Origin of the sequence: Microbacterium sp. MTN4-26 (genome assembly GCF_042846595.1) — a bacterium.
GTDB classification, from domain to species: domain Bacteria; phylum Actinomycetota; class Actinomycetes; order Actinomycetales; family Microbacteriaceae; genus Microbacterium; species Microbacterium luteum.
In genome coordinates this window covers 1-112,518 of sequence record NZ_BTGO01000012.1, presented here as the reverse complement: position 1 = coordinate 112,518, position 112,518 = coordinate 1, and the positions used below count along the sequence as shown (strand labels likewise).

Below are 112,518 nucleotides of genomic sequence, written 5' to 3'. Positions count from 1 at the left end.
TGGGTCGTGCAGCGACGGTGTCCCCACCTCCGCGCGGATCTGACCAAGACCGGCAAGATCGAGGACGGCGTGCTGACCTGCTCGCTCCACGACTGGAAGTGGGATCTCGCGACGGGCCGATGCCTGACGACGCAGGGGCACCCCATCCGTGCCGGGCGTGCCGACGAACAGGCGGACGCCCCGGCCGCCTGACCGGCCGGGGCGTCGCGCTCTCGCTCAGTCCCGCGTGTACCGGCGGGCGCGGCCGGAGATCCCCGCGAAGTGGAATTCGCCCGCGGACACCGGGTCGACGGCGAGGTCCGTCGATGTGTCGCGGGGGACCCGGCGATGCAGCTCGCGGTACTCCTCGACACCGATCGGCATGCGCGCATCCAGCAGCGCCTCGGTGCGCTCCCGGCGCGCGGCCGCGCGGTAGCCGGGCCGCACCAGGCCGGTGAAGAACTCTCCCACCGCTCCCGAGCCGTAGCTGAACAGGCCGATCCTGCAGCCGGTGAGATCGTCGTCCGAGTCGAGGACCGCCGCGAGGGCGAGGTAGAGCGACGCGGTGTAGCTGTTGCCGATGCGTCGGTTGTAGCGCGTGGAGGGCAGGAAGGTGTCGAGGCCGAGCTCGACCCCGGTGTGCTCGGCGAGCTTGCGATGCGCCTTCTCTGCCATGCGCGTGAACGGCTGGTGGTGGCAGAAGGCGTCGATCTCGCTCGCCGCCACGCCGCCTTGAGCGCGGTAGTCGTCCCATGCCCCTGTGAACGCGTCGAGGTACGCGTCGATGGAGAGCTTGCCCTCGACCATCGCGATGTCGCTGTCGTTCGGGCGCCAGAAGTCGTCGATGTCGGCGGTCCAGATGCCCGTGGGCGTCGGGATCTCCACAAGATCGGGGTCGGCGGCGACGAGCATCGCGACCGCACCCGCGCCCTGCGTGGGTTCGGCTGCTGTGTCGATCCCGTATCGGGCGATGTCGCTGCTGATGATCAGGACGCGTTCCCGGGGGTCGCGGGTGACGATGCCGATCGCCATCTGGAGCGCGGCCGTTCCGCCGTAGCAGGCCTGCTTGAGCTCGACGACACGACAGGCGGGAGGCAGCCCGAGGAGCCGGTGTGTGAAGATGCCCGCAGCTTTGGACTGGTCGACGCCGGTCTCGGTCGCGAAAAGCAGCGTGCGGATGCCTGCGGCGCCGTGGCGGTCGAGGATCGGCGCGGCTGCGGCGGCGCCCATCGTGACGATGTCCTCGTCGGGGCCCGGGACGCTCATCTGGTCCTGGCCGAGCCCTTTGTGGAACTTCGCCGGTTCCACCCCGATCGCGCGTGCGAGATCGGCGAGATCGAGCACGCGACTCCCGGTGGCGACGGCGAGATCGTGGATTCCGATGACGGGCGGGGTGTTCATGCTCGGCCTCCTGCGCGGCGTTCCATCAGCACATGCGATTGCATCAGTTCACCGGGGTTGGTCTGCGCCGCCAGCAGCGACAGCTCGCCGCACAGGACCGTGGCGGCGATGAGTCCGGCCAGCCGTCGCGCGCCGGCACCCGACTCCTCCAGCCCTCGGCAGCCCAACCGCTCGAGGGCCGCATCGACTCCGGGCAGATCCTTGCCGTTGCCGACCGTTCCGACGATGAGGTTGGGGAGGGTGCACGAGAACAGCAGATCGCCGTCTCCGCGCCGTTCGGCATAGGTGATGCCCTGTGAGCCTTCGACGATGTTCGCGGCGTCCTGACCGGTCGCGAGATAGAAGGCCAGGAGCATGTTCGCGTAGTGCGCGTTCGCCGAGCGCAGGGCGCCGGCGACCGTCGATCCGACGAGGTTCTTGCGCACGTTGAGATCGACCATGCGGGTGGCGGTGGTCCGCAGCTGAGCGTCGACCAGATCGGCCGGGATGAGGATCTCGGCGACGACGCTGCGACCGCGACCGAGCAGACCATTCACCGCCGTGGCCTTCTTGTCGGAGCAGAAGTTGCCGGAGATCGATCCGTACGACAGCTCCGGGTGCCATGCCAGGATCGCGTCCATGAGCGACTGCGCGGCGAGGGTGACCATGTTGTGGCCGGACGCGTCGCCCGTCGTGAGCGCGAAGCGCACGAACAGCAGGTGACCGACGATCTCGGTGTCGAGCTCGATGAGCTTGGCGTGGCGACTCTGGCCGGCGACGATGGCCGCCAGGTCGTCGAACCGGGCGTCGAGGGCGCGTGACGCTGCGACGGCCTCGGCGGCCGACGCAGCGACGAACAGACTCGAGCGGGTCATCCGCTCATCGACGACCGACACTCGGATGCCGTCGTCGACGAGTCGGGAGACGCGTGCGCCGCGGCCCACGGACGGCCACAGCGGCGTCTCGTACGTGGCCAGCGGCACGCTCTGCTCACCGGCGACGTCTCCGCTGAGCTTCAGGGGACCGACCCACCGGGTAGGGATCGGTGTGACGAGATCATCGGGCATTGCTGCTCCTTCCGAGGGATCGCTGCGCCAGAGTCGTGAGGTCGACGCCACGCGCGGCGCAGAACTGCGCCGTGGCGCCGCTGACGACGACGTCGGTGGTGCGCAGGGCGGTGAGGTCCTCGGCTCCGAGAAGGGCGAGGAGAGAACCGAGATGCATGGTCCACTCCTGGATGCGGTCGCGCAGCGCCTCGGCGCCCCCGTCGAGGACGACCGAGAGGAACGACCCGGAGACGCCCACGGCATGCGCACCGAGGGCGAGAGCGCGCGCGACGTCGAGGGGGGAGCGGACGCCGCCCGAAGCAAGAAGGGTCGGGGCGCCGGCCGGAGCCTCCAGCAGGCACGCGACGGTCGACTGCCCCCACCCTTCGAGGTAGCCGTAGTCACGCTGCGGGCGACGCTCGTTCTCGACTCGCACGAAGTCGGTCCCGCCGTTGCCGGAGACGTCCGCGTACGCCACACCCATGTCGGCGAGCCGCCGCAGCGTGCCCGAACTCAGACCGAAACCGACCTCCTTGACGATGACCGGCACGTCGACGGCGGCGATGATGCGCTCGAGAGAGGACGGCCAGGTCGAGAAGGAGCGGCTGCCTTCCGGCATGACCGTCTCCTGCACGGCGTTCACGTGCACCTGCAGCGCGTTCGCCTCGAGGAGTTCCACGGCGCGGCGGGCATCGTCGGCGCTGCGCTCCACACCGAGATTGGCCATGACGAACCCGTCGGGGTTCTCCTCCCGCAGCACACGGAACGTGGGGGCGACCGACGGGTCGCCGAGCGCGATGCTGACCGATCCCGAGGCGATCGCCGCGCCGGTCTCGCGCGCGGCGATCGCGAGATCGCGGTTGACTGCGCCGGTCATGTCGCTGCCGCCGGTCATGGCGTTGATGTAGAAGGGAAGCGGCCACGGGGCATCGGCCACCTCGGTGGACAGCGTCACCCGATCGACGTCGATCCCGTCGAGCGCGTGATGCACGAAGGCGACATCGTCGTAGCCGTTTCGTCGCGGGCCCGACGCCTGCTGCTCCGCCGCGAGGCGGACGTGGTCGTCCTTGCGGTCACCCGACACGGTGGTCTCCCTCGGTCGCTGTCACGGAGAGCGCCAGTGGCACGACACCGAGGTCGCGCCACGCACGCTCGAGCGCATCGCGCTCCACCGTCGGGTGCACGAGCGCGACGCCGCAGTCGCCGCCACCCGCGCCGGACGCCTTCGCGGCCGCGCCCATCCCTTCGATGATGTCGCACATCTCACGCAGGTCGGCCGTTTCGATCTCCACGCCCGAGGCCGCTGCCAGATCCCGCAGCACCCTCCGAGCCTGGCGGAGCGCCGCTTGGGCGGCGGTGGCGTCGTCGGCGGCGAAGGCATCCCGAAGAGAGAGCACGGCGCTGCAGGAGTCGGAGAGGAACGCCGGGTGGTCGACGTCGCCGCGTTCGACGGCCGCTTGGACGGCGGAGACGAGCGACCGGGTCGATGCCGGTGCGCCGGTCCACCCCACGACGAGGTCGAGATCGGTCGGCGGCTCGATCGGGACGATCTCGCCGACCTCCCACGCGGGAAGCCGCAGGCGGCGCTCCACCTCGAGCGCACCGGCGGCCGCGAGCGCCTCGCGATCGGGGCTCCGATAGAAGATCCAGCCGCCGTGCGTGCTCGCCGCGACATCGCCGCCGCTCGCATCGGGCGACACGCTGAGCGTCGCCAGCATGGCCAGGCGGTACTCCTCGTCGGGTGTCAGGGCGAGCCCGAGATGACCTCCGACCGCCCGGACGACGCCGACGGTGACGGCGGCGGAAGAGCCGAGACCGAACTTGCGTCCGGTGCCGTCGTCGAGGCCGCTGTCGATGTCGAGGGCGAACACACCGTCGGGGATCGATCGCTCCCGCCGCAGATCCTCCATCACGGTGAGCGCCGCGACCACGTAGTCGAGCCCGTGCTCCTCATCCGACACGTCGATGCCCGGCGAAGCGGGGGTCCATGTCAGCGTCTTGTAGCCGGTGGAGGTCACCACGCGTGCCGGAGCGGCCGCGTCCAACGTCACGGTGACCGCGAGGTCGACCGCCGCCAGCACGGCGGGCTGCCCCGGCGTGACGACGGCGTACTCGCCCGCGATGAACAGTTTCCCGGGGATGCGGACGACGATCCGCTCGGGCGAGGGATGGGTCACGCGGATCTCTCCCGCAGGGTCGCGCCGGGCCCCGGTCGGGCGACCACCGTGTCTGCGAGGGTGCTGATGCGACGTGACACCGCCGGAGTGTCCGCCGGTGCGCAGACGATGCAGACGTTCGGGCCGGCATCGGCGGTGGCCCAGGCGCGCACGCCCTCGCGGCGCAGTGTCTCGACCGCGTCGAAGATGGACCAGCTCGTCGGCGTGAGGTAACGGATCGACGGATCACTGCCCTGGATGACCGCGTGCATCCGCAGCGCATTCGTCTCGGTGATGCGGCCCAGCCGCTCCAGGTCTCCGGCGCGGCACGCCTCCTGTGCCGCAGCCAGCGACTGAGCCGTCGAGGTCACCCAGGCGGGATAGTACGGCGAGGTCAGCGCGGTGCGCCGCATCGCCTCGCGACTGGAGACGGCCTTCTCGCCCGCGTCGACGGTCGCGATGACCATCTCGATCTCGGGCGCATCGATGTGCTCGGCGAACGAATGCTCATCGTCGCCCGCATGCCAGATCGCGAACCGCGAGATGATCGATCGCGATGCCGATCCGGAGCCGCGTCGGGCGAGCCGGCTGAGCGCACGGGTGTCGAGGTCGAGTCCGTATGCGGTCGACGCCGCGAGTGCCAGCGCGGCGAAACCCGACGCGGACGAGGCGAGTCCGGCCGCGGACGGGACGGTGTTCCGCGTCACCACCTCGGCGGCGGCATCGCTGCCGGCGAGGTGCCGCACGTGATCGAGGAACCTGACCACGCGCTCCCGCACGACGCCCTCGCGCTCGGAGCCGTTCATCACGACGCGGTCGACTGCCGCCCCGGTGTCGGTGCGCACGGTCGTCGTGGTCGGGAAGACGTCCAGAGTCATCGACAGACTCCCCGTCGCGGGCAGATTCTGCGTGGTGTCCGCCTTGCCCCAGTACTTCACCAGGGCGATGTTGGGATGCGCCTGCGCCGTGGCGGTGGTCACGCGACCTCCATGTGAGTCGTCCAGGCCGCGGGGGCGCCCGCCGTGCGCATCCGTCTCACGACGGTGGCGGCATGCTCGGGATCGTGGGCGAGCGCGATCACGCACCCGCCGCGACCACCGCCGGTGAGCTTGGCCCCGGCGGCACCCGCAGCGCGGGCGGCGGCCGCGAGGTGGTCCAGGGCCGGGTCACCGACGCCGAGGGTGCCCAGATGGCGATGGGCGGCATCCATCGCGGAACCGAGTCCGTCCAGGTCGCCGTGCGAGATGTCGGCACGAGCCTGCGCCGTCAGCTCCGCGAGCGCGCCGACGGCACGGTCGAACACCTCGGGCGATGACTCGCGCAGCGAGCGGACGGCGCCCACGGCCTCGCGCGTGCGGCCGCGCACCCCCGAGTCCGCGACGACGAAGTGCAGAGCGGTCCCGACGGTGATCGGCTCGACGCTGCCGCGCCGGAACCAGATCGGGCCGGGTGCGCAGACGGCGCGGGCATCGAGACCGCTCGGCGCCCCGTGCGCGGCGCGCTCTGCGTCCTGGATGAGCGCGAATCGCTCGTCGGGGTCGAGGTCGCGGCCGAGGGCGCCCGAGACGGCCGTGACGACAGCGGCGGCGACCGCCGCGCTGGAGCCCACACCGCGCTCGGACGGGATGTCGCTGTGGATGCGCACATGAAGCCTCGCATCCGGCGCGCCCGCCGACGCGAGGGCGGTGCGAACGGCCGTGACGGTGGGAAGCAGGCGAGCAGGTGCCGCATCGAGCGGGCCGTGGAACAGCTCGCTGTCGATGCGCGAGGCCCGGGACGTGGCGGCGGCCTCCGCGCGGGCGGCGATGGACGTGATCGGCAGAGCGATCGCCGGGTGGCCGTAGACCACCGAGTGCTCGCCGATGAGGATGGCCTTGCCGGTGGCCTCGCCGATCCCGTTCCCCGGCTCGGGGTCGCCGACGAGCGCGTCGACGGTGCCGGTCGCGCGGGGCTGTGGGGGAGCGTCCCCGCGGAGGGCGCTCGCGTCGGTCTTCGGGGTCATAGCGGGCTGGCCAAGCCTAACAGTCGACGATCCGCACGGGCCGTGGACGACCGGCGCCACCGGTTCCGATAGAGTGACCGTGATCGCATCCTTTAATCCCGTCCCGTGAGACGGAGAAGGGAGCGCCGATGAGCACGCGCACCGTGCTGCACGACGCCGACATCGCCCGGGCACTGACCCGCATCGCCCACGAGATCCTCGAGTCGAACAAGGGCCCCGACGGTCTCGTGATCCTCGGAATCCCCACTCGCGGAGTCACCCTCGCCGCCCGGATCGCCGGGCTGGTCTCGCGCTTCGGCGGCGCGCCCGTTCCCGCGGGAGCCCTCGACGTGACCATGTACCGCGACGATCTGCACCGCAACCCGACGCGGGCGCCGCATCGCACCGAGATTCCTCCCGGCGGCATCGATGCACGAACGGTGATCCTGGTCGATGACGTGCTCTTCTCCGGTCGCAGCATCCGCGCGGCCCTCGACGCCCTCCAGGACATCGGCCGACCGGCGGCGGTGAGGCTCGCGATCCTCGTCGACCGAGGCCACCGCGAGCTGCCGATCCGTCCCGACTTCGTCGGCAAAAACCTCCCCAGCGCACGCGACGAGCGCGTGAACGTGCGGCTCGTCGAGATCGACGGCGTCGACGAGGTGGCGATCGGTTCATGAGACACCTTCTCGACACGCGCACGCTCACCCGCGAGGACGCCATTCGCGTCCTCGACGTCGCCGAGGACATGGCCGACACGCAGCGCCGGGAGGTCAAGAAGCTGCCGACGCTTCGCGGCAAGACCGTCGTGAACCTGTTCTTCGAGGACTCCACCCGCACTCGCATCTCGTTCGAAGCTGCCGCCAAGCGGCTCTCGGCCGACGTCATCAACTTCTCGGCGAAGGGGTCGAGCGTGTCCAAGGGCGAATCCCTCCAGGACACCGCCCAGACTCTGCAGGCCATGGGCGCCGACGCCGTGGTGATCCGTCACGGCGCATCCGGGGCCCCCCAGACGCTCGCGACGAGCGGATGGATCAGCGCCGGCGTCGTCAACGCCGGCGACGGCACGCACGAGCACCCCACGCAGGCGCTCCTCGACGCGTACACGATCCGCAAGCGCACTCATGGCTCGGCCAGCCGTGGTCGCGGTCTGGACGGTCTTCACGTCGCGATCGTGGGCGACATCCTCCACTCCCGGGTCGCGCGATCGAACGTATGGCTGCTGACGACGCTCGGCGCCCGCGTCACCCTCGTCGCGCCGCCCACCCTGGTGCCGCAGGACGTGACCGCCTGGCCGGTGACGGTGCGATACGACCTGGACGATGCGATCGCCGACGCGCCGGACGCGCTCATGATGCTCCGCATCCAGCTGGAGCGCATGAACGCCGCATATTTCCCCACTGAGCGGGAGTATTCCCGTCGCTGGGGCCTGGACCCACTGCGGCTGGAGGCTCTCCCGCCCGGTAGCATGGTGCTGCATCCGGGACCGATGAACCGCGGCCTGGAGATCTCGGCGGCCGCCGCCGATTCCCCCCGTGCAACCGTGCTGGAGCAGGTCGCGAACGGCGTGTCCGTGCGCATGGCCGTGCTCTACCTCCTGCTGGCGGGGGACCATTCGAGCGCGAACGCAAAGGAGGAAGGCCGATGAGCATCCCTCACATCGGCGCAGAGCCCGTCGTCTACCGCGGCGTGCGGATCTCCGGCGGCGACGCCCGTGACCTCGTCGTCGACGGGGGAGTCATCACGGCTCTCGACGGGGAGGCGCCGGGAGGCGCGCGCATCGTCGACGCCGACGGACTCATCGCCCTCCCCGGCCTCGTCGATCTGCACACCCACCTGCGCGAACCTGGATTCGAGGCGTCCGAGACGATCCTCACGGGATCGCGCGCGGCGGCGGCCGGCGGCTACACCACGGTCTTCGCGATGCCCAACACGTCCCCGGTCGCCGACACCGCCGGCGTCGTCGAGCAGGAGCTCGCACTCGGCGAGGCGGCCGGCTACGTGCACGTGCAGCCGATCGGCGCGGTCACGGTCGGCCAGCGCGGTGAGCGCCTCGCGGAACTGGGCGCGATGGCGAGCTCTCGCGCACGCGTGCGCGTGTTCAGCGACGACGGCTTCTGCGTCTGGGATCCGCTCATCATGCGTCGTGCCCTCGAGTACGTGAAGTCCTTCGGCGGCGTGATCGCCCAACATGCGCAGGATCCCCGGCTGACCGAGGGCGCCCAGATGAACGAGGGCACGGTATCCGCGGAGCTCGGACTCGCGGGATGGCCCGCCGTCGCCGAGGAATCGATCATCGCCCGCGACGTGCTCCTGGCTGAGCACGTGGGCTCCCGCCTGCACGTCTGCCACCTCTCCACCGCCGGGTCGGTCGAGATCATCCGCTGGGCGAAGGCCCGAGGCGTCGCGGTGACGGCGGAAGTGACGCCGCACCACCTCCTGCTGACCGAGGAGCTCGTGCGCGGATACGACCCGCGTTTCAAGGTCAATCCGCCCCTTCGCCGTGATGATGACGTGCGAGCCGTGCGGGAGGGCCTCGCCGACGGCACCATCGACATCGTGGCGACCGATCACGCACCGCACCCGGCGGAGGCGAAGTCGTGCGAATGGCAGGCAGCCGCACACGGAATGGTGGGCCTCGAGAGCGCACTCCGGGTCGTGCAGCAGACGATGGTCGACACCGGGATGCTCGATTGGGCCGATGTCGCGCGAGTGATGTCCGCGGTTCCCGCGCGCATCGGGCGCCTGACGCCGCCGGCGCTCGAGGTCGGCGCGCCGGCCGCGTTCGTGCTCTACGACCCGCGTCCGGCACGCACCTTCACGCGTGACGACCTCCACGGTCGCAGCGTCAACTCGCCCTACCTCGGTCGCGATCTGCCCGGTGAGGTGAGGTGGACCGTCAACGGCGGGTTCGTCACGGTCGCCGACGGCGAGCTGGTCGATCGGGAGGGTGTCGCGTGAGCCGCGAAGCCGCACTGCTGGTGATCATGGCGGTCGCCGTCGGCCTGCTCGTGCTGGCAGCCGTCGGCTGGTGGCGCCGGACGCGCCGCGACCGTGCACTCGAGCCGCCGGTGGGGGAGATCCCCGCCGGGGCGATGGAGCGCGACCGCTTCGCGGTTCTGTACGTCGCGACCACGCGCCCCGATCAGCCGCTGGAGCGCCTGGCCATCCGGGGGATGGGATTCCGCTCGGCCGCCGAGGTCATCCTCACCGATCGCGGCATCGCGCTCGAGCTCGCCGGTGAGAGACCGCTGTTCCTCGCCCGGGGGCGGCTCCTCGCCGTCGACCAGTCCACCGTCGCCATCGACCGCGTGGTCGAGAAGGACGGCCTGGTCCGCCTCACCTGGCGGATCAGCGACGACACCGTCGTCGATACCTACCTCCGGCCGCAGGATTCCTCGGCCCGCGCACTCGCCGACGCCCTCGGCGCATCCATCACCTCGACAGGAGCAGACGCATGACCTCGCTGCTGACCACCGACCCCGCGGTCCTCGTCCTGGAGGACGGGTCCCGCCACACCGGGCGCGCCTACGGCGCGCGGGGGACCACTCTGGGAGAAGTCGTCTTCGCCACCGGCATGACCGGGTACCAGGAGACGCTCACCGATCCGTCGTACGCCGGCCAGATCGTGCTTCAGACGGCGCCGCACATCGGCAACACCGGCATGAACGCGGAGGACCGGGAGTCCCGGCGCATCTGGGTCTCCGGCTACGTCGTGCGCGATCCGTCGCGCGTGGTGTCGAACTGGCGCTCGGAGGAATCCCTCGACCAGTCCCTGGCCGCCGACGGCATCGTCGGGATCAGCGGCATCGACACCCGTGCGGTGACACGCCGCATCCGTTCGGCCGGCAGCATGCGCGGCGGCGTGTTCTCGGGAGAGACCGCGGCGCTCGACGCCGAGGAGCAGCTGCGCATCGTGCGCGAGGCCCCGGAGATGTCCGGGCGCAACCTGTCCGCTTCGGTGTCCGTCGAGGACGTCGAGGTCACGCGCGCACAGGGGGAGCGCGTCGGCAACCTCGCGGTGCTCGACCTCGGTGTCAAGCAGTCCACGATCGTCAACCTCGCGGCGCGCGGGTTCGATGTGCACGTGTTCCCGCAGAGCGCGACGGTGGCGCAGATCATGGAGATCGAGCCGGTCGCCGCCTTCTACTCCAACGGTCCGGGGGATCCCGCGGCCAGTGACGCGCACGTGGAGCTCCTGCGCGGCATCCTCGATGCGCGGGTGCCCTTCTTCGGCATCTGCTTCGGAAACCAGCTCCTCGGCCGCGCGCTCGGATTCGGCACGTACAAGCTGCCCTTCGGACACCGCGGCATCAACCAGCCCGTCCTCGACAAGGCCACCGGGCGCGTCGAGATCACGTCGCAGAATCACGGATTCGCCGTCGATGCCCCGGTCGAGGGGACGGTGGACAGCCCCCACGGTTACGGTCGCGTGGAGGTGAGCCACGTCGGTCTCAACGACAACGTCGTCGAGGGTCTCCGCGCCCTCGACATCCCCGCGTTCAGCGTGCAGTACCACCCCGAGGCGGCCGCCGGTCCGCACGATGCGAACTATCTGTTCGATCGCTTCCGCGACATGGTGCTCGACACCCTGTCCGCCCGCAGCAACGACTCCCAGGAGGGTGGCCTCTGATGCCCAAGCGCGACGACATCCGATCCGTCCTCGTCATCGGCTCCGGCCCGATCGTCATCGGTCAGGCGTGCGAGTTCGACTATTCCGGCACCCAGGCGTGCCGCGTGCTCCGTGAAGAGGGGGTGCGCGTGATCCTCGTCAACTCCAATCCGGCGACGATCATGACCGACCCGGACTTCGCCGACGCCACATACATCGAGCCGATCTCGCCCGAGGTGATCGAGACGATCCTGGCGAAGGAGAAGCCCGACGCGATCCTGCCGACCCTCGGTGGGCAGACGGCGCTGAACGCCGCGATGGCGTTGCACGATCGCGGCATCCTCGACGCCTACGGGGTCGAGCTCATCGGCGCGAACGTCGACGCCATCCGCAAGGGCGAGGACCGTCAGGTCTTCAAGGAACTCGTCATCGAGTCGGGGGCCGATGTGGCCGAGAGTCGCATCTGCCACTCGATGGACGAGGTGCTCGCCGGCGCCGCCGACCTCGGCTATCCGCTCGTCGTGCGTCCGTCGTTCACGATGGGCGGCCTCGGCAGCGGATTCGCGTTCGACGAAGCCGACCTGCGGCGCATCGCCGGCGCCGGTCTGCGCGATTCGCCCACGCACGAGGTTCTCCTGGAGGAGTCGATCCTCGGTTGGAAAGAATACGAGCTCGAGCTCATGCGCGACTCCGCAGACAACACCGTCGTGGTGTGCTCGATCGAGAACGTCGACCCGGTCGGCGTGCACACGGGCGACTCCATCACCGTCGCGCCGTCGCTGACGCTGACCGACCGCGAGTACCAGAAGATGCGCGACATCGGCATCGACATCATCCGTGCGGTGGGCGTCGACACGGGCGGGTGCAACATCCAGTTCGCCGTCAATCCCGACACCGGCCGCATCATCGTCATCGAGATGAACCCCCGCGTGTCGCGGTCGTCGGCGCTCGCGTCGAAGGCGACGGGCTTCCCCATCGCGAAGATCGCCGCGAAGCTGGCCATCGGCTACCGCCTGGACGAGATCCCGAACGACATCACCAAGGTCACCCCCGCGAGCTTCGAGCCCACGCTCGACTACGTCGTGGTCAAGGTGCCTCGCTTCAACTTCGAGAAGTTCCCCAACGCCGACACCACGCTGACCACGACCATGAAGTCGGTGGGAGAGGCCATGGCGATCGGCCGGAACTACACGACGGCGCTGCAGAAGGCGCTGCGCTCGCTCGAGAAGCGCGGTTCGAGCTTCCACTGGGGCGACGAGGATCGCACGGTCGACGAGCTCCTGGAGATCGCCCGCACGCCCACCGACGGCCGCATCGTCGTGCTCCAGCAGGCGATGCGCAAGGGCGCGACCGTCGAGCAGGCGTTCGAGGCGACGAGCATCGACCGCTGGTTCCTCGACCAGATGCTTCTCATCAACGAGGTCGCCGAGGAGATCCGCGGCGCCGAGGAGCTCGACGCGGCCGCCCTCCGGCTCGCGAAGGATCACGGATTCTCGGATGCGCAGATCGCGCAGCTGCGGGGCCTCGACGAGGCCGAGGTCCGCGGCATCCGACACGGTCTGGACATCCGCCCGGTGTACAAGACGGTCGACACGTGCGCCGGCGAGTTCCCGGCCCTCACGCCGTACCACTACTCCAGCTACGACAGCGAGACCGAAGTCACCCCGTCGGAGCGCACGAAGGTCGTGATCATCGGATCCGGTCCCAACCGCATCGGCCAGGGCGTCGAGTTCGACTACTCGTGCGTCCACGCCTCGTTCGCGCTGAGCGACGCCGGGTACGAGACGATCATGGTCAACTGCAACCCGGAGACGGTGTCGACGGATTACGACACGTCGGACCGGCTCTACTTCGAGCCGCTGACGCTCGAGGACGTGCTCGAGGTGCTGCACGCCGAAGCGCAGTCCGGCAAGATCCTCGGCGTCGTCTGCCAGCTCGGCGGGCAGACTCCGCTGGGCCTCGCCAAGGGGATCGAAGAAGCCGGGTACACCATCCTCGGGACGAGCCCGGCGGCGATCGACCTCGCCGAGGAGCGCGGGCTCTTCAGCGGGATCCTCGACGCGGCCGGACTCGTCGCGCCCCGGCACGGCACGGCGATCGACGTCGACGAGGCTGTCGCGGTCGCGGAGGACATCGGCTACCCGGTCCTGGTCCGCCCGAGCTTCGTGCTCGGCGGACGCGGCATGGAGATCGTGTACGACACCGACAGCCTCCGCGACTACTTCGTGCGGATCGCCGACCAGGCGATCATCGGCCCCGGACTCCCGCTGCTGGTCGACCGCTTCCTCGACGATGCCATCGAGATCGACGTCGATGCCCTCTTCGACGGCGAGCAGCTGTACGTCGGCGGGGTCATGGAGCACCTGGAGGAGGCGGGCATCCACTCCGGCGACTCCAGCTGCACGCTTCCGCCGATCTCGCTCGGCCGCAGCGACGTGGACCGGGTGCGCACCGCGACGCTCGCCATCGCGCAGGGCATCGGCGTGCGGGGGCTGCTGAACGTGCAGTTCGCCATCAGCGCCGGCGTGCTCTACGTCATCGAGGCGAACCCGCGCGCGAGCCGTACCGTCCCCTTCGTCTCGAAGGCACTCGGGATCCCGCTCGCCAAGGCCGCCTCGCGCGTCATGGCCGGTGCGACGATCGGGGAGCTCATCTCGGAGGGCCTGCTCCCGGCCGCGGACGGCTCGCGCGTTCCGCTGGACGCCCCGGTGTCGGTCAAGGAGGCGGTGCTCCCCTTCAAGCGCTTCCGCACGAAGGACGGCGAGACGGTGGATTCCATCCTCGGCCCCGAGATGCGCTCCACCGGTGAGGTGATGGGTATCGACCGCGACTTCCCGACGGCGTTCGCCAAGAGCCAGCAGGCAGCCTACGGGGGCATGCCGACCACGGGCACGGTCTTCATCTCCGTCGCCGACGACGACAAGCGCGCCGTCATCCTCCCGGCGCACCGACTGCGGGAGCTCGGCTTCGACCTCGTCGCCACGGAGGGCACGGCCGAGATCCTCGCCCGCAACGGCATCGCGGTGAAGGTCGTCGCGAAATACTCCGAGACGCAGGAGTCGGGCGAGCCGAACGTGGTCGATCTGATCAACGCCGGCGAGATCGACATGGTCGTGAACACCCCGTCGGGAGGGATGGCTCGCGCCGACGGCTACGAGATCCGCGCCGCGGCGGTGGCTGCCGACAAGGCGCTGTTCACCACCATCGCGCTCCTGGGCGCCGCCGTCAGCGCTCTCCCCGCGCTCCGCGAGGGGTTCGAGGTGCGAAGCCTTCAGGAATACGCGGTGGACCGCGCCTCGCGCTCATGACCGGATTCGGCGAGCGGGTGCGGTCGACCCTGGCGCAGCGGGGTCCGCTGTGCGTCGGGGTCGACCCGCACCCGAGACTTCTCGTCGACTGGGGTCTGCCGGAGACGGCCGCCGGCGCACGGGAGTTCGGACTCCGCGTGGTGGATGCCGCAGCGACCGCCGGGGTCGGCATCGTCAAGCCGCAGGTCTCGTTCTTCGAGCGCTTCGGATCGGCCGGGTACCGCGCCCTCGAGGACGTGCTGCGGACGGCCCGGGAGTCGGAGCTGCTCGTCATCGCCGATGCCAAGCGCGGTGACATCGGGTCGACGATGGATGCCTACGCCGAAGCGTGGCTGCGCGCCGGATCCCCCCTCGAGGCCGACGCGCTGACGGTGAGCCCGTACCTCGGAGTCGGGGTCCTCGCATCGGCTGCGAGCCTGGCCTATGCCGGCGACAAGGGACTGTTCGTGCTGGTCGCGACGAGCAATCCCGAGGGGGTGGACCTGCAGCGCTCCCGCGACGCGAGCCGGCGGACGGTCGCGCGGCGGGTCCTCGACGAGGTCACGCAGATCAACGCCGCCCACGTCGATGACGGACGATGGGGGAGTGTCGGCGTCGTGATCGGCGCGACGGTCGGGTGGGCGGATGCGGGGCTGGCTCCGGTGTCTCCGCCGGCGCCGATCCTCGCCCCCGGTTTCGGATTCCAGGGCGCGCAGCCGGGCGACCTCGGCGCGGCGTTCGGCGACAGCGCGCAGACCGTGATCGCCAGCGAGAGTCGGAGCCTTCTCTCCGCCGGTCCGGGGCGGCTCGCGGAGACCATCAGAGACCGCTCAGAGCACTACAGGAGCAGGGAATGACCGAACCACACCGACCTCCCGAGGTCGACCGCGTCGCGGCGTCGCGCCGTGCCGTCGAGGCCCGCCGGGCACGAGCGTCGCTGAAGAAGGACATCGCGATGCGGGTCGTGACGCCCCAGGACGTGCTCGCTCGGAGCACCGACGCCACGGATTCCGCCGCGGCGACGCTGCGCGTGACGGAGTTCCTGACCGCGCTGCCGGCCATCGGTGCGGGCAAGCGCGATCGCGTGCTGCAGTCGCTCGGGATTTCACCGGTCAAGCGCCTTGGCGGGCTGGGTGGCCGTCAGCGGAACGCCCTGTCGACGTGGCTCGACGAGCGTTTCCCGCCCATCCGACCCCGCGCCGGACGCAGCCGTCTCCTCGTGCTGGCCGGACCGACGGCGGTGGGCAAGGGGACGGTCGCCGCGCACATCGCCGCGCACCATCCGGAGATCCTCCTCTCGGTCTCGGCGACGACCCGGCCGCCCCGTCCGGGCGAGATCGACGGTGCGCACTACTTCTTCGTCGACGACGAGGCGTTCGACCGCATGGTGGATGCCGGCGACCTGCTCGAGCACGCCACCGTGCACAACCGTCACCGCTACGGCACACCCCGGCGCCCCATCGAAGAGGCGCTGGCCGAAGGACGGACCGTGCTGCTCGAGATCGATCTGCAGGGCGCACGCCAGGTGCGCGCGGCCGACCCCGCCGCCACGCTCGTGTTCCTGCTGCCGCCGAGCTGGGACGAACTGGTTCAGCGGCTCATCGGGCGCGGGACCGAGGATGCCGAAGAGCGCGCGCGCCGCCTGCGCACGGCGAAGGTCGAGTTGGCCGCTCAGAGCGAATTCGACCACCGCGTCGTCAACGACGACGTCGCCGAGGCGGCCCGCAAGGTCGTAGAATTGTCCGAAGCGCCCGCGCGCTACTCGTCGCGCGGCTGACGCGATCGACTCACCGCCACCATCCGAACCAGGAGGTTCCCCATGGCCGGAACGAACCAGGGCATCATCGAGCCCCCCATCGACGCACTCCTCGAGAAGGTCGACTCCAAGTACCAGCTGGTCATCTACGCATCCAAGCGCGCGCGCCAGATCAACGACTACTACTCGGATCTGCACGAGGGGAACCTGTTCGACAACGTCGGGCCGCTCGTGGACTCCACGGTCGAGGACAAGCCGCTGACCATCGCGATGCACGAGATCCACGAGGACAAGCTGCGCCTTCGCGCCGCCGAGTGAGCTCACCGCACATCACCGGCCGCATGATCCGTCATGTCGGCCGGTGATGTCATACTGCCTCCGTCCGTGACCGCTGTCTTCCTGGAGCTCCGATGAGCGATCTTCGCCTGTTCACGTCCGAGTCCGTCACCGAGGGGCATCCCGACAAGATCTGCGACCAGATCTCCGACAGCATCCTCGACGCGATCCTCGCCGAGGATCCGGAGGGACGCGTGGCCGTCGAGACGCTCGTGACGACCGGTCTCGTGCATGTCGCGGGGGAGGTGTCCACCAGTGCATACGTCGAGATCCCCGCGATCGTGCGCGACGTGGTCAACCGCATCGGCTACACCAGCAGCGAGACGGGTTTCGACGGTGACTCCTGCGGTGTGAGCGTCTCCATCGGCGCACAGTCCTCGGACATCGCCGCCGGGGTGAACAAGGCGTTCGAGCAGCGTGAGCGCGGATCGGTCGACCCGGCCGATGAGCAGGGCGCCGGCGACCAGGGCATCATGTTCGGCTACGCCACCGACGAGACGCCGCAGTTCATGCCGATCGCTGCATGGACGGCGCACCGCATGGCCGAGCGCCTCGCCGACCTCCGCCGGGACGGTCAGCTGCCCTTCCTCCGCCCGGACGGCAAGACGCAGGTGACGCTGGGCTTCGACGGGGGCGTGCCCAAGACCGTCGAGTCGGTGGTGCTCTCGACTCAGCACCACCCCGACATCTCTCAGGCCGACCTTCGCGACCGGGTGCGCGCGGAGGTCATCGACCCCGTACTGCACGCCACCGGCCTCGATCTGCCCGGCGTGCAGTACTTCATCAACCCGGCCGGGCCCTTCGTCGTCGGCGGCCCGAAGGGCGACGCTGGTCTGACGGGTCGCAAGATCATCATCGACACCTACGGCGGCGCGTCGCGCCACGGTGGCGGTGCATTCAGCGGAAAGGACCCGTCGAAGGTGGACCGGTCCGCCGCCTATGCGATGCGCTGGGTCGCGAAGAACGCCGTCGCCGCGGGCCTTGCCGATCGCCTCGAGGTGCAGGTGGCCTACGCCATCGGCAAGGCGAGCCCCGTCGGACTCTACGTGGAGACCTTCGGAACGGGCCACGTCGCCGACGAGATGATCACGCGGGCGATCCGCGATGTCTTCGATCTCCGGCCCAAGGCGATCATCGATCGGCTCGATCTCCAGCGCCCCATCTACGCCGACACGGCCGCCTACGGCCACTTCGGCCGCGAGCTGCCGAGCTTCACCTGGGAACGCACCGATCGCGTCGACGAGCTCCGCTCCGCCGCCGGTCTCTGACATGTCCGCCCGCCGCGTCGCGCGGGTGCTCGTCGACTCCCCGCTGCCGCAGCTGGACCGCCTGCTCGACTATGCGGTCCCCGTCCCGCTCGTCGACCACGCGCTCGCCGGGGTGAGGGTGAAGGTGCCGCTGCGGACCGCGGGCCGCACGGTGGAGGGATGGATCGTCGAGATCGCCGACGAGGAGCCTGGCGACCGACCCCTGTCCGACCTGGAGGATGTCGTCTCGCCCGTGCCGGTCCTGCCTCCCGGGCTGTATGCGCTCGCGCGGCGGGCCGCCGACCGCGCGTCCGGTTCCGCGAGCGGCGTGTTGAAGGTGGCGATTCCGCGCCGAACGGTGCGCGCCGAGAGGGCGCACCTCACCGCCGCCCCGCCGACACCGGTGACCGTCGTCCCGGAAGCCGCGGAGTGGGCCGCGGCGAGGCTCGCCGAATTCCCCGGGCTTCGTCCCGTCATCGAGGAAGCGCGCCGAGGGGCACTCCTCGCCCCGCCCGGTGTCGGCCCCGCCTCCGACGCGGAGGGCGCCACCGACGTCGGCGTGTGGGCTCTCCTGCTCGCGGCCGTCGCCGTCGATACGCTCGCCGCCGGTCGGAGCGCGATCCTCGTCGTGCCGGATCATCGTGACCAGGCGCAGCTCGAGCAGGTGCTCCGCGAGCGGCTCCCCGAAAGCGCCCTCGTCCGCCTGGATGCGCGGCAGAGCGGGCCGTCGCGATACGCGGCGTATCTGAGGACGCTGGCGGATGCCCCCTGCGTCGTCGTCGGAAACCGCTCGGCCGTCTACGCCCCCGCCGCCTCGGTCGGCGCCGTGATCGTGTGGGACGACGGCGACCCGCTGCTCGCGGAGCCGCTCAGTCCCGGTGTCCACGCCCGCGATGCGGCGCTGCTGCGACAGGAGATGGAGGGGTCCGCGCTGCTGTTCGCCGGTCACACCCGCACAACGGACGTCGAGAGACTCGTCGCGCTGGGGTGGCTCGACGACATCGCACCGGCCCGCCGCGTCATGCCCAAGACCATGCTGAGCGCCACGCGCGAGGGGGAGGGGCGAGGTCAGCGCATCCCGTCGGCGGCGTTCGCGGCGGCCCGTGATGCGCTCGCGTCCGGCCCGGTGCTGGTTCAGGTCGCACGCCCGGGATACGCTCCCGTGCTCGTGTGCGCCTCGTGCCGGCATCCCGCCCGCTGCGCGCACTGCGGCGGGCCGCTGCGAGCCGCGCACCACGGAGCCGTTCCCACGTGCGGGTGGTGCGGCAGGTCCGCTCCCGCGTGGGGGTGCACCGAGTGCGGGGGAACGCGGCTGCGGATGGCCTCCTCGGGAAGCGAGAGGACCGCCGACGAGCTCGGGCGCGCCTTTCCCGAGATCCGGGTGATCGTCGCCGATGGGGACCACCCGGTTCCCCATGTCGACGCGCGTCCGGCGCTCGTGGTGGCGACGCGGGGCGCGGAGCCGATCGCCGCCGGCGGCTATCGCGCGATCATCCTGCTCGACGCGGACCGGATGCTCCTCGCCGAGGACCTGCGCATCGGCGAGGCCTGCCTGCGCTGGTGGTCGAACGCCGCCGCGCTCGCGGCGCCCGGGGCCCCGGTGCATCTCGTGGGCGTCGCGGGGCCCGTGGCGCGCGCATTCGCGACCTGGAACCACCCCGCGTACGCGCGCATCGAACTGGCAGAACGTGCGCCGCTGCGCATGCCGCCCACAGTGCGCGTCGCCGCCCTCGAGGGGGATCGACGCACCGTCACGGAGGCTCTGGTGCGACTGCGCGAGGATGCCCCGGACCTCGATGACCGGGCGATCCTGGGGCCCGTCGACACGGAGGGTGGCGTGCGTGCGCTGGTGCGGTTCGAGTACGCCCACGGTGCATCGGTGACCCGCAGTCTGCGTTCGTCGATCATCACCGCCGCTCTTCGGTCGCGCAGGCCTGCCAAAGGGCGCCAGCGCCCACCCGCCCCTACACTCAGAGTCCGGGTCGATGTGCCCGATCTCGATCTGTGAGGAGTCCATGCGTCTCGTCTTCGCCGGCACACCCGCACCGGCCGTACCCGCCCTTCGTGAGCTCGCGGAGAGCCGACACCAGATCACGGCGGTGGTGACCCGCCCGGACGCACCGCTCGGACGCAAGCGGGTGCTCACCCCGTCGCCGGTTGCCGCGGCGGCCGAGCAGATCGGCGCACCGGTCATCAAGACGGCGCGTCTGGACGCCGACGCAACCGAGCGGATCGCGGCGCTCGAGCCCGATCTCGGTGTCATCGTCGCCTACGGCGGGCTCGTGCGGGAACCTCTGCTGAGCACTCCCGCACACGGATGGATCAACCTCCACTTCAGCCTGCTGCCGAAGTGGCGCGGCGCGGCACCGGTGCAGCACGCGCTCATCGCGGGCGACGATGTCACCGGCGCCGCCGTGTTCCGCCTCGTGGCGGAGCTCGACGCCGGCGACGTCTTCGCCGACCGACGGGTCGAGATCGAGCCGGGGGAGACCGCAGGGGAGCTGCTGTCTCGGCTCGCCGACGTGGGAGCGGGTCTGCTCCACGAGGTCGTCGACGCCGTCGCCGCAGGAGACGCCGTCGCACGCGCCCAGACGGGTGAGCCCACGTTCGCTCCGAAGCTCACCATCGATGACGGTCGCATCCGCTGGGAGGAAGCTGCGGAGCGGATCCTCGATCGCGTGCGTGGCACGACCCCCGAACCCGGCGCGCACACGACGGTCGCCGGCGAGCGATTGAAGCTGCATCGTGTCGACCTCGTCGACGACGCGCCACCGCTGGCACCGGGACAGGTCGGATGGGATCGCGGGCGCGTCCTGGTCGGCAGCGGCGACGGTGCCATCGCCCTGCGAGAGGTGCAACCGGCCGGGCGCGGCGTGATGCCGGCGCCCGATTGGTGGCGAGGGCGCCGGCAGGATGATGTGAGGCTGGGTTCATGACCGGTGCACGCGAGGTGGCCTACGAGACGCTCCGAGCGGTCCACGAGTCGGACGCCTACGCGAACCTGCTGCTCCCGGCTGCGATCGAGCGTGCCGGCCTGAGCGCCGGCGACGCGGCGCTCGCGACCGAGCTCACCTACGGAACCCTCCGGCGTCGCGGCACCTACGACGCCATCATCGGGATCGCGGCGGACCGTGCACCATCGAGCATCGATCCGGAGATTCTGGATGCCCTTCGCCTGGGTGTGCACCAGCTCGTCGCGACCCGTGTCGCCTCGCACGCCGCCGTGAACGAGTCCGTGACGCTCGCACGTCGCGCCGGCGGGCGCGGCGCCGCCGGGTTCACCAACGCCGTGCTGCGGCGCGTGTCGCGGGACACCCCCGGTGAATGGGCGGATCGGGTCGCCGAGACTGCGAGATCCGACGATGAGGCGATCGCCCTGTCGTCATCCCACCCCGTGTGGGTGATCCGCGCCTTTCGTCGTGCCCTCACGGCAGAGGGTCGCGCCGACGAACTCGGCGCGCTGCTGACCGCCGACAACACGGCCCCTCGCGTCACCTTCGCGGCGCTCCCCGGCCTCGCGGAGCCCGGTGCCGATGCGCGCCGCACCCCCTTCTCGCCGCTGGGATTCCGTCTCGCCGGCGGTGCTCCCGAAGCCGTCGTGAGCGCATCCGACGGCCGCATCCGCGTGCAGGACGAGGGCTCGCAGCTCGCAGCGCTCGCCCTCACCCGGGCCCGTGCCGTCCAGACCGGTGAGAGGTGGCTCGACCTGTGCGCCGGCCCCGGAGGCAAGACGGCGGTCCTCGCCGCCGAAGCCCTCGCTCACGGCGCGCGGCTCGACGCGAACGAGATCTCACCCGCACGGGCCGGGCTGGTGCGACGGTCGATCGCGGGGGTGCCGCTGGAGGTGGAGGTGACCGAGCGCGACGGGCGGGACCTGACCGCCGAGCGTCCCGGCATCTACGACCGCATCCTGGTCGATGCCCCGTGCACGGGCCTCGGCGCCCTGAGACGGCGCCCCGAGGCGCGCTGGCGCAAAGCACCGGGCGACGTTGCGGAACTGACGGCGCTGCAGGGCGAGCTGCTGGGTGGTGCGATCGAAGCGCTCGCGCCCGGCGGAATCGTCGCCTACGTCACGTGCTCGCCCCATCTCGCGGAGACGACCGGCGTGGTCGCCGAGGCCCGTCGTCGCTTCGGCGACGCCGTCGAGGAGCTCGACGCCCGTGCCGTCGTGCGCGAGGTCGCCCTGTCGTCGCCCGACCTTCCCGCGCAGACCGACGGCTCCGGTCGCGCCCAGCTGTGGCCGCACCGCCACAACACCGATGCGATGTCGATCACGCTGCTGCGGCGCACGTGATGACGCGCGGGAGCCGGAATAATGAACGGGTGAGCGACATCCGCATCAACCCCAGCATCCTCGCCGCAGACTTCGTGAACATGCAGACCGAGCTCGGCCGCATCGCGTCGGCGGATTACGTGCACGTGGACGTCATGGACAACCACTTCGTCCCGAACCTCACGTTCGGTCCGCAGATGGTGGAGCGCATCCAGGCGACGTCGCCGGTGCCGTTGGACGTGCACCTGATGATCGACGATCCGGAGCGATGGGCACCGGGCTACGCCGAGATCGGCGCGGCGTCGGTCACCTTTCACCTCGAGGCCGCCGCAGAGCCGATCGCGCTGGCTCGTCGGCTGCGGCAGATCGGAGCGCGAGCGGGCGTGGCCGTCAAGCCGGGCACACCCGTCGAGGGGCTCCTCGACGTGCTCGACGAGTTCGACCAGGTGCTCGTGATGACCGTGGAGCCGGGCTTCGGCGGGCAGTCCTTCATGCCCGAGACCATGCCGAAGCTGCGAGCGCTCTCCGACCACGCTCGCGCCGTCGGATCGACGGTGTGGCTGCAGGTCGACGGCGGAATCGGGGAGTCGACCATCGCCCAGGCGGCGGAGGCCGGTGCGGACACGTTCGTGGCGGGTTCGGCCGTCTTCGGCGCCGACAGCCCGGACGCCGCGATCGCCGCGCTCCGCAGCCGGGCGGCGCACGCACACCGCCACTGAAGCCCCACCGGGCGCGGCCGGTGCCGCGCGCGGAGTTCGGTACGCTGGAGAAGTGAAGACCTTCGACGGCCTGTTCGGCGAGCTGACGGCCACGGCCGAGCGACGACCCGAGGGGTCGGGAACGGTGGCGCAGCTCGACGCCGGAGTGCACGCGATCGGCAAGAAGATCGTGGAAGAGGCCGCAGAGGTCTGGATGGCGGCCGAGTACGAGTCCGACGAGGCCGCCGCCGAGGAGATCTCCCAGCTCCTCTACCACCTGCAGGTGCTCATGCTCGCGAAGGGTCTGACACTGCAGGACGTCTACCGACATCTCTGAGCGCCGCCCGGACCGTCGCCAGAAGAAGAAGGACATCCCCATATGCTGCGCATCGCCGTGCCCAACAAGGGCTCGCTCGCCGAGACCTCGGCGGCCATGCTCGCCGAGGCCGGATACAGCGGCCGCCGCGACTCGAAGGACCTCCACAAGGCGGACCCCGCCAACGGCGTGGAGTTCTTCTACCTCCGCCCGAAGGACATCGCGACCTACGTCGGATCCGGCGCGCTCGACGTGGGCATCACCGGCCGCGATCTGCTGAGAGACGCGCGCATGCCCGGTGCTCGAGAGATCGAAGCGCTCGGCTTCGCCGGCTCGACATTCCGGTTCGCCGCCCCGCCCGGACGCTTCGCCGAACTCACCGATCTCGACGGCTGCCGCATCGCCACCTCCTATCCGGGACTGGTCGATTCCTTCTTGGACGAGCACGGAGTCGCGGTCGATCTGGTCCCGCTCGACGGCGCCGTCGAATCCGCCGTCCGGCTGGGCGTCGCGGACGCGGTGGCTGACGTCGTCGAGACCGGCACCACCCTCCGGCAGGCGGGCCTCGAAGTGTTCGGTCCGCCCCTGCTCCACTCCGAGGCCGTCCTCATCTCCGGCCCCGACGATGCACCGGGCACGGAGACCCTGCTTCGCCGGCTGCGTGGCGTGATGGTCGCTCGCCGATACGTGATGGTGGACTACGACCTGCCCGTGTCGCTGGTAGACCGGGCCGTCGAGATCGCCGGGGGCATCGAGTCGCCGACGATCTCGCCACTGCGCGACCCCGAGTGGGTGGCCGTTCGGGTGATGGTGGCGCGGTCGAGCGTGAACCGCGTCATGGACGACCTGTACGAGCTGGGCGCGCGGGCGATCCTCGTCACCGCCATCCACAACGCGAGGCTCTGACATGTCGGTCGTATGCCGCGTCATCCCGTGCCTCGATGTGGCAGCGGGTCGCGTCGTCAAGGGCGTCAACTTCGAGAACCTCCGCGACATGGGCGACCCCGTCGAGCTCGCGCGCCTGTACTTCGCGCAGGGGGCCGACGAGCTCACCTTCCTCGATGTGACGGCGACGGTCGACGAGCGGGCGACGACCTACGAGATGGTGCAGCGCACCGCGGAACAGGTCTTCATCCCGCTGACCGTCGGCGGGGGAGTGCGCACCGACGACGACGTGGCTCGCCTGCTCGGCGTCGGCGCCGACAAGGTCGGCGTCAACTCCGCTGCCATCCGACGGCCGGCGCTGGTCGATGAGATCGCCGATCGTTTCGGGGCACAGGTTCTGGTCCTCTCGCTGGACGTGAAGCGATCTCCGCGCACCCCGTCGGGCTTCGTCGTGACCACGCACGGCGGTCGCACCGAGACCGACCGCGACGCGCTGGCGTGGGCGCGCGAGGCGATCGAGCGGGGAGCGGGGGAGCTGCTGGTCAACTCCATCGACGCGGACGGGACGAAGCAGGGATTCGACCTCGAACTGGTCTCCCTCATGCGCGAGGTCTCGTCCGTGCCCGTCATCGCCTCCGGCGGCGCCGGCGCCGTGGAGCACTTCGCACCGGCGGTGGGCGCCGGTGCCGATGCGGTGCTGGCCGCGTCGGTGTTCCACTCGGCCCAGCTGACCGTCGGTGACGTCAAGCGCGCGATGCTCGCCGACGGCATCGCGGTCCGCGAGGGCGACTTCCTGCGAGGCGACGACTCGTGAACGACACCGACCAGCGCATCGCCCGTGTCGCCTTCAACGGCGACGGACTCGTCGCCGCGATCGTGCAGCAGTGGGACACCCGCGAGGTCCTGATGCTCGGCTGGATGGACGCGGAGGCCCTTCGCCGCACGCTCACCGAGGGGCGCGTCACCTACTGGTCGCGTTCCCGCCGGGAGTATTGGCGCAAGGGCGACACGTCGGGCAACTTCCAGGAGGTGCGAGGGGTTCGCCTCGACTGCGACGGCGACGCCATCCTCGTGAGCGTGGAACAGCACGGTCCCGCGTGCCACACCGGCACGCGCAGCTGCTTCGACGCCGATGACCTGGCACCCGTGGTCGCGGGATGACGCGGCGGCCCCGCACCTTCGCCGTCGTCCTGGTGCTGATCGGCGGCGCCGTCGGCCTGATCTCGTCGACGCAGACCTGGCTGACGGTGACCCTGGCCTCCGTCGAGGGAGACCAGCTCACCGTCGCCGGCGCCGACGCCGTGCCGGTCCTCGCACCCTTGAGCCTCGCGGCACTCGCGCTCGGGGCAGCCCTCACGATCGTCGGCCGCGTGCTCACGTATGCATTCGGCGCGCTCACGACGCTCATCGGGGCCGCCCTCGCGATGCTGTCGGCGCGAGTGGGTCTGGACGCCCCCGTGGAGTCCTACGCCTCGACCGTGACCGAGGCCACCGGCATCACCGGCGCCGATGCGGTGCACGATCTCGTCGCGAGCTCCGCAGTCACCCCGTGGGTCGTGGTCACCGTGGCCGCCGCAGTCGTCATGGTCGCCGCAGGGCTGCTCACCCTCGGGGGAGCCCATCGGTGGTCCGGCACATCAGGGCGTCGGTTCCGCACCGACGCTGAACCCGCCGGAGGATCGCGCCCCCACGACGCGATCGACTCCTGGGATGAGCTGTCGCGGGGCGAAGACCCGACGGCCTGAACCGATAGACTTGAGCGACCCGCGCAATCGGAGGAGATCCATGAGCCACACCAACGGCGATCCCGGCCACGGCCACTCACCCGCAGCATGGACCGCTGTCGTCATCATGCTCGTCGGCTTCGCCGTGGGCACGACGGCGTTCTTCCTGGACATCCCCTGGCTCGTGTGGAGCTCGGCCGCTCTCGTGGTCGTCGGTCTCATCGTCGGATGGGCCATGGCCAGAGCCGGCTACGGCGTCAACGGCCCGAAGCACATCGCGAAAGAGCACTGACGTGCTCGCCGACCTGACGGCCGGCGCGGTGGCGGATGCGGAGGCGCGCATGCTCGAGCGTCCCTTCGCGGACGTGGAGAAGGCAGCGCTGGCGCAGCGGCCCGCGAGGGATGCTCTGTCCGCGCTCGCGCCGGCGGACCGCGTGAAGATCATCGCCGAGGTCAAGCGCGCGAGTCCGTCGCGGGGTGACCTCGCGGACATCCCCGATCCCGCACACCAGGCCTCCCTGTACGAGGCCGGGGGAGCGTCGGCGATCTCCGTCCTCACCGAAGGGCGTCGCTTCAAGGGGAGCCTCGCCGACCTCGAGGCCGTCCGGGCGCGCGTCGATGTGCCCGTTCTGCGCAAAGACTTCATCGCGACCGACTACCAGGTGTGGGAGGCGCGCGCCGCCGGAGCCGATCTCGTGCTGCTGATCGTCGCCGCGCTGGAGCAGAACGACCTGCGACGCCTGCACGATCTGACCGTCGAACTCGGGATGACGCCGCTGATCGAGACGCACAGCGCCGACGAGGTCGATCGTGCCGCCGATCTCGGCGCGCGGCTGGTCGGCGTCAATGCGCGCAACCTGTCGACCTTCGAGCTCGACAAGGATCTGTTCGGCCGCCTCGCACCGCGTCTGCCCGAGGACGCCGTCAAGATCGCCGAGTCGGCCGTGCTCAGTCCGGCCGACGTCGCGCACTACCGCAGTGCCGGTGCCGATGTGGTTCTCGTGGGGGAGGCGCTGGTGACCGGCGATCCGGTGGCGACTCTCGCGTCCTTCCTCGACGCCGCACCCGACCGTCGGACGATCGAGAGGAGCCGAGCGTGAGTCTGCGCGACGCCCACGGACCCTTCTTCGGTGACTTCGGGGGTCGTTACATGCCCGAGTCGCTGATCGCTGCGATCGATGAGCTCACGGCCGCCTACGAGGCGGCCATGGCCGACGAGGGCTTCGTCGGCGAGTTCCACCGCCTGCTGCACACCTACGCCGGTCGGCCGTCGGTCCTCACCGAGGTGCCCCGATTCGCCGCCCACGCCGGCGGAGCGCGAATCTTCCTCAAGCGCGAGGACCTGAACCACACCGGTTCGCACAAGATCAACAACGTCCTCGGGCAGGCCCTGCTCACGCAGCGCCTGGGCAAGACGCGCGTGATCGCGGAGACCGGTGCCGGCCAGCACGGGGTGGCGACGGCGACGGCCGCGGCGCTGTTCGGCTTCGACTGCACGATCTACATGGGTGAGGTCGACACGGAGCGCCAGGCGCTCAACGTGGCGCGTATGCGACTCCTCGGCGCGGAGGTGATTCCGGTCACGACCGGATCGCGCACCCTCAAGGACGCGATCAACGACGCCTACCGCGACTGGGTGGCGTCGGTCGAGACGACCAACTACATCTTCGGGACCGCGGCGGGCCCGCACCCCTTCCCCGCAATGGTCCGCGACTTCCAGAAGGTCATCGGCGACGAGGCCCGAGCCCAGCTGCTCGAGGAGACCGGCCGGCTCCCGGACGCGGTTCTGGCCTGCGTCGGCGGCGGCTCGAATGCGATCGGCATGTTCGACGCCTTCCTCGACGACCCGGACGTGATGCTCTATGGCGTCGAGGCGGCCGGCGACGGGGTCGACACACCGCGACACGCGGCATCGATCGGGCGCGGCCGACCTGGCGTCCTCCACGGCGCGAAGACCTTCGTGCTGCAGGACGAGGACGGCCAGACGATCGAGTCCCACTCCATCTCGGCCGGCCTCGACTATCCCGGGGTGGGACCGGAGCACGCGTGGCTGTCCGACATCGGTCGCGCCGCGTACATCCCTGCGACGGACGACGAGGCCATGCAGGCCCTCCGGCTGCTCTCGCGCACCGAAGGGATCATCCCCGCGATCGAGTCCGCACACGCTCTGGCCGGCGCGCTGCGCATCGGTCGCGAGCTGGGTCCCGACGCCATCCTCGCGGTCAATCTCTCCGGTCGCGGCGACAAGGACATGGACACCGCCGCCCGCTACTTCGACCTGTACGACGCCGGGGTCGACGCCGCTGCCGCTGCGTCCGCGCCGACGGCGGATGCCGCCAAGGGCGAGGGGGAGAAGCTGTGACCTCGCGCGTCGCAGCCGCGGTGAACGCCGCGGCGGAGCAGGGACGCGGGGCCTTCGTCGGCTACCTTCCCCTCGGTTTCCCCGATCTCCAGACGAGCATCGACGCCGCCGTGGCCCTGGCCGAGAACGGCGCGGACATCCTGGAGCTCGGGCCGCCCTACTCCGACCCCGTCATGGACGGAACCGTCATCCAGGAGGCCACGCAAGCGGCGCTGGCCGGGGGGTTCCGGCTTCGCGACACCTTCACGGCCATTCGCGAGATCACCCGACGAGTGGATGTGCCGGTACTCGTGATGACCTACTGGAACCCGGTCGTCCAGTACGGTGTGGACCGCTACGCGGACGACCTGCTCGCCGCCGGCGGAGCGGGCCTGATCACGCCCGACATCACCCCCGAAGCCGGCCAGGAGTGGATCGACGCGAGCCGGCGCACCGGCCTCGACCGCATCTTCCTGGCGGCGCCGACGTCCTCGGACGAGCGGCTCCGGCTCATCGTGGAGAACTCCACCGGCTTCGTCTACACGGTCTCGACCATGGGGATCACGGGCGAGCGTGCCGAGCTCGACGCCGCAGCGCGCATCCTCGTCGGCAGGCTCCGGGCTCAGGGTGCCCGGCACGCGTGCGTCGGCATCGGCATCTCCAGCGCCGACCAGGTCGCCGGCGTTCTCGGGTACGCGGACGGGGCCATCGTCGGCACCGCACTCGTGCGTGCGCTGCGCGACGGCGGCCTCGAGGGCCTCGCGCGCACCACGCGTGCCCTCGTCGCCGGCACGCGCCCGAGCACCGGGTCGAACTAGACTCAGACACCTCGGGCCGTCTCACGACGCCACACCTCTCGAGAAGGACGATCCGCCCCTATGATGAACGCCGCCCTCAGCGTGGTCGCCAGCATCCCCAGCCCGACCGTCAGCTACATCGACCTCGGACCGCTGCGCATCCACTTCTACGCGCTGTGCATCATCGCCGGCATCGTCATCGCCGTGCTGATGACCAATCATCGGCTGACCAGGCGCGGTGCCGAGCCCTGGGTCGTCATCGACATCGCCCTCATCGCGGTGCCGCTCGCCATCATCGCCGCGCGCATCTACCACGTCGCCACGCACCCCGGATTCTACTTCGGGGAGGGGGCGGACTTCTGGGCCGTCTTCCGCATCTGGGAGGGCGGTATCGCGATCTACGGCGCGCTCATCGGCGGTGCGGTCGGGGCGTGGCTGGGATGCCGCTGGACCGGCATCCGATTCTGGAGCTTCGCCGACGCACTCGCTCCGGGTCTGCTGCTCGCGCAAGCCATCGGACGCTTCGGCAACTGGTTCAACCAGGAGCTGTTCGGTCTGCCCACCGATCTGCCGTGGGGGCTGGAGATCGACCCGGAGAATTCGGCCTTCCCCCCGGGTCTGGCAGCCGACACCCTCTTCCACCCCACGTTCCTCTACGAAGTGCTCTGGAACGGGCTCGGCGTGCTGTTCCTGCTGTGGGTCGGACGCCGTTTCGGGCTGCAGTGGGGTCGCCTGTTCGCGCTCTACCTGATCTGGTACAGCGCCGGCCGCATCGTGTGGGAGTCGATCCGCATCGATCCGAGCGAGATCTATCTCGGCCTGCGCACCAACGTGTGGGCCGCCATCGCCGGTGTGCTCCTCGGCCTCGTCATCTTCTTCGTGCAGAAGCGCCGCCACCCCGGCCGGGAACGTTCTCCCTACGTGCCGGGACGCGAGTGGTCGCCCCCCGGCGCTGTACAATCGGCCGAAGACTTCGTCGACACCAGCGCACCCCCGTCAGCCGGAGTCGATGACCACAAAGACGCCACAAGCGCACTCCCCACGAAATAAGCACGCCGCAACGCGTGCATCCCGGGCCGACGTCGTCCCAACCTTGAGTATCAACGTGAGGACGGTAGATATGGCATCGAGCCCCCGTCACAGCGCCGCTACGGCAGGCGTGTCTTCAGCCCTGCCCGGCGGCTTCCCCGCACGTCAGGGCATGTACAACCCCGCGTTCGAGAAGGACGCCTGCGGCCTGGCCATGGTCGCGACCCTGCGGGGCGAGCCCGGACACGACATCGTGGACCTCGCGCTGACCGCGCTCCGGAACCTCGAGCACCGCGGTGCGATCGGGTCGGACGCCGGCACCGGCGACGGTGCCGGGATCCTCACGCAGATGCCCGACGTCTTCTTCCGCGACGTCGTCCCCTTCGCGCTCCCGCCGATGGGCGAGTACGCCGCCGGCCTGGCCTTCCTTCCCCCGGACGCCGAGACGCGCTCGGGTCAGAAGGCGACGATCGAGAAGATCGCCGACGAGGAGGGTCTGGTCGTGCTCGGCTGGCGCGAGGTCCCCACGGCGGCGGACAATCTCGGCCGACTCGCCTTCGAGGCGCGCCCGGTGTTCGAGCAGCTCTTCGTCGCCGCACGCGCCACCGACGGCGCGCCCGTGGCGGGCATCGCGCTGGACCGCCTGACCTACCGCCTGCGCAAGCGCTCCCGCAGCGAGGCCGGTGCGTACTTCGTGTCGCTGTCCTCGCGCACCATCGGCTACAAGGGCATGGTCACGACCCTCCAGCTCGAACCGTTCTACCCCGATCTGCAGGACGAGCGCTTCGCCACCGAGCTGGCGGTCGTGCACTCGCGGTACTCGACCAACACGTTCCCCTCATGGCCTCTCGCGCAGCCGCTCCGGATGCTCGCGCACAACGGTGAGATCAACACGGTCAACGGCAACCGCAACTGGATGCGCGCCCGGCAGTCGCAGCTCGAGTCCGACCTCATCGGCGACGTGCGTCCGCTGCTGCCCATCTGCACCGACGGCGCGAGCGATTCGGCCTCGTTCGACGAGGTCCTGGAGCTTCTCACGCTCACCGGTCGCTCGCTCCCGCACGCGATCCTCATGATGGTGCCAGAGGCGTATGAGAAGCAGTCCGACATGGACCCGCAACTCCGCGCGTTCTACGACTACCACTCCATCCAGATGGAGCCGTGGGACGGGCCTGCGGCCCTGATCTTCACCGACGGCACGGTCGTCGGCTCCACGCTCGACCGCAACGGTCTGCGCCCCGGCCGTTGGACGGAGACGACCGACGGACTCGTCGTGATCGGCAGCGAGACGGGCGTGCTCGACTTCGAGCCCGAGCGCATCAAGCGTCGCGGCCGCCTCCAGCCCGGTCATATGTTCCTCGTGGACACGGCGCAGGGCCGCATCATCGAGGACGAGGAGATCAAGGCGGAGCTCGCCGGTCTCCACCCCTGGCAGGAGTGGCTCGACGCCGGACGCGTGCGGCTGTCCGAGCTTCCCGAGCGCGAGCACATCGTGCACCCGATCGCCTCGATCACACGTCGTCAGCGCACGTTCGGCTACACCGAGGAGGAAGTGCGCATCCTGCTGACCCCGATGGGGCAGAACGGTGCCGAGCCGCTCGGCGCCATGGGCTCGGACACGCCGGTCGCCGTGCTCAGCGACCGCCCGCGTCTGCTGTTCGACTACTTCACCCAGCAGTTCGCCCAGGTGACGAACCCGCCGCTCGACTCGATCCGCGAAGAGGTCGTCACGTCGTTGTCGCTCGGGCTGGGACCGGAGCGGAACCTGCTGTCGTGGGGACCCGACCACACCCACACCGTCACCCTCGACTTCCCGGTGATCGACAACGACGAGCTGGCCAAGATCCAGCACATCGACACCGCCATGCCCGGACGCAGCTCCGTCACCATCCGCGGCCTCTACCGGGTCGAGGCGGGGGAGAAGGGCATGCGCAGGCGCCTCGAGCAGATGTGCGCCGAAGCCGATCGCGCGATCGAGGACGGCGCGGAGTACATCGTGCTGAGCGACCGTGACTCCAACAAGGACCTCGCGCCCATCCCGTCCCTGCTGATGCTGGCCGCCGTGCACCACCACCTCATCCGCAAGGAGACGCGCATGAAGGCGGGCCTCGTCGTCGAGGCGGGAGACGTGCGCGAGGTGCATCACGTCGCGACCCTCATCGGATACGGCGCCTCGGCGGTCAATCCCTATCTGGCGATGGAGACCGTCGAGTACCTCGTGCGCGCCGGCTACATCACCGGCATCACCCCCGCCAAGGCGGTCGCGAACCTCATCAAGGCCCTCGGCAAGGGCGTGCTGAAGATCATGTCCAAGATGGGCATCTCGACGGTGTCCTCCTACGCCGGCGCACAGGTGTTCGAGGCCGTCGGCCTCTCGCAGGAGTTCGTCGACAAGTACTTCACCGGCACCGAGACCAAGCTCGGGGGCGTCGGACTCGAGGTCATCGCGACCGAGAACTCGTCGCGACACGAGTACGCCTATCCCGAGGACGGAGCGGTGCGCGCCCACGAGCGGCTGTGGACGGGCGGTGAGTACCAGTGGCGCCGAGACGGCTCCCCTCACCTGTTCAACCCCGACACCGTGTTCCGGCTGCAGCACGCGACCCGGACCGGTCGATACGACATCTTCCGCGAGTACACGAAGCTCGTCGACGACCAGGCCGCCGAGCTGAAGACGCTGCGAGGCCTCTTCCGGCTGCGCACGGACGAGCGCACGCCCGTTCCGATCGATGAGGTCGAGCCGGTCTCGTCGATCGTCAAGCGCTTCCAGACCGGCGCGATGAGCTACGGCTCGATTTCGAAGGAAGCGCACGAGACGCTGGCGATCGCGATGAACCGCATCGGCGGCAAGTCCAACACCGGCGAGGGCGGCGAAGACGTCGACCGTCTCATGGACCCGGAACGGCGCAGTTCGATCAAGCAGGTGGCATCGGGTCGCTTCGGGGTCACGAGCCTCTACCTCACGGAGTCCGACGACATCCAGATCAAGCTCGCGCAGGGTGCGAAGCCCGGTGAGGGCGGCCAGCTGCCGCCCACGAAGGTGTATCCGTGGGTGGCTCGCACGCGTCACGCGACCGCCGGGGTGGGGCTGATCTCGCCTCCGCCGCACCACGACATCTACTCCATCGAGGACCTCAAGCAGCTCATCTTCGACCTCAAGCGCGCCAACCCGAAGGCGCGCATCCACGTCAAGCTCGTGAGCCAGTCGGGAATCGGCGCGGTGGCGGCGGGTACGGCGAAGGCACTCGCGGACGTGATCCTCGTATCGGGTCATGACGGCGGGACCGGAGCGAGCCCGATGAACTCGCTCAAGCACGCCGGCACGCCGTGGGAGCTGGGGCTCGCCGAGACGCAGCAGACGCTCATGCTCAACAACATGCGCGACCGCGTCGTGGTGCAGGTCGACGGGCAGATCAAGACCGGTCGCGACGTCATCATCGGCGCGCTGCTGGGCGCCGAGGAGTTCGGCTTCGCCACAGCACCGCTGGTGGTCTCGGGCTGCATCATGATGCGCGTGTGCCACCTGGACACGTGCCCGGTGGGAGTGGCGACGCAGAACCCGGTGCTCCGCTCGCGGTTCACCGGCAAGCCCGAGTTCGTCGTCAACTTCATGGAGTTCATCGCGCAGGAGGTGCGTGAATACCTCGCGGCCCTCGGCTTCCGCACGCTGGATGAGGCGATTGGCCACAACGAGCTGCTCGACATCGACCGCGCGATCCAGCACTGGAAGGCGAGCGGCATGGATCTCGCTCCCGTCCTCGAGGGCCCGGCGTTCGCCGACGACCTCGCACGGCGTCAGACGCGCAGCCAGGATCATGAGCTCGACGACCACTTCGACGTGCAGCTCATCGAGCGCGCTCGCGAGGTCATCGAGGGCGGGGGAGAAATCTCGATCGACCTCCCGGTGCGCAACACGGCGCGCGCGGTGGGGACGCTGCTCGGTCATCACGTGACCGTCGCCCACGGCGAAAACGGCCTGACGAGCGGGTCGATCCAGGTCAATCTCACCGGCTCCGCCGGTCAGTCCTTCGGTGCGTTCCTGCCCGCCGGGATCACGCTGCGCCTGGAGGGCGACTCGAACGACTACGTCGGCAAGGGCCTGTCGGGCGGCAAGGTGGTCGTGCGTCCGCCTCGCGCCGCGACCTTCGACCCGTCGCAGAACGTCATCGCCGGCAACGTCATCGGCTACGGCGCCACCCGCGGATCGCTGTTCCTCGGGGGTGTCGTCGGGGAGAGGTTCCTCGTGCGAAACTCCGGTGCGTCCGCGGTCGTGGAAGGCGTGGGCGACCACGCCCTCGAGTACATGACCGGCGGGCTGGCGGTGATCCTCGGCACCACGGGACGCAACCTCGGCGCCGGAATGTCAGGCGGCACCGCCTACGTCTACCGGCTGGATGAGTCGCAGGTGAACCGCGACGCGCTGGCGACCGGTGAGCTGCAACTGGGCGAACTCGGCTCAGGTGATGCCGAGATCCTGCGCGACCTGCTCGAGCAGCACGTCGCCGAGACCGGATCCGCGCTCGCGAAGGCGATGCTCGACGACTTCGACAACGAAATCTCCCACTTCGTCCGGGTGCTGCCGCGCGACTACGCCGCGGTGCTGCAGACCCGACAGGACGCCGTCGACCAGGGGCTCGACCCCGACGGTGACATCGTGTGGAGCCGCATTCTGGAGGTGACAGGTGGCTGACCCCAAGGGATTCCTCAAGACGACCGAGCGCGAGCTTCCCGCCCGCCGCCCGGTCCCCGTGCGCATCCTCGACTGGAAGGAAGTGTACGAACCCGGTGACTCGGCAGTGCTCCGGCGTCAGGCCGGACGCTGCATGGACTGCGGTGTGCCGTTCTGTCACAAGGGCTGCCCGCTCGGCAACCTCATCCCGGAGTGGAACGATCTGATGTGGCGCGGCGAGGGCCGCGCCGCGATCGAGCGGCTCCACGCGACGAACAACTTCCCGGAGTTCACCGGGCGGCTGTGCCCCGCTCCATGCGAGAGCTCCTGCGTGCTCGGGATCAACCAGCCCGCCGTCACGATCAAGCAGATCGAGGTCGCCACGATCGACGACGCCGTCGCGAACGGCTGGGTCGAGCCGGAGCCGCCCGAGCGGCTTACGGGCAAGACCGTCGCGGTCGTCGGATCCGGTCCCGCCGGGCTGGCCGCCGCTCAGCAGCTGACCCGTGCAGGTCACACGGTCGCGGTCTACGAGCGCGACGACCGCATCGGCGGGCTGCTGCGCTACGGCATCCCCGACTTCAAGATGGAGAAGCGCCACATCGAGATGCGTCTGCGTCAGATGCAGGATGAGGGCACGCGGTTCCGCGCCGGCGTCGAGATCGGCGTCGACATCACGTGGGCGGACCTGCGCGCGCGGTACGACGCCGTGCTGATCGCCACAGGCGCGACCGTTCCCCGCGATCTGCCGATCCCGGGTCGGGACCTCGCCGGCGTTCATTACGCCATGGAGTATCTCGTCGAATCGAACAAGGCCGTCGCCGGCGACGCGGTCGCCAACCAGATCACCGCCGAAGGCAAGCACGTCGTGGTCATCGGCGGCGGCGACACCGGAGCCGACTGCATCGGCACCGCACACCGGCAGGGCGCGCTCAGCGTCACCAACCTCGCGATCGGCAAGCAGCCTCCTGAGGAGCGGCCAGAGCATCAGCCGTGGCCGATGACGCCGACGATCTTCGAGGTCGCCAGCGCGCACGAGGAGGGTGGAGAGCGCTCCTACCTCGCCTCGACGGTGGAGTTCCTCTCGAACGATGTCGGCGAGGTGCGCGCCCTCGTGGTCGCCGAGACCGAGTTCGTCGACGGCCGTCGCGTGCCGAAGAAGGGCACCGAGCGGGAGATCCCCGCGGACCTGGTGCTCATCGCCATGGGCTTCACCGGTCCCGAGCAGGAGGCCTTGGACAGCCAGATCGGTACGGCCTTCACGTCGCGGGGCAACGTGGAGCGCGCGAACGACTATCAGACCGAGGTTGCGGGGGTCTTCGTCGCCGGAGACGCCGGTCGCGGCCAGTCCCTCATCGTGTGGGCGATCGCCGAGGGTCGCGCCGCCGCATCGGCGATCGACGAGCACCTCATGGGCGTCACCTCGCTCCCGGCACCGGTCACCCCGACCGATGTCGCGATCGGACTGCAGCCTGCGTAGTCTGGTCACGGCCATCAGGCCGACCTCACCCCCAGCACCCGGAGAAGACATCGGATGAGACGTGCCAAGATCGTCGCCACGCTGGGTCCCGCCACATCGTCGTATGAGATGGTCCGCGCGATCATCGACGCCGGTGTGGACGTGGCCCGCCTGAACCTGAGCCACGGCGACTACTCGGTCCACGACAACAACTTCGCCAACGTCCGCAAGGCGGCCGACGACGCAGGGCGCGCGGTCGCCGTGCTCGTCGACCTCCAGGGACCCAAGATCCGCCTCGGCCGCTTCGCCGACGGACCCCACGAGCTCGCCGAGGGCGACATCTTCAAGATCACCGTCGACGACATCCCCGGCACCAAGGAGATCGTCTCGACGACCTTCAAGGGTCTGCCGCAGGACGTCAAGGCGGGCGACTTCCTCCTGATCGACGACGGCAAGGTTCGCGTCAAGGTCCTCGAGACCGACGGCACGACCGTGACCACCGAAGTGATCGTCGGCGGCCCGGTCTCGAACAACAAGGGCATCAACCTTCCCGGCGTCGCCGTGAACGTTCCCGCCCTGTCCGAGAAGGACGAGGACGACCTCCGTTGGGCGCTGCGCACCGGAGCGGACCTGATCGCCCTCTCCTTCGTCCGCTCCGCGAAGGACGTGCGCCGCGTGCACGTGATCATGTCGGAGGAGGGGCGCCACATCCCGATCATCGCGAAGATCGAGAAGCCCCAGGCGGTGGACAACCTCGAGGAGATCATCGACGCATTCGACGGCATCATGGTCGCCCGTGGCGACCTGGGCGTCGAACTGCCGCTGGAGGCGGTTCCGATCGTGCAGAAGCGCGCCGTGGAGCTGTGCCGCCGCATGGCGAAGCCCGTCATTGTGGCGACGCAGATGCTCGAGTCGATGATCAACAGCCCGGTTCCGACCCGCGCTGAGACGAGCGACGTCGCCAACGCGGTGCTCGACGGCGCCGACGCGGTCATGCTCTCGGGCGAGACCAGCGTGGGTGACTATCCGGTCGTCGTGGTGGAGACGATGGCCCGCATCGTCGACTCGACGGAGGTGCACGGACTCGACCGCATCGCGAAGATGACGGCCAAGCCGCGCACGCAGGGCGGCGCGATCACGCTCGCCGCGATCGAGGTCGCTGAGTTCGTCGAGGCGAAGTACCTCTGCATCTTCACCGAGTCCGGCGACACGGCTCGCCGCCTGTCGCGCCTTCGCCCGGGGATCCCCATGCTCGCGTTCACACCGGAACCGGCGATCCGCCGGCGCATGGCGGTCACGTGGGGCATCCAGTCCAGCCTCGTCGAGCACGTTCCCCACACCGACCGGATGTTCATCCAGGTCGACGACTACCTGCTGTCCAACGACCTGGCCAAGGTCGGCGACAAGGTCGTCGTGATCTCCGGTTCGCCTCCCGGGATCACCGGTTCGACCAACGACATCCGCATCCACAAGGTGGGCGACGCGGTGCACGGCGCCGCGCCGATCTATCAGTCGCGCGAATAGTCATCGCTCGGACCGGAACGGTCGCGCTATCCTGAGCGCGACCGTTCCGTCGTCCGTGAGGAGATCATCATGATCTGGGACATCTTCTGGTTCATGCTGATGGCGTTCTACGTCATCGCGTACATCTTCGTGGTGGCCCTCGTGATCGTGGATCTGTTCCGCGACCGACAGCTCGCCGGCGGGTGGAAGGCGCTCTGGGTCGTCTTCCTGGTCTTCGTTCCGATGCTGACCGCCCTGGTCTACGTGATAGCTCGGGGACGCGGCATGGCCGAGCGGTCTGCGCGGCGGGAGCGCCCGGGTGCTCCCGAGGCCGATGACTACCGCCCTGCCGCCTCGTCCGATCCTTCCGGCGACATCGCCAAGGCCAAGGAGCTCCTCGATGCCGGGGTGATCACGCGGGGCGAGTTCGACGCTCTGAAGAGCAAGGCGCTCGGCAACCAGTACTTCGGCTGAGCGACGCTGTCGCCCCGCCATGGCGTGACAGGGTGGTGGGATGCAGCTTCTTCGCAAGGGATGGTCCGCCGGGAGAGTGCGTGCCCGAACGGTCGAGATCGCTCATGACCTCGACGCCGTCGGCTATGTCGTGCGGGGTTCGAAACCGGATGACGCCGCCGGGGTGACCGACCTCGTGCGTGGGCATCTGGGCGGGGCGCGTTCTTTCGAGTACGCGCGTTCCGATGGCGCGGTGATCGTGACCGCCGAGGGTGGGGAGATCGCCGGGGTCGCCGTCGTGCGTGCTTCCCTGTCGCCGCAGCAGAACGTGGTCGTGCACGTGCGCGCCCTCGTCACGGCACCGGAGCATCGTGGACGAGGAATCGCGTCCCTCGCGCTGGCCGTGATCCCTCAGGTGCTCGGCGCTGACCTGTCGCCCGACGTGATCTTCGGCGCCGCGGCGAGTGAGCACGCCGTCTTCTTCCAGCGCAACGGGTTCGATGTGCTGCAGCCGGGGGAGCGGCTCGACCTCGGTGCCCACACCGACGTTCTCGTGGACGCCGCAGCGGCGCCGCTGGACACCTGGTTCGTCAGAGCGCCGTGACGAGGGTGTGCCGGTGGTGGGAGTCGAACCCACACGCCCTTTCGGGCAACCGAGTTTGAGTCGGTCGCGTCTGCCATTCCGCCACACCGGCCGGTGCGGAGATGACGATACCGTAGGATTCAATGGTGACAGAGCAAGATCAGTCCGCGTCTGCGGCCAGCGCCCCCCGTCGAGTCGTCGTCGCCGAAGATGAGTCCCTCATCCGCCTCGACATCGTGGAGATCCTGCGCGACAACGGATTCGACGTCGTCGGAGAAGCAGGTGACGGCGAGACCGCCGTGCAGCTGGCGACCGAGCTTCGGCCCGACCTCGTTGTGATGGACGTGAAGATGCCCCAGCTGGACGGCATCTCCGCCGCCGAGAAGCTGAGCAAGAACAACATCGCGCCCGTGGTGCTCCTGACCGCCTTCAGTCAGAAGGAGCTCGTCGAGCGAGCCAGCGAGGCCGGTGCGCTCGCCTACGTCGTCAAGCCGTTCACCCCCAACGACCTGCTGCCCGCCATCGAGATCGCCCTTGCGCGCCACGAGCAGATCATCACCCTTGAAGCCGAGGTCGCCGACATGGTGGAGCGCTTCGAGACCCGCAAGCTCGTGGACCGCGCCAAGGGCCTGCTCAACGAGAAGATGGGCCTGTCCGAGCCCGAGGCGTTCCGCTGGATCCAGAAGGCGTCGATGGACCGCCGCCTCACGATGCAGGATGTCGCCAAGGCCATCATCGAGCAGCTGGCGCCCAAGAAGGACTGACGCCCCGAGACCCTCGGATCTCCCCGTCTTCTCCGGCACCGTCGTCAGGAGGCGGGGAGATCTTTTATGTGGTTGGTGATGCGCACCGTCGAGCAGCGTCGGCCGTCCTCGTCGGTGACCACGATCTCGTGCACCGTCATGCTGCGCCCGAGGTGGACGGGGGTGCACACGCCGGTCACGAGGCCGGATCGCGCCGATCGCGTGTGCGTGGCGTTGATGTCGACGCCGACCGCGAGCCGGCCCGGTCCGGCGTGCAGATTGGCCGCCATCGAGCCGAGGGATTCACCCAGGACCACGTAGGCTCCGCCGTGAAGCAGCCCCACCGGCTGGGTGTTCCCGTCGACCGGCATCGTGGCGACGGCGCGCTCCACGGTGAACTCCGTGAAGCGGATGCCCATCTTCTCGGCCAGGGCGCCCATCCCGCGCTCCGTGGCCCAGTCGAGTCCGTCGACGGTCGTCGCATCGGTCATGGCGGGAGCCTCCCTCGGAGCGGTTCGGGGGTGTCGGCACCCGCGTCTAGGCTTGCAGGGTGACGGACTCCGCAAAGCCTACCCTTCTGGTCGTCGACGGACATTCGCTCGCGTACCGCGCGTTCTACGCCCTCCCGGTCGACAACTTCTCCACCCGCGACGGGCAGCACACCAACGGCGTGTACGGGTTCCTCGCGATGCTGATCAACCTGATCAAGGCCGAGAAGCCGACCCATATGGCCGTCGCCTTCGACACCTCGCGGCAGTCCTTCCGCACTCGCGAGTACACCGAGTACAAGGCCAACCGATCGGAGACGCCGCCGGAGTTCAAGGGCCAGATCCCGCTGTTAAAGGACTGCCTCGCCGCCATGAGCATCACGGTGCTCGAACAGGAGGACATCGAGGCGGACGACATTCTGGCCACCCTCGCCACGCAGGGCTCCGCCGCCGGCTTCGACGTGCTGGTGTGCTCCGGCGACCGCGATACCATCCAGCTCGTCGACGACGACGTCACCCTGCTCTACCCGAACGTGCAGGGTGTGTCGCAGCTCAAGCGCTACGACCGCGAGGCGGTGCTGGAGCGCTACAAGGTGCCACCGGAGCAGTACCCCGATGTCGCGGCGCTGGTCGGTGAGACGAGCGACAATCTGCCCGGGGTTCCGAAGGTGGGGGAGAAGACCGCCGTCAAGTGGCTCACGCAGTTCGGCACGCTCGATGACATTCTCGCGCAGGCCGACACCATCAAGGGCGTCGTTGGCAACAACCTCCGTGAGCACATCGACGATGTGCGCCGAAATCGCTCGCTCAACCGCCTGCTGCGTGACGTCGAGCTTCCTGTCGTGCCCGGCGACCTGGCCGTGCGGCCGATCGATGCGCAGGCGGTGCGCGACATCTTCGCGCGTCTGGAGTTCCGAACCCTCCTGCCACGCGTCTTCGAAGCGGCCGGCGTCGACGGTGCGATGGCCGCCGCTTCGGCACCTGTCGCGGAGGCCCCGACGCCGTCGGAGCCCGATGCCGCCGCGCTCTCGGAATGGTTGCGGGCCACGTCGGGCGAGGTGGGGCTGACCGTGTCGACCCTCGGCGGGCTGCCCCGCCGCATCGGCCTCGCCACATCCGACGAGGCCGTCGAAGTGACCTGGGACGACGCGACCGCCGACATCCTGCTCCCGTGGCTCTCCTCGGATGCACCCAAGGTCCTCTGCGACGCGAAGGCGCAGATCAAGGCCCTTCGCCGAGCCGGGGCGGTCGTCGACACCGTCGTCTTCGACGTGCTCATCGCCGGCTGGCTGCTGCGCCCCAGCCTTCCCGACAAGTCGCTTGCCGACCTCGTCGAGAGTTACCTCGACGAGAAGCTCCCCACCTCGGACCCGACGCAGCTCGTGCCGGAGGAGGAGGGGGCCACCCCGGGCCAGCTCTCGTGGTACGCCCTGAGAGTCGCCGATGCTCTCCGTGACAAGCTTCCCGCGCGCGTCGCCGACGTTCTCGTCGACATCGAGCTGCCCACGCTGCTGACCCTCGCGGACATGGAGCTGGCGGGTGTCGCCGTCTCGCACGAGAAGCTGGCGGCGTTCTCCGGTGATCTCGGTAGGCGGGCCGACGCCATCGCACAGGAGGCGTACGCGACGATCGGTCGCGAGGTCAACCTGGGCTCGCCGAAGCAGCTCCAGCAGGTGCTCTTCGAGGAGCTGGAGCTGCCGAAGACGCGCAAGACCAAGACCGGCTATTCCACCGACGCGGCGGTTCTGGCGGATCTGCAGGAGTCGAGCCCGCATCCGTTCCTGCGTCTTCTGCTGCAGCACCGGGAGGCGACGAAGCTGCGGCAGATCGTCGAGTCGCTCGATGCTGCCATCGGAGACGACGGCCGCATCCACACGACGTACGTGCAGACCGGCAGCCAGACCGGTCGACTCTCGAGCACGGACCCGAACCTGCAGAACATCCCCATCCGCACCGAGGAGAGCCGGCTCATCCGCGCGGCCTTCGAGGTCGGGAACGGGTACGAGACTCTCCTGACCGCTGACTACTCGCAGATCGAGATGCGCATCATGGCGCACCTCTCGGGCGATGAGGGTCTGATCGAGGCGTTCAACACCGGCGAGGACCTGCACCGCTTCGTCGGTGCGCGGGTGTTCGGCGTCGAACCTGCCGAGGTCAGCCCCGCCATGCGCACGAAGGTCAAAGCGATGTCGTACGGACTGGTCTACGGCCTCTCGGCGTTCGGTCTGTCGAAGCAGCTGCGGATCGAGCAGTCCGAGGCGAAGGAACTCATGCGAGAGTACTTCGCCCGTTTCGGTGCCGTGCGTGACTACCTGCGGTCATCGGTCGAGCAGGCTCGCATCGACGGATACACCGAGACGATCTTCGGTCGTCGTCGTCCCTTCCCCGATCTCGCCAGCCCGAATCGCGTGCTGCGCGAGAACGCCGAGCGCGCAGCGCTCAACGCCCCCATCCAGGGAAGTGCGGCAGACATCATGAAGATCGCGCTGCTGAACATCCACGCGGAACTCGGTGATGCCGATCTGTCGTCGCGCGTGCTGCTGCAGATCCACGACGAACTCGTGGTCGAGGTCGCCCCGGGCGAATGGGACGCCGTCGAGCGGATCGTCACGGCTCGCATGGGCGATGCCGCGAGCCTCACCGTTCCGCTGGACGTGCAGATCGGTCGCGGCGCGGACTGGAGTGTGGCCGGACACTGACGCCCGCCTGAGCGGGCCCGCGATCTTCTAGGCTCGGAGCATGACAACGCCTGAACGCACCCCCACGCCGATCGACACGATCGCGGAGGCGTGGGTCGACACGGTCGCGGACCTCGATCCGATCGTCGCGACGTACATCGGCCGCTTCGAGCACAACCATCGCTTCGCGGACTATTCGCCCGAGGGCGTCGCAGCCGGCGCCGACGCCGCTCGTCGCGCCCTGGCCGATCTGTCCGCTGCCGAGGTGACGGACGCGGTCGACGCCGTGACCAAGGAGGATCTCTCGCGAACGCTCGAGCTGGAACTCGAGCTCCACGATGCGCAGTGGCCCCTCCGCGACCTCAACGTGATCGCCTCGCCCGCACAGGACATCCGTTCCGTGTTCGACCTCATGCCTACCGAGACGATCGAGGACTGGTCGACCGTCTCCACGCGGATGTCGGCGCTGCCGGAAGCCGTCGCGGGATATACGCAGACCCTCCGCGAGGGCCTGTCGCAAGGCGTGGTACCGGCCCGGCGCCAGGTCGCCGAGGTCCTCGGCCAGATCGCGCGGTATACCGCCGACAACGGGTTCTTCGCCTCGTTCGTCGCGGAGGCCGCGCCCGGAGACGGCCATCTTCCCGCATCCCTCGCACGCGATCTGACCGACAACGCCAACGCGGCCCGCGTCGCCTACGACCGCTTGGCCGCCTTCCTCTCGAACGAGCTGGCGCCGGTCGCCGGCGAGAAGGACGCGGTGGGTCGCGAGCTCTACGGGCTCCACTCGCGACGCTTCCTCGGCGCGACGATCGACCTCGACGAGACGTACGAGTGGGGTCTGGAAGAGCTCGCGCGCATGGTCGCCGAGCAGGAGGCCATCGCGAAGGAGATCCTGCCCGGTGGCTCCGTCGAGGATGCCGTCGCCTTCCTCGAACAGGACGAGTCGCGGAAGTTGCACGGCACCGACGCCCTGCAGCGCTGGATGCAGGAGACGAGCGATCGCGCCGTCGAGGAGCTCGGCCGCACGCACTTCGACATCCCTGAGCCCATCCGACGCCTGCAGTGCATGATCGCGCCGACGAGAGAGGGCGGCATCTACTACACCGGGCCGACCGACGACTTCTCGCGGCCCGGCCGCATGTGGTGGTCGGTTCCGGAAGGCGTCGAGTCGTTCGACACGTGGCGCGAGCTCACGACGGTGTACCACGAGGGCGTTCCGGGTCATCATCTGCAGATCGCGCAGGCGGTGTTCAACCGCGCGACGCTCAACTCGTGGCGGCGGCTGCTCGCCGGCACTTCGGGGCACGCGGAAGGGTGGGCGCTGTACGCGGAGCGTCTCATGGAGCAGCTGGGCTACCTCGATGACCCTGCCGACCGGTTGGGAATGCTCGACGGGCAGCGCATGCGGGCCGCCCGCGTGGTCCTCGACATCGGCGTGCACCTGGAGAAGCCGCGACCCGACGGCAACGGCACCTGGGACGCCGATTACGCCCTCGACTTCATGATGCGCAACGTCAACATGCCGCCCGAGTTCGTGCGTTTCGAGGTGAACCGCTATCTGGGATGGCCGGGTCAGGCACCGTCCTACAAGGTCGGGCAGCGCATCTGGGAGAACCTGCGCGACGACTTTGCGACGGCGCAGGGGGGCGCGTTCTCCATCACGGACTTCCACAAGCGTGCTCTCGACGTCGGGGGAGTGGGCCTGGACACGCTCCGTTCGGCCCTCGTCTGACCGGAGCGGGAATAGCCCGGCGCCTGCGGCGTTCTCATGCATGTGAATACAAGCGATCTGTCCGGCGTCCACCTCGGCCTCGACACCTTCGGAGACATCACCGTCGATTCCGACGATCGTCCCTTGACCGCTGCACAGACGATCCGCAACGTGGTCGACCAGGCCGTCCTCGCCGACGAGGTGGGCCTGTCGTTCTTCGGTGTCGGGGAGCACCATCGCCCCGATTTCGCCGTCTCGAGTCCGGAGATCGTGCTCGCCGCCGCTGCGGCTCGCACCCGCGACATCCATCTCGGCACCGCGGTGACCGTGCTGTCGTCCGATGATCCGGTGCGGGTCTACGAGCGGTTCGCCACCCTGGATGCCGTGTCGGGCGGTCGAGCGGAGGTGATCCTCGGGCGCGGCTCGTTCATCGAGTCCTTCCCGCTGTTCGGCTATGAGCTGAGCGACTACGAGGTGCTGTTCGAGGAGAAGCTGGAGCTCTTCTCACGTCTGCGCGACGAACGTCCCGTCACGTGGCAGGGGAGCACGCGCGCACCGCTCGTCGAGGCGGATGTGCATCCGAAGACCGAATCGGGACGTCTGACCGCGTGGGTCGGCGTCGGCGGCTCGCCCGAATCCGTGGTGCGCGCCGCGCGCCACGGTTACGGACTGATGCTCGCGATCATCGGCGGTCCTGCCGGCAGGTTCCGCCCCTTCGCCGATCTCTACCGCCGCTCACTCGATCAGCTGGGCCGTCCGCAGCTCCCCATCGGCGTGCACTCGCCCGGCCACGTGGCCGAGACCGACGAGCAGGCGTGGGAAGAGGCCTACGCCGGCTTCCAGGCGATGCACGACACCATCGGCCGAGAGCGCGGATGGCCGCCCTACAGCAGACTCGCCTTCCAGCGCGACGTCGGCCCGGAGGGATCGACCTACTCGGGCTCTCCCGAGACGGTCGCCCGCAAGATCGCCGAGACCGTGCGCACGCTCGGGGTGGATCGGTTCGACATGAAGTTCTCCACCGGAACGCTCTCGCACGACAAGCTCTTGAAGAGCATCGAGCTCTATGGCACCCGCGTCGCACCGCGCGTGCGGGAACTGCTCGCGTCGTGACGGTCGTACGATGGGGCGCATGACCGACGCCGCACGGGCCCGGACCTCCGACGCCGGACGCCGCCTCGATCGTCTGCCGTTCGGCCGCCCGCATCTGAAGGTGCTCACCGGCTCCGGCATCGGGTGGGCTCTGGACGCGATGGACGTCGGATTGATCTCGTTCATCATCGCGGCGCTCGCCCAGCAGTGGGACCTCGCGCCGGGGGAGACGGCGTGGATCGCGTCGATCGGATTCATCGGCATGGCGATCGGTGCGAGCATCGGCGGGCTCCTGGCCGATCGTATCGGCCGCCGCCAGGTTTTCGCGCTGACCCTGCTGGTGTACGGGCTGGCGACCGGGGCCAGCGCCCTCGTCAGCGGAATCGCGGCCCTCCTCGTCCTGCGTTTCCTCGTCGGGCTCGGGCTCGGCGCCGAGCTGCCCGTGGCCTCGACGTATGTGAGCGAGTTCGCTCCCGCGCGCATCCGCGGCCGCGTCATCGTGATCCTCGAGGCCTTCTGGGCCCTCGGCTGGACCGCTGCGGCCCTCATCGGGTACCTCGTCATCCCGCTCTCCGACGACGGGTGGCGCTGGGCCTTCGCTCTCGGTGCGATCCCCGCCGCCTACGCCCTCATCGTGCGTTGGGGACTGCCGGAATCAGCGCGCTGGCTGGAGCGCCGCGGTCGTCACCAGGAGGCCGACGAGATCGTCGCGACGTTCGAAGCGGCCTCGACGCGCCCACCGGCGCACCGGCGGCCGGCGCCATCGGTCTCACCGGCACCGCAGGCGACCACCCCGCCGAAGGCTTCTGTGCGCGCCCTGTGGCAGCCCGATCTTCGGGTGCGCACCAGCGCGCTGTGGCTGGTGTGGTTCTGCGTGAACTTCGCCTACTACGGCGCGTTCATCTGGATCCCGACGCTCCTGGTCGCCCAGGGTTTCGACCTGGTGCGCTCCTTCGAGTACACGCTGTGGATCACCCTCGCCCAGCTTCCGGGATACGCCGTGGCGGCGTGGCTCATCGAGGTCTGGGGGCGGCGCGCGACACTGTCGGTCTTCCTCATCGGAAGCGCCGTCGCCGCGCTGCTGTTCGGCACCGCGTCGACCGAGGCGATGATCCTCCTCACCGGGATGGCGCTGTCGTTCTTCAACCTCGGCGCGTGGGGCGCGCTCTATGCGGTGACACCCGAGATGTATCCGACGTCGCTGCGGGCCACGGGCGCCGGCTGGGCGGCGGGGGCCGGGCGGATCGCATCGATCGTCGCCCCGCTGTCGGTACCCCTTCTGCTCGGCACCGGAGGCGCTCCGGTGCTGTTCACGGTCTTCGGTGCCGTCTTCGCCGTCGCCGCGGTGGGCACCTGGGGTCTCGTGGATCGCCGCGGGGTGTCGTTGGATGAGGGATGACACCCGGGGCGACTCGGTGAGGTACGTCGCGATCGGCGACTCGTTCACCGAGGGTGTGGGCGACGAGCTTCCGGACGGTTCGGTCCGCGGATGGGCCGATCTCGTCGCGAGAGGATGGGCGGACGGGACGGGCCGGACCATCGAGTACGCCAATCTCGCCATCCGCGGCAAGCTCATCTGGCCGATCGTCGATGAGCAGCTGGAGCGCGCGCTCGCACTGAGACCGACCCACGTGTCCTTCAACGGCGGCGGCAACGACATGCTGCGCCCGCGCATCCCGCTGTCGCGTGTCGTCGATGCTTTCAGCCGCGTCCTTCAGCGGTGTGACGAAGAGGGCGTGACGCTCATCCTCCTATCCGGCGCGAATCCTTCCGCGCAGCTTCCGCTGTCGCGCCTCATTCAGTCGCGTGGCGATGCCCTCTCGCGCCAGGTGGTGGCGCGGGTCGAAGGCCGGAACGACGTGGTGCGCGCGCTCAACTGGCCGGATCGCGAGCTCTCGACACCGGGCTATTGGGCTCAGGATCGACTTCACATGAATGCCCGCGGGCATCACCGGGTCGCAGCGCGAGTGCTGCATGCGCTGGGAGTCGAGGCGCCGGGGGAGTGGTGGTCGCTGCCGGCCCTCGAGCTGCCAAGGCTGGGAGCCGGCAGATACACCCGCGACCACCTGGGGCCGTGGGTTCGCCGGCGTCTGACGGGGACCTCGTCCGGTGACGGCCGGGCGGCGAAACATCCGTCATTCATCACGATCGTGCCGGCCGCGACCGCAGAACCGTAGACCGACGCCCGTTGTCAAGCCCGCGCGCGAGATGCAGCCGGTTCGGAAGGATCAGTGGCTGAGAAGTCGATGACCCTCGCACATCGGCGGAAAGGACCTCGCTATGAGTATCGGAGGCGGAATCGCCCTCTTCGTGATCGGCGCCATCCTCGCGTTCGCGGTGAACGTGGACGTGGAGTGGGTGAACCTCGACCTCATCGGCTACATCCTGATGGGGGCGGGCTTCCTCGTGTTCCTCATCGGTCTCGTGCTCGTCGCGCGCCGTCGTCGCAGTGACACGGTCACGCGCACCGAGACGGACCCCGCGAGCGGAGAGCGCGTCACGCGTCGCTCGACCACCCGGGATGACGTCGACGGAATCTGACGTTTCGGTGTGTGTCCTCGCATGACGTCACGCGAAGACACACACCGACACATCGATTGACCCGCACCCCGGGTCGGCGGATCGTGTCGTCATGACCGATTCTCCTTCTCTCCTCCATGAGCCGCTTCGGTTCGCGTACTGGGTCCCCAACGTCAGCGGGGGACTGGTCGTCTCGAACATCGAGCAGCGCACGTCGTGGGACTACGAGTACAACGTGCGACTCGCCCAGACGGCGGAGCGCGTCGGGTTCGAGTACGCCCTCAGCCAGGTGCGTTACCTGTCGAGCTACGGCGCGGCTCAGCAGCACGAGTCGACCTCGATCAGTCTTGCGCTGCTGCTCGCGACCGAGCGTCTCAAGGTCATCGCGGCCGTGCACCCGGGCCTGTGGGAGCCGGCGGTGCTCGCGAAGTACATCCTGACCGCTGACCAGTTCTCCCACGGCCGCGCAGCTGTGAATGTCGTCAGCGGCTGGTTCAAGGACGAGTACACGAAGCTCGGACTCCCGTGGCTGGAACACGACGAGCGCTATCGCCGCTCCGCCGAGTTCATCGAGGTGCTGCGCGCACTCTGGACGGAGGAGAACGTCGACTTCCACGGTGACTTCTACCGCGTGAACGACTTCACGCTGCGTCCCGGCCCGTATCCGGTCGAGGGACGCAGGCATCCGGAGATCTTCCAGGGCGGGAACTCGACGGCGGCACGGTTCAACGGCGGGGCTCACGCCGACTGGTACTTCTCCAACGGCAAGGACTTCGACGGCTTCACCGAGCAGTACGACGACGTCACGAGGATCGCCGCCGAACACGGCCGCACCGTGAGGTTCGGTCTGAACGCGTTCACGATCATCCGCGACACCGAAGCCGAGGCGCGCGAACAGCTGCGGGAGATCATCGCTCAGGCGGACGGTGCCTCCGTCGAGGGATTCCGTCGCTCCGTGCAGCAGGCGGGCGCGGCGACGGCGGACCGGAAAGGGATGTGGGCGGACTCGAGCCTCGAGGATCTGGTGCAGTACAACGACGGCTTCCGAACACAGCTGTTCGGGCCGCCCGAGCAGGTCGCCGAGCGCATCATCGCGTACAAGAAGCGCGGCGTGAACCTCTTCCTCCTCGGATTCCTGCACTTCCAGGAAGAGCTGGAGGAATTCGGCGAGAAGGTCATCCCGATCGTTCGGGAGCTCGAGGCAGAAGCGCTGCGCTCCGGCGATCCGCTCGCGGTCTCTCGCTAGCGTCGTCAGGTGGCAGGTGCGCCGGTGACAGAGTAGACGAGTTCGACGAACTGCCCGGCCCGGTCGACATCCACGAGCGTCAGTCGGTCGGACTCGAGGCGCCGGGGGAGCAGGGGAGCGCCTCGACCCAGGGTGATCGGTGCGACGGAGAGTCGGATCTCGTCCAGCAGTCCTGCGTCGGCGAACTGTCCCGCGACGTCGCCGCCACCGATGATCCAGACGTCCCCGCCATCGGCAGATGCTCTGATGGCGGGGACGTGGTCGGCCACGGAGCCGCCGACGAAGTGGAGATCTGCACCGTCGACACCGACGCGGTCGCGAGCCGTGAACACCCACGTCGCGCGGTCACCGTAGGCGTCGCGCCATCGCTCGGGGTGCTCGCGCAGCTTCTCGTTCTCGCACACCCACTCGTACGTCGAGGAGCCCATCACCTGGGCGCCGATCGTGCGAAGGAAACGGGTGAACCCTTGCATCGCCCCCTCCGAAGGCACGGCGAAGAGCCAGTCCAGGGAGTGCTGATCGTCGGCCAGGTACCCGTCGAGGGTGGTGGCGGTGGTGTAGACGAAGCGTGTCATGCCGGCACCCTACGGTGAGGTCCGGACATCGCCTCGCCGGCGCCGACGGCGCCTGCCCGCCAGGAGGAGGGGCGGCTGGTCATCCGTGAGTTGACATAATGTACATTATCGGCGAGTACTTCGGGATATGGGGGCAGGGGCACGCAATAGTCTGGACCGGTGCTCGACTCACTCACCGGCTTCCTCGTCGTGGGTCTGGCCATCGCCGTCGGGTACGTCATCGCTCGGGTGGACCTGCTGGGCGAACATGCCCGTCCGGTGCTCGCACGACTCACCTTCTTCGTGCTTTCGCCGTTCCTGCTGTTCGTCGTGCTGGCCGAGGCCGACGTGCGCACGCTCTTCTCCGCCCTCCTGCCCGTCTCCGCGATAGCCGCCGCGGTCGCGATCGCCATCCATGCGATCGTGGCACGCCTGCTGTGGCGACGGAACGTCGGAGAGACGACGATCGGCGCGCTGAGCGCCGGGCAGGTCAACTCCAACAACATCGGCATCCCGCTCTCGCTGTATCTGCTCGGCAGCGCCGCATACCCCGCGCCGGTGATCCTGATGCAGCTGCTCGTGCTCACACCGATAGCGATGGCGATCATGGAATCCGTCACGGCGCAGCAACGCTCGGTCGGTCGCATCCTCGTGCGCACCGTCACGAACCCCCTCGTCATCGGATCCGTCCTCGGCACCCTGGTCGCCGTCAGCGGCCTCGAGCTGCCGGCGATGGCGATGGAGCCGGCGCGACTCATCGCCGACGCCTGCGTGCCGGTTCTCCTCATCAGCTACGGCATGTCCCTGTTCGGCCAGCGGGTGCTCGGCGCCTCGGGCCGGCGGCGCGATGTCGTGCTGGCCACATCGCTGAAGCTCGTCGTGATGCCACTGACGGCCTGGCTGTGCGGACAGCTGCTGTTCGGCATGTCGCCCCACGACGTGTTGATCGTCGTCGTTCTGGCAGCGCTCCCCACCGCCCAGAACGTCTTCAACTACTCCCAGCGGTTCGGCATCGGCGAGACGATCTCTCGAGACACGGTCTTCCTCACCACGATCGGCTGCGTTCCCGTCCTGTTCGCGGCGTCGCTTCTGTTGGGCTGACCTCTCCCCCGGCGCGCACGATCCGCGTACAGTGGAGACGAGCCATTCCCAGGAAACTTTCAGAAAGGCCTCTCATGTCTCTCGAATCAGCGGAGAAGTCCGCCGTCAACGGCATCCGCACAGCGCTCGGCATCGGCGGCGTTCTCGCCGTGATCGTCGGCATCCTGATCCTCGTCTGGCCGGGGCGCACGGCGGCCGTGGTCACCGCGATCATCGCCATCTACGCGATCGCCGCAGGCCTCGTCTACGCCGGGCTCGGCATCTTCTCGAAGGCGAAGGGCGGCTGGTCGCGCGTCGGCCACATCGTGCTCGGAATGCTCTTCGTCATCGCCGGCGTGGTCGCCTTCTTCAACCTCGCTCAGACGACGGAGTTCCTCGCGATCTTCCTCGGCATCCTCGTCGGTGTCATGTGGATCATCGAAGGGGTCGTCTCCCTGTCCACGCTGAGCGACTCCCGCTCGAAGGGCTGGACGATCTTCTTCGCCATCCTCAGCATCGTCGCCGGAATCGTCCTGCTCTTCAGCCCGCTGTGGGGCGCGCTCGTGCTGTGGTGGGTGCTCGGCATCTCGCTCGTCATCCTCGGCATCGTCCAGATCATCCGCGCGTTCACGTTCAGCCCCCTCGACGCCTGAGCCGCGCGACCGTCGCCGCCACGCGATAAACACCTTCCGGCGCGAGAAACGTCGCAATGTGTGGTGTTTCGCGCTGGAAGTGGTTTCTCGGAGAACGCGCGGGCGGCCACGAGAAACGGGGCACCGCGCGATGGTCGCGCGGTGCCCCGTTTCTCGCGGCGGGTCAGCCGATCGGCAGATGGCGCGCCCACCAGCCGAGTACCGCGTCGAAGCGCTCGACCCGATGGCGCGGCTGGCCCGCCCGCGTGAGTTCGTGGTCCTCCCCCGGGAAGATCAGCATCTCCGTCTCGACGCCCTGACGCTTCAGCGCGGAATAGTAGCGCGTAGCCTGTTCGAGGGGGCACCGGTAGTCCGCCTCGGAGTGGATGACGAGTGTCGGCGTCGTGACGCGATCGACCACCGCCATCGGACTCTGCGCCGCGATCGCCTCGGGATCGGTGCCGACGTACTCATCCCCGAAGAACGTTCCGATGTCGCTCGTGCCTTGGAACGACACGGGGTCCAGGAAGCCGCGTTCGACGATCGCCGCGGCGAAACGCTCCTCGTGCGCGATGGTCCACGCCGTCAGGTAGCCGCCATACGACCCGCCCATGATGCCCACGCGGTCGCCGTCCAGTCGCGGGTCCGCCGCCAGGAGCCCGTCGAGAAAATCGAGAACGTCGGCCATGTCGACCGTGCCCATCGCCTGCCGGATGCTTCGCCCGTGCGCACTCCCGTAGCCCGCTGAGCCCCGGGGATTGCAATAGACCACCGCGTATCCGGCATCGACGAGCACCTGTGTCTCGTCGAAGAGGTGTATTCCATAAGCGGCATACGGTCCGCCGTGGATCTGAAGGATGACCGGGTGCGGACCCTCACCGTCCGGGATCGCGCTCCAGCCATGGATCGGATACCCGTCGCGGCCGGTGATCTCGTGCTCGGCGATCGGCACCGGGGCGATGGCGCCCGCTTCACCGTGGTGGGTCAAGCAGCGGGCCTCGCCGCCGTCCATCAGGAAGAGTTCGCCGAGGCTCCCCGGGGTCGCCGCTGCCGCGACGACCCTCGTGCCCGACGCGGCGTGACCGCTCACCTCGACATCGCCGTCGAGCACGGCGGAAGCGGTGCCGTCCCGTGCGACGCGGAGCAGGTGCACGCGCCCGCGGGTGCGGTTCTGCACGAGAAGGTCGTCGCCGACGACGGTCAGGTGGCTGCCCGCTTCACCCAGATCGAACCGGTCGGCGTCGTGCACGCGCCGGACGCCGTCTGCTCCGACGAGGAAGAGCCCCGTCGCCGGAGCGACGAAGTCGACCCCCCGCTCCCCGACATCTGCCGCCAAGAGAGCGAGCGTGCCGTCGCCGCACACGGCGAGGTCGGAGATCGTCAACCGCGCATCGGCCCCCACGACCTCCGACTCGTTCCCGTCGTCGAGGCCGACGGCGACGACGCGAGAACTGAGATCCCGGCGCGCCGACTCGATCGCATCGACGACGGTGAACACGCGGCCTTCGTGCACCGCCAGTGCGCTGTGCGATTCGTCACCGAGCGTCACCCGTCGCGAGGGGACCGGAACGGCGGGGGACTCCTCCGACTCCCCCACGCGGGGCGCCGCGGGATAGGCGGGCTCGTCGTCCGGGTCGGCCACCGGCACCACGAAGACGTGCGACGGTCGGTCGGCGATGTATCCGACCCCGTTGGCGTGCCAGCGGATGCCGGTGACACGACGCGGCGCCTCCGCGGCAGGCTCGAGCCCGGCCACGGTACCGTACCGGCCCGGCTCGGGCACGCGGGCGAGGAAGACCGCGCGGTCACCATCGGGCGTCCACGCGTGCTCTGCGATCCCCAGAGGCTCATCCGTGATCTGCACCGCCTCTCCCCCGGTGGCGCGCACCACGAACAGCTGCGCCCTGCCGCCCGCGTCGGGGCGCCGGAACAGGACCCGTGAGCCATCGGGACTGATGAGCGGTGCCGCGTCGGCGACGCCGCGTGTCAGTCGGCGGGGACGCCCGTGGGGGAGGTCGGCGCGCCACACCTGTCCGACGTAGCGGTTCGCCCTGATGTCGGGTCGCGACGTCGCGTAGACCGCGAAGGAGCCGTCGCGTGAGATGTCGGGCCGGCCGACCGCGATGAGGGATTCGATGTCGGCGGCTCGCACGTCATTCCCCCGCGAACGAACCGGTGTCTCCGACGAGCCGGGTGTTGTCGGCGGGTACCGGCTCGATCGCCGCGAGGGCGACCTCGGCGGCGAACTCCGACACGTTGTACAGGCGCCCGGCCGACTCGCGACGTGTGGCGATCGCGCCGGGGTTCGCGCGTTCCAGGAGCGTGGCGGTGATGGTCCCTTCGATCATGTCGCCCGAGACCACGACGAACTCCACGCCGCTCTCGGCGAGAGCCGGGATGCGCTCACGCAGCGCATCCTCGCCGGCACGCTTGGACAGAGCGACCGGCTCGTATTCCGGCATCGTCGCCGTCGTGCGGATGAAGTGCGCCTGGTGGCTCGTCACGAACACCACGCGAGCGCCCTGCGGCAGGAGGGGCAGCGCGGTCTCCAGCGTGCGCACCTGGGCGTCGCGGTTGAGCGTCAGGGCGTAGTCTTCGGCCACGTTGGACTCCATGCCCCCGGATGCGTTCAGGACGAGGATGTCCAGGGACCCGAAAGCGCGTGCGACCTCGTCGAACATGGCGGCGACCGAGTCCGCGTCGGTCAGGTCCGCCCCGACGACGAGGACCCGCACGCCCAGCTCTCGCAGTTCCGTGGCGAGCTTCTCGGCCCGCGGGGCCTTGTTTCGGAAGTTGATCACGACATCCGCTCCGGCCTGCGCGAGGTATCGCGCCGTGTCGGCGCCGATCCCCCGCGAGGAACCGGTGACGAGGGCGGTCTTTCCGGTCAGGGAACCGGCGGGGAGGGGCTGGGACATGGACTTCGCTCCTGAGGTCGTGACGGGCGCGCGCGTGCGCGCGAGCCGCTCATGACCCTATCAACGGGTCTCATCCGATTCCGGGCGCGCGACGACGGCCCGGCCCCCGGTGTGCGTTGCTAGAGTTCGAGCAAGGGGAAGGAGGCGGGTCGATGATGCCCGATCTGACGCAGTATCTCTGGATCGTCTGGCTCGTGCTCGCACTGCTGTTCGTGATCGTCGAGCTGCTGACGCTGGAGTTCACCTTCCTGATGCTCGCTGCCGGCGCTCTGATCGGTGGGCTGGGCGTCAATCTCCTCGGCGGACCCTGGTGGCTGCAGGTGGGCGCGGCCGCGGCGATCTCCGCGCTCCTGCTGTTCACGATCAGACCCTTGCTGCTGCGCGCGCTGCGCCGCTCCTCGGGCGACGTCAAGACGAACGTCGATGCGCTCTACGGCATCGACGGCCGTGTGGTCGCGGCCTTCGTCGAGGGTGACGGAAGCGTGAAACTCGACAACGGGGAGACCTGGACCGCACGAGCAGCCTCCGGCATCCTCGACGCCGACCTCGAGCTCGGCACTCGGGTGACCGTCTACGCGGTGCGGGGCGCGACGGTCGAGGTCCGGCCCACCCACGTTCATCGCGAGAAAGAAGCTGACCATGGTTGACATCGGCTCGTTCATCGGACAGATCTTCGTCATCGTCCTGCTGCTGGTCGTCGCGATCTTCGTGGTCGTGGTGATCTTCCGCTCCATCCGCATCATCCCGCAGGCGTACGCCGGCATCGTCGAGCGGCTCGGCCGCTACCAGCGCACGCTGAGCCCCGGTCTCAACCTGCTGGTGCCGTTCATCGACCGCCTCCGACCCTTGGTCGACATGCGCGAGCAGGTCGTCTCCTTCCCGCCGCAACCGGTCATCACCGAGGACAACCTCGTCGTCTCGATCGACACGGTCGTCTACTTCCAGGTCACGGATGCGCGCGCCGCGACGTACGAGATCGCGAACTACCTCAGCGCTGTCGAGCAACTCACCACGACGACGCTCCGCAACGTGGTCGGCGGGCTGAACCTCGAGGAGGCCCTGACGAGCCGCGACAACATCAACGGCCAGCTGCGGGTCGTCCTCGACGAGGCGACCGGCAAGTGGGGGCTGCGCGTCTCCCGAGTCGAGCTGAAGGCCATCGACCCGCCGGTGTCGATCCAGGACTCGATGGAGAAGCAGATGCGCGCGGAGCGGGACCGTCGCGCGGCGATCCTGACCGCCGAGGGCTCGAAGCAGTCTCAGATCCTCGAGGCGGAGGGCCGTCGGCAGTCCGAGATCCTCCGCGCCGAGGGCGACAAGCAGGCGGCCGTGCTGCGAGCCCAGGGCGAGGCCGAGGCCATCGAAATGGTCTTCGACGCCATCCACGCCGGTGAACCCGACGACAAGCTCCTCGCCTACCAGTACCTGCAGACCCTCCCCAAGATCGCCGACAGTGCATCGAGCAAGCTGTGGGTCATCCCGAGCGAGATGACCGAGGCACTGAAGGGCATCGGCGCCGCCTTCGGCGGTCGCTCCGACGACACCCCTCGCCGTGAGCCGGGCTCGAAGCCGAAGCCGACCGGGCCGACCCGCGCCGCCGCCGACGCGGCGCTCGCCGCCGCCCGCGAGGCGGCGTCCGCCGCCGATGACATCGCCACGGAAGCGCGCAAGACCACACCCGGTGCCGCCGGCGGCGGAGCGGGTGAGGCACGCTAGACCCCGTGCACCCCTGGTTCGCCGCTTCCGCACCCCCTCGCGTTCTGGCCCATCGTGGCCTGGTCACCGCGACAGACGCCGCGGACGGGATCGTTGAGAACTCGTTCGCCGCCGTCACGTCCGCGCACGCCGCCGGAGCTGCCTACGTCGAGTCGGATTGCCATCTCACCTCCGACGGCGAGGTCGTGCTCTTCCACGACGTCGATCTGCGCCGCGTCACCGGCGACCCCCGCCCGATCGCACATGTCACCCTGCAGGAGCTCGACGACCTGATGTCCTCCCGGGGCGGCCTGGTCACCCTGCGCCAAGCACTGGAGACGTTTCCGGGTCTCCGCTTCAACATCGATGTGAAGGCGGCGGCTGCCGCCGTTCCGGCGGGACGCATCATCGCCGCGCACGCGGAGCGCGTGCTGCTGACGAGCTTCGACGACGACAGGCGTCATAGGGCGCTGCGCGCCGCGACCGTCGGGTCGGCCCGCCCCGCGACATCGGCGGGGTCGAGGACGGTGGCGCGCTTCCTCGCCGCCGCTTCCCTACGTTCGATCACCATGGCGCGCAGAGCACTGGTGGGCGTCGATGCGCTTCAGGTGCCGGAGAGGCAGGGTCCGATGCGCATCGTCTCACCGCGCAGGGTCGAGCTCGCGCACGCACTCGGCGTCGAGGTCCATGTGTGGACGGTCAACGATGCCGCGCGCATGTCGACGCTCTTGGACTGGGGTGTCGACGGCATCGTCACCGACGTCGCCGACGTCGCCCTCGACGTGGTTGCGACGCGGTCGTCGACGCCGCCACGCGCGGGCGGCTGACGGCGCTGTGCATCGACTGTGAATGGCGTCTTCGCGGCGTCCGTTCGGATGATTCCCACAGGTCGTCGCGTTATACCTGATGACCGACGAGAGGACCACCCCCTATGGCAGACCGCAGTCTGCGCGGCATCCGACTCGGCGCCCAGAGCCTACAAAGCGAAGAGGGCGTCGTTTTCCACGACCGCGCGCAGCACACCTACTCGTGTTCGTCCTGTGGGCGAGACACGGTGATGACCTTCGCCGCCGACGCGGAGGTCCCGGAGGCTTGGGAGTGCCGCACCTGCGGCGCCGAGGCTCTTCTGCGAATCGGTGAGGGCACGGCCACGGTGGACCACAGCGGCGACAAGGCCGCCCGCACCCACTGGGACATGCTGCTCGAGCGTCGCACGATTCCGGAGCTGGAAGAGCTCCTGGAGGAGCGCTTGACCTACATCCGCGAACGACGCGGTGCGGCCGCCTCCACCGACAAGCTCAGCGCCTGAATCCCACTTCATCGACCGGCGCCGGCTCCCTCGGGAGTCGGCGCCGTCGTCGTTCGCACGGGGGAACGACGGGAGAGCACCGTCACGACCACCCCGAGAGCGGTGATCACCGCGAGGCTCCCCCACCCCAGGATGGCCTGAACGGCCGGGCCGACCACGACCGCGCCGGTGAGGCCGGTGCGCAGCGGCACGTCGAGCACCATCGCGCCGGCGGTGTCCGTCGGCAACGACTCCAGGGTGACGCCCGAGGGATCGATGATCTGGCTGGTGCCCACCGTCGACAGATTGACCACCGCACGTCCGGTCTCGATCGCGCGCATGCGTGCGAAGGCGAGCTGCTGCAGGTTCTCATCGGTGTCACGGAAGTCGGCGTTGTTCGTCTGCAGCACGTAGATCTCCGCGCCGTCGCGGGCGCCCTCCCAGATGACGTCGTCGTAGATCACGTCGAAGCAGATCGCGAGGCCGACACCGATCCCGTCGACATCGAAGTACGGCGGATTGGATCCGGGCGTGTACTCCCGCTGGATCAGACCGATGAGGTCGGGCACGATCGCCTCGTAGAACCAGCGATCGGGCACATACTCCCCCATCGGGACCGGGTTGGCCTTGTCGTGCACCTGCTCCGCACCGTTCTCCGCCGTCCAGAGGATCGACGTGTTGAACACGTCGTCGCCCCGCTCCGTCGCAGCGTTCACGATGAGCGGCGCGTCGGCGCGCTCGCTCAAGCCGTCGAGCGCGGCCGCCGTCGCGGCATCCTGCAGCGGGTCGTATCCGATACCGCCCTCTGGCCACACCAGCACGTCGAGGTCGTCCTCGAGGATCGGCTGGGACGCCTCGATCTGGGCGTTCAGCACCTCATACGGCTCCCGCTCATCGAAGTACGCAGACGGTCCGTTGCCCTGCACGGCACCGACCCGCCACGTGCCGACATCCGTCGTCGGGAACGCCGGCACCGCGACCAGAAGCACCGCGGCGACGGTCGCCGGCACGGCCGAGCGCACATCCCGGAGCCGACCCGCTCGGAGCCACTCGATGACGGCGGCGGTGAACACGACCATGAGGAAGGTCAGCCCGCTGACGCCCACCCAGGAGACGATGTGGGCGAGCGGACTCTCCGACTGGCTCATCCCGAGCCGCCCCCAGGGGAAGCCGGTGTAAGGCCAGGAACCCATGATCTGCTCGCGCAGGGTCCAGATTCCTCCCACCAGCACCGGCAGCCCGACGAGGTTGGCCCACCGTGAGGGCCAGATTCGCGGGAACCAGCGGTACGAGAGCGTCAGCAGAACCGATCCGACCGCGATGAACAGCGTCTCGACACCCGCCAGCGCGAACCAGGGAATCACCCCGAGATAGCGGGTGATCCAGACGATGTGGATGAGGTAGAACGACGCACCGAAGGCGAGGCCGACCAGGAGCGCTCCGCCCACGCTGCGGCCGATGAGGGAGACGAGCGCGAATGCCACTCCCACGAATGCCAGGGGCCACCAACCGATGTCCGGGTAGGCGGCATCGAGGACCGCTCCCCCGACCAGCGAGGTCACGACGGCCGCCCACAGCGGCAAGACGGGCCGGATGGCCGGGGCGAGACTCACGCGTCCACCCTAATCCGGCGCCCCTGCGCGACTGCTTCGAGAAGGATCGGCACTCCGGGAGATCACACCGAGCTGTACGCGACGATCCCCCGCCGCACCGACTCGAGAGCACGCCGTGCGGTGCCGGCGAGTTCCGGTGGCGCGACGAGCGAGAGCTGGTCGAGCAGGTCGATCGTCTGCTTCGTCCAGCGGACGAAGTCGCCGGCTGCCATGTCGGCCTCGGCGAGCACGGTGTCCAGAGGCAGTCCGCGCGCCCACCCGTGCATCGCGGCGGACAGGTTCGGCGAAGGCGGTTCGGAACCGGGCAGGCGATGCTCGGTCTCGAGGTCGTCGAGCCGCTGCCACAGATCGGTCGTCTTCTCGAGGGCGATGCGGAATGCCCCGCGCGGCAGGCGCCGATCCCCGTAGCCGCCGTCGTCGCGACGCGGCTCGTAGACCAGCGCACACGCGATCGCCGCGAGCGAGGGAGCGTCGAGCGCGCTCCAGAGCCGCAGCCGAAGGCTCTCCGCGACGAGAAGGTCACGTTCGCCGTAGATGCGCTTCATCGTGCGGCCGTCGTCGGTGAGCGTCGTCGCCCCGTCGGCGGCGATCTCGACGTAGCCGACCTCATCGAGCACCTCGACGACGCGATCGAAGATCCGCGCCACCGTGCCGGTGCGGGAGTCGATCTGCCCGCGAAGCTTCCGCACGGTGCGATCGAGCTTGTGGTACCGCTCGGCCCAGCGCGCGTGATGCTCGCGATCAGGGCACTCATGACTCGGATGACGCCTCATGCGATTGCGCAGCGACTGGATCTCGCGCTGCCGGGCATCGCGGGTCGACTTTCCCGCGGTGACGTCCTTGCGATTGATCTTCTCGATGTCGCTCAGCTCGCGGCGGATCGCGGCGTACTCGACGAAGTCGCCGCGGTCGCATGCCATGGCATCGGCGTATCCCGCGAGCGACTCCTCGGCATCCTTGACCTGGCGCGCGATGCCGACCACGGCCCGGTCGGCCTGGAATTGCGCGAACGAGGACTCGAGGATCTCGCGCGCCTGCCCGCGACCGAAGCGGTCGATCAGGTTCACCGCCATGTTGTACGTGGGCCGGAAGCTGGAGTTCAGCGGGTAGGTGCGGCGCGACGCGAGCGCGGCCACCGCCTGCGGGTCCACGCCCTCGGTCCACTGCACCACCGCGTGTCCTTCGACGTCGATGCCCCGGCGTCCCGCACGCCCGGTCAGCTGCGTGTACTCGCCGGAGGTGATGGCCACCCGCGCCTCGCCGTTGAACTTCTCGAGTTTCTCGAGCACGACCGTCCGGGCGGGCATGTTGATGCCGAGCGCGAGCGTCTCGGTGGCGAAGACCGCCTTGACGAGCTTGCGCTGGAACAGCTCCTCGACGATCTCCTTGAAGGCCGGGAGGAGGCCCGCGTGGTGCGCCGCGACGCCGCGCTCGAGGTTGTCCTTCCACTCCCAGTAGCCGAGCACGCCGAGGTCTTCTTCGACGAGGTTGCGGGTGCGGTCCTCGACGATCTCCCGGATGAGGCTGCGCTCCTCGGGCGAGGTCAGACGCACGCCGGAGCGCCGCACCTGGATGACGGCCTGATCGCACCCGGCCCGGCTGAAGATGAAGAAGATCGCGGGGAGCAGATTCGAGCGTCGGAGAAGCTCAACGACATCCGGCCGATCCAGTCGCTCGATCCGCTGCGGATGCCCGGCTCGCTGGGGCCGCTTGCCGCCCCGGTGCGGTCGACGGCCGCCACCCCCGTGACGCCCGCTCTCGTAGCCGCTGCCGCGAGCCGAACGGATGCGCAGCAGCTCCTGGTTCACCTGGGCCGTTGCGACGCCGGCGCGGTCGTCGAACAGCGGCAGAAGGTCTCCGCGTACGAGGACGTGCTGCTCGAGAGGGACCGGTCGGGTCTCGGACACGATGATCTCCGTGTCCCCGCGCACCGCATCCAGCCAGTCGCCGAACTCCTCCGCGTTCGACACCGTCGCCGACAGGGCGATCAGTCGCACGGCCGGCGGGAGATGGATGATGACCTCTTCCCACACCGCGCCACGGAAACGATCGGCGAGGTAATGGACCTCGTCCATCACGACGAAGCGCAGCCCCTGGAGCGCGGGCGAGTCCGCGTAGAGCATGTTGCGCAGGACCTCGGTGGTCATCACCACGATGCGGGCGCTCGCATTGATGTTCGTGTCGCCGGTGAGCAGTCCTACCTCGTCCGGCCCGTACACGTCGACGAGTTCGCGGAACTTCTGATTCGACAGCGCCTTCATCGGCGTCGTGTAGAACGCCTTGTCGCCCGGGGCGGACATCGCCAGGTGGATGCCGAACTCCCCCACGATGGTCTTTCCGGCCCCCGTGGGCGCGGCCACGAGCACGCTGCGGCCCGACTCGAGCGCGTGGCATCCCGCGAGCTGGAAGGGGTCGAGGTCGAAGCGCTGCCGTTCGGCGAACTCGCTCGTACGGGGATGCTCGCGGTGCTCGTTCGCTCGGGCGAACCGCTCGGCGGGCGAGAGAGAGGTCACGACGACGACCCGTCCGCGAGGAACGCCTCTTCGCGCTTGCGTCGACGCCGATCGAACACCAGCGACACTGCGGCGGCGGCGAAGAACAGCACGACCAGGATGCCGGCGAGCAGGATCATCGACACCACGTCAGCGCCTGGCGTCGCGACCGCCGCGAAGATCGTCGCGACGAGAACGGCCACCCGCCAGCCCTTGAGGATGTCACGCCCGCTGATCACACCGGCGATGTTGAGGGCGACCAGGAACACCGGGAGGACGAAGGAGACCCCGACGACGATGATCAGCTTCATGACGAAGTCGTAGTAGTACTTCGCGTCGTAGAACGACGAGCCGCCCTCCGGCACGAAGGTGGCCATGATCTCCACGATGTGGGGCATCACCAGCAGACCGGTCCAGCATCCCGCGAAGAACAGCGGGATCGCCGCCGCGACGAACCAGATCGTGTATCGGATCTCCGTGCGGGTCAGACCCGGCATCACGAACGCCCAGATCTGCCACAGCCAGACCGGTGCCGACAGCACCAGGCCGATGGCGAAGGCCATCCGGATGCGCAGATCGAACGCCGAGGTCACCGTGCTGAACATGACGGCGACGTCGATCTCATCCCCCCGCTCGACGGCGATGTACCTGATGGGCTCCGTGATGAGCCAGATGACGAAATCCGTGATGAAGAAGGCCACCACCATGCCGACGACCAGCGCGATCGCCGCGATCATCAGGCGCTTGCGCAGCTCGACGAGATGCTGCCCGAGCGACATGCGCCTCTCACCGCGTCGGGGCTTCGCCGCCTTCGATGCGGGTGTGTCGGTCGCCACCGATCAGGGTTTCGGGTCGGATGCCCCGCCCGATGTCGGCGTGGACGGCGAGTCCGCGGTCGCCGACGGGGTGTCGGCGCGGTCACCGCCTCGAGGCGCGTCCTCGTCTTTCATCGCCTTCATCTCGCCCCGGAACACCCGGGCGGACTGGCCGACGCTCTTGGCGAGGGCGGGCAGCTTGGCGGCACCGAACAGCAGCAGGATGACCGCGAGGATCAGCAGCAGGTGCCATGGGCTGAATGCGTTAGCCATGAGGAGGACTCCAGATCGTTGACCTGTTCTCAGTCTAACCGCGCTATCGCGAGCGGGAACGGTGCTGGGCGCGGCGGGTCTCAGCTCGGGCCGTACAGTCGCAGAGCGCTCTCGGCCCAATCCGCTGCCGCACGGCGTGCGCCCTCGGGCTCCAGGATCTCGACATCGCCACCGAGCTTGGCGGCCAGACGGCGCAGACTGTTCTCGTCGGCGACGCGCATCGTGGCCACCGTCACGCCCCTCTCCGTCTCGGTGTCCGCCCGCCGAAGGTAGTCGCCCAGGAGCGCCGCCGACGCTGCGGGGAACCGGATGCGCACCACGAGCTCATCCGAACCGTCCGCGAACCAGTCGGGCACGGGATCGGCGGCGTGTGAGACCGTCAGATCCGTCAGTCGGATATCACTGACGCGGTCGAGGTGGAAGGTGCGCATCGCCTCGCGCAGGTGGCACCATCCCTGCAGGTACCACTGACCGTCGGCGATGCTCACCTTCACGGGGTCGACCGTGCGGGTGGTCGCCGGAGCATCGGGGGCCTTGTAGGCGAAGGCGACGGCGCGTCCGACGCGCAACGCCTCGGCGACGCGATCGCGTACCGCGTCAACGGGGGCGGGCGCGACGATGAGGTCGGCCGGGGTGCCGGAGGCGCCGCGGGCGAGCTTGGCGAGGAGTCCCGAGAACAGCTCGCTGTCACCGACCCCGGGAATCCCGCGGGTGAGCTGAAGGCCGGCGAGGAGCGCAGCCGCCTCGCGCGCGGTGAGGCGCGGCGTGCGCTCGAGCGCGACCGAGTGCGTGATGACGATGCGGTCGTCCCGATCGAGCAGATCCCAGTCGATGTCGAACAGATCGTTGGCCATCTGCCAGAAGCCGCCGTCACCCGGCAGGCCGATGACGGTGAGCTTCTCCACCATCTCTCGCATCTGGTCGGGGGTGACGTCGAACTCCTCGGCCGCCTCTGCGACCGACACCTCCCCCTTCCCGATCAGATACGGCACCAGCTGCAGCATGAGCGCCGCGCGGTCGGTGGCGACGAGCGGCTTGCGCACGGGGTTCACGCGGCACCGCCGTGACGGGCGAGCGTCGAGCGCAGGCGCGTGAGGACGGCGTCCCGCAGCGCGGCGGGTTCGACCACCCGCACCTCCGGGCCGTAGGAGGCGAGCTCGTCGGCGAAGATGTGCACGTCGACGAAGGGCACGCGCACCCCCTGCTCGGCCGGCTGGGCGCGGCGCGCGAGTCGCAGCGCGGCTTCCGTCCCCGGTTCCACCTCGAGCAGCGCCACGTTGCGTGCTGCGACCTCCTGCAGGCCGGACAGCGCCCGCTCCCCCGCTCCCCGACGGAGCGCTGCGTCGAAGTGCTCGCGCGTGGCGGTGACGGCGCCGACGATGCGCGACAGCAGGAAGGTCCGCTCCTCGTCGACGCCGAGGTCGTGGGCGAGCACGTGCCAGCGTCCCTCGTACTCGACCAGGGCGAGGGGGCGCACACGCCGCGTGCGCGGGGCGGCGTCGCCGGGCTTCAGATACGGGAACGTCACGACGCGGGCGTGCTCGATCGCCTGCTGCAACGGCACGAACGCCGCGTCGTTGGTGCTCAGCCGAGGCGCGAAGCCCTGGATCGGCGCATCCATGGGGATGCCGAGCGCGCGGATCTTGCGGAGCCCGGCCCGAGCCTCCACGGACATCGAGCTCTCGCTCCAGACGCTCCCGGCGAGGGTGAGGAGCGCGAGCTCGGCCGGCGAGAACTCCAGGTCGTCCGGGAGGGTGTACTCCGCCGCGGGCACGCGGTAGCGCGCTTCGCGCAGATCATCGGGGTCGGCCCAGTCGCCGATCGTCTCGATCGGGACGCCGAGGGCTCGGAGGTTCTCTTTGTCGCGCTCGAACATCTTCTCGAGAGCATCCTTGGAAGCTCCCGCTTCGCGCTGCTCGCGGTACCCGGTGACGTTGGCCAGGATCGTGTCCTTCGTCAACCCCTGATCCGTCGCGGTGAGAGCCACCACGAGGTTGACCAGCCGCTCTTCGGGCGGGGTCTTCACGGATGCGGTGGCCACGACGCCAAGTCTAGGCAGGCCCGAGGGAAGACGAGGCTCAGGACGCCTCGTCGACGCCGAGGATGTCGATGACGAAGACGAGCGTGGAGCCGGCGGGGATCGCTCCGCTCGCCTGGTCGCCGTAACCCTGATCCGGTGGAATCACCGCGAGCACCTGGGACCCGACGGTCTGGCCCTCGAGCGCCGCGGAGAACCCGGGCACGACCTCGTCGAGCGAGAGCGCCGCGGGTGTCGTCTCCCACGTGGAGTCGAACACCTCGCGGTCTGCCCACGTCAGTCCGGTGTAGTGCACCCGCACGGTGTCGCCGGCCTCGACGACCTCGCCGTCGCCCTCGATGAGGGTCTGCACGACGAGCTCGTCGGGAGCCGCGGCATCGGGGATGATGACGCCCGGCCGGCCGTCGGGGGCGCGCACGACCGTGGGCATCCCGAGGCTCGAGTTGTAGCGAAGGTCGCCCTCGGCCTGCGGCAGATAGACCTTGCGGACGTCGACGACGGCGAGAAGCGACTCGTCTTCGGCGAGGCCGGCCTGGGCGGCGTAGTCGGGGTTGATCTCGTCGGCCGGGAGGCCGATGACGATGCGAGACCCCGCCTGAGCGCACTGCAGCGCCTCGGAGAGGCCGGGAAGCGCGGCGGCGATGTTCTCCATCGAGAAGACGTTCGTCAGATCACCGTCGTAGGCGGTCGCGGCGAACGGCTCCCCGCTGTCGCCGGCGTAGAACGAGTAGTCCATGACCAGCAGCTGCGAGTCCGTGGACAGCTCGGGTCCTTCGCCCTCCGACAGGCGCTCCACCGCCACCTCGTCGACGTGGAACGGGGAGTAGACCTCCACCCGCGGCTCGGCGTCGATGTCACCGGAGACGGTCGCGAGCGAGGCCAGGTCGGTGTCGCTCTCCACGCAGGTGGGCGCGGCGGCTTCGACGGTGCAGCCGACGAGGCCGACAGAGGTCATTCCGATGAGGGCGAGAGCAGCGGGGATCTTGCGCACCGGTTCATCCTAGGCGGTCGCGGTGCCTTCGTCCTCCGCGGCGGACGCGAGACGAGCGCCTGCGGCGGCACGCTCGGCCTCGCGCACACGCTTGCGGAGATTCTTGTCGGTGATCTCCCGATCCCCCACCGCGCCGGGTGTCCACAGCTCCACATCCTCATCGCCGTAGCTCGACTTCGACGCGCGGCGCTTCTGCTCCGGGGCCACCGCGCCGGGCGCGAGTCGTCGTGCCCACACCAGGAAGCCGGTGTGGGCGACCATGCGGTGATCGGGCCGCACCGCGAGCCCTTCGACGTGCCACCCGCGCACCATCGTCTCGTTCGCGTCCGGCTCGGTGAACAGCCCCGTTCCGCGGATGAACTCGGCCACGCGGCTCAGCTGCGTCGCCGTGGCGACGTAGCAGACCACGACGCCGCCCGGCGTCAGCGCGTCGGCGACGGCGTCGAGGCACTCCCAGGGGGCGAGCATGTCGAGGACCACCCGGTCGATCGTGCCCGGCTCGACCACGGCGGGGAGGGCCTCAGCGAGGTCGCCCAGCTCGATGCGCCACGTGGCGGGCACCTCCCCGAGGAAGGTCTCCACGTTCGCCCGGGCGACGGCGGCGAACTCCTCGCGCCGCTCGAACGACACCAGCGACCCGGTCTCCCCGATCGCGCGCAGCAGCCACAGCGAGAGCGCACCCGAGCCGACGCCGGCCTCGACGACGCGCGCCCCCGGGAACACATCCGCCTCCGCGAGGATCTGCGCGGCGTCCTTCGGGTAGACGATCGCCGCGCCGCGCGGCATCGACATCACGAAATCGCGCAGCAGCGGACGAAGCGCAAGATACTCGTGACCGCCGCTGCCGGTGACGACGGACCCGTCGGGCTGACCGATCAGCGACGTGTGCCGCAGGACGCCATGGTGGGTGTGCAGCTCGCCGTCCTGACGCAGGGTGATGGTGTGGAGGCGGCCCTTCGGACCGGTCAGCTGAACACGGTCGCCGACCCGGAAGGGGCCGCTCGGGCGTGCGGCGGTCATCGGTTCTCCTCCGCGGTGCGGTGCGCCGCGTGCAGGGCGGCGAGGTCGTCGGCGGTGCGATCGGCGAGCGTCGGCCAGAGCTCGTGGGCGCCGACGCCCTCGAGCGACACCATGAGGGGTACGCCGAGCGTCACCGCCCCGGAGGCAGCGGCGGCGCGCACGCCGGTCGGCGAGTCCTCGACCGCCACGGCGTCCAGCGGTGACACACCGAGGGCCTCGCAGGCCTGGAGATAGGGATCGGGATACGGCTTGGGCCGCGCGACGTCGTCGCCGCCGACGATGACGTCGAACGCGTCGAAATCGATGAGCGACACCACGTGGTCGGCCATGCGACGCATGGACATCGTCACGAGCGCCGTCTTGATGCCGGCCGCACGCAGACTCCGCAGCAGCTCCTTCGCGCCGGGCCGGAACGGCACGCCCTTCTGCGAAAGCTGCGACATGACCTCGGAGGTCAGGTGGTCGACGATGTCGCCCTTGCTCATGCGCACGCCGGCCGACTGCAGGATGCCCGCAGAGTCCTCCAGCGCGAGTCCCACCAGCTGCAGCGCCTGCTCGTGGGACCAGGTGCCCCCGAAGCTCTCGATGAGCGGTGTCTCGGCGGCCATCCAGTACGGCTCGGTGTCGACGAGGGTTCCGTCCATGTCCCACAGGACGGCGGCGATGCGCGGAGAATTCACCCGCCCATGCTACGCACCCGGCGTCCCGCCCACCGCCCGGATCGGGGTCGCCCGCGCCTGCCGCTGCGCCCGTGCGCGCGGAGCGTGCCTATCCTGGAGGGACCGATCGGGGAGGTTGTGTGGACGCACTGGGACGCCGCGTGCTGGTCGCCGCGTTCGACGGGTGGAACGACGCCGGCGAGGCCGCATCCGCTGCGCTTGCGCACGTGAAGGGCTCCGGCGACTACGAACCGGTGTTCTCCGTCGACCCGGAACTGTACTTCGACTACCAGTACACCAGGCCGCATCTGGTTGCCGACGCCGAGGGCCACCGCCGCCTCACCTGGCCGGAGGCGACGGTTCTCCGCCCGACCGAGCCGCAGGGCGACACCGAGCTGTGGCTGCTGACCGGGGTCGAGCCCGCTCGCGCGTGGCAGGCGTTCAGTGCCGAGTTCATCGACGTGGCCCTGCGCGAAGACATCACCGGCTTCGTGTCACTGGGGTCGATGATGTCGGATGTCCCGCACACGCGCCCGATCTCGGTCTTCGCCGGCAGCGAGAACGATCAGGTGCGCGAGACGCTCGGACTCGAACGCGGCAGCTATGAAGGACCGGTGGGCATCCTGTCCGTGCTGGGACATGCCGCCGACGCGGCGGGCATCCCCACCGCGAGCCTGTGGGCGAGCGTGCCGCACTACGTTGCGGGCCACACGCCGTCCCCGAAGGCATCACTGGCTCTGCTGGACCGACTCGAGTCGCTCACCGGCATCCCCGTCGGTCGCGGCAGCCTCGCGACCGAGGCGATCGCGTGGGAGGCGACCATCGACGCGGCCGCCGCCGACGACGAGGAGATGACGGAGTACATCCGACAGCTCGAGGAGAACCGCGACACCGTCGATTCCCCCGAGGCCTCGGGTGACGCGATCGCCCAGGAGTTCGAGCAGTATCTGCGGCGGCGCGGCGACGGTCCGTCCAAGCCCGGCCGCGACGACCGGCGCTGATCCCCTCTCGCGGCGGCCCCGGGTCAGTACGCGTCGATGACGCCGAGGCTCAGCAGCACGATGAGGACGGTGCCGAGCGCGACGCGGTAGAGCACGAACGGCAGGAAGCTGTGCCGTGAGATCCACCGCATGAAGAAGGCGATCACGGCGAGAGCCACGACGAAGGCGACCACCGTCGCCAGGGCCGTCTCGCCGAGGGAGAACACCCCGGGCTCGTCCCAGCTCTTGAACAGCTGGTAGAAGCCGCTGCCGAACACGGCCGGGATCGCGAGCAGGAACGCGTATCGCGCCGCGGCGGCGCGTTCGTAGCCCATGAACAGTCCCGCCGTGATGGTGCCGCCGGATCGGGAGACGCCCGGGATGAGCGCCAGGCTCTGCGCGAATCCGTAGACGACGCCGTGGCCGACGGTGAGATCGTTCAGAGAACGACGCTTCGCCCCGACGTGATCGGCGATGCCGAGCAGAACGCCGAAGAAGATCAGCATCGCGGCGATGATCCACAGCGAGCGGAACGTGGTCTCGATCTGATCCTGGAAGAGCAGGCCCAGCACGACGATCGGGATGCTGCCGACGATGATCAGCCACCCCATCCGCGCGTCGGGATCGTTCCGGGGAATCCGGCCGAACAGGGCGAGGAACCAGTTTCGGATGATGCGCACGATGTCACGCCAGAAGAAGACCACGACGGCCGCTTCGGTGCCGATCTGCGTGATCGCGGTGAAGGCGGCACCGGGGTCCTCGGCGGTGGGCAGGAACTCGCCGAGGATGCGCAGATGGGCGCTCGAGGACACGGGCAGGAACTCGGTGAGTCCCTGCACGAGGCCGAGCACGATCGCCTCGAGCAGTTGCATGGGGTGGCCTTTCGGTGAGGTCAGCAGGTGCGCAGCAAGTCGCCGAGCACGCGCTGGCCGAACACGAGCGATTCGACCGGCATCCGCTCGTCGACACCGTGGAACATTCCGGTGAAGTCGAGATCAGCGGGAAGTCGCAGCGGCGCGAACCCGTATCCGGCGATCCCGAGGGACGCCAGTGCTTTGTTGTCGGTGCCGCCGCCCATGAGGTACGGGATCACCGGCACGCCAGGGTCGTGGCGAGCCAGCGCGGCGACCATCGCATCGATCAGGTCGCCGGCGAAGGGCACCTCGAGCCCGATGTCGGAGTGGACCACGTCGACGGCCACGTCGTCGCCGACGATCCGCTGGATGTCGGCCAGTGCCGCATCCTCCGTCCCGGGCAGCACCCGCACATCGATGAGCGCTTCGGCACGGTCGGGGATGACGTTGTGCTTGTAGCCGGCGGTGAGCCCCGTCGGGTTGGTCGTCGTGCGCAGCGTCGAGCGCAGGAATCCCGCCGCCGGCCCGGTGCGCCGCGCGAGACTGTCGGCGTCGTCCCCGGCGGCGCCGGTCAGCTCGCCCAGCATGCGGGTGAACTCCCGTGTCGTGTCCGTGAGGTGCACCGGCCACTCGGTGCGTCCGAGGGCGGCGACCGCCTCGCCCAGCCGCGTGACGGCGTTGTCGTCGTGCACGCTCGAGCCGTGTGCGGCGCGTCCGGTCGCGACCAGCCGGATCCAGACCAGGGCCTTCTCCCCCACCTGCAGCAGATAGGCACGCCGCTCACCGACGTGGATCGAGTAGCCGCCGACTTCGCTGATCGCCTCGGTCGCGCCGGCGAACCATTCCGGGCGGTCCCGCACGACGAGGGAGGAGCCCTCGATGCCGCCGTTCTCCTCGTCGGCGAAGAACGCCAGCACGATGTCGCGGTCGGGCTGCTCCCCCGCACGGGCCATGTCGGCGACGGCCGTGAGGATCATGGCGTCCATGTCCTTCATGTCCACCGCGCCGCGCCCCCACAGCATCCCATCGCGGATCTCGCCGGCGAACGGGTCGACCGACCAGTCCTCGGCAATGGCGGGAACGACATCGAGGTGCCCGTGGAGCACGAGTGCCGGTCGGTCTGGATTGCGGCCCCGGATCCGCGCGTGCACGTTGGTGCGCCGCGGGACGGGCTCGTAGTAGTCGACGGCCAGGCCGAGATCTTCCAGGTAAGCGCCGACGTACTCGGCCGCCTCCCGCTCCCCCGCCGCATTACCGCCGCCGTGGTTGGTCGTGTCGAAGCGGATGAGGTCACGCGCCACGCGTGCGACCTCGGGGAGGTCGGAGGGGGTCGCCGGCATGCGCACCAGGCTACCGGGCCGGGACGCGTCGCTCGGACACGCGCGGGACCACCGCGCGTAGGGCGTTCGGTGCGGAACGTGCTAGGCTCGACCCTCGGTTGCGAAAGCTGCCGACCACCTGCGCGGGTGGCGGAATAGGTAGACGCGCTAGCTTGAGGTGCTAGTGCCCGTATTAGGGCGTGGGGGTTCAAGTCCCCCCTCGCGCACAGTTGTGATGTCTCAGGACATCGTGAACGGATGAACCCCCGGTTTAGGGGGTTCATCCGTTTTTGCGTTGGTATCCGCGGGTGGGGTCGAGGGTGAAGTCGGCGAGGATTTCGCCGCTGCCGCGGGCGCTGATGATGGCGTGGTCGTTGTGGATCAGGGCGATGATCTCGGTGCGGGAGTGGGCTCTGCCGATGCCGAGGTGGAGGAGTCTGCCGGAGTGGCGGATGGTGGTCTTTCCGTCGCGGTCGATGGTGTCGTAGCGGACGCGCCAGATGTTCGGGTCGTCGGGTGGTGTCGGGGTGGTTTTGGGGATGAGCTGGTAGGCGAACGCGGGGGTGCGGCGGCTGAGGGCTCGGTGCGGGCGGACGCGGTTGTAGTAGTCGCGGAACTCGTCCAGCACGGTCTGCAGCTCGGTGATCGTTCGGGCTGGTCGGGTGGCGAGGTGCTTCTTCAGGGTCTGCCAGAGCCGCTCGATCTTGCCCTGGGTGGTGGGTTTGAAGGGCTTGCCGTTCTTCTGGGCGATCCCGAGGTCTGCCAGGAGGGTCTCGAACGCGTTGCCGGCGCCGTCGCCGCGGCCTCGGCCGCCGCGGGCGAGGCGGGTGGTGTAGACCATGCCGTTATCGGTCAGTGTTCCAGCCGGGTAGCCGTGCTCGGTCGCGGCGATGGTGAAGGTGTCGGTGACGGTGCGGCCGGTGACGCGGCGGTGTGCGGTGAGGTGGAGCAGGTAGCGGGAGTGGTCGTCGAGCCAGCCGATGACCTCGACGTCTGTGCCGTCGGTCAGGGTGGCGTGGGTGAAGTCGGATTGCCAGAGCTCGTTGGGGCGGTCCGCGGCAAACCGGTGCCAGGACGATCGGGGACGCTTCTGCGGTTGCGGTGTGACCTGTCCGGCGGTGGTCAGGATCCGCCAGACCGTGACGCGGGAGATCTCGATGTGTTCCCGGTGCAGGTGTTCGCAGATCGTGTCCGCGCCGGCGTCGTGCCCGGCCGCGGTCAGATCGTGTCGCAGCCGCAGCACACGGTCCCGGACGGCATCCGGGGTACGGTTCGGGCTGGTCCGTGGCCGCGTCGACCGGGGTTCGAACGCCGCGTCGCCCTCGGTCAGCCATCGGTGGTGGAGCTTGTGGACGAGGGTCTTCGAGACCCCGTAGCGGCGGGCGACCTCTCCGTAGGAGAGCCCCTGGACAGTGACGGCTTTGATCAGCACCTCGTACTTGGCCACCGTTCACGATGTCCTGAGACATCCCCGCCCCCGCCAGCCCCGCGTTCACGATGTCCCGAGACACCCGTTCACGATGTCCTGAAACCGCACACCCCCTCGCGCACAGTCCGAAAGGGTCCCGATATCGGGGCCCTTTCGTCGTTACGCTCCGTCGCCGCTCCGTCGCCGCTCGGCGCGAGAAACCACAAACGCCGCGAGAAACCACGCATTGCGTGGTTTCTCGCGGCAACCGGCGTTTTCGACGGGAGGCGGCGAACGTCAGGCCACGCCGACGCCGAACAGCAGCCCCAGGACGTAGGTGACGGCAGCCGCACCCCACCCGATCGCGAGCTGGCGCAGCGCGCGCCCCATCGGCGGTGCCCCCGACAGGATCCCGACGAGTGCGCCCGTGGCCAGCAGTGCGACGCCGACGAGTGCGAGGGCGAGGAGGACCGCTGCGAATCCGGTGAGCCCGAACAGCCACGGCAGCACGGGGATGATCGCGCCCGAGGCGAAGAACAGAAAACTCGAGCCCGCGGCTCGCCAAGCGCCGCCGATCACGTCGTCGCCGTCGAGGTCGGCGGCCACGACGAGGGACGTCGAGCCGCCTTCGCGCGCCGAGCCGACCAGCTGGCGGGCGCGCGCATCGGCCTCCTCGGCCGGCATCCCCCGCGTGCGGTACACCAGGGCGAGCTCGTTCGCATCGAGATCGAGGTGAGCGAGCGCGTCGTCGGCGTAGTCGCTCGGGCGCGCTGCCTCGAGCAGTTCGCGCTGAGAACGCACCGACACGTACTCGCCCGCCCCCATCGACAGCGCGCCCGCGAGCAGCCCGGCAATGCCGCTGAAGAGCACGAACTGCGGCGCTACTCCCGTCGCGCCGATGCCGAGCACGAGCGCGAGGATCGACACCAGTCCGTCGTTGGCACCGAACACGGCCGCGCGGAACACCCCCGACAGGCGACGTCGTCCGCGCGCCGCGAGGCCTCGGACCACCTCGTGATGCACGCGCTCGTCGGCAGCCATCGCCGGCGTCGCCGCCGGATCGTCGTCGTACGGTGAGCGGGCCTCGGCGTTCTGCGCGAGAGCGAGGGCGAAGACCGATCCGAAGCGCGTCGCCATGAACCCGAGGATGACGCTGGATGCGCTGCGATGCGGCAGCCGTTCGGGCTCTCCGCCGAGAAGTGCGAGCCAATGCGCCTCATGACGGCCCTCGGCCTCGGCGAGGGCGATGAGGATGGCGCGCTCTTCGCCCGTACGGCGAGACGCGAGACGACGATAGACGTCGGCCTCGGCGCGTTCGTCGACGAGGTATCGCGCCCAGCGGCGTCGTTCCCTCGGGGTGGCGATCGGTGTGGTCTCGGGCACACTTCACGCTAGCCATCGCGGGCACCTACGCCACTCGTGTCGGCCGGTATTGCCAGCATTTCGGAGCTCCGAAGCCGCCGGAAGCGGTGCCGTCGACGTCAGGAGCGCACGCGGGAGCGCAGCACATCGATGCGGGACTGCAGCTGCGCCACCGTCGCCTGTGCGACCGCCGGTCCGCCGCACACCCGCCGCAGCTCGGCGTGGACGGCGCCGTGCGGCTCACCCGATTGCCGGGCATAGAGTCCCACGAGGCTGTTGAGCAGCTGCCGCTGTTCGCGGAGCGTCCGGTGCAGCGCCGGCGGGAGCGTCTGTTCCGGCGAAGGCGGCTGATCGGTGGCCGACTCCCTCGACTCGCGTTCCTTGCGATGCCGGCCCTGTCGGGCCTGACGCTGCATCAGAAGCTCGTGCACGTGCTCGGGTTCGAGGAGTCCGGGCAGACCGAGGAACTCCTCCTCCTCCGGGGTTCCCGGCACGGCCAGCTGACCGAATTCGCGCCCGTCGTAGAGCACGCGGTCGAAATGAGCGAACGATCCGAGCGCCTCATAGGAGAACTCCTCGGTGAGCGCGTCGGAAGCCTTCTCGTCGCGCTCGGCCGCGTCCATGAGGTCTTCCTCGGCGTTCCAGTCTTCGTCGCCGTCGGAATCGCGATCGAGGGCATGATCGCGCTGGCGCTCCAGCTCGTTGGCGAGAGCGAGCAGCTGGGGGACGTTCGGCAGGAAGACGCTCGCGGTCTCGCCGCGACGGCGCGCGCGCACGAACCGCCCGATGGCCTGCGCGAAGAACAGGGGTGTGGATGCGGAGGTGGCGTACACGCCGACGGCCAGGCGCGGCACATCCACACCCTCGGACACCATGCGCACCGCGACCATCCAGCGCTTCTCACCGCGCGCGAACTCCTCGATGCGCGCTGACGCCTCGGCCTCGTCGGAGAGCACCACCGTGGGCGCCTCGCCGCTGATCTGCTCGAGGATCGCGGCGTAGGCGCGCGCCGCGATCTGATCCGTCGCGATCACGAGTCCTCCGGCGTCTGGCACATGCTCGCGCACCTCGCTCAGCCGTCGATCCGCCGAGCGCAGCACCGCCGGGATCCACTGCTCCTCCGGGTTCAGGGCCGTACGCCATGCCTGGGACGTGATGTCTTTCGTGTTGTCCTGGCCGAGGTGGGCCTCCATCTCCTCACCGGTCTTGGTGCGCCAGCGCATCTGCCCCGCGTAGACCAGGAAGATCACCGGCCGCACGACGCCGTCCTCGAGCGCGCGGCGATAGCCATAGCTGTAGTCGGTCCGCGAGAGTCGGATGCCCTTCGCGTCGGGGTGGTACTCGACGAACGGGATCGGCGCGGTGTCGCTGCGGAAAGGTGTGCCCGACAGGAGCAGACGACGCGTGGCGCGTCGGTACGCCTCCCGCAGCGCATCCCCCCAGCTGAGAGCGTCGCCGCCGTGATGCACCTCGTCGAGGATCACCAGCGTGCGACGGTCGAGCACGAGCTGCTCGTGCACCGAGGCCTTGACGGCCACCTGGGCATAGGTGACGGCCACACCGTGGTAGTGCCGAGCGGGAGCGACGTGACGATTGCTGAAGGCGGGATCCAGGCGGATCGACACCCGGGCAGCGGCATCCGCCCACTGCGTCTTCAGGTGCTCGGTCGGGGCGACCACGACGATGCGGTCGACGACGTCCCGCCGCAGCAGTTCCGTCGCGAGGCGAAGCGCGAACGTGGTCTTGCCGGCGCCGGGGGTCGCGGCAGCGAGGAAGTCGCGCGGACCGGAACCCGGACCATCGGGGCCGTCCATCGAGAAGTACAGGTCGAGCGCTTCGGCCTGCCAGGCACGCAGACGCTGCGCGGTGCCCCACGGAGCGCGTTGCGGGTACGTGGGCGAGAGGTGTTCGGCCGCGAAGCTCCCGAGGTGAGCGTCGGAAGGATGCGCGCCGTCGGCGGGAGGAGACTCGTCGAGCACCCGGCATCCCTCCCTGTCGTGTGATCCGCTGATGCGACTGACTACCTTAGACGAGCCCCGCGACGTCGGCTCCCGGCGGCGGCCGCGCGGGGATAGCCTCGTATCGGTCACGAACCGAAGGAGATCCATGGCAGGCGCGAGCGCGAACCGCACCCCGTTCGTCGAGAACACCGGACCGCATCCGTGGCGTCGTTACGTCGCGATCGGCGATTCGTTCACCGAGGGCATCGGCGATCCGGAGCCGGCTTCGCCGGGTGGGCATCGGGGATGGGCGGATCGGGTCGCCGAGGTGCTCGCCGACCAGGTGGAGGACTTCGCGTACGCCAATCTCGCCGTGCGGGGGCGCCTCATCGGGCAGATCGTGGCCGAACAGGTCGAACCCGCGCTCGCGCTCAAGCCGGACCTCGTGACGTTCTCGGCGGGGGGCAACGACGTCATCCGCCCGGGGAGCGACCCCGATGCCGTCGCCGAGCTGTTCGAGGACGCCGTCGCACGCCTGTCGCGCGACGGCGCGACCCTCGTGGTCTTCACCGGGATCGACACCGACTTCACGCCGGTGTTCCGCGGCATCCGCGGCAAGGTGGCGATCTACAACGAGAACATCCGCGCGATCGCCGACCGCTACGACGCGATCGTCGCAGACCAGTGGGCGCTGAAGGAGGTGCAGGACATGCGGTTCTTCGACGACGACCGCCTGCACATGAACGCGCTCGGTCACCACGAGGTCGCTCGCATGGTGCTTCGGGCACTGAACGTGCCCAACGATCTGCTCGCCATGCAGCCCGACCCGCTCCCCCGGCAGACGTGGCGCAAGGCCCGGTCCGGCGACCTGGTGTGGGCGCGGGAGTATCTCGTGCCGTGGGTGCTGCGCCGCGTGCGGCATCAGTCCTCCGGCGACCACGTCACCGCGAAGCGTCCCGATGCCCTGCCGCTCGGTGGTGCGGCCGGCCGCGTCATCGACGACGGGGATTGAGCGCCCAGACGGCCACCGCACCGGCTGCGGCGACGTTGAGGGAATCGACGCCGCCGGCCATCGGAATCGTCACGACGCTGTCGGCGGCCTCGACGGCGCGGCGACTGAGCCCGTCACCCTCGGCACCCAGCAGGAGCGCCACTCGATCGTGATCGGCGGCCGCGAACGCGTCGAGGCCGATGGCATCGTCGGACAGCGCGAGAGCGGCGAGATGGAATCCGGATGCGTGGAGCATCGTGCGCGCTTGCGGCCAGGCCGGAAGGCGGGTCCACGGCACCTGGAAGACCGTCCCCATGCTGACGCGCACACTGCGCCGGTACAGCGGGTCGGCACACCGCTCCGTGATGAGCACGGCGTCTGCTCCCAGAGCCGCGGCACTGCGGAACACCGCTCCGACGTTGGTGTGGTCGACGATGTCCTCCAGCACCACGACCAGACGCGCTCCGGCGACGGTCTCATGCACGCTCGGAAGGGCCGGACGCGCCATCGAGGCGAGAGCGCCCCGGTGAACCGCGTAGCCCGTGACCTGCTCGGCGATCTCGGCCGGGACGACGTACACGGGGGTATCCGGATGCGCCGCGAGCAGCGAGTCCGCGTCGTCGAGCCACTTCTGCTGCACCAGAAGCGAGCGCGGAGCGTGACCGGCCCCGAGAGCGCGAGCGATGACCTTCGCCGACTCCGCGATGTACAGACCGCCTTGCGGCTCGCTCACGCGTCGGAGCGCTATGTCGGTCAGGTCGCGGTAGTCCCGCAGCCGGGGATCCCCCGCATCGTCCACGCGTTCGACCCGCACGTTCGGCTCCCTTCCTCGGCCCTGACGTAACATCCTCGCAACTGCAGGCGAATACACTCGCATCGGAGGTGACCGGGTGACACTCACGACGGCGGGCGGTGCGGCGCTCTCCCCCACGGTGGCGGACGCCATCGACGCCCTCGCGGGGCGGCGGGTCGCCGTGCTGACGGGCGCGGGCGTGTCGACCGACTCCGGGATCCCCGATTACCGCGGCGAGGGGGCGCCCGTGCGCACCCCCATGACCGTCGAGCAGTTCCTCTCCAGCGACGAGGCCCGGCGCCGATACTGGATCGGCAGCCACCTGGGATGGCAGGCTTTCGCCGGTGCCGCTCCGAATCCCGGGCACGCCGCACTCGCGACACTCGAGGAGCACGGCGTCACGACGGGAGTCATCACGCAGAACGTCGACGGACTGCACGTGCGCGCGGGGAGCCGCCGCGTCGTGGAGCTGCACGGCACGATGCGACGTGTCTTCTGCACCCACTGCGGACAGGTCTTCGATCGTCGCGACCTGGCCGAGAGAGTCGAAGCGGAGAACCCCTGGATCACCGTTCCCGACAGCGTGGAACTCGGGCCCGACGGAGACGTGCTTCCCGGAACCACGGACGGTTTCGTCGTGCCGGTGTGCACCGTCTGCGGCGGGATGCTGAAGCCCGACGTCGTCTTCTTCGGCGAGTTCATCCCCGCCGAGAAGTTCCGCGAGGCGGAGCAGCTCGTCCGAGCCAGCGATGCCCTCGTCGTGGCCGGATCCTCCCTCGTCGTCAACTCCGGCATCCGGCTCCTCGAGCGGGCCCGTCGTCGCCGACTCCCGATCGTCATCGTCAACCGCGGGCAGACCCGGGGCGACCGCCGGGCGACGGTGAAGGTCGACGCCGGCACGACGGAAGTGCTCCAGGCGTTCGCCGCCGCGTTGCCCGCCCGGGTCGGCGGCGCGTCTAGTCTCGAGGGGTGACCTCCCTCCTCCTCGTCCGCCACGGTGAGACCGATTGGAACCGCCAGCGGCGCATCCAGGGTTCCACCGACATCCCCCTCAACGAAGCCGGTCGGGCGCAGGCCGCTGATGCCGCGCGCCACCTGCGCGACATCCTCGAGACCAATGCGCCCGTCGCCATGGCCGCGAGCGATCTGGGTCGCGCTCGCGAGACCGCGCAGATCATCGCCGACGCTCTCGGCGTGGGCGGCGTGGGTGTTTACCCCGATCTGCGCGAGCGCGCCTACGGTGAGGCGGAGGGCCTTCGACCCGAGGAGTTCTCCGAACGGTGGGGCTCCTGGGACCGCGCGGAGGTGCCCGGAGCCGAGGCGTGGCCGGATGTCCGACGCCGCGCCCTGCGCGGCCTGCGCTCGGCGGTCGGCGACGCCCGCAGCCGTACGGCGCCGGGGACGAGCACTGTCATCGTGGTGAGCCACGGCGCGCTCATCCGCGAGGTGATCCGCCACGCGAGCGCGGGCGAATTCCCCCTCGACGGTGAGCGCCTGCCGAACGGCTCGATCCACCGCCTCCGCTTCGAGCACGACCATCTGAGTCTGCTCTCGTACGAAGCCGCCGAGGATGCGCTGCGCATGACCGCGACCACCGAGGCCGTCGCGCCGGCCGGCCGCACGGCCTGACTCACGCGCCGGGGGCGACCTCCGCGCGTCGAACGATCGATCGCGCATGCCGAAGCACGGGCTCGTCGACCATCCGTCCGCGGAAGGTGAAGACACCCCGCTCCCCTTCGGCCGCCGCGAGGACCGCCCGCGCCCACGTCGTCTCATCGGCACCGGGCGCATAGGAACGGCGGATGACTTCGACCTGCGACGGATGGATGCAGGCGGTCGCCGAGAAGCCGGAGGCGGCCGCGTCGACCGCTTCGCGTGCGAGACCCTTCGTGTCGGCGATGTCGAGGTGCACCGCGTCCACCGCGATCCCGCCGTGGGCCCCCGCCGCCAGGAGGACCCGGGCGCGCGCTGTGCGTGCGATGTCACGGTAGCGTCCGTTCTTCTTCCGGCTGGAGGTGCCCCCGAGGCTGGCGACGAGGTCTTCGGCGCCCCACATCAGGCCGGAGACGTTCGGCAGCGACGCCAACGCCTCGGCGGCGACGATTCCGGTGGCCGTCTCGCACAGTGCGATCACCCGGAATCGCGCGTCGATTCTCGCGAGCTGGCGCGGATCTTCCGCCTTGGCGACCATGATCGTCCGGAAATCGGTCTGCGAGAGAGTCGCCATGTCCGCCACGAAGTCCGCCGTGCCCGTGGCATTGACCCTCACGATGACGCGATCGGGGTCGAGCTCGGCCTCGATGAGGGCGCCGCGTGCACCCGTCTTCGCCCCTGAGGCGACCGCGTCCTCCAGGTCGATGATCACCGCATCCGCGCGAGCCGCCGCGGTGGCGAAGCGTTCGGGCCTGTCGGCGGGGCAGAAGAGCAGAGCCGGTCCCCACGGTGCGTCAGTCATGACTCCCCTTCCGGATCGGGTGCGAACCACATCAGTGCCGTGCGCGTCGCCGTGGCGACCACGTCGTCGCGCTGGTTGCGTCCGGTGTGACGCATCGTCACCACGCCCTGTCCCGGCCGCGACGCGGATGGTCTGACCGCGAGGATCTCCGTCTCGGTGTAGAGCGTGTCACCGTGGTGCAGCGGGGCCGGAAACGTGACGTCGGTGAGTCCGAGCTGCGCGACGAGCGTGCCCTGCGTGATCTGGGTCACCGAGGCCCCCACCATCGTGGCGAGGGTCCACATCGAATTGACCAGCCGCTCGCCGAACGGCTGCGTCGCAGCGTAGGCGGCATCCAGGTGCAGCGCCTGAGTGTTCATCGTCAGAGCGGAGAAGAGGGTGTTGTCGGTCTCGGTCGCCGTCCGGCCCGGTCGGTGCCGGTATCGCGCGCCGACCACGAGCTCGTCGGCGTAGAGACCGCGCTGCTCGACCACGTGGTCGGACGGCGGGTGGGAGGAACGAGCGTCGGCGGCATCCATCGCGGCCACGCTACCCCGCGAGTCCGAGCGCCCGCGAGATCACCAGCAACTGCACCTCGGTGGTGCCCTCGCCGATCTCGAGGATCTTCGCGTCGCGGTAGTGCCGCGCGACGGGGAACTCGTTCATGAAGCCGTTGCCCCCGAAGATCTGCGTGGCGTCGCGGGCGTTGTCCATCGCCGCCTCCCCGGCGGTGAGCTTCGCGATCGCCGCCTCGGCCGTGAACGGCTGACCCGCGCCGCACAGCCGGGCCGCGTGGTGCCATGCCAGGCGCGCGGTGTGCACGCGCGCCTGCATGCGCGCGATCGTGAACTGGATGCTCTGACGCGAGGCCAGACGCTCTCCGAACACGACGCGCTGCCGCGCGTAGGCGATCGCCTCCTCCAGGCACCCTTCGGCGGCCCCGGTGGCCAGCGCCGCGATCGCGATCCGCCCTTCGTCGAGGATGTTCAGGAAGGCGGCGAACCCGCGTCCGCGCTCGCCCAGCAGGTTCTGCTCCGGCACACGCACCCCGTCGAAGACGAGCGGGTGCGTGTCGGAAGCATGCCAACCCACTTTGTCGTAAGCCGGTCCGACGGTGAAGCCCGGTGTTCCGCTGGGCACGATGAGCGTCGAGATCTCCTTTCGGCCGTCGCGCTCACCCGTGACGGCGGTCACCGTGACGAAACGCGTGATCGGCGTGCCGGAGTTCGTGATGAACTGCTTCGCGCCGTCGATGACCCACTCGTCACCCTCAAGGCGAGCCGTGGTGCGCGTGGCGCCCGCGTCGGATCCCGCCTCGGGTTCGGTCAGGCCGAAGCCGGCCAGGGCTCGCCCCGCGACGAGGTCGGGCAGCAGCTCCTGTCGCTGCTCCTCCGAGCCGAAGCGGTGCACGGGCATCGCGCCCAGGCTCACCGCCGCCTCGAGGGTGATGGCAATGGACTGGTCGACGCGCGCGAGGGCCTCCACGGCCAGGCACAGCGCGAAGAGGTCGCCGCCCTGCCCGCCGACGTCCTCCGGGAACGGCAGTCCGAACAGGCCGAGTTCGCCCATCTGTGCGACCACGTCCATGGACAGCGTCCGGGTGCGGTCCGCTTCGTAGGACTGGGGTGCGACGACGTCCTCGGCGAACTCCCGCACCAACCGTGCGAGCTCGCGCTCCTCGTCGCTCAACCCGTGATGTTCCATGTCTCCCTCTCCCTCCGCTGAGCACGCGACCGCGTCATGCGTCGGTCGGTCCGGCCACGTCGACGACCACGTCGCCGCGGCGCACGTGATCGCCCATGGCGACGCGCAGCCGCACTCGCCCGGCACGCGGCGCGAGCACCGGGTGCTCCATCTTCATGGCTTCGATCGTCACCAGCACCGCACCGGCGGCGACCTGTTCGTCGTCAGTGACGTGGACCGCCACGACCGAGCCCGGCATCGGCGCGACGGCATCGAGGGCGTCGACGCCGGTGCTCCCGCCGGACGCCGTGCGCCGGCGCCGTGCGACCTCGTTGCGGGTGAGCGGCCTCGCCGACACCGTCTCGCCGCGTCGATGCGCCCACCACGTGCCGTCGCTGGCGCGTGCCACGATCGCCTCGGCAGCCGCGGCGTCATCCGCTGCGGCCTCCTCGATGTCGTCCTCGACGAGGAAGGGGATGCGGGCGCCGTCGGCGCCGGACAGGCGCCATCCGTCCCGGCGGCCCCACGGCGAGCCGGTCGCGGGCGCAGGATGCCGGCCCAGCTCCGCGGCCGCCCACCGGGCGAGGACGTCCGCGTCGGGTCGGGTCACTCGGGGGATCTGACGTCGTCCGATGAGTCCGGTGTCGAGGCGACCGGCGCGCACATCCGCGTCACGCGCGAGAGCGCGCAGGAAGGAGATGTTCGTGTCGACGCCGAGCACGATCGTTTCCGCGAGGGCTCGGTCCAGAGCGTCCCACGCATCCTCCCGTGTGGACGCGTGACTGATCACCTTCGCGATCAGCGGGTCGTAGTGCTCCGTCACGGTGGCACCGGTCTCCACAGCAGCATCTGTGCGCACCCCCGGCGCCGCCCGCCACATCGCGATCTCACCGGTCTCGGGGAGGAATCCCCGCGTCGGGCTCTCCGCGTAGACCCGCGCTTCGACGGCGTGACCGTCCAGGCGCACGTCGGCCTGCGCGATCGGCAGCCGTCCCCCCGCGGCGACATCCAGCTGCATGGCGACGAGGTCGCGCCCGGTGATCATCTCGGTGACGGGGTGCTCGACCTGAAGCCGCGTGTTCATCTCGATGAAGAAGTACTCGTCCGGGCGATCCGCCGCCACGAGGAATTCGACCGTGCCCGCACTCCGGTAGTCCACCGATCTCGCGGCCGCGCACGCGCTCTCGCCGATCCGGGCGCGCGTCTCATCGTCGATCGCGGGCGAGGGCGCCTCCTCGATGACCTTCTGATGCCGCCGCTGCAGCGTGCACTCGCGTTCGCCGAGGTGGATCACCCCGCCGTGCGCGTCGGCCATGATCTGCACTTCGATGTGCCGCGGCGCCTCGATGAGTCGTTCGATCAGGAGGGCGTCGTCCGCGAACGACGCGCGGGCGATACGCCGCGCGGAGGCGATGGCGTCGAGCAGCCCGTCCTGCTCGCGGACCACCTGCATGCCCTTGCCTCCACCGCCGGCGGAGGGCTTCACGAGCAGCGGGTATCCGATCTCCTGGGCCTGACGGAAGATCTTCCCCTCCGTGCTGGCTCCGACCTCGAAGCCGGGCAGCACCGGCACCCCGTGCGCCGCGACGTGAGCTTTCGCGCGGATCTTGTCGCCCATCACCTCCAGAGCGCGATCGCCCGGACCGATGAAGACGATCCCTGCCGCGTGACACGCCCGCGCGAACCCCGCATTCTCCGACAGGAATCCGTAGCCGGGGTGGATGGCCTCCGCGCCGGTCCGACGCGCGGCGCGGATGATCGCGTCACCGTCGAGGTAGCTGGCGATCGCCGGCGCCGGGCCGATCCCGACCGCCTCGTCGGCTTCCCTCACGTGGGGGGCGTCGGCGTCGGCGTCGCTGTAGACCGCGACGCTGCGGATTCCGCGTCTGTGCAGCGTGTGGATGACACGTCGGGCGATCTCGCCGCGGTTGGCGACGAGCACGGTGGCGAAGGGACTCTCGTTCATGTCACATCCGGAACAGTCCGAGTCGTGGCTCGGCCAGGGGAACGCGGGTGACGACGTCGAGCGCCAGCCCCAGCACATCGCGTGTGTCGGCGGGGTCGATGATGCCGTCGTCCCAGAGTCGGGCCGTGGCATAGTACGGATCGCCCTGCTCCTCGTAGCGGGATCGGATCGGGGCCTCGAAGGCCTCCCGTTCGTCTGTCGTCCACTCCTCGCCCCGCACCGCCATCGCATCCTCGCGCACGGTGGCGAGCACCGCCGCGGCCTGACGCCCGCCCATCACCGAGATGCGACTGCCGGGCCAGGACCAGAGGAAGCGCGGTGAGGAGGCGCGTCCGCACATGGAGTAGTTGCCCGCGCCGAATGATCCGCCGATCACGACGGTCAGCTTCGGAACCCGGGTCGTGGCGACGGCGGTGACCATCTTCGCGCCGTCCTTCGCGATCCCCCCGGCCTCGGCGCCGCTGCCGACCATGAACCCGGAGATGTTCTGCAGGAACACCAGCGGAACACCACGCTGGTCGCACAGCTCGATGAAGTGCGCGCCCTTGAGGGAGGACTCGCTGAAGAGGACGCCGTTGTTGGCGACGATTCCCACGAGATGACCGTGGATGCGCGCGAAGCCCGTGACGAGTGTGGTGCCGTAGCGACTCTTGAACTCGTGGAAGTCCTCGCCGTCGATCAGACACGCGAGGACATCGCGGACGTCGTAGGGCCGATTGACGTCGAGAGGGACCAGGTCGTAGAGGTCGGTCGCCGGGCGACCGGGGTCACGCACGACGACCGCCTCCGTGCGCGGCGGGGCGGGAAGGGTCGAGACGATGTCGCGCACGATCTGGAGGGCGTGATCATCGTCGTCGGCGAGGTGGTCCACCACCCCGGAGCGCTCGGCGTGGAGTCGGCCCCCGCCGAGGTCCTCGGCGGTCACCACCTCGCCGATCGCCGCCTTGACCAGCGGTGGACCGCCGAGGAAGATCGTGCCCTGGTCTCGCACGATCACCGTCTCGTCGCTCATCGCGGGCACATAGGCTCCGCCGGCGGTACACGAGCCGAGAACGGCGGAGATCTGCGGGATGCCGGCGGCCGACAGTCGAGCCTGGGTGTAGAAGATGCGCCCGAAGTGGTCGCGATCGGGAAAGACCTCATCCTGCATCGGCAGGTATGCGCCGCCGGAGTCGACGAGGTAGATGCACGGCAGTCTGTTCTCCCCCGCTATCTCCTGTGCGCGCAGATGCTTCTTCACCGTCATCGGGAAGTAGGCGCCGCCCTTCACGGTCGGGTCGTTGCAGACGACCATGACGTGGCGACCGTGGACGAGCCCGATCCCGGCGACCACGCCCGCGGCCGGCGCGACGCCGTCGTACAGTCCGTCCGCCGCCAGCGGCGCCACTTCCAGGAACGGGCTGCCGAGGTCCAGCAGGCGCCGGATGCGCTCGCGCGGCAGCAGCTTCCCGCGTGAGACGTGTCGCTCGCGCGCCGCGTCCGGGCCGCCGCGCGCCACCTCGGACAGCCGCCGGCGCAGCCGGTCCGCGAGCTCCGCCTGACCCGACGACGCCTGGGCGCGGGGCGCCTGGACCGAGGATGCCTCCATGCCCGTCTCCTTCGACGTCACGATCTCGTCACGCACGTTGTCGCCGATGACGAGCGTTGGCTAGTGTTCACATCACAGTTAGCGCTGACTAACTGAGCACCACGTTAGCGAGGATTAACTGAGATGACAAGGAGCGCCACGGATCGTGAGCGCGCCAAAGCGGATCGCCATGACGCGCTGCTCCGCGAGGCCGCACGACTGTTCGCCGATCGCGGGTTCAGCGGCGTGAGTCTGGAGGACCTCGGCGCCGCCGTCGGCGTGTCGGGACCGGCCGTCTACCGGCACTTCTCGGGCAAGCAGGCTCTCCTGGCGGCCATCCTCGTCGGCGTCAGCGAGCGACTGCACGCGGGTGGGACGGAGGTCGCCGCCGCGCACGACACGGCCGCCGACCGCCTGGTCGCTCTCGCGCGCTTTCATGTCGCCTTCGCCCTGTCCGAAGCCGACGTCATCCGCGTGCAGGACCGCGATCTCGCCAATCTCTCCGATGGCGACGCCCGGACGGTGCGGCGTCTCCAGCGGGACTACGTCGCCATCTGGACGGACACCCTCGGCGCGCTGCTGCCGCACGCGGAGCCGGCCGAGCTGCGCGTGCGCGTCTACGCCTGCTTCGGTCTCATCAACTCCACACCGCACAGCGTGCGCGGCGTTCGCTGGAGTGTCCCGGACGGCCCAGCCGCGCCGGTCCTGGAGGCGATGGCGCTGGCGGCCCTCACCGCGGATGCCGACGCCTGATCGGGGCGCTCACGCCAGGAGCATCGCGCGTGCAGGGTCAGCCAGCAGCGCGCCCACGTCCCGCAGGAACGACGCAGCCTGTTCGCCGTCGACGACGCGATGGTCGAAGGACAGACTCAAGGTGATGACACTCCGCAGTGCGATCGCGCCTTCGTGCTCCCACGGCATGCGGCGGACCGCACCCAGGGCGAGGATGCCGGCCTCCCCCGGATTGAGGATGGGCGTTCCGGCATCGACGCCGAACACGCCGACGTTGGTGATCGAGAACGTGCTGCCGGTGAGTTCGGCGGGCGTCGACCGCCCCGACCGGGCACGCTCGGTGAGGGCAGAGAGCTCGGTCGCGAGTTCTGCGAGCGTCATCGCGTCGGCATCCGCGATGCGCGGCACGAGAAGACCGCGCGGGGTCGCGGCGGCGATCCCGAGGTTCACATAGCCGAACTCCACGATCTCGCCGGCGCGCTCGTCCCACCGCGCGTTGAGCGACGAGTGGCGCCGGAGCGACAGACAGACGGCCTTGGCGGCCACGGCCAGCACACCGATCCGGGCAGGCACCGCATCCCCCCGGACGCGCGCGATGAATTCCATCGTCTCGGTCGCGTCCACCGTCAGGAACGTGGTGGCGTGCGGCGCCGTGAAGGCGCTGGCGACCATCGCCTCCGCGGTGTGCCGACGCACGCCGCGGACCGGTACGCGCGTTTCCCGCTCGCCAGCCGGTTCCTGCGAGGGGGCGCGCTCGCGCGAGGCTGCCGGCGTGCGTCCCCGTCCGGCGACGTCTTCGACGTCTCGACGCGTGATGAGCCCGTCGGGACCCGCGGGCGTGATCAGGGCGATATCCACGCCGAGCTCCTTGGCCAGCTTCCGCACCGGTGGAGTGGACCGCGGTCGCTCGGCGAGGGTGTCGGCGGCCGTGTCGGTCAGGCGGATCGCGTCATGAGGTGCGGCCTCGAGGATCGCCGTGTCGGCGCCGGCGCTCGATTCCCCGGCCGCGGCACGGCGACGACGTCGCCGTGCGGGTGTGCCGACGGCCGCTCCGTAGCCGACGAGGTTTGCCGGCGCGGGCTCATCCTCCGCCTCCCCGGTCGCAGCGACCTCGACGGCATCCCCCTGGCCCTCGCCCGTTCCGCCGGTCCCGTCTCCTCCGGCGTCGCCCGACGCAGCAGAGGTGTCGACGCTCACCAGGACGGCACCCACGTCGACGACGTCGCCCGGCGCCGCGTGCAGTGTCCTGACCACCCCGGCGAAGGGCGAGGGGATCTCCACGACGGCCTTGGCCGTCTCGACCTCGGCGAGCGTCTGATTCAGGGACACCGTGTCGCCCTCGGCGACGTGCCACTGCACGATCTCGGCCTCGGGCAGCCCCTCGCCCAGGTCCGGGAGTCGGAAGTCCTCGCTCATCGAACCGCCTCCTCCGCCTCCGGGATGACCACCTCGTCCTCGAACCCCGTCGGGCTCGCGGGTCGTCCCAGCACCCGGTCCACCGCATCGAGGATCCGATCCAGATCGGGCAGGTGCAGTGCTTCGAGCTTCGCCGGCGGGTAGGGGATGTCGTGCCCGGTCACCCGTTCCGGCGGCGCCTCGAGGTAGTGGAAGCATCGCTCGACGAGGCTGGTGATGACCTCGGCCGCCATCCCGGCCTCACCGCCGGCCTCGTGGGTGACGACGACCCGGCCGGTACGTCGCACCGATGCCGCGAGCGTGCGGTAGTCCACGGGTGACAGGGAGCGCAGATCGATGACCTCGATCGACACGCCGTCCTCCTCGGCGGCGGCCGCGGCATCGAGCGCCGTCGTCACCTGGGCCCCGTACGTGACCAGCGTCACATCATGTCCGGGGCGGGCGACACGCGCAAGGCCCATCGGCGAGGCGTCGGCGAGATCGACGTCGCCCTTGCGGTGGTAGAGCCGCTTCGGCTCGAAGAAGACGACCGGATCGTCGCACGCGATCGCCTGCCGGAGCATGACGTACGCATCCTGCGGCTGCGACACCGCGATCACCCGAAGGCCGGACGTGTGCACGAAGTAGGCCTCCGGCGACTCGGAGTGGTGCTCCGCAGCCCCCACCCCTCCCGCCCAGGGGATGCGGATGGTGAGCGGCATGCGCACGCGTCCTTGCGTGCGATAGTGGAGCTTCGCCACCTGACACACGATCTGGTCGAAGGCCGGGTAGACGAACCCGTCGAACTGGATCTCGACCACGGGTCGGAATCCGCGGTAGGCCAGCCCCACCGCGGTGCCCACGATGCCCGCCTCCGCGAGAGGGGTGTCGACGACGCGCGCCGGCCCGAACTCGTCGAGGAGCCCGTCCGTGACGCGGAAGACGCCGCCCAGACGCCCGATGTCCTCCCCCATCAGCACGACGCGCTCGTCGTCGCGCATCGCTCTGCGCAGACCGTGGCCGAGCGCTGCAGCCATCGTCAACCGGCTCATCGCGCGTCCTCCTCGTCGTCGGCGAATCCGTCGAGGTACGCCCCGAACCGGCGACGTTGTGCCGCGAGCGCGGTGTGCGGCTCGGCGTAGACGTCGTCGAACACCGCGAGCGGCTCCCGCGAGCGCGCGTGGAGTGCCGCGTCCCGAACCGCTGCCGCGAGCTCATCCGCCCGGTCCGCCACGCCGGCTTCGAAGGCGTCGTCCCACGCGTCCTCGGCCTTCAGGAGCGCCTCCAGCCGCATGATCGGGTCGCGCTGTGCCCACGCCTCGAGGTCTTCCGGAGCGCGATACCGCGTCGGATCGTCGGAGGTCGTATGAGGCCCCATGCGATACGTCACGGCCTCGAGGAAGGCGGGGCCCGCTCCGGAGCGCGCATGATCGGCTGCCCACCGCATGGCGGCCAGACACGCGAGGACGTCGTTCCCGTCGATCCGCATGCTCGGGATGCCGAAGCCGGGCGCGCGCCCGGCGATCGGGAACCTCGCCTGCACCGTGACCGGCTCCGAGATCGCCCACTGATTGTTGGAGCACACGAAGACGACCGGAGCGGCGAAGGACGACGCGAAGACCATCGCCTCGTTGACGTCGCCCTGGCTCGTGGCGCCGTCGCCGAAGTAGGCCACGGCGATCTCCCCGCCGCGGTCGCGCTGGATGCCCATCGCGTACCCCACCGCGTGCAGCGACTGCGCCCCGATGATGATCTGCGGGGGCGCGGTGCGCATGCGCTGCGGGTCGTAGGTCGCGTGGACCTCACCACGCCAGGAGAGCACGACATCCGCGGGCTCCGCGCCGCGCACGAGCCCGACTCCGAGCTCGCGGTAGCTGGGGAACACGAAGTCGTCAGGCCGCAGGGCGCGAGCGGTGCCGACCTGCGCCGCCTCCTGCCCTCGGCAGGGTGCCCAGAGGCCCAGCTGACCCTGACGTTGCAGCGCGACCCCCTCGGTGTCGACGCTCCGGACGAGCGACATGTCCCGGTACAGGTCCCGCAGGAACGCATGATCGACGTCGTCGACCCAGGGATCGAGTTCACCGTCGCAGACGCGAGTGCCGTCAGCGCGGATCAGACGGGCGACCTCGTCGATGTCGGTCGCGGGATCAGCGGTCGGATTCAGGGTGTGCATCGTCGTCATCCCTTCCGGCGGTCCTGCCCTCGTGAGGCCGAATCCGCCGCGTCGGCCGGCATCCTCGCCGGTGCTGCCGACGATACGGCGGTATAACACCTAGCTCAAGCATGCGCCCGCACCATGAGCATGTTGCGTACATCCACCCCCGTCATGCGTGCTAATGTCTCGCACTATGACCACTCTGGACCGCACCGATCTGGAACTGCTCTCGGCCCTGTCCGCCGACCCCCGCGCGACGGTCGTCGCCCTCGCCGAACGACTCGGCCTCTCGCGCAACACGGTCCAGGCACGCATGGCCAGACTCGACCGTTCCGGTGTGTTCCTGTCCTACGAGCGCGCGATCTCGGCATCGGCCCTCGGCTTCCCGATCGAGGCGTTCATCAGTGTCATGGTGCGGCAGGCGGACCTGCCCCGCATCCGCGCGGAACTGGCCCGCGTTCCCGAGGTCGTTCAGGCGGACGGATTGAGCGGTCAGGTCGATCTGCTCGTACGCGTCGCATGTCGCGACACCCAGCACCTCTTCGACACGGATGGCCGCATCCTGGCCATCGACGGTGTGGAGCGCACCGAGACCTCTCTCATCATGGGAGAGGTCATCGGGTACCGCGTGGCGCCCTTGATCGATCTCGCCACCCGCGAAGCCTGAGCCGCGCGGAAGACGCTCACGCGGCGAGGAAAGCCTCGATGGCCGCCGCCGCCGCCTGGGGCGTCTCGTAGTGGATGAGATGCCCGACGTCGGGAATCTCCACGAGCGTCGACTCCGCGAACGTGGCCGCGAGCAGGCGCTCGGCCTCGATCGGGGTGATGTCATCCCTGTCAGCGGCGATCAGGAGCGTCGGCACCGTGATGCGCGGGGCGAATTCCCGCACGTCGTGCGAGACGGAGGCGACGAATGCGTCATGGAGCACGTCGCGGTCGGCGAATCGGGAGAAGTAGGTGTCGTGCTGGTCGTGCACGAACCGACGCACCTCCGCATCCTTCGTCTTGGCCATCGACACGCTCATCACCCGCACGATGACGCCGTTGCGGAGCAGCGCCTCCCCGAGCGGTCGAGGAAGGGCCGCACCGGCCCGGTAGTACAGCACGGCAAGGCGGGTGAGGATGCCGCGGGGCCCCTCGAGCGCGGGCGCGCCGATCGGGTTCACCAGGACGAGCCGCGGGGTCGCCAGCCCGTCTGCCACCGCGGAGGCGGCGATGATCGAGCCGAAGGAGTGCCCCAGGACGACCGCGCCGGGTGCGACCGCCGCTGCGAAGGCGATCAACCACCGCGTGTAGGTGTCGATGTCATGCGTGAGGCCCGGGATCGAAGGTGTCTCTCCGAAGCCCGGCAGATCCGGCATGACGAAGCGCACTCCCGGCAGGAACGCCACGACCGGTTCGAGACCGTGGTGCTCGCCCCGGAATCCGTGGACGGCGAGGATGGTCGTCGTGGCATCGCTGTCGCCGTACTCCCACCAGACGGTGGGCGACCCCAGCACCTCGGTCTCGTGTCGCTGCACCGGGATCGCCGCGAGACGCGCGGCGTAGGGGTGCGGAGCGGACACCCGCCGAGTCTACGCGGGACGCCGTGCGCACAACGACGACAGCCCCGCCGAAGCGGGGCTGTCGTGAACGGGCTGCTTACTTGGAGCCGAAGTTCTTGAAGCGCTGGTTGAACTTCTCGACGCGGCCGGCCGAGTCCATGATGCGCTGCTTGCCCGTGTAGAACGGGTGCGAGGACGACGAGATCTCGACGTCGATCACCGGGTACTCGACGCCGTCGAGCTCCATGGTCTTGTCGCTGGTCACCGTCGAACGGGTGAGGAAGGTCTCGCCCGAGCCGAGGTCGCGGAAAACGACCGCCTGGTAGTCGGGGTGGATGTCAGTCTTCATGGCGTTCCTTGAGGGGTCGGGCCCCTTCGGTTCTGAGGGACCGGTGAAAGTCGAGGCGCAACGGCACCAGCGCACGAGTCTACCAGGGATCGCCTCGGCGCCGGGAATCGAGGTCAGTGCGCCGCGCGGGCGGCGTAGCGGCCGTCGTGTTCGGTGAGGTCGATCGGGACCCCGAACGCCTCGGTGAGAGCCGCGGAGGTGAGGGTGTCGGCGAGGGGCCCGGCACCGACGACACGGCCGTCGCGCAACAGCAGCACGTGTGTGAAGCCCACGGGGATCTCCTCCACGTGATGCGTCACCATGATCATGGCCGGCGTCGTCGGCGCCTGTGCGTAGCCGCCGAGAAGGGAGAGCAGCTCTTCCCGTGCGCCGAGGTCCAGGCTCGCGGTCGGCTCGTCCAGGAGCAGCAGCTCCGGGTCGGTCATCACGGCCCGGGCGATCGACACGCGCTTGCGCTCGCCGTCGGAGAGCGTGCCGAAGGTGCGGTCGGCGAGTTCGTCGAGCTTCCACTCGGCGAGCACCCGCAGCGCACGGCGCTCGTCGATGTCCTCGTAGTCCTCGCGCCAGCGCCCGAGCACGCTGAAGGCCGCGGTGAGCACCACGTTCAGCACCGTCTCCTCCGGCGGCACGCGACGAGCCAGCGCGGAGGAGGCGAATCCGATGCGCGGCCGCAGTTCGAACACGTCGCTGCGCCCCAGCCGCTCACCGAGGATCGTGACGGTGCCCGACGTCGGGTGCATCATGGTGTCCGCCATCTGCAGCAGCGTGGTCTTGCCGGCGCCGTTGGGGCCGAGGATCACCCAGCGCTCGTCGTCGTTCACCGACCAATCGAGGTGATCGATGATGTCCCTGGCGTTGCGGCGGACGACGACGTCGGAGTATTCGAGCACCTGCGGCATGCATCCCAGCCTATCGGCCGGCGGCGGCCACTTCGCGGTACAGGGCGGCGGTCTGTTCGGCGATGGCGCCCCAGCTGAAATGCTCGGCGGCTCGACGGCGTCCCGCATCGCCGTACGCGCGGGCACGTGCGGGATCGGCCACCACCTCGGTGAGCACGCGAGCGAGATCCGCGACGAACGCGTCGGGGTCGACCGGCGTTCCCGTGCCGTCCTGCACCTGCTCGATCGGCACCAGACGGCCCGTGACGCCGTCGACGACGACCTCGGGGATGCCGCCGGTCGCCGTGCCGACGACGGCCGCTCCGCATGCCATGGCCTCGAGGTTGACGATGCCGAGCGGCTCGTAGACCGACGGGCACACGAAGGTCGTGGCAGCGGCGAGAATCGTGCAGAGCTCGTCGCGTGGCAGGAGCCGATCGATCCAGACGACCCCCTCCCTGGTCTCCTGCAGGCCGCGCACGAGTCCCTCGACCTCCTGGAGGATCTGGGGCGTGTCGGGAGCGCCGGCGCAGAGGACCACCTGCACGTCGGCGGGCAGCGACTCGACGGCGCGAAGGAGATAGGGCAGCCCCTTCTGGCGTGTGATGCGACCGACGAACACCACTGACGGACGGTCCGGATCGATGCCTGCCGTGCTCAGGAACGCGTCGTCGCGCACGGGTCGCCACTGGGCGACGTCGATTCCGTTGTGAATGACCCGCACCTTGTCGGGATCGAGCGCCGGGTAGCTGCGAAGGATGTCCCGACGCATGCCGTCGCTCACGGCGACGATCGCCGCCGCCGCCTCGTAGGCGGTCTTCTCGATGAAGCTCGACACCGCGTAGCCGCCGCCCAGCTGCTCCGCCTTCCAAGGGCGCAGCGGCTCGAGGCTGTGCGCGGTGACGATGTGCGGGATGCCGTGCAGCAGCGACGCGAGATGACCGGCGAAATTCGCGTACCAGGTGTGGCTGTGGACCACATCCGCTCCCCCGATGTCGCCGACGATCTCGAGGTCGATGCCCAGCGTCTGCAGGGCGCCGTTCGCACCGGCGAGTTCGGCAGGCACGCGATACGAGGTCGTGTCCTTCTCGTCACGGTCCGCGCCGAAGGCACGCACCTGCACCTCGATCGATCCGCGCAGCGCCGCGACGAGCTCGGTGACGTGCACCCCCGCCCCGCCGTAGATCTCGGGCGGGTACTCCTTGCTGACGATGTCCACGCGCATGGGTCGAACGCTAGTGCATGCGGGTGAGCCGTTACACCCCTGTCCGAATCACACGCCACCCCTGGTCCGCACGCTCGCGCGCACCCTAGGGTGGAGCCATGCCACGGACGCCGAAGGTCTTCGGAATCATCCTCGCCGGCGGCGAGGGCAAGCGACTCATGCCGCTGACGGCGGACCGGGCCAAGCCCGCGGTGCCGTTCGGCGGTCAGTACCGACTCATCGACTTCGCGATCTCCAACCTGCTCAACTCCGGCCTGCGCCAGATCGTCGTGCTCACGCAGTACAAGTCGCACAGCCTGGACCGTCACATCTCGCAGACGTGGCGCATGTCGGCGCTCCTCGGCTCCTACGTCACGAGCGTTCCGGCGCAGCAGCGACTCGGCAAGCGGTGGTTCTCGGGGTCGGCGGATGCCATCCTGCAGAGCCTGAATCTCATCAACGACGAGAAGCCCGACATCGTCGTCGTCATCGGCGCCGACCACGTCTACCGCATGGACTTCCAGCAGATGCTGGCTGCGCACATCGAGTCGGGGGCGCGCGCCACCGTGGCGGGCATCCGTCAGCCGATCGAGCTCGCGAACCAGTTCGGCGTCATCGACGTCGAACCCGATGATCCGTCACGGATCCGGGAGTTCCTGGAGAAGCCCCACGATCCGATCGGCCTCGCCGATTCGCCCCACGAGGTGCTGGCGTCCATGGGGAACTACATCTTCGACACCGACGCCCTCATCGAGGCGGTCGAGGCCGACGGTGAGATCCCCACCTCGAATCACGACATGGGCGGCGACATCGTCCCCTACTTCGTCGGTCGCGGCGAAGCGGGCGTCTACGACATGAAGCGCAACGACGTGCCCGGATCGACGGATCGCGACCGCTACTACTGGCGCGACGTCGGAACCATCGACTCCTTCTTCGATGCGCACCGCGACCTGATCTCGACGCTGCCGATCTTCAACCTCTACAACACCGAGTGGCCGATCCACTCGCAGACGGTCAACTCGCCGCCGGCGAAGTTCGTGCGCGACTCCGTCGGACGCATCGGCAACGCGATCGACTCGATCGTCTCGCTCGGCTCCGTTCTGTCGGGAACGCACATCGAGCGGAGCGTCGTGGGGCCATGGACGCTCGCGGGCGGAGGGTCCACGATCACGGACGCGGTGCTGTTCGATCACGTGCGCGTGGGACAGGGGGCGCGGATCCACCGGGCGATCCTCGACAAGAACGTCGTGCTCGCCGACGGGGCGACCATCGGCGTCGATCGCGATCGCGACCTGGCCCGTGGCTTCACGGTGACCGATTCCGGCATCACGATCGTCGGCAAGGGCGTGCACGTCGAGGCCTGAGCGCAAGTAGCGTGTGAGGGTGCCTGACTCCCCCGCGTTCCTCGTCGTGCTCGACGCCGATTCGACCCTCATCCGGAACGAGGTGATCGAGTTGCTCGCCGACGAAGCCGGCCGCGGCGCCGAAGTCGCCGCGGCGACCGAGGCAGCGATGCGCGGCGAGGTTGATTTCGCCGCTTCCCTCCGCTCCCGCGTCGAGGCCCTCGCGGGGGTTTCGGTGTCGGCCTTCGAGCGGGTCATCGCCCGCATCGAGCCGACCCCGGGGGTGCGGGAGTTCCTCATGGAGATCCATCGCCGCGGGGGCGTCGCCGCGGTGGTGTCCGGCGGGTTCCACGAGATCCTCGACACGGTGGCCCCATCGCTGGGCGTCGATCGGTGGCGTGCGAACCGCTTGGACCAGCGCGACGGAGCACTCACCGGCCGCGTCTCCGGGCCGATCGTCGATGCTCGGGCGAAGGCCGACGCCGTGCGCGAGTGGGCCGATCAGGAGCACATCCCGCTTCGGCAGACGATCGCGATCGGTGACGGGGCGAACGACCTCGAGATGATGCGCGTGGCAGGACTCGGCGTCGCCTTCAACGCCAAGCCGACCGTGCGCGCTCACGCGGATCTGGTCGTGGGCCCGATCGATCTGCGGGAAGCGATCTCGCTCCTGCCCTGACACAGCTCCCGCCTGTGTCGGCCCCTGACGCTACCGTGAGGCTCATGGACATCCTTCTCGTTCCCGGCCTCTGGCTCGATGCCTCCTCGTGGTCCGATGTCACCGCGCCACTCGTCGCGAACGGTCACCGTGTGCATCCGCTGACGATGCCGGGCACCGGCGCCCCGGCATCCGAGAGCGACGAGATCGGAATCGACGACTGGGTCGGAGCGGTCGTCCGCGAGATCGACGATGCGACGCATCCCGTGGTGCTGATCGGACACAGCGGGGGCGGAAACCTCGTCTACGCGGCTGCCGACCGGCGCCCGCACGCCGTGGCGCACGTGATCCTGCTCGACACCTTTCCGCCCGTTCCGGGAGCTGGCATCTCGGACTTCCCCGTCGTCGACGGTGTCGTGCCGTTCCCCGGGTGGGAGTTCTTCGACGAGGACGACGTCGCCGATCTCTCGCCGGAAGTGCGTGCCCGCGCGGGGGCCCGCACGAGCTCGGTTCCGCGGCACGTGCCCACGGACGCCCTCCGGCTGACGGACGAGCGGCGTCGCGGTGTGCCCGTCACCATCGTGACCGGGACCGTGCCGGCGAACGTGATCCGAGAGATCGCGGCGGACCCCGCCCCGTGGGCGGCGGAGCTGGCAGCCGTCGAGGATCTCCGCATCATCCAGCTCCACGACGACGGTGCGCCAGGAGGGCACTGGCCGCAGTTCTCAGCTCCGGAGCGAACGGCTCGAGCGCTCCTCGAAGCGGTGCGGGAGCCCCCCGGCGCCCCCGGCGAGGAGTCCGGGCACCCGGCGGGTCAGTGACCCATGCCGAGCCCGCCGTCGACCGGGATCACCGCGCCGGAGACGTAGGCGGCCGCGTCGGAGGCGAGCCACGCGACCACACCGGCGACCTCATCGGATGATCCGAAGCGACCGGCGGGAATGCTCTTCTTGTAGTCGGCCTGGGTCTGCTCCGGCAGTCCAGCGGTCATGTCGGTCTCGATGAAGCCCGGGGCCACGACATTCGCGGTGATCCCGCGCGCGCCGAGCTCGCGGGTGAGCGACCGAGCGAAGCCGACCAGCCCGCTCTTGGACGCGCTGTAGTTGATCTGACCGGCGGAGCCCAGCAGCCCGACCACGCTGGAGATCAGGATCACCCGACCCCAGCGCTTCTTGAGCATGCCCTTCGAGGCGCGCTTGACGACGCGGAACGATCCGCCGAGGTTCGTGGACACCACGTCGTCGAAGTCGTCCTCGCTCATCCGGAGGAGGAGGGTGTCGCGTGTGATGCCCGCGTTGGCCACCAGCACGTCGACGGGTCCGAGCGCGCTCTCGACCTCGGTGAAGGCAGCGTCGACGGCAGCGGCGTCCGTCACATCGGCCCGCACCGTGAGCGTGCCCTCCGGGCCTTCCCCGCTGCGCGCGGTCACCGCGACCCGGTAGCCCTCGGCGACGAACCGCTCGGCGATGGCGCGGCCGATGCCACGATTTCCCCCGGTGACGAGGACGACGTGCTCAGAGGACATAGCTGATGCTCCTTCATGCTGCGGGCGGCGATCCGCCTCAGCCTAGCGGGCACGCGATTGACACCCATCCGCCGGCACTGCCACGCTGGAAGCGCCCTCGAGAAAGGCCTCCGATGACACAGCCCGACCCCCACGGCGGACCCACGCCCGGCGCGTATCCGCCGCCGGCTCACGGTGCGACACCACCGCCCTACGGCGCGGGTGTACCTGCGGGCGCCCGGACAAACACTCTCGCGATCGTCTCCCTGATCGCCTCGATCAGTGCTTTCGTGATCCTGCCCTTCCTCGGTTCGCTCGCGGGCGTCATCACCGGGCACATGTCGCTGTCTCAGATCTCCCGCACCGGCGAACAGGGTCGCGGCATGGCCCTTGCCGGCCTGATCGTCGGCTACGTCGGCCTCGCTCTGGCCGTCATCGGGATCATCGCCGTCATGCTGTTCTTCGGCGTCTTCCTCACCGCAGTGTCGCAGTCGACCTACAGCTGAGCAGCGGGCTCCCGGGTGCCCAGCGGGCGTACCCTGGAGGGACCGTGAAGCACTCGCACCACACGCCGTCGGCGACGTCCCTCCCCCGCGCACCGCGCGAGGGTGCGGACTCCCGTGCGCGCACCTACCTCGTCACCATGGGGATCCGTGTGCTGTGCTTCGCGATGATGGTCTTCATCACCCCGTACGGATGGTGGACGTGGGCCTTCGCCGCTGCGGCGATCTTCCTCCCCTACATCGCCGTGGTGTTCGCGAACGTCGGGTCCGACGTTCGCGAGACCGGCGTCGAGAGCCCCGAGCGCGCGCTGCCGGCAGCGGCGGCCCAATCCGTTCCGGAGCATGACGACGAAGCCGCGGTGCAGGTACCGCCCCGGGTCATCCGCATCAAGGAGACACGTCGCGAAGGCGAGAACGGGCGTGGGTGACGCCCGCTGCTCTCGCGCGGGATGCCACGAGGCGGCGCTCTGGCGCATCGACTGGCGGAACCCGCGCATCCACGCGGCGGATCGTCGCAAGACGTGGGTCGCCTGCGATGCGCACCGTGCGTATCTGCGTGATTTCCTCGCCGCGCGCGAGTTTCCGGTTGACGTCTCCGAGCTCGAGGGCGCCTCATGAGTCGGCGCGCGGCGCCGACGGCCGTGCGGTGGTCGGGATACATCGCCGTCGCGGTCCTGTTCGCGATCGCCTGTGCGTTCCTGTCCCACTGGCAGTTCGAGCGGAACGAGTCGCGTGCCGCCGAACTCGAGCTCGTCGACCGCAACTACGACGCCGTGCCGGTGGTTCTGGAGGACCTCGTCCCGGAGGGGTCGACGCTCGACCCGGAAGACGAGTGGCACCCGGTCGTGATGACCGGCGAGTACCTCCCGGCGGATCAGCTTCTGGTGCGCAACCGTCCCCACGGCGGCACCGCCGCGTTCGAAGTGCTCGTTCCCTTCCGCCTCGAGGACGGGCGCATCCTGATCGTCGATCGCGGGTGGGTGCCTCCCGGCGAGAGCAGCCGCGAGCCGGACGCCGTCGCGGCCCCTCCGGAAGGCACTGTCCAGGTGACGGTGCGCCTGCGACCGGGCGAGCCCCTCACGTCGTCCGGAGAGTCCGTGGACGACGGGCAGATCCCGACCGTCAACCTGCCGCTCATCGCGGGGGTCGTCGCCGACGGAGAACGAGTAGAGCAGAGTGCCTACGGCGCGCTGGCGTCGGAAGAGCCCGCGCCGGCGACGACGCTCGGCGCACTCGACGATCCGTCAGCCGACCCCGGGCCGCACCTCTCGTACGCCATCCAGTGGATCCTCTTCGCGATCATGGGCTTCGTCTTCATCGGATACATGATCCGCACCGAGATCCGCGCGCGGCGCGACGATCACGAAGACGAGGAGCAGGCGGAGACGACCGGGCCCATCGCCCGGCGACGCCTCGACCACGATGCGGATGCCGAGGACGCGCTCGTGGACGCCCTCGGCCGGTGATCACGCCAGCGTGATCAGCTCGATGTAGTCGCGCCCCCAGATGTCCTCGACACCGTCGGGGAGGATGAGGACCCGCTCCGGGTTCAGCGCCTCCACGGCGCCCTCGTCGTGGGACACGAGCACGACCGCGCCCTCGTAGTGGGCGAGGGCTCCCAGGATCTCCTCGCGCGAAGCGGGGTCGAGGTTGTTGGTCGGCTCGTCGAGGAGCAGCATGTTCGCAGACGACACCACGAGGGTCGCCAGCGACAGCCGGGTCTTCTCTCCGCCCGAGAGCACACCCGCAGGCTTGAGCACGTCGTCACCGGTGAACAGGAACGACCCCAGCACCTTGCGCGCCTCGGTCGCGGTGATGTCGGGCGCCGCCGACATCATGTTCTCGAGCACCGAACGGTTCACGTCGAGGTTCTCGTGCTCCTGCGCGTAGTAACCGACCTTGAGACCGTGGCCCGGCTCGATGACACCCGTGTCGGCCCGGTCGACGCCGGCGAGGATGCGAAGGAGGGTCGTCTTGCCGGCGCCGTTCAGGCCCAGCACGACGACCTTCGAGCCGCGGTCGATCGCGAGGTCGACATCGGCGAAGATCTCCAGCGACCCGTACGACTTCGACAGGGCCTTGGCCATCAGCGGGGTCTTGCCGCACGGGGCGGGCTTGGGGAAGCGCAGCTTCGCGACGCGGTCTTCCTGGCGCACCTCGTCGAGACCGGAGAGCATCTTCTCGGCGCGTGCGACCATCTGGTGCGCGGCGGCCGCCTTGCTCGCCTTCGCACCGAAGCGTGCCGCCTGCAGCTGCAGCGCGGTCGCCTTCTTCTCGATGTTGGCCCGCTCCTTCTTGCGCCGTTCCTCGTCGGCGACCCGCTGTCGCAGGTAGTTCTTCCAGTTCATGTTGTACACATCGATGACCTGACGATTGGCATCGAGGTAGAACACGCGATTGACCGTCTCGCCCACGAGCTCCACGTCGTGGCTGATCACGATCAACCCGCCCTTGTAGGACTTCAGGAACTCGCGCAGCCACACCACGCTGTCCGCGTCGAGATGGTTGGTGGGTTCGTCGAGGATCATCGTCTGGGCGTCTGAGAAGAGGATGCGCGCCAGCTCGATGCGCCGGCGCTGCCCGCCCGACAGCGTCTTCAGCGGCTGGTCCAGGATGCGGTCCGGCAGGGAGAGATTGTGGGCGATCGAGGCCGCCTCGGCCTCCGCGGCATAGCCCCCCAGGGCCTCGAACCGCTCGGTCAGGTTGGCGTACTTCCGCATCGCCCGCTCCGCGACGGCAGGGTCGTCCGAACCCATGGCTTCGGAGGTCTCCCGCATGCCGATCGCGATCGTGCCCAGGCCGCGGGCGTCGAGGATCCGCGTGCGAGCCAGCATCTCCGGATCGCCGGACCGAGGGTCCTGCGGCAGGTAGCCCAGCTCGCCAGAGCGGTCGACGCGCCCGGCAGAAGGCAGCACGTCGCCGGCAAGCACCTTGGTGAGCGTGGTCTTTCCGGCGCCGTTGCGCCCGACGAGCCCGATCTTGTCGCCGTCGGAGACGCGGAAGGAGACCTCCGACATGAGCACGCGGGCGCCCACGCGGATCTCGAGGTCGTGCACGGCAAGCACAGCGATCGTCCGTTTCGTTGGTGACAGGGGACAAGGGAGGCCGGCGGCCAGCCTCCTAGTATAAGTCGGGAACGGCCCGCAGACCGCCGGGCACGACCTCCGAAGGAGCGCCATGACCCTCGCTGCCCCCTCCCCTGCCCGTCGACGCGTGCTGGCTGACGTCATCGCACGGCCCGAAGGACGCGCTCGTGCGCTCGCGACCGACGCCGCGCTCATCCTCGCCGGCGCCGCCGTCGTGGCCGTGCTCGCGCAGGTGTCCGTGCCGCTGTGGCCGGTCCCGATCACGGGTCAGACCCTCGCTGTGGTGGTCGTCGGCGCCGCCCTCGGCGCACGGCGGGGCGCGCTCGCCCTTCTCGCCTACCTGGTGATCGGGCTCGCCGGAGTCCCCGTCTTCGCGGACTTCACCGGAACGGTCGCGGCGATCGCCAAGCCCAGCTTCGGATTCATCCTCGGCTTCATCGGGGCGGCATTCGTCGCCGGCTGGTTCGCCGAGCGCGCGTGGGACCGCAAGCCCTGGCTCGCTTTCATCGGGTTCGTCGCCGCCAGCGCTGTCCCCTTCGTCGTCGGGATCCCCTACATGGCGCTCATCCTGAACGGTGTGATGGGACTGGAGCTGTCGCTGTGGCAGCTCCTCCAGGCGGGACTGTTCCCCTTCATCATCGGCGGTGCGGTGAAAGCGGCGATCGCCGCGGCGGTCATCCCGGGAGCCTGGGCTCTCGTGCGCCGGGTCGACACGTCCCGCGACTGATTCGCCTCCCCGCTGCGAGCTGAGGGGTTCGAGAGCACTCCGAATGTCGGGTAAAGTAAGCCTGCCCTAACACCTAGGAGGAATCTTGTTCCGCTCCCCCCGCACACGCATCGCGCTCGCGGCCATGGCCGCCACCGCACTCGGCATCGCCCTCACAGGCTGCGCAACAGGTGTCGAAGAGTCCGAGGATGCATCGTCGTCGACGACCGGCGACGCCTTCCCCGTGACGATCGAGCACGCTCTCGGCGAGACGGTCATCGAGACACAGCCGGAACGGGTCGCGGCGATCGCGTGGAGCAACCAGGACGTCCCCCTGGCCCTCGGAGTCGTTCCCGTGGGGATGGACTCTCAGGTGTGGGCGTGGACCGGCGACGCCGAGCTCGGCGTCTACGAGTGGACGCAGGATGCGATCGACGAGCTCGGCGGTGAGGAGCCCGTGATCTTCTCCTCATCCGACGGTGTGGACTTCGAAGCCATCGCCGACACCGCCCCCGATGTGATCCTGGCGGCCCAGTCGGGCCTGAGCGAGGAGGACTATGCCACGCTCAGCGAGATCGCCCCGGTGGTCGCGTATCCCGAGATCGCCTGGTTCACGCCGTGGCGAGACACCATCGCCCTGAACGCCGAAGCGCTGGGGATGGCCGAGGAAGGCGACGAGCTCGTCGCCGATCTCGAGCAGCAGATCGCCGACGCGACGGCGGAGGCCGACTTCGCCGGGAAGACGGCGGCGTTCTTCTACGCGAGTCCGGCCGACCTCTCCACCGTCTCGCTCTACACCGGCGGTGACTCGCGGACCGCCTTCCTCAACGACCTCGGCTTCGATCTGCCGCAGGTCGCGATCGACGCCGCGGCGGAGGGTTCCTTCTACCAGGACTTCAGCGCGGAGAACGCCGACCAGCTGGCCGACGTCGACGTCATCGTCAGCTACGGCGACGGCAGCCTCCTCGAGGCGATGCAGGCCGACCCCCTGTGGAGCACCCTGCCCGCCGTGCAGAACGGCGCCGTTGTGGAGGTCGGGAACGGAGACGCCCTGAGCGCCGCCGTCAGCCCGACCGCACTGTCGATCCCGTGGGTCCTCGACGAGTACGTCGCGATGCTCGAGGACGCCGCCTCGCAGGCTCAGTGACGCTCCTCGCCGCGAACACGCGCCGCGCGCCCGCCTCTCGTGCGGGCGCGCGGCCGCGTGTCGTTGCCCTCGTCATCGGACTCGCTCTCCTCGTCGTCACCGTGATCCTCTCGCTGGCATTCGGTTCCAGGCCGGTCACCGTCACCGAGGTCGTCGACGGTGTCACCACGTGGCTGCGCGGGCAGACACCCACCGACATCGGTGCACTCGCGGTGCAGAGCCGCATCCCCCGCACCGCGCTCGCCATGCTCGCTGGTGCGGCACTGGCCATCTCCGGCGCCCTCATGCAGGCGATCACCCGAAATCCGCTCGCGGACCCCGGCATCCTCGGCGTCAACACCGGCGCCGCGCTGGCCGTCGTCATCGGCATCGCCTTCTTCGGCCTGGCAGACACGTGGGGCTACCTCAGCCTCGCCCTCATCGGCGCCGGCCTCACCGCCGTCTTCGTGTACTTCGTCGGGTCGGTCGGCGCCGGCGGCACGACACCCATCAAGCTGGCGCTGGCCGGAGCTGCGGCCACCGCCGCCCTCACGTCGCTCGTGTCAGCGATCCTGCTGCCGCGTCAGAACGTGCTCGACGAGTTCCGCTACTGGCAGGTGGGCAATGTCGGACGAGCGGAATGGGAGACCATGGCGGTGGTCGCGCCCGTTCTCGTCTTCGGCGCCATCGTCGCCATCTTCTCCGCCTCGGCTCTGAACGCGCTCGCGATGGGCGACGACGTGGCGACGGGCCTCGGCGTGCACGTCGGGCGCATCCGCATCGTCGCCGCCATCGCGGGGGTCGCCCTCTGCGCCGCCGTCACCGCGGTCGCCGGCCCGATCGGCTTCGTCGGGCTCATGGTCCCGCACGTGGTGCGTCTCGTCTCCGGGCCGGACCAACGGTGGCTCCTCCCTCTCTCCGCGATCGGCGGCGCCATCCTCCTCGTCGCGGCAGACACGATCGGACGTGTCATCGGCTCTCCCGGCGAGGTCGAGGCGGGCATCATCACCGCATTCGTCGGGGCCCCCGTTCTCATCGTCATCGCTCGCCGCACCAGGATGCGGGCGCTGTGACCGCGACGGCAGAGATCATCGACGGAACCGCCGCCGCGGTCCGCGCCGGCCGCCGGGCACGGACGCGTCGCCGCACGGTCGCGGTCGCCGCACTGGTGATCCTTCTGATCGGCCTCAGCATCGCGATGCTCACACTGGGCAACACCGTCTACCCGCTCGGCGATGTGATCGCGGTCATGCTCGGCTACGACGTTCCCGGGGCATCCTTCACCGTGGGGACACTCCGAATACCCCGTACGCTCACCGGTGTCCTCGCGGGCATCGCGTTCGGCGTCGCCGGCGTGACCTTCCAGACCATGCTGCGCAATCCTCTCGCGAGTCCGGACGTCATCGGGATCACCTCCGGTGCCAGCGCTGCGGCGATCCTCTCACTCATCGTGCTGGGCTGGGGCAGCGGGGCCACCATGACGCTGGCGCTGCTCGCCGGCGTGGGAACGGCCGTCGTCATCTACATCGCTGCTCGTGGTGGCACGTCGACGGGCGGCCGCCTGATCCTCATCGGCATCGGCATCGGCGCGATGCTCGACGCCGTCGTGGCCTACCTCCTCGTCCGCGCCCAGGTCTACGACGTCGCCGTCGCTGCACGGTGGCTCGCGGGCAGCCTCAACGGTGCGCGGATCGAGGACGTGACGCCGCTGGCCGTCGCGGTGTTCGTCCTGGTGCCGGTCGTGCTGCTGCTCGGCAGGGATCTGCGCGCCCTGGAACTCGGTGACGCGTCGGCCGCCGCCCTTGGGGTGCGTGTCGACCGCACGCGGCTCCTTCTCGTCGTCTCGGCGGTCGCCCTGGCCTGTTTCGCCACCGCCACCACCGGGCCGATCGCCTTCGTGGCCTTCCTCGCCGGCCCGATCGCCACTCGGATCGTGGGCGCGGGCGCATCCGTGGTCGTCCCGGCGGCGCTCACCGGGTCGTGCCTCGTGCTCGCGTCCGACCTCCTGGGCCAGTTCGCCTTCGACACGAAGTTCCCCGTGGGCGTCATCACCGGCATCCTCGGAGCTCCCTACCTCCTGTACCTGCTCATCCGTACCAGCCGCCGCGGAGGCTCTTCATGACCCACGCACACCAGCTCCGCACGGAGAGCCTCGTCGCCGGCTACGCGGGCGCCGTCGTCGTCGATGACGTCGACCTGGACGTGCCCGCCGGCAGGATCAGTGTGATCGTCGGCGCGAACGCGTGCGGCAAGTCGACGCTGCTCAAGACGATGTCGAGGCTGCTCACGCCGGAGAGCGGGACGGTCATCCTCGACGGCCGTCGCATCGACCAGATCCCCACCAAGGAACTCGCCCGATCGCTCGGGCTGCTCCCGCAGCAGCCGATCGCCCCCGAGGGCATCGTGGTCTCGGAACTCGTCGGACGCGGGAGGCACCCGCACCAGAAGCTCTTCCGGTCCTGGACGACCGAGGACGACGTCGCCGTCGCGCACGCCCTCGACGCGACCGGCGTGAACGACCTCGCCGACCGCCCGATCGACGAACTGTCCGGCGGACAGCGTCAGCGCGTGTGGATCGCCATGGCTCTGGCTCAGGAGACGGGCGTGCTGCTGCTGGACGAGCCGACGACCTTCCTCGACGTCAGTCACCAGGTCGAGGTGCTCGACCTGCTCACCGACCTGAACCGCCGGCGGGGCACGACCATCGTCATGGTCCTGCACGACATCAATCTCGCGGCGCGGTACGCCGACCATCTGTTCGCCCTGAGACGCGGTCGACTCCTCGCGAGCGGTCCGCCCTCGGAGGTCATCACCCGGGAGCTCATTCGCGACGTCTTCGACCTGGACTCCCTCGTCATCGCCGACCCGGTCTCGGGGTCTCCGATGGTCCTGCCCCGTGGACGCCACCACATCCTCGACCCCCTGGACGGAGTGACACCATGACAGACAAGCCCTACCGGTTCTTCCGGGTGCGCCTGAGGGCCATCAGTGACCTGACCCCCAGCTTCCGACGCTTCACCTTCACCGGCGACGACCTCGACGATTACGGCGACCCGGGCTTCGATCAGCGGATCAAGCTCATCTTCCCCACCGTGACAGCACCGCTGGAGGCGATGCCGACCGGAGACGACTGGTACGCGCAGTGGCGGGAGCTCCCGTCGGACACCCGCCCCCACATCCGCACCTACACCACGCGGCGCGTGCGTCACGACCTGCGAGAGGTGGATGTCGACATGGTCGTGCACGACGTCACGGGCCCCGCTTCCCAATGGATCGACGACGCGCGGATCGGCGACGAGCTGCTGATCCTCGCTCCGTCCACGGCCGCGACCGGCGTGAGCTTCGGCATCGACTTCGTCCCGCCTGAGCGCACCGACGCCGTTCTGCTCGTTGGAGATGAGACCGCGGCCCCCGCCATCGCGGTCATCCTCGAACAGCTCCCGCCGGAAGCTCGCGGACACGTCGTCCTCGAGCTGCCCGAGCCGGCCGATGCGGCCTACATGCCGACCCATCCCGGGTTCGGGATGTCCATCGGCCACCGCACCGCCGACACGCGGCACGACTTCCTCACCACGACCGTGCCGCAGGTCGCCGAACGTCTCGCGCCCGGCGGGACGGGAGCCGACGTCGAAGAGATCGACATCGACACCCAGCTCCTCTGGGAGGTGCCGCGCACGGCCAAGGGCGGCGCCGCCTTGAAGAGCGCACCGCTCTACGCGTGGCTTGCCGGGGAAGCCGGCGGCATCAAGGCGCTCCGTCGTCACCTCGTCAGTGAGCGCGGCGTGGATCGCCGAGCGGTCGCCTTCATGGGCTACTGGCGCCTCGGCCGCGCCGAGATGTGAGAAAGGGCGCGACCGCGCAAGCGGTCGCGCCCTTCACCTCCGTCACGAGGAGCGCGCGTCAGATCGCGAAACCGAGGGCACGCATCATGTCGCGCCCATCGTCGGTGATCCGCTCCGGACCCCACGGCGGCATCCAGACCCAGTTGATCCGGAATCGATCCACCACGGCGTCGAGCGCCTGCGCGGTCTGCTCCTCGAGCACGTCCGTCAGCGGGCAGCCGGCGGACGTGAGTGTCATGTGGATCACGAGGGCGTCGTTGTCATCGTCCCACGCGAGGTCGTAGATGAGCCCCAGATCGACGACATTGATCCCGAGCTCCGGATCCATGACGTCTTTGAGCGCTTCGGAGACCTCGTCGTACTTCTCGGTCGTGAGCGTCACGGTCATGTAACGATTCTACGCGCCGGCGTCGACGGTCGGCTCAGCGACCTGCGGAACGAAGCGATCGTAGCCCTCGTCCTCCAGCCGGTCGGCAAGTTCCGGGCCGCCCTCCTCGACGATGCGGCCCTTGACCATCACGTGCACGTGATCGGGCCGGATGTAACGCAGGATGCGGGTGTAGTGGGTGATCAGGAGCACACCGAGGTCGGTCTGCTCCTTCGCCCGGTTGACACCCTCGGAGACGATCTTGAGGGCGTCGACGTCGAGCCCGGAGTCAGTCTCGTCAAGCACGGCGAGCTTCGGGCGGAGCAGCTCGAGCTGCAGGATCTCGTGGCGCTTCTTCTCGCCGCCGGAGAAGCCCTCGTTCACGTTGCGCTGCGCGAACGTCGGGTCCATCCGGAGATTCGTCATCGACTCGCGGACGTCCTTGGTCCACGAGCGGATCGCGGGGGCCTCGCCGTCGATGGCGGTCTTGGCGGTGCGGAGGAAGTTCGTCACGGTCACCCCGGGGATCTCCACGGGGTACTGCATCGCCAGGAAGAGCCCGGCGCGGGCGCGCTCGTCGACGGACATCTCGAGCACGTCCTCGCCGTCGAGCGTGATGGATCCGCCCGCCACGGTGTACTTGGGGTGTCCGGCGATCGTGTACGCGAGCGTCGACTTTCCCGACCCGTTCGGGCCCATGATGGCGTGCGTCTCGCCCGTTCGGATGGTCAGCGTGACGCCGTTCAGGATGGGGGTGGCCCCCTTCTCGGTCTCGACCGTCACGTGCAGGTCGCGGATCTCGAGGACAGTCATGATGTGTTCCTTCGTCAAGTCAGGTCTTTGGTCACGGCCGGATCGATCATCACGTCGTCGCCGTCGATCTCGACGACGTAGACGGGGACCGGTTCGAAGGCCGGAAGGTTCTGAGGTCTGCCGGTGATGAGCGAGAACGCCGAGCCGTGCGCCCAGCATTCGAGGGTGTCCCCCTCGACGAATCCTTCGGACAGCGAGATGTCGCCGTGGGTGCAGGTGTCGCCGATCGCGTGAACGACGCCCTCGGCATCCAGGACGACCGAGATCGGCACGCCGTCGAGCTCCACACGGTGCGCGGTATCCTGCTCGAGCTCGCTCAGCGAACAGGCTCGCTGTGCGCTCACGCGGCGCCGTCCTCGAGCTCGCGCTCGATTGCGGCCGTCAGTTCGTCCTGCAGCGCCGGGATGCCGATCCGCTGCACGATCTCGGACAGGAAGCCGATCACGACGAGCCGACGCGCCTCGTCCTCGGCGATGCCGCGAGCCTGGAGGTAGAACAGCTGCTCGTCGTCGAAGCGACCCGTCGCGCTGGCATGCCCGGCGCCCTGGATATCGCCCGTCTCGATCTCGAGGTTCGGGATCGAGTCGGCTCGTGCACCGTCGGTGAGCACGAGGTTCCGGTTCGCCTCGTACGAATCCGTTCCCACCGCATCGGGACCGATCAGCACATCGCCGATCCAGACGCTCCGGGCGGAAGCCCCCTGCAGAGCGCCCTTGTAGAGAACGTCGCCGACGGTGTGAGGGCCCTTGTGGTGCAGGTACACCTGGCTCTCGAGGTGCTGACCCGAGTCCGCGAAGGACAGCCCGTACAGGCGCGCCTCGGAGCCCGGACCGGCGAGTTCGACCGACGGGTTCACCCGCACGACGGAGCCGCCGAAGGTGACGACGACGTGCGTGAGCGTCGCGTCCTTGTCGACTCTCGCCTGATGCGATGCGGCGTGCACGGCGTCGTCGTCCCATCGCTGGACGGTCACGAGCTTCAGCGTGGCGCCGTCGCGGACGATCACCTCGACGTTCTGCGCGTAAGCCGCCGATCCGCTGTGGTCCAGGACGACCGTGGCGCGGGAGTTCGGAGCCGCCTCGATGACCAGATGCGCGTTGCCGTGACGCTCGGCGCCCGCGCCGCGGAGCGAGAGGACGAACGGTTCGTCGAACTCGCCGCCGTCGGGCACGCGCAGGTGCAGCGCGTTCGCGCCCCGCTTCCATGCGATCGCGCTGATGAGATCCTCGGGCCGGAAGACCTCGCCCCGCGGTCCGGCATCGTCAGCGGCCACGATGAGGTCGGCGATCGTTTCGCGGTCGTCGGAGACGGCCGGTTCTCCCTGCCCGTCGGTCTCCTCGTCGACGAACAGGGTCGCGAGGCGGTCGAGCGGCGCGTGGCGCCAGTTGACCTCGCGGCCGGTGGGACGCTCGAAGTCCGCGGGGTCGAACGACGTCGGTCGCTCTGAGCGAGTCTGAACCGGGACGAACGATCCTGCCCCGTCCGAATGCGGCACTGATCCGGGCACCGTCGCGGGTGCCTGAGTGGTGGTCGTCATCTAGCCGACGGATCCTTCCATGCCCATCTCGATGAGCTTGTTGAGTTCCATGGCGTACTCCATGGGCAGTTCGCGGGCGATGGGCTCGATGAAGCCGCGCACGATCATCGCCATGGCTTCGTCCTCCTCGAGACCTCGCGACTGCAGATAGAACAGCTGCTCCTCGCTGACCTTCGAGACCGTGGCCTCGTGGCCGAGCTGAACATCGTCGACCCGGATGTCGATCGCCGGATAGGTGTCCGAGCGCGAGATGGTATCGACCAGCAGGGCGTCGCATCGCACCGTGTTGGCGGAGTGATGCGCGTTCTCCGCCACGCGGACCTCGCCCCGATAGCCCGCTCGCCCGCCACCGCGCGCGATCGACTTCGACACGATCGAGGACTGCGTGTACGGCGCCATGTGGATCATCTTCGCCCCGGCATCCTGGTGCTGACCAGGACCGGCGAAGGCTACCGAGAGCGTCTCGCCCTTGGCGTGCTCGCCCATGAGGAAGATCGACGGATACTTCATCGTGACCTTGGAGCCGATGTTGCCGTCGACCCACTCCATCGTCGCGCCCTCGTGGGCGACGGCGCGCTTGGTCACCAGGTTGTAGACGTTGTTCGACCAGTTCTGGATCGTCGTGTATCGCACGCGGGCGTTCTTCTTCACGACGATCTCGACGACGGCCGAGTGCAGCGAGTCGCTCTTGTAGATCGGGGCGGTGCAGCCCTCGATGTAGTGGACGTAGGAGTCCTCGTCGGCGATGATCAGCGTGCGCTCGAACTGACCCATGTTCTCCGTGTTGATCCGGAAGTAGGCCTGCAGCGGGATGTCGACGTGCACGCCCTTCGGAACGTAGACGAACGACCCGCCGGACCACACCGACGTGTTCAGAGCGGCGAACTTGTTGTCACCCGCCGGAATCACCGTGCCGAAGTACTCCTCGAAGAACTCCGGGTGCTCGCGCAGCGCGGTGTCGGTGTCCATGAAGATGACACCCTGACGCTCGAGGTCCTCCTGGATCTGGTGGTAGACGACCTCGGACTCGTACTGGGCCGCGACGCCCGCGACGAGGCGCGCACGCTCCGCCTCCGGGATGCCGAGCTTCTCATAGGTGTTCTTGATGTCCTCGGGAAGGTCTTCCCACGACTGCGCCTGCTTCTCCGTGGAACGCACGAAGTACTTGATGTTCTCGAAGTCGATGTCGGAGAGGTCCGCGCCCCACGTCGGCATCGGCTTGCGTTCGAACAGCTGGTGACCCTTGAGGCGGGCCTTCAGCATCCATTCCGGCTCGTTCTTCAGGCGGGAGATGTCGCGCACGACGGCCTCCGAGAGGCCGCGCTTCGCGCTCGCGCCGGCGACGTCCGGGTCATGCCATCCGAACTCGTACACCCCCAGGCCATCGAGCTCGGGACGATCGATCAGCACATCCGACATGGCTCAACTCCTCTCTCTTGGGCCGCAACGGTGTCATCCGCCCCGGCATTCCCCGCCCTTCGGGAGTTTGGAAGGTGGATGCCGCTCGGTGGGCCCGATCACAGGCGCCTCGTTACCGCGCCTAGACTGTCAGTGATGCGAAACACGACAGCGTCGCATCCCGAACCACTCGATTCTACAGGGTTCACCGGCGGCCGCACCGAGAGCGGCCCGATGCCGTGCACCCGGAAGGCCGCGCATGCCCTCCTCCGTCTCCCCCGTCGAGAACGCCTCCGTCGAGTCCTCCGGTGGCATCCGTGGGCGGATCGTCGCGTTCCTCCCCGACCGTGTCGACCGGCGTGTCGTGGCCGCGGCCTGGGCGACTCTCGTCGTGCAGATCGGCATCGTGGCCACCGGCGGTCTCGTGAGACTGACGGGCTCCGGTCTCGGATGCCCCACATGGCCGCGCTGCACCGACGAATCGTTCGTGGCGACGCAGGAGATGGGCATCCACGGCGTCATCGAATTCGGGAACCGCCTGCTGACGTTCGTGCTGGTGGCGGTGGCGATCGTGACGTTCCTCTTCGTCGTGCGGATGCGTCGACGCCGTCGCGACCTCTTCTGGCTCGCCCTCGCCATCGGACTCTACGTGCCGCTGCAGGCGATCATCGGCGGCATCACCGTCCTGACGAACCTCAACCCCTACGTCGTCGGCCTGCACTACTTCGCGTCCGTGGTGCTCGTGGCCCTGTCGGCCGGCCTCGTGGTGCGGGTGTACGCCGTGCCGGGTCCGCGACGCGTCGCCGTACCCCGGACGTACCGCGCGCTTGTCGCCCTCACGGCCGTCGGCGTGCTGGTGACGGTCGCCGTCGGCATCCTCGTCACGGGTTCGGGGCCGCATGCCGGCGACGGCGGTGCGGCACGGAACGGTCTCGACCCGGAACTCATGCAGCATGTCCACTCCTGGCCGGCTTATGTGACGCTGGCGCTCTCACTGGCGATCTTCGCCCTCGCCTTCCGGATGCCGGCCCCCCTTCGGCTGCCGCTGTGGACAGGGCTGCTCCTTCTCACCGAGGCCGCGCAGATCGCCGTGGGCCTGTGGCAGGCACGCGCCGGCCTCCCGATCGTGCTGGTGAACATCCACATGGTGCTCGCGGTGGTCCTCGTCGCAGCCATGACCGCCGTCGTCCTGCACCAGTCGCTGCCGGCGACGCATCCGCGATCAGACCCGGCCGCGCGCTCATAGCGGACTCATCGGATTCACCCACCCGCAACCGAGGAACCGCATACCGCGCGCACGGACGCTCCCGGAATCGTGTCCTCGGTCGCGGCCGACCGGTCGCACGTGAGGAGCAGATGACAATGACCACCCGTCCCAGCCTCGTGCGCAGCATCCCGTTCTGGATCCTTCTCGCAGGCTCCCTCGGCACGGCCGGTTACGGCGCGAGCATGGTGACCGGAACGCTCGACTCGATGACCACGACCCTCCTGGACGGAACGGCGACCGGCGTCGACGTCTACGTCGGCCAATCGACGGCGATCATCGGTGCCGTGCTCGTCGGCGCAGGTGTCATCGGCGTGCTGCTGACCCTCGCCGTCGCGGCCGTGGCGACCCTGCGCCCGTATCCCGCACCGGAGATCGTCGAGGCTGTCGACCCGGCGGCCGACTCGGAGGAGAACGACCTGACGCCGGATGCGCCGCAGAGCGAACCCGAGATCACGCGCCCGGAAGCGGACGCGGAGACCGACCGCGAGACCGTCCGCGTCGGCTGACCGCACGCGCGGCCCGCTGCGACTCAGAAAGGCAGCAGCGGGTCGACGGCGATCGCGACGAACAGCAGGGTGAGGTACGTGATCGACGCGTGGAACACCCGCATCGGCTTCGGCTCCGTGCCGCGGACGGCTCGGTTGTAGAGAACGTGCGACTCGTAGACGAACCACCCGCCGAACACGAGGGCTGATGCGGTGTAGACGATGCCCATCGACGCGACCGGGATGAGCAGCAGGGAGCACACCACCGTGGCCCACGCGTAGAGGATCACCTGCAGCCCGACCTGCGAACCGTTCCGGGTCGCTCCGAGCATCGGCACGTCGACGTCGTCGTACTGGTCCTTGTACTTCATCGACAGCGGCCAGTAGTGCGGCGGTGTCCACAGGAAGACGAGCACGAAGAGGATGACCGGAGGCCACGCGAGCGAACCCGTCACGGCGGTCCAGCCGATGAGCACCGGGAAGCAGCCCGCGATCCCGCCCCACACGATGTTCTGCTCGGTGCGGCGCTTCAGGAGCATCGTGTAGATCACGACGTAGAAGAAGATCGCGCCCGCGGACAGCGCCGCCGCCAGAGCGTTCGTCGTGACGAACAGCCACGCGGTCGAGCCCACGGCCAGTGCCCATGCGAAAACGAGGGCCCCGCGCGGAGAGACCTCGCCGGTCACCAACGGGCGGTTGACGGTGCGCTGCATGTGCGCATCGATGTCGCGATCGAGGTACATGTTGAACGCCGCCGCCGAACCGGCGCTCATCGAGCCGCCGATGACCGTCGCGAACACGAGCCACAGATCGGGCAGACCGCCCTCGGCGAGGATCATCACCGGCACCGTCGTGACCAGCAGCAACTCGAGGACGCGGGGCTTCGTCAGGGCGACGTAAGCCAGGATCGTCCGGCGGATCGATCGGGTTCCCTCGGTTTGCCGGGTGCCGGTCTGAGCCGTCGTGGTGTGCATCTCCCCCGCCATCGCCGCCTGAACAATCACTTCAGTCTATGGCATGCCCGCGCGACCCCACGCCGTTCCGACGACGTGCGACCTCCGCCGCGAGCGCCGGCACGGATCACGGCCGTGTGACGGCCTGAGGGCGAATCGCTATGCTGAGAGGACACGCGCGCCGCACGCGCCGATCCCATCCCTCGCCACTGGCTGATTCGGGGATCCGCGCGCGTCAGCGCACCCTCGAGAAAGGCCCTCTGTGTCGGAACTGCGTTGGGAAGAGATCGATCGGCGCGCGGTGGACACCGTGCGCGTGC

General features: G+C 69.5%; 110 protein-coding genes and 2 tRNA genes (1 of these 112 only partly in view). 66 read left to right on the top strand and 46 right to left on the bottom strand.

The features are described from left to right. On the top strand, window positions 1-192 hold the final stretch of the coding sequence (locus ACGG9C_RS11820) for a Rieske 2Fe-2S domain-containing protein (RefSeq protein ID WP_071043489.1). Its footprint begins 1,371 nt before the window's first position; only the last 192 of its 1,563 coding nucleotides appear in the window; its start codon lies beyond the left edge, outside the window; its stop codon occupies window positions 190-192. Between the two features lie 24 nt (window positions 193-216). Here ACGG9C_RS11820 and ACGG9C_RS11815 read toward each other — a convergent pair whose 3' ends face one another. The 6 genes from ACGG9C_RS11815 to mvk are packed head-to-tail and all read right to left on the bottom strand — an operon-like array spanning window position 217 to window position 6,563. Continuing rightward, a complete protein-coding gene (locus tag ACGG9C_RS11815; RefSeq protein ID WP_194383131.1) occupies window positions 217-1,380 on the bottom strand; it encodes a hydroxymethylglutaryl-CoA synthase in 1,164 nt (387 codons plus the stop codon). After that, the gene (locus ACGG9C_RS11810; RefSeq protein WP_194383132.1) at window positions 1,377-2,426 is read right to left on the bottom strand and encodes a hydroxymethylglutaryl-CoA reductase; all 1,050 of its coding nucleotides are present in this window, start codon (window positions 2,424-2,426) and stop codon (window positions 1,377-1,379) included. Before ACGG9C_RS11810 ends, ACGG9C_RS11815 begins: the two co-directional genes overlap by 4 nt. Continuing rightward, window positions 2,416-3,489 (bottom strand): type 2 isopentenyl-diphosphate Delta-isomerase, encoded by a 1,074-nt coding sequence (gene fni, locus ACGG9C_RS11805; protein ID WP_194383133.1) that lies wholly within the window; start codon window positions 3,487-3,489, stop codon window positions 2,416-2,418. The genes ACGG9C_RS11810 and fni overlap by 11 nt, the downstream gene beginning before the upstream one ends. Continuing rightward, window positions 3,479-4,582 carry a phosphomevalonate kinase gene (locus ACGG9C_RS11800; RefSeq protein ID WP_194383134.1) on the bottom strand — a complete coding sequence of 368 codons (1,104 nt, stop codon included), beginning with the start codon at window positions 4,580-4,582 and terminating at the stop codon, window positions 3,479-3,481. Before ACGG9C_RS11800 ends, fni begins: the two co-directional genes overlap by 11 nt. Then, complete coding sequence (gene mvaD, locus ACGG9C_RS11795) at window positions 4,579-5,541, bottom strand: diphosphomevalonate decarboxylase (protein ID WP_194383135.1); 963 nt, start codon at window positions 5,539-5,541, stop codon at window positions 4,579-4,581. The genes ACGG9C_RS11800 and mvaD overlap by 4 nt, the downstream gene beginning before the upstream one ends. Beyond that, window positions 5,538-6,563: a mevalonate kinase gene (gene mvk, locus ACGG9C_RS11790; protein ID WP_194383136.1), complete on the bottom strand. Its 1,026-nt coding sequence runs from the start codon at window positions 6,561-6,563 to the stop codon at window positions 5,538-5,540. The genes mvaD and mvk overlap by 4 nt, the downstream gene beginning before the upstream one ends. Before the next feature lie 128 nt (window positions 6,564-6,691). Here mvk and pyrR point away from each other — a divergent pair, with 128 nt between their 5' ends. The 29 genes from pyrR to ACGG9C_RS11645 all read left to right on the top strand — a co-directional run bounded on the left by pyrR (window position 6,692) and on the right by ACGG9C_RS11645 (window position 38,531). Then, window positions 6,692-7,222 (top strand): bifunctional pyr operon transcriptional regulator/uracil phosphoribosyltransferase PyrR, encoded by a 531-nt coding sequence (gene pyrR / locus ACGG9C_RS11785; protein WP_194383137.1) that lies wholly within the window; start codon window positions 6,692-6,694, stop codon window positions 7,220-7,222. Then, window positions 7,219-8,190 carry an aspartate carbamoyltransferase catalytic subunit gene (locus tag ACGG9C_RS11780; RefSeq protein WP_071043495.1) on the top strand — a complete coding sequence of 324 codons (972 nt, stop codon included), beginning with the start codon at window positions 7,219-7,221 and terminating at the stop codon, window positions 8,188-8,190. The genes pyrR and ACGG9C_RS11780 overlap by 4 nt, the downstream gene beginning before the upstream one ends. After that, a complete protein-coding gene (locus ACGG9C_RS11775; protein WP_194383138.1) occupies window positions 8,187-9,503 on the top strand; it encodes a dihydroorotase in 1,317 nt (438 codons plus the stop codon). Before ACGG9C_RS11780 ends, ACGG9C_RS11775 begins: the two co-directional genes overlap by 4 nt. Next, a complete protein-coding gene (locus ACGG9C_RS11770; RefSeq protein WP_071043497.1) occupies window positions 9,500-10,003 on the top strand; it encodes a hypothetical protein in 504 nt (167 codons plus the stop codon). Before ACGG9C_RS11775 ends, ACGG9C_RS11770 begins: the two co-directional genes overlap by 4 nt. Then, the gene (gene carA / locus ACGG9C_RS11765; protein WP_071043498.1) at window positions 10,000-11,175 is read left to right on the top strand and encodes a glutamine-hydrolyzing carbamoyl-phosphate synthase small subunit; all 1,176 of its coding nucleotides are present in this window, start codon (window positions 10,000-10,002) and stop codon (window positions 11,173-11,175) included. The genes ACGG9C_RS11770 and carA overlap by 4 nt, the downstream gene beginning before the upstream one ends. Further along, window positions 11,175-14,462, top strand: a complete 3,288-nt coding sequence (gene carB, locus ACGG9C_RS11760; protein WP_071043499.1) for a carbamoyl-phosphate synthase large subunit — start codon at window positions 11,175-11,177, stop codon at window positions 14,460-14,462. Before carA ends, carB begins: the two co-directional genes overlap by 1 nt. Continuing rightward, window positions 14,459-15,298 carry an orotidine-5'-phosphate decarboxylase gene (gene pyrF, locus ACGG9C_RS11755; RefSeq protein WP_194383139.1) on the top strand — a complete coding sequence of 280 codons (840 nt, stop codon included), beginning with the start codon at window positions 14,459-14,461 and terminating at the stop codon, window positions 15,296-15,298. The genes carB and pyrF overlap by 4 nt, the downstream gene beginning before the upstream one ends. Beyond that, window positions 15,295-16,218 (top strand): guanylate kinase, encoded by a 924-nt coding sequence (gene gmk, locus ACGG9C_RS11750; RefSeq protein WP_071043501.1) that lies wholly within the window; start codon window positions 15,295-15,297, stop codon window positions 16,216-16,218. The genes pyrF and gmk overlap by 4 nt, the downstream gene beginning before the upstream one ends. Before the next feature lie 42 nt (window positions 16,219-16,260). Next, the gene (gene rpoZ / locus ACGG9C_RS11745; RefSeq protein ID WP_071043502.1) at window positions 16,261-16,515 is read left to right on the top strand and encodes a DNA-directed RNA polymerase subunit omega; all 255 of its coding nucleotides are present in this window, start codon (window positions 16,261-16,263) and stop codon (window positions 16,513-16,515) included. 92 nt (window positions 16,516-16,607) lie between these two features. Further along, on the top strand, window positions 16,608-17,801 hold the full coding sequence (metK, locus tag ACGG9C_RS11740; RefSeq protein ID WP_071043503.1) for a methionine adenosyltransferase: 1,194 nt from the start codon (window positions 16,608-16,610) through the stop codon (window positions 17,799-17,801). Between the two features lies 1 nt (window position 17,802). Further along, entirely contained in the window at window positions 17,803-19,788 is a 1,986-nt protein-coding gene (locus tag ACGG9C_RS11735; protein ID WP_071043504.1) for a hypothetical protein, read from the top strand. 7 nt (window positions 19,789-19,795) lie between these two features. Continuing rightward, entirely contained in the window at window positions 19,796-20,716 is a 921-nt protein-coding gene (fmt, locus tag ACGG9C_RS11730; protein WP_071043505.1) for a methionyl-tRNA formyltransferase, read from the top strand. After that, entirely contained in the window at window positions 20,713-22,074 is a 1,362-nt protein-coding gene (locus ACGG9C_RS11725; RefSeq protein ID WP_194383140.1) for an RsmB/NOP family class I SAM-dependent RNA methyltransferase, read from the top strand. Before fmt ends, ACGG9C_RS11725 begins: the two co-directional genes overlap by 4 nt. Beyond that, on the top strand, window positions 22,074-22,772 hold the full coding sequence (rpe, locus tag ACGG9C_RS11720) for a ribulose-phosphate 3-epimerase (protein WP_194383141.1): 699 nt from the start codon (window positions 22,074-22,076) through the stop codon (window positions 22,770-22,772). The genes ACGG9C_RS11725 and rpe overlap by 1 nt, the downstream gene beginning before the upstream one ends. Before the next feature lie 52 nt (window positions 22,773-22,824). Then, window positions 22,825-23,088, top strand: coding sequence for a phosphoribosyl-ATP diphosphatase (locus ACGG9C_RS11715; RefSeq protein WP_071043508.1), 264 nt, complete (start codon window positions 22,825-22,827; stop codon window positions 23,086-23,088). A 42-nt stretch (window positions 23,089-23,130) separates the two neighbouring features. After that, entirely contained in the window at window positions 23,131-23,973 is an 843-nt protein-coding gene (gene hisG / locus ACGG9C_RS11710; protein WP_194383142.1) for an ATP phosphoribosyltransferase, read from the top strand. Window position 23,974: 1 nt separating this feature from the next. Beyond that, window positions 23,975-24,766, top strand: coding sequence for an imidazole glycerol phosphate synthase subunit HisF (gene hisF, locus ACGG9C_RS11705; RefSeq protein ID WP_194383143.1), 792 nt, complete (start codon window positions 23,975-23,977; stop codon window positions 24,764-24,766). Further along, a complete protein-coding gene (hisI, locus tag ACGG9C_RS11700; RefSeq protein WP_194383144.1) occupies window positions 24,763-25,113 on the top strand; it encodes a phosphoribosyl-AMP cyclohydrolase in 351 nt (116 codons plus the stop codon). The genes hisF and hisI overlap by 4 nt, the downstream gene beginning before the upstream one ends. Further along, window positions 25,110-25,697: a Trp biosynthesis-associated membrane protein gene (locus ACGG9C_RS11695; RefSeq protein ID WP_194383145.1), complete on the top strand. Its 588-nt coding sequence runs from the start codon at window positions 25,110-25,112 to the stop codon at window positions 25,695-25,697. Before hisI ends, ACGG9C_RS11695 begins: the two co-directional genes overlap by 4 nt. A 40-nt stretch (window positions 25,698-25,737) precedes the next feature. Next, window positions 25,738-25,968 carry a DUF6704 family protein gene (locus ACGG9C_RS11690; protein WP_071043513.1) on the top strand — a complete coding sequence of 77 codons (231 nt, stop codon included), beginning with the start codon at window positions 25,738-25,740 and terminating at the stop codon, window positions 25,966-25,968. A 1-nt stretch (window position 25,969) separates the two neighbouring features. Then, window positions 25,970-26,776 (top strand): indole-3-glycerol phosphate synthase TrpC, encoded by an 807-nt coding sequence (gene trpC / locus ACGG9C_RS11685; protein ID WP_194383146.1) that lies wholly within the window; start codon window positions 25,970-25,972, stop codon window positions 26,774-26,776. After that, complete coding sequence (gene trpB, locus ACGG9C_RS11680; RefSeq protein WP_071043515.1) at window positions 26,773-28,038, top strand: tryptophan synthase subunit beta; 1,266 nt, start codon at window positions 26,773-26,775, stop codon at window positions 28,036-28,038. The genes trpC and trpB overlap by 4 nt, the downstream gene beginning before the upstream one ends. After that, on the top strand, window positions 28,035-28,835 hold the full coding sequence (gene trpA, locus ACGG9C_RS11675) for a tryptophan synthase subunit alpha (RefSeq protein WP_071043516.1): 801 nt from the start codon (window positions 28,035-28,037) through the stop codon (window positions 28,833-28,835). Before trpB ends, trpA begins: the two co-directional genes overlap by 4 nt. 60 nt (window positions 28,836-28,895) lie before the next feature. Next, the gene (gene lgt / locus ACGG9C_RS11670; RefSeq protein WP_071043517.1) at window positions 28,896-29,864 is read left to right on the top strand and encodes a prolipoprotein diacylglyceryl transferase; all 969 of its coding nucleotides are present in this window, start codon (window positions 28,896-28,898) and stop codon (window positions 29,862-29,864) included. Between the two features lie 70 nt (window positions 29,865-29,934). Continuing rightward, window positions 29,935-34,533, top strand: a complete 4,599-nt coding sequence (gltB, locus tag ACGG9C_RS11665; RefSeq protein ID WP_194383147.1) for a glutamate synthase large subunit — start codon at window positions 29,935-29,937, stop codon at window positions 34,531-34,533. After that, a complete protein-coding gene (locus tag ACGG9C_RS11660; RefSeq protein ID WP_071043519.1) occupies window positions 34,526-35,992 on the top strand; it encodes a glutamate synthase subunit beta in 1,467 nt (488 codons plus the stop codon). The genes gltB and ACGG9C_RS11660 overlap by 8 nt, the downstream gene beginning before the upstream one ends. Window positions 35,993-36,046: 54 nt before the next feature. Then, window positions 36,047-37,495 carry a pyruvate kinase gene (gene pyk, locus ACGG9C_RS11655; RefSeq protein ID WP_071043520.1) on the top strand — a complete coding sequence of 483 codons (1,449 nt, stop codon included), beginning with the start codon at window positions 36,047-36,049 and terminating at the stop codon, window positions 37,493-37,495. Between the two features lie 69 nt (window positions 37,496-37,564). Continuing rightward, the gene (locus tag ACGG9C_RS11650) at window positions 37,565-37,948 is read left to right on the top strand and encodes an SHOCT domain-containing protein (RefSeq protein WP_194383148.1); all 384 of its coding nucleotides are present in this window, start codon (window positions 37,565-37,567) and stop codon (window positions 37,946-37,948) included. A gap of 40 nt (window positions 37,949-37,988) precedes the next feature. Beyond that, the gene (locus ACGG9C_RS11645) at window positions 37,989-38,531 is read left to right on the top strand and encodes a GNAT family N-acetyltransferase (protein ID WP_194383149.1); all 543 of its coding nucleotides are present in this window, start codon (window positions 37,989-37,991) and stop codon (window positions 38,529-38,531) included. Window positions 38,532-38,539: 8 nt separating this feature from the next. Here ACGG9C_RS11645 and ACGG9C_RS11640 read toward each other — a convergent pair. Further along, a tRNA-Leu gene (locus tag ACGG9C_RS11640) sits at window positions 38,540-38,622 on the bottom strand. A gap of 31 nt (window positions 38,623-38,653) precedes the next feature. Between ACGG9C_RS11640 and ACGG9C_RS11635 the strand changes: the two genes are divergently transcribed. Then, entirely contained in the window at window positions 38,654-39,274 is a 621-nt protein-coding gene (locus tag ACGG9C_RS11635) for an ANTAR domain-containing response regulator (RefSeq protein WP_390178680.1), read from the top strand. A gap of 44 nt (window positions 39,275-39,318) precedes the next feature. Here the strand turns inward: ACGG9C_RS11635 and ACGG9C_RS11630 are convergent, their stop codons facing one another. After that, window positions 39,319-39,744 carry a hotdog fold thioesterase gene (locus ACGG9C_RS11630; RefSeq protein ID WP_071043523.1) on the bottom strand — a complete coding sequence of 142 codons (426 nt, stop codon included), beginning with the start codon at window positions 39,742-39,744 and terminating at the stop codon, window positions 39,319-39,321. 59 nt (window positions 39,745-39,803) lie between these two features. Here ACGG9C_RS11630 and polA point away from each other — a divergent pair, with 59 nt between their 5' ends. The 7 genes from polA (at window position 39,804) to sfnG (ending at window position 48,988) form a co-directional block, all read left to right on the top strand. Then, window positions 39,804-42,440 (top strand): DNA polymerase I, encoded by a 2,637-nt coding sequence (gene polA, locus ACGG9C_RS11625; RefSeq protein WP_194383150.1) that lies wholly within the window; start codon window positions 39,804-39,806, stop codon window positions 42,438-42,440. Window positions 42,441-42,480: 40 nt separating this feature from the next. After that, the gene (locus ACGG9C_RS11620; RefSeq protein ID WP_194383151.1) at window positions 42,481-44,151 is read left to right on the top strand and encodes a DUF885 domain-containing protein; all 1,671 of its coding nucleotides are present in this window, start codon (window positions 42,481-42,483) and stop codon (window positions 44,149-44,151) included. A gap of 36 nt (window positions 44,152-44,187) precedes the next feature. Then, the gene (locus tag ACGG9C_RS11615; RefSeq protein ID WP_194383152.1) at window positions 44,188-45,243 is read left to right on the top strand and encodes an LLM class flavin-dependent oxidoreductase; all 1,056 of its coding nucleotides are present in this window, start codon (window positions 44,188-44,190) and stop codon (window positions 45,241-45,243) included. Window positions 45,244-45,262: 19 nt separating this feature from the next. Then, entirely contained in the window at window positions 45,263-46,621 is a 1,359-nt protein-coding gene (locus ACGG9C_RS11610; RefSeq protein ID WP_071043526.1) for an MFS transporter, read from the top strand. Then, window positions 46,611-47,399: an SGNH/GDSL hydrolase family protein gene (locus tag ACGG9C_RS11605; protein WP_194383153.1), complete on the top strand. Its 789-nt coding sequence runs from the start codon at window positions 46,611-46,613 to the stop codon at window positions 47,397-47,399. The genes ACGG9C_RS11610 and ACGG9C_RS11605 overlap by 11 nt, the downstream gene beginning before the upstream one ends. Before the next feature lie 103 nt (window positions 47,400-47,502). Further along, window positions 47,503-47,763, top strand: a complete 261-nt coding sequence (locus ACGG9C_RS11600; protein WP_071043527.1) for a DUF6458 family protein — start codon at window positions 47,503-47,505, stop codon at window positions 47,761-47,763. 91 nt (window positions 47,764-47,854) lie between these two features. Further along, on the top strand, window positions 47,855-48,988 hold the full coding sequence (sfnG, locus tag ACGG9C_RS11595; protein WP_194383154.1) for a dimethylsulfone monooxygenase SfnG: 1,134 nt from the start codon (window positions 47,855-47,857) through the stop codon (window positions 48,986-48,988). A 5-nt stretch (window positions 48,989-48,993) separates the two neighbouring features. Here the strand turns inward: sfnG and ACGG9C_RS11590 are convergent, their stop codons facing one another. Then, entirely contained in the window at window positions 48,994-49,563 is a 570-nt protein-coding gene (locus ACGG9C_RS11590; RefSeq protein WP_194383155.1) for a dihydrofolate reductase family protein, read from the bottom strand. Between the two features lie 159 nt (window positions 49,564-49,722). On the opposite strand from ACGG9C_RS11590, the gene ACGG9C_RS11585 reads away from it, so the two are divergent. Both ACGG9C_RS11585 and ACGG9C_RS11580 read left to right on the top strand, forming a co-directional pair. Next, a complete protein-coding gene (locus ACGG9C_RS11585) occupies window positions 49,723-50,643 on the top strand; it encodes an AEC family transporter (RefSeq protein WP_390178679.1) in 921 nt (306 codons plus the stop codon). A gap of 74 nt (window positions 50,644-50,717) precedes the next feature. Beyond that, complete coding sequence (locus ACGG9C_RS11580; protein ID WP_194383157.1) at window positions 50,718-51,275, top strand: HdeD family acid-resistance protein; 558 nt, start codon at window positions 50,718-50,720, stop codon at window positions 51,273-51,275. 163 nt (window positions 51,276-51,438) lie between these two features. Here the strand turns inward: ACGG9C_RS11580 and ACGG9C_RS11575 are convergent, their stop codons facing one another. Both ACGG9C_RS11575 and ACGG9C_RS11570 read right to left on the bottom strand, forming a co-directional pair. Next, window positions 51,439-53,406 (bottom strand): S9 family peptidase, encoded by a 1,968-nt coding sequence (locus ACGG9C_RS11575; protein WP_390178678.1) that lies wholly within the window; start codon window positions 53,404-53,406, stop codon window positions 51,439-51,441. A 1-nt stretch (window position 53,407) separates the two neighbouring features. Beyond that, window positions 53,408-54,172 (bottom strand): SDR family oxidoreductase, encoded by a 765-nt coding sequence (locus ACGG9C_RS11570; RefSeq protein WP_288420364.1) that lies wholly within the window; start codon window positions 54,170-54,172, stop codon window positions 53,408-53,410. A gap of 152 nt (window positions 54,173-54,324) precedes the next feature. On the opposite strand from ACGG9C_RS11570, the gene ACGG9C_RS11565 reads away from it, so the two are divergent. The 4 genes from ACGG9C_RS11565 (at window position 54,325) to ACGG9C_RS11550 (ending at window position 57,176) form a co-directional block, all read left to right on the top strand. Further along, a complete protein-coding gene (locus ACGG9C_RS11565; RefSeq protein ID WP_071043533.1) occupies window positions 54,325-54,819 on the top strand; it encodes an NfeD family protein in 495 nt (164 codons plus the stop codon). Continuing rightward, window positions 54,812-55,888: an SPFH domain-containing protein gene (locus tag ACGG9C_RS11560; protein WP_071043534.1), complete on the top strand. Its 1,077-nt coding sequence runs from the start codon at window positions 54,812-54,814 to the stop codon at window positions 55,886-55,888. The genes ACGG9C_RS11565 and ACGG9C_RS11560 overlap by 8 nt, the downstream gene beginning before the upstream one ends. Window positions 55,889-55,893: 5 nt before the next feature. Beyond that, window positions 55,894-56,694, top strand: a complete 801-nt coding sequence (locus tag ACGG9C_RS11555; RefSeq protein WP_071043535.1) for a glycerophosphodiester phosphodiesterase family protein — start codon at window positions 55,894-55,896, stop codon at window positions 56,692-56,694. A gap of 104 nt (window positions 56,695-56,798) precedes the next feature. After that, a complete protein-coding gene (locus tag ACGG9C_RS11550) occupies window positions 56,799-57,176 on the top strand; it encodes an RNA polymerase-binding protein RbpA (RefSeq protein WP_071043536.1) in 378 nt (125 codons plus the stop codon). A gap of 8 nt (window positions 57,177-57,184) precedes the next feature. Here the strand turns inward: ACGG9C_RS11550 and lnt are convergent, their stop codons facing one another. The 9 genes from lnt to ACGG9C_RS11505 form a co-directional block, all read right to left on the bottom strand. Next, window positions 57,185-58,768 carry an apolipoprotein N-acyltransferase gene (lnt, locus tag ACGG9C_RS11545; protein WP_286796000.1) on the bottom strand — a complete coding sequence of 528 codons (1,584 nt, stop codon included), beginning with the start codon at window positions 58,766-58,768 and terminating at the stop codon, window positions 57,185-57,187. 62 nt (window positions 58,769-58,830) lie between these two features. Beyond that, a complete protein-coding gene (locus ACGG9C_RS11540) occupies window positions 58,831-61,281 on the bottom strand; it encodes a DEAD/DEAH box helicase (RefSeq protein WP_390178677.1) in 2,451 nt (816 codons plus the stop codon). Continuing rightward, a complete protein-coding gene (gene tatC / locus ACGG9C_RS11535) occupies window positions 61,278-62,039 on the bottom strand; it encodes a twin-arginine translocase subunit TatC (RefSeq protein ID WP_194385501.1) in 762 nt (253 codons plus the stop codon). Before tatC ends, ACGG9C_RS11540 begins: the two co-directional genes overlap by 4 nt. 60 nt (window positions 62,040-62,099) lie before the next feature. Further along, entirely contained in the window at window positions 62,100-62,348 is a 249-nt protein-coding gene (gene tatA / locus ACGG9C_RS11530; protein ID WP_071043539.1) for a twin-arginine translocase TatA/TatE family subunit, read from the bottom strand. Between the two features lie 80 nt (window positions 62,349-62,428). Then, on the bottom strand, window positions 62,429-63,400 hold the full coding sequence (locus ACGG9C_RS11525) for a WYL domain-containing protein (RefSeq protein WP_176759368.1): 972 nt from the start codon (window positions 63,398-63,400) through the stop codon (window positions 62,429-62,431). Then, entirely contained in the window at window positions 63,397-64,389 is a 993-nt protein-coding gene (locus ACGG9C_RS11520) for a helix-turn-helix transcriptional regulator (RefSeq protein WP_390178676.1), read from the bottom strand. Before ACGG9C_RS11520 ends, ACGG9C_RS11525 begins: the two co-directional genes overlap by 4 nt. A gap of 37 nt (window positions 64,390-64,426) precedes the next feature. Next, window positions 64,427-65,377 (bottom strand): FKBP-type peptidyl-prolyl cis-trans isomerase, encoded by a 951-nt coding sequence (locus ACGG9C_RS11515; RefSeq protein ID WP_071043541.1) that lies wholly within the window; start codon window positions 65,375-65,377, stop codon window positions 64,427-64,429. A gap of 9 nt (window positions 65,378-65,386) precedes the next feature. After that, window positions 65,387-66,397 carry a tRNA (adenine-N1)-methyltransferase gene (locus tag ACGG9C_RS11510; RefSeq protein ID WP_071043542.1) on the bottom strand — a complete coding sequence of 337 codons (1,011 nt, stop codon included), beginning with the start codon at window positions 66,395-66,397 and terminating at the stop codon, window positions 65,387-65,389. Continuing rightward, complete coding sequence (locus ACGG9C_RS11505; RefSeq protein WP_071043543.1) at window positions 66,394-67,077, bottom strand: HAD family phosphatase; 684 nt, start codon at window positions 67,075-67,077, stop codon at window positions 66,394-66,396. The genes ACGG9C_RS11510 and ACGG9C_RS11505 overlap by 4 nt, the downstream gene beginning before the upstream one ends. Before the next feature lie 119 nt (window positions 67,078-67,196). Here ACGG9C_RS11505 and ACGG9C_RS11500 point away from each other — a divergent pair, with 119 nt between their 5' ends. Next, window positions 67,197-68,057: a PAC2 family protein gene (locus ACGG9C_RS11500; RefSeq protein WP_071043544.1), complete on the top strand. Its 861-nt coding sequence runs from the start codon at window positions 67,197-67,199 to the stop codon at window positions 68,055-68,057. 23 nt (window positions 68,058-68,080) lie between these two features. Here the strand turns inward: ACGG9C_RS11500 and ACGG9C_RS11495 are convergent, their stop codons facing one another. Together ACGG9C_RS11495 and ACGG9C_RS11490 are read right to left on the bottom strand one after the other, a co-directional pair. Next, window positions 68,081-68,908, bottom strand: a complete 828-nt coding sequence (locus ACGG9C_RS11495) for an undecaprenyl-diphosphate phosphatase (RefSeq protein ID WP_071043545.1) — start codon at window positions 68,906-68,908, stop codon at window positions 68,081-68,083. Between the two features lie 20 nt (window positions 68,909-68,928). Next, on the bottom strand, window positions 68,929-70,230 hold the full coding sequence (locus ACGG9C_RS11490) for a M20/M25/M40 family metallo-hydrolase (RefSeq protein WP_390178675.1): 1,302 nt from the start codon (window positions 70,228-70,230) through the stop codon (window positions 68,929-68,931). 120 nt (window positions 70,231-70,350) lie between these two features. Between ACGG9C_RS11490 and ACGG9C_RS11485 the strand changes: the two genes are divergently transcribed. Continuing rightward, window positions 70,351-70,436, top strand: a tRNA-Leu gene (locus ACGG9C_RS11485). A gap of 53 nt (window positions 70,437-70,489) precedes the next feature. On the opposite strand, the gene ACGG9C_RS11480 is transcribed toward ACGG9C_RS11485, so the two are convergent. From ACGG9C_RS11480 to ACGG9C_RS11470, 3 genes are all read right to left on the bottom strand, one after another. Beyond that, window positions 70,490-71,656, bottom strand: coding sequence for an integrase core domain-containing protein (locus ACGG9C_RS11480; RefSeq protein WP_194383168.1), 1,167 nt, complete (start codon window positions 71,654-71,656; stop codon window positions 70,490-70,492). 258 nt (window positions 71,657-71,914) lie between these two features. Beyond that, window positions 71,915-73,000, bottom strand: coding sequence for a VIT1/CCC1 family protein (locus tag ACGG9C_RS11475; protein WP_194383169.1), 1,086 nt, complete (start codon window positions 72,998-73,000; stop codon window positions 71,915-71,917). A gap of 98 nt (window positions 73,001-73,098) precedes the next feature. Beyond that, a complete protein-coding gene (locus ACGG9C_RS11470) occupies window positions 73,099-74,958 on the bottom strand; it encodes a DEAD/DEAH box helicase (RefSeq protein WP_390178674.1) in 1,860 nt (619 codons plus the stop codon). Window positions 74,959-75,085: 127 nt separating this feature from the next. Between ACGG9C_RS11470 and ACGG9C_RS11465 the strand changes: the two genes are divergently transcribed. Then, the gene (locus ACGG9C_RS11465) at window positions 75,086-75,931 is read left to right on the top strand and encodes an SGNH/GDSL hydrolase family protein (protein WP_194383171.1); all 846 of its coding nucleotides are present in this window, start codon (window positions 75,086-75,088) and stop codon (window positions 75,929-75,931) included. On the opposite strand, the gene ACGG9C_RS11460 is transcribed toward ACGG9C_RS11465, so the two are convergent. Beyond that, on the bottom strand, window positions 75,912-76,724 hold the full coding sequence (locus tag ACGG9C_RS11460) for an RNA methyltransferase (protein ID WP_286717057.1): 813 nt from the start codon (window positions 76,722-76,724) through the stop codon (window positions 75,912-75,914). The genes ACGG9C_RS11465 and ACGG9C_RS11460 overlap by 20 nt on opposite strands. A 76-nt stretch (window positions 76,725-76,800) precedes the next feature. On the opposite strand from ACGG9C_RS11460, the gene ACGG9C_RS11455 reads away from it, so the two are divergent. Further along, window positions 76,801-77,676: a Sir2 family NAD-dependent protein deacetylase gene (locus tag ACGG9C_RS11455; RefSeq protein WP_071043551.1), complete on the top strand. Its 876-nt coding sequence runs from the start codon at window positions 76,801-76,803 to the stop codon at window positions 77,674-77,676. Next, window positions 77,673-78,332, top strand: coding sequence for a histidine phosphatase family protein (locus tag ACGG9C_RS11450; protein WP_390178673.1), 660 nt, complete (start codon window positions 77,673-77,675; stop codon window positions 78,330-78,332). The genes ACGG9C_RS11455 and ACGG9C_RS11450 overlap by 4 nt, the downstream gene beginning before the upstream one ends. A 1-nt stretch (window position 78,333) precedes the next feature. Here ACGG9C_RS11450 and ACGG9C_RS11445 read toward each other — a convergent pair whose 3' ends face one another. The 5 genes from ACGG9C_RS11445 to ACGG9C_RS11425 are packed head-to-tail and all read right to left on the bottom strand — an operon-like array spanning window position 78,334 to window position 84,374. Next, on the bottom strand, window positions 78,334-79,158 hold the full coding sequence (locus ACGG9C_RS11445) for a CoA ester lyase (RefSeq protein WP_071043553.1): 825 nt from the start codon (window positions 79,156-79,158) through the stop codon (window positions 78,334-78,336). Further along, window positions 79,155-79,676: a MaoC family dehydratase gene (locus ACGG9C_RS11440; protein WP_071043747.1), complete on the bottom strand. Its 522-nt coding sequence runs from the start codon at window positions 79,674-79,676 to the stop codon at window positions 79,155-79,157. The genes ACGG9C_RS11445 and ACGG9C_RS11440 overlap by 4 nt, the downstream gene beginning before the upstream one ends. Window positions 79,677-79,686: 10 nt before the next feature. Continuing rightward, window positions 79,687-80,841, bottom strand: coding sequence for an acyl-CoA dehydrogenase family protein (locus tag ACGG9C_RS11435; RefSeq protein WP_390178672.1), 1,155 nt, complete (start codon window positions 80,839-80,841; stop codon window positions 79,687-79,689). Window positions 80,842-80,875: 34 nt separating this feature from the next. Further along, window positions 80,876-82,786 carry an acetyl/propionyl/methylcrotonyl-CoA carboxylase subunit alpha gene (locus ACGG9C_RS11430; protein ID WP_390178671.1) on the bottom strand — a complete coding sequence of 637 codons (1,911 nt, stop codon included), beginning with the start codon at window positions 82,784-82,786 and terminating at the stop codon, window positions 80,876-80,878. 1 nt (window position 82,787) lies between these two features. After that, window positions 82,788-84,374, bottom strand: a complete 1,587-nt coding sequence (locus ACGG9C_RS11425) for a carboxyl transferase domain-containing protein (RefSeq protein WP_390178670.1) — start codon at window positions 84,372-84,374, stop codon at window positions 82,788-82,790. 123 nt (window positions 84,375-84,497) lie between these two features. Here ACGG9C_RS11425 and ACGG9C_RS11420 point away from each other — a divergent pair, with 123 nt between their 5' ends. Next, on the top strand, window positions 84,498-85,106 hold the full coding sequence (locus ACGG9C_RS11420) for a TetR/AcrR family transcriptional regulator (protein WP_071043555.1): 609 nt from the start codon (window positions 84,498-84,500) through the stop codon (window positions 85,104-85,106). A 9-nt stretch (window positions 85,107-85,115) separates the two neighbouring features. Here ACGG9C_RS11420 and ACGG9C_RS11415 read toward each other — a convergent pair whose 3' ends face one another. From ACGG9C_RS11415 to pdhA, 3 genes are read right to left on the bottom strand one after another with little or no spacing between them, the layout of a single operon-like run. Then, a complete protein-coding gene (locus ACGG9C_RS11415; protein WP_194383180.1) occupies window positions 85,116-86,501 on the bottom strand; it encodes a dihydrolipoamide acetyltransferase family protein in 1,386 nt (461 codons plus the stop codon). Then, a complete protein-coding gene (locus ACGG9C_RS11410; RefSeq protein ID WP_194383181.1) occupies window positions 86,498-87,532 on the bottom strand; it encodes an alpha-ketoacid dehydrogenase subunit beta in 1,035 nt (344 codons plus the stop codon). The genes ACGG9C_RS11415 and ACGG9C_RS11410 overlap by 4 nt, the downstream gene beginning before the upstream one ends. Further along, entirely contained in the window at window positions 87,529-88,662 is a 1,134-nt protein-coding gene (gene pdhA, locus ACGG9C_RS11405) for a pyruvate dehydrogenase (acetyl-transferring) E1 component subunit alpha (protein WP_194383182.1), read from the bottom strand. The genes ACGG9C_RS11410 and pdhA overlap by 4 nt, the downstream gene beginning before the upstream one ends. Before the next feature lie 166 nt (window positions 88,663-88,828). Between pdhA and ACGG9C_RS11400 the strand changes: the two genes are divergently transcribed. Beyond that, a complete protein-coding gene (locus ACGG9C_RS11400) occupies window positions 88,829-89,302 on the top strand; it encodes an Lrp/AsnC family transcriptional regulator (RefSeq protein ID WP_194383183.1) in 474 nt (157 codons plus the stop codon). 16 nt (window positions 89,303-89,318) lie between these two features. On the opposite strand, the gene ACGG9C_RS11395 is transcribed toward ACGG9C_RS11400, so the two are convergent. The 4 genes from ACGG9C_RS11395 to glgA all read right to left on the bottom strand — a co-directional run bounded on the left by ACGG9C_RS11395 (window position 89,319) and on the right by glgA (window position 92,631). Beyond that, a complete protein-coding gene (locus tag ACGG9C_RS11395) occupies window positions 89,319-90,200 on the bottom strand; it encodes an alpha/beta fold hydrolase (RefSeq protein ID WP_194383184.1) in 882 nt (293 codons plus the stop codon). 76 nt (window positions 90,201-90,276) lie between these two features. After that, window positions 90,277-90,528, bottom strand: a complete 252-nt coding sequence (locus ACGG9C_RS11390; protein ID WP_071043561.1) for a type B 50S ribosomal protein L31 — start codon at window positions 90,526-90,528, stop codon at window positions 90,277-90,279. 113 nt (window positions 90,529-90,641) lie between these two features. Then, window positions 90,642-91,427: an ABC transporter ATP-binding protein gene (locus ACGG9C_RS11385; protein WP_071043562.1), complete on the bottom strand. Its 786-nt coding sequence runs from the start codon at window positions 91,425-91,427 to the stop codon at window positions 90,642-90,644. A gap of 10 nt (window positions 91,428-91,437) precedes the next feature. Then, entirely contained in the window at window positions 91,438-92,631 is a 1,194-nt protein-coding gene (gene glgA / locus ACGG9C_RS11380; RefSeq protein WP_390178669.1) for a glycogen synthase, read from the bottom strand. A 98-nt stretch (window positions 92,632-92,729) separates the two neighbouring features. Here glgA and ACGG9C_RS11375 point away from each other — a divergent pair, with 98 nt between their 5' ends. Genes ACGG9C_RS11375 through ACGG9C_RS11365 form a run of 3 tightly spaced genes read left to right on the top strand, consistent with a single transcriptional unit; the run spans window position 92,730 to window position 95,432 of the window. Then, window positions 92,730-93,974 (top strand): glucose-1-phosphate adenylyltransferase, encoded by a 1,245-nt coding sequence (locus ACGG9C_RS11375; protein ID WP_071043564.1) that lies wholly within the window; start codon window positions 92,730-92,732, stop codon window positions 93,972-93,974. Window positions 93,975-93,993: 19 nt separating this feature from the next. Beyond that, window positions 93,994-94,632, top strand: coding sequence for a phosphoserine phosphatase SerB (gene serB / locus ACGG9C_RS11370; protein WP_390178668.1), 639 nt, complete (start codon window positions 93,994-93,996; stop codon window positions 94,630-94,632). 44 nt (window positions 94,633-94,676) lie between these two features. Beyond that, window positions 94,677-95,432, top strand: coding sequence for an alpha/beta fold hydrolase (locus tag ACGG9C_RS11365; protein WP_390178667.1), 756 nt, complete (start codon window positions 94,677-94,679; stop codon window positions 95,430-95,432). Here ACGG9C_RS11365 and fabG read toward each other — a convergent pair. Then, entirely contained in the window at window positions 95,426-96,136 is a 711-nt protein-coding gene (gene fabG / locus ACGG9C_RS11360; protein ID WP_390178666.1) for a 3-oxoacyl-ACP reductase FabG, read from the bottom strand. The two genes, ACGG9C_RS11365 and fabG, sit on opposite strands and share 7 nt — an antisense overlap. A gap of 113 nt (window positions 96,137-96,249) precedes the next feature. Between fabG and ACGG9C_RS11355 the strand changes: the two genes are divergently transcribed. From ACGG9C_RS11355 to ACGG9C_RS11340, 4 genes are read left to right on the top strand one after another with little or no spacing between them, the layout of a single operon-like run. Beyond that, window positions 96,250-96,621: a DUF4190 domain-containing protein gene (locus tag ACGG9C_RS11355; protein ID WP_390178665.1), complete on the top strand. Its 372-nt coding sequence runs from the start codon at window positions 96,250-96,252 to the stop codon at window positions 96,619-96,621. 44 nt (window positions 96,622-96,665) lie between these two features. Beyond that, window positions 96,666-97,046, top strand: coding sequence for a DUF3099 domain-containing protein (locus tag ACGG9C_RS11350; RefSeq protein WP_390178664.1), 381 nt, complete (start codon window positions 96,666-96,668; stop codon window positions 97,044-97,046). Then, window positions 97,039-97,236, top strand: a complete 198-nt coding sequence (locus tag ACGG9C_RS11345) for a hypothetical protein (RefSeq protein ID WP_390178663.1) — start codon at window positions 97,039-97,041, stop codon at window positions 97,234-97,236. Before ACGG9C_RS11350 ends, ACGG9C_RS11345 begins: the two co-directional genes overlap by 8 nt. Then, window positions 97,233-98,084, top strand: a complete 852-nt coding sequence (locus ACGG9C_RS11340; RefSeq protein ID WP_390178662.1) for an SURF1 family protein — start codon at window positions 97,233-97,235, stop codon at window positions 98,082-98,084. The genes ACGG9C_RS11345 and ACGG9C_RS11340 overlap by 4 nt, the downstream gene beginning before the upstream one ends. On the opposite strand, the gene ACGG9C_RS11335 is transcribed toward ACGG9C_RS11340, so the two are convergent. Further along, window positions 98,085-99,683: an ABC-F family ATP-binding cassette domain-containing protein gene (locus ACGG9C_RS11335; protein WP_071043571.1), complete on the bottom strand. Its 1,599-nt coding sequence runs from the start codon at window positions 99,681-99,683 to the stop codon at window positions 98,085-98,087. Window positions 99,684-99,795: 112 nt separating this feature from the next. Between ACGG9C_RS11335 and ACGG9C_RS11330 the strand changes: the two genes are divergently transcribed. The 6 genes from ACGG9C_RS11330 (at window position 99,796) to ACGG9C_RS11305 (ending at window position 105,378) form a co-directional block, all read left to right on the top strand. After that, complete coding sequence (locus ACGG9C_RS11330; RefSeq protein ID WP_390178661.1) at window positions 99,796-100,431, top strand: biotin transporter BioY; 636 nt, start codon at window positions 99,796-99,798, stop codon at window positions 100,429-100,431. Window positions 100,432-100,516: 85 nt separating this feature from the next. After that, window positions 100,517-101,557 carry an iron-siderophore ABC transporter substrate-binding protein gene (locus ACGG9C_RS11325; RefSeq protein ID WP_390178660.1) on the top strand — a complete coding sequence of 347 codons (1,041 nt, stop codon included), beginning with the start codon at window positions 100,517-100,519 and terminating at the stop codon, window positions 101,555-101,557. Next, window positions 101,554-102,609, top strand: coding sequence for a FecCD family ABC transporter permease (locus tag ACGG9C_RS11320; protein WP_390178659.1), 1,056 nt, complete (start codon window positions 101,554-101,556; stop codon window positions 102,607-102,609). Before ACGG9C_RS11325 ends, ACGG9C_RS11320 begins: the two co-directional genes overlap by 4 nt. Beyond that, window positions 102,606-103,658 (top strand): iron chelate uptake ABC transporter family permease subunit, encoded by a 1,053-nt coding sequence (locus ACGG9C_RS11315; protein ID WP_071043573.1) that lies wholly within the window; start codon window positions 102,606-102,608, stop codon window positions 103,656-103,658. The genes ACGG9C_RS11320 and ACGG9C_RS11315 overlap by 4 nt, the downstream gene beginning before the upstream one ends. Beyond that, window positions 103,655-104,479, top strand: a complete 825-nt coding sequence (locus ACGG9C_RS11310; RefSeq protein WP_390178658.1) for an ABC transporter ATP-binding protein — start codon at window positions 103,655-103,657, stop codon at window positions 104,477-104,479. The genes ACGG9C_RS11315 and ACGG9C_RS11310 overlap by 4 nt, the downstream gene beginning before the upstream one ends. Next, window positions 104,476-105,378 carry a siderophore-interacting protein gene (locus ACGG9C_RS11305; RefSeq protein ID WP_071043575.1) on the top strand — a complete coding sequence of 301 codons (903 nt, stop codon included), beginning with the start codon at window positions 104,476-104,478 and terminating at the stop codon, window positions 105,376-105,378. The genes ACGG9C_RS11310 and ACGG9C_RS11305 overlap by 4 nt, the downstream gene beginning before the upstream one ends. A 58-nt stretch (window positions 105,379-105,436) precedes the next feature. Here the strand turns inward: ACGG9C_RS11305 and ACGG9C_RS11300 are convergent, their stop codons facing one another. From ACGG9C_RS11300 to sufB, 5 genes are read right to left on the bottom strand one after another with little or no spacing between them, the layout of a single operon-like run. Continuing rightward, the gene (locus tag ACGG9C_RS11300; protein WP_071043576.1) at window positions 105,437-105,766 is read right to left on the bottom strand and encodes a metal-sulfur cluster assembly factor; all 330 of its coding nucleotides are present in this window, start codon (window positions 105,764-105,766) and stop codon (window positions 105,437-105,439) included. A gap of 9 nt (window positions 105,767-105,775) precedes the next feature. Next, a complete protein-coding gene (gene sufC, locus ACGG9C_RS11295; protein ID WP_390178657.1) occupies window positions 105,776-106,558 on the bottom strand; it encodes a Fe-S cluster assembly ATPase SufC in 783 nt (260 codons plus the stop codon). Window positions 106,559-106,572: 14 nt separating this feature from the next. After that, a complete protein-coding gene (locus tag ACGG9C_RS11290) occupies window positions 106,573-106,902 on the bottom strand; it encodes a non-heme iron oxygenase ferredoxin subunit (RefSeq protein ID WP_071043578.1) in 330 nt (109 codons plus the stop codon). Continuing rightward, window positions 106,899-108,095, bottom strand: coding sequence for a Fe-S cluster assembly protein SufD (gene sufD, locus ACGG9C_RS11285; RefSeq protein ID WP_390178656.1), 1,197 nt, complete (start codon window positions 108,093-108,095; stop codon window positions 106,899-106,901). Before sufD ends, ACGG9C_RS11290 begins: the two co-directional genes overlap by 4 nt. Next, entirely contained in the window at window positions 108,096-109,514 is a 1,419-nt protein-coding gene (gene sufB, locus ACGG9C_RS11280; RefSeq protein WP_194383199.1) for a Fe-S cluster assembly protein SufB, read from the bottom strand. A gap of 238 nt (window positions 109,515-109,752) precedes the next feature. Between sufB and ACGG9C_RS11275 the strand changes: the two genes are divergently transcribed. Continuing rightward, window positions 109,753-110,739, top strand: coding sequence for a heme A synthase (locus tag ACGG9C_RS11275; RefSeq protein WP_083336389.1), 987 nt, complete (start codon window positions 109,753-109,755; stop codon window positions 110,737-110,739). A 116-nt stretch (window positions 110,740-110,855) separates the two neighbouring features. Beyond that, window positions 110,856-111,266 (top strand): hypothetical protein, encoded by a 411-nt coding sequence (locus tag ACGG9C_RS11270; protein ID WP_071043581.1) that lies wholly within the window; start codon window positions 110,856-110,858, stop codon window positions 111,264-111,266. A 23-nt stretch (window positions 111,267-111,289) separates the two neighbouring features. Here the strand turns inward: ACGG9C_RS11270 and ACGG9C_RS11265 are convergent, their stop codons facing one another. Continuing rightward, on the bottom strand, window positions 111,290-112,219 hold the full coding sequence (locus ACGG9C_RS11265; RefSeq protein WP_071043754.1) for a heme o synthase: 930 nt from the start codon (window positions 112,217-112,219) through the stop codon (window positions 111,290-111,292). Between the last annotated feature and the right edge of the window lie 299 nt (window positions 112,220-112,518).

What these genes read in the sequence shown, in the direction of transcription:
- ACGG9C_RS11725 (WP_194383140.1), top strand. Translation starts at nt 20,713, where the DNA reads ATGACCGGTGCACGCGAGGTGGCCTACGAGACGCTCCGAGCGGTCCAC.
- hisG (WP_194383142.1), top strand. Translation starts at nt 23,131, where the DNA reads ATGCTGCGCATCGCCGTGCCCAACAAGGGCTCGCTCGCCGAGACCTCG.
- rpe (WP_194383141.1), top strand. Translation starts at nt 22,074, where the DNA reads ATGACGCGCGGGAGCCGGAATAATGAACGGGTGAGCGACATCCGCATC.
- ACGG9C_RS11425 (WP_390178670.1), bottom strand. Translation starts at nt 84,374, where the DNA reads ATGGAGGCATCCTCGGTCCAGGCGCCCCGCGCCCAGGCGTCGTCGGGT.
- mvk (WP_194383136.1), bottom strand. Translation starts at nt 6,563, where the DNA reads ATGACCCCGAAGACCGACGCGAGCGCCCTCCGCGGGGACGCTCCCCCA.
- ACGG9C_RS11375 (WP_071043564.1), top strand. Translation starts at nt 92,730, where the DNA reads ATGCCACGGACGCCGAAGGTCTTCGGAATCATCCTCGCCGGCGGCGAG.
- ACGG9C_RS11270 (WP_071043581.1), top strand. Translation starts at nt 110,856, where the DNA reads ATGACCACCCGTCCCAGCCTCGTGCGCAGCATCCCGTTCTGGATCCTT.
- hisF (WP_194383143.1), top strand. Translation starts at nt 23,975, where the DNA reads ATGTCGGTCGTATGCCGCGTCATCCCGTGCCTCGATGTGGCAGCGGGT.
- ACGG9C_RS11565 (WP_071043533.1), top strand. Translation starts at nt 54,325, where the DNA reads ATGATGCCCGATCTGACGCAGTATCTCTGGATCGTCTGGCTCGTGCTC.
- ACGG9C_RS11330 (WP_390178661.1), top strand. Translation starts at nt 99,796, where the DNA reads ATGACCCTCGCTGCCCCCTCCCCTGCCCGTCGACGCGTGCTGGCTGAC.
- tatA (WP_071043539.1), bottom strand. Translation starts at nt 62,348, where the DNA reads ATGGCTAACGCATTCAGCCCATGGCACCTGCTGCTGATCCTCGCGGTC.
- ACGG9C_RS11605 (WP_194383153.1), top strand. Translation starts at nt 46,611, where the DNA reads ATGAGGGATGACACCCGGGGCGACTCGGTGAGGTACGTCGCGATCGGC.
- ACGG9C_RS11635 (WP_390178680.1), top strand. Translation starts at nt 38,654, where the DNA reads ATGGTGACAGAGCAAGATCAGTCCGCGTCTGCGGCCAGCGCCCCCCGT.
- ACGG9C_RS11630 (WP_071043523.1), bottom strand. Translation starts at nt 39,744, where the DNA reads ATGACCGATGCGACGACCGTCGACGGACTCGACTGGGCCACGGAGCGC.
- fabG (WP_390178666.1), bottom strand. Translation starts at nt 96,136, where the DNA reads ATGTCCTCTGAGCACGTCGTCCTCGTCACCGGGGGAAATCGTGGCATC.
- pyrF (WP_194383139.1), top strand. Translation starts at nt 14,459, where the DNA reads ATGACCGGATTCGGCGAGCGGGTGCGGTCGACCCTGGCGCAGCGGGGT.
- ACGG9C_RS11430 (WP_390178671.1), bottom strand. Translation starts at nt 82,786, where the DNA reads ATGAACGAGAGTCCCTTCGCCACCGTGCTCGTCGCCAACCGCGGCGAG.
- ACGG9C_RS11620 (WP_194383151.1), top strand. Translation starts at nt 42,481, where the DNA reads ATGACAACGCCTGAACGCACCCCCACGCCGATCGACACGATCGCGGAG.
- ACGG9C_RS11265 (WP_071043754.1), bottom strand. Translation starts at nt 112,219, where the DNA reads ATGCACACCACGACGGCTCAGACCGGCACCCGGCAAACCGAGGGAACC.
- ACGG9C_RS11495 (WP_071043545.1), bottom strand. Translation starts at nt 68,908, where the DNA reads ATGCAACTGCTCGAGGCGATCGTGCTCGGCCTCGTGCAGGGACTCACC.
- ACGG9C_RS11490 (WP_390178675.1), bottom strand. Translation starts at nt 70,230, where the DNA reads ATGCCGGCGACCCCCTCCGACCTCCCCGAGGTCGCACGCGTGGCGCGT.
- ACGG9C_RS11510 (WP_071043542.1), bottom strand. Translation starts at nt 66,397, where the DNA reads ATGACCGCCGCACGCCCGAGCGGCCCCTTCCGGGTCGGCGACCGTGTT.
- ACGG9C_RS11410 (WP_194383181.1), bottom strand. Translation starts at nt 87,532, where the DNA reads ATGAGCCGGTTGACGATGGCTGCAGCGCTCGGCCACGGTCTGCGCAGA.
- ACGG9C_RS11440 (WP_071043747.1), bottom strand. Translation starts at nt 79,676, where the DNA reads ATGGATGCCGCCGACGCTCGTTCCTCCCACCCGCCGTCCGACCACGTG.
- ACGG9C_RS11305 (WP_071043575.1), top strand. Translation starts at nt 104,476, where the DNA reads ATGACAGACAAGCCCTACCGGTTCTTCCGGGTGCGCCTGAGGGCCATC.
- ACGG9C_RS11465 (WP_194383171.1), top strand. Translation starts at nt 75,086, where the DNA reads ATGGCAGGCGCGAGCGCGAACCGCACCCCGTTCGTCGAGAACACCGGA.
- ACGG9C_RS11445 (WP_071043553.1), bottom strand. Translation starts at nt 79,158, where the DNA reads ATGACTGACGCACCGTGGGGACCGGCTCTGCTCTTCTGCCCCGCCGAC.
- gltB (WP_194383147.1), top strand. Translation starts at nt 29,935, where the DNA reads ATGGCATCGAGCCCCCGTCACAGCGCCGCTACGGCAGGCGTGTCTTCA.
- ACGG9C_RS11560 (WP_071043534.1), top strand. Translation starts at nt 54,812, where the DNA reads ATGGTTGACATCGGCTCGTTCATCGGACAGATCTTCGTCATCGTCCTG.
- ACGG9C_RS11650 (WP_194383148.1), top strand. Translation starts at nt 37,565, where the DNA reads ATGATCTGGGACATCTTCTGGTTCATGCTGATGGCGTTCTACGTCATC.
- carB (WP_071043499.1), top strand. Translation starts at nt 11,175, where the DNA reads ATGCCCAAGCGCGACGACATCCGATCCGTCCTCGTCATCGGCTCCGGC.
- ACGG9C_RS11645 (WP_194383149.1), top strand. Translation starts at nt 37,989, where the DNA reads ATGCAGCTTCTTCGCAAGGGATGGTCCGCCGGGAGAGTGCGTGCCCGA.
- ACGG9C_RS11550 (WP_071043536.1), top strand. Translation starts at nt 56,799, where the DNA reads ATGGCAGACCGCAGTCTGCGCGGCATCCGACTCGGCGCCCAGAGCCTA.
- ACGG9C_RS11615 (WP_194383152.1), top strand. Translation starts at nt 44,188, where the DNA reads ATGCATGTGAATACAAGCGATCTGTCCGGCGTCCACCTCGGCCTCGAC.
- ACGG9C_RS11580 (WP_194383157.1), top strand. Translation starts at nt 50,718, where the DNA reads ATGTCTCTCGAATCAGCGGAGAAGTCCGCCGTCAACGGCATCCGCACA.
- pyrR (WP_194383137.1), top strand. Translation starts at nt 6,692, where the DNA reads ATGAGCACGCGCACCGTGCTGCACGACGCCGACATCGCCCGGGCACTG.
- ACGG9C_RS11610 (WP_071043526.1), top strand. Translation starts at nt 45,263, where the DNA reads ATGACCGACGCCGCACGGGCCCGGACCTCCGACGCCGGACGCCGCCTC.
- ACGG9C_RS11415 (WP_194383180.1), bottom strand. Translation starts at nt 86,501, where the DNA reads ATGAGCGAGGACTTCCGACTCCCGGACCTGGGCGAGGGGCTGCCCGAG.
- ACGG9C_RS11300 (WP_071043576.1), bottom strand. Translation starts at nt 105,766, where the DNA reads ATGACCGTGACGCTCACGACCGAGAAGTACGACGAGGTCTCCGAAGCG.
- ACGG9C_RS11695 (WP_194383145.1), top strand. Translation starts at nt 25,110, where the DNA reads ATGACGCGGCGGCCCCGCACCTTCGCCGTCGTCCTGGTGCTGATCGGC.
- ACGG9C_RS11385 (WP_071043562.1), bottom strand. Translation starts at nt 91,427, where the DNA reads ATGCCGCAGGTGCTCGAATACTCCGACGTCGTCGTCCGCCGCAACGCC.
- sufB (WP_194383199.1), bottom strand. Translation starts at nt 109,514, where the DNA reads ATGTCGGATGTGCTGATCGATCGTCCCGAGCTCGATGGCCTGGGGGTG.
- metK (WP_071043503.1), top strand. Translation starts at nt 16,608, where the DNA reads ATGAGCGATCTTCGCCTGTTCACGTCCGAGTCCGTCACCGAGGGGCAT.
- ACGG9C_RS11600 (WP_071043527.1), top strand. Translation starts at nt 47,503, where the DNA reads ATGAGTATCGGAGGCGGAATCGCCCTCTTCGTGATCGGCGCCATCCTC.
- sfnG (WP_194383154.1), top strand. Translation starts at nt 47,855, where the DNA reads ATGACCGATTCTCCTTCTCTCCTCCATGAGCCGCTTCGGTTCGCGTAC.
- ACGG9C_RS11420 (WP_071043555.1), top strand. Translation starts at nt 84,498, where the DNA reads ATGACAAGGAGCGCCACGGATCGTGAGCGCGCCAAAGCGGATCGCCAT.
- ACGG9C_RS11355 (WP_390178665.1), top strand. Translation starts at nt 96,250, where the DNA reads ATGACACAGCCCGACCCCCACGGCGGACCCACGCCCGGCGCGTATCCG.
- sufC (WP_390178657.1), bottom strand. Translation starts at nt 106,558, where the DNA reads ATGACTGTCCTCGAGATCCGCGACCTGCACGTGACGGTCGAGACCGAG.
- ACGG9C_RS11340 (WP_390178662.1), top strand. Translation starts at nt 97,233, where the DNA reads ATGAGTCGGCGCGCGGCGCCGACGGCCGTGCGGTGGTCGGGATACATC.
- ACGG9C_RS11275 (WP_083336389.1), top strand. Translation starts at nt 109,753, where the DNA reads ATGCCCTCCTCCGTCTCCCCCGTCGAGAACGCCTCCGTCGAGTCCTCC.
- ACGG9C_RS11690 (WP_071043513.1), top strand. Translation starts at nt 25,738, where the DNA reads ATGAGCCACACCAACGGCGATCCCGGCCACGGCCACTCACCCGCAGCA.
- carA (WP_071043498.1), top strand. Translation starts at nt 10,000, where the DNA reads ATGACCTCGCTGCTGACCACCGACCCCGCGGTCCTCGTCCTGGAGGAC.
- pyk (WP_071043520.1), top strand. Translation starts at nt 36,047, where the DNA reads ATGAGACGTGCCAAGATCGTCGCCACGCTGGGTCCCGCCACATCGTCG.
- glgA (WP_390178669.1), bottom strand. Translation starts at nt 92,631, where the DNA reads ATGCGCGTGGACATCGTCAGCAAGGAGTACCCGCCCGAGATCTACGGC.
- fmt (WP_071043505.1), top strand. Translation starts at nt 19,796, where the DNA reads ATGCGTCTCGTCTTCGCCGGCACACCCGCACCGGCCGTACCCGCCCTT.
- ACGG9C_RS11400 (WP_194383183.1), top strand. Translation starts at nt 88,829, where the DNA reads ATGACCACTCTGGACCGCACCGATCTGGAACTGCTCTCGGCCCTGTCC.
- ACGG9C_RS11365 (WP_390178667.1), top strand. Translation starts at nt 94,677, where the DNA reads ATGGACATCCTTCTCGTTCCCGGCCTCTGGCTCGATGCCTCCTCGTGG.
- ACGG9C_RS11570 (WP_288420364.1), bottom strand. Translation starts at nt 54,172, where the DNA reads ATGTCCCAGCCCCTCCCCGCCGGTTCCCTGACCGGAAAGACCGCCCTC.
- lgt (WP_071043517.1), top strand. Translation starts at nt 28,896, where the DNA reads ATGATGAACGCCGCCCTCAGCGTGGTCGCCAGCATCCCCAGCCCGACC.
- ACGG9C_RS11815 (WP_194383131.1), bottom strand. Translation starts at nt 1,380, where the DNA reads ATGAACACCCCGCCCGTCATCGGAATCCACGATCTCGCCGTCGCCACC.
- pdhA (WP_194383182.1), bottom strand. Translation starts at nt 88,662, where the DNA reads ATGACGACGATGCACACCCTGAATCCGACCGCTGATCCCGCGACCGAC.
- ACGG9C_RS11435 (WP_390178672.1), bottom strand. Translation starts at nt 80,841, where the DNA reads ATGGAACATCACGGGTTGAGCGACGAGGAGCGCGAGCTCGCACGGTTG.
- ACGG9C_RS11810 (WP_194383132.1), bottom strand. Translation starts at nt 2,426, where the DNA reads ATGCCCGATGATCTCGTCACACCGATCCCTACCCGGTGGGTCGGTCCC.
- rpoZ (WP_071043502.1), top strand. Translation starts at nt 16,261, where the DNA reads ATGGCCGGAACGAACCAGGGCATCATCGAGCCCCCCATCGACGCACTC.
- ACGG9C_RS11780 (WP_071043495.1), top strand. Translation starts at nt 7,219, where the DNA reads ATGAGACACCTTCTCGACACGCGCACGCTCACCCGCGAGGACGCCATT.
- ACGG9C_RS11310 (WP_390178658.1), top strand. Translation starts at nt 103,655, where the DNA reads ATGACCCACGCACACCAGCTCCGCACGGAGAGCCTCGTCGCCGGCTAC.
- sufD (WP_390178656.1), bottom strand. Translation starts at nt 108,095, where the DNA reads ATGACGACCACCACTCAGGCACCCGCGACGGTGCCCGGATCAGTGCCG.
- ACGG9C_RS11735 (WP_071043504.1), top strand. Translation starts at nt 17,803, where the DNA reads ATGTCCGCCCGCCGCGTCGCGCGGGTGCTCGTCGACTCCCCGCTGCCG.
- tatC (WP_194385501.1), bottom strand. Translation starts at nt 62,039, where the DNA reads ATGTCGCTCGGGCAGCATCTCGTCGAGCTGCGCAAGCGCCTGATGATC.
- ACGG9C_RS11775 (WP_194383138.1), top strand. Translation starts at nt 8,187, where the DNA reads ATGAGCATCCCTCACATCGGCGCAGAGCCCGTCGTCTACCGCGGCGTG.
- ACGG9C_RS11590 (WP_194383155.1), bottom strand. Translation starts at nt 49,563, where the DNA reads ATGACACGCTTCGTCTACACCACCGCCACCACCCTCGACGGGTACCTG.
- gmk (WP_071043501.1), top strand. Translation starts at nt 15,295, where the DNA reads ATGACCGAACCACACCGACCTCCCGAGGTCGACCGCGTCGCGGCGTCG.
- ACGG9C_RS11390 (WP_071043561.1), bottom strand. Translation starts at nt 90,528, where the DNA reads ATGAAGACTGACATCCACCCCGACTACCAGGCGGTCGTTTTCCGCGAC.